105 protein-coding genes, 1 other RNA gene and 1 other annotated feature (2 of these 107 running past the window's edge) are annotated in these 115343 nt (G+C 54.5%); of the genes, 53 read left to right on the forward strand and 53 right to left on the reverse strand.

The window, feature by feature from the left end:
- Positions 1 to 735, forward strand: partial view of a thiamine-phosphate kinase gene (gene thiL, locus B2Q93_RS10000; protein ID WP_286932775.1) — the 3' portion only. Its footprint begins 240 nt before the window's first position; only the last 735 of its 975 coding nucleotides appear in the window; its start codon lies beyond the left edge, outside the window; it ends in the stop codon at positions 733 to 735.
- Between the two features lie 41 nt (positions 736 to 776).
- Here the strand turns inward: thiL and B2Q93_RS10005 are convergent, their stop codons facing one another.
- The 4 genes from B2Q93_RS10005 to xseB all read right to left on the reverse strand — a co-directional run bounded on the left by B2Q93_RS10005 (position 777) and on the right by xseB (position 4848).
- Positions 777 to 1751: an aldo/keto reductase gene (locus tag B2Q93_RS10005; RefSeq protein ID WP_040076930.1), complete on the reverse strand. Its 975-nt coding sequence runs from the start codon at positions 1749 to 1751 to the stop codon at positions 777 to 779.
- 67 nt (positions 1752 to 1818) lie between these two features.
- On the reverse strand, positions 1819 to 3681 hold the full coding sequence (dxs, locus tag B2Q93_RS10010; RefSeq protein WP_286932777.1) for a 1-deoxy-D-xylulose-5-phosphate synthase: 1863 nt from the start codon (positions 3679 to 3681) through the stop codon (positions 1819 to 1821).
- A gap of 24 nt (positions 3682 to 3705) precedes the next feature.
- Positions 3706 to 4605 carry a (2E,6E)-farnesyl diphosphate synthase gene (gene ispA, locus B2Q93_RS10015; protein ID WP_046884465.1) on the reverse strand — a complete coding sequence of 300 codons (900 nt, stop codon included), beginning with the start codon at positions 4603 to 4605 and terminating at the stop codon, positions 3706 to 3708.
- Positions 4606 to 4848: an exodeoxyribonuclease VII small subunit gene (xseB, locus tag B2Q93_RS10020; protein WP_212477035.1), complete on the reverse strand. Its 243-nt coding sequence runs from the start codon at positions 4846 to 4848 to the stop codon at positions 4606 to 4608. It abuts the gene before it with no gap.
- A gap of 190 nt (positions 4849 to 5038) precedes the next feature.
- On the opposite strand from xseB, the gene thiI reads away from it, so the two are divergent.
- Positions 5039 to 6487 (forward strand): tRNA uracil 4-sulfurtransferase ThiI, encoded by a 1449-nt coding sequence (gene thiI, locus B2Q93_RS10025; RefSeq protein WP_040076926.1) that lies wholly within the window; start codon positions 5039 to 5041, stop codon positions 6485 to 6487.
- A gap of 33 nt (positions 6488 to 6520) precedes the next feature.
- Here the strand turns inward: thiI and yajL are convergent, their stop codons facing one another.
- Positions 6521 to 7111, reverse strand: coding sequence for a protein deglycase YajL (gene yajL / locus B2Q93_RS10030; RefSeq protein WP_286932781.1), 591 nt, complete (start codon positions 7109 to 7111; stop codon positions 6521 to 6523).
- A complete protein-coding gene (gene panE / locus B2Q93_RS10035) occupies positions 7074 to 7985 on the reverse strand; it encodes a 2-dehydropantoate 2-reductase (protein WP_212477033.1) in 912 nt (303 codons plus the stop codon). Before panE ends, yajL begins: the two co-directional genes overlap by 38 nt.
- A gap of 128 nt (positions 7986 to 8113) precedes the next feature.
- Here panE and B2Q93_RS10040 point away from each other — a divergent pair, with 128 nt between their 5' ends.
- Positions 8114 to 8605, forward strand: a complete 492-nt coding sequence (locus B2Q93_RS10040) for a YajQ family cyclic di-GMP-binding protein (protein WP_040076922.1) — start codon at positions 8114 to 8116, stop codon at positions 8603 to 8605.
- Positions 8606 to 8635: 30 nt separating this feature from the next.
- On the opposite strand, the gene B2Q93_RS10045 is transcribed toward B2Q93_RS10040, so the two are convergent.
- A complete protein-coding gene (locus tag B2Q93_RS10045) occupies positions 8636 to 9997 on the reverse strand; it encodes an MFS transporter (RefSeq protein ID WP_286932784.1) in 1362 nt (453 codons plus the stop codon).
- A gap of 1433 nt (positions 9998 to 11430) precedes the next feature.
- On the opposite strand from B2Q93_RS10045, the gene B2Q93_RS10050 reads away from it, so the two are divergent.
- On the forward strand, positions 11431 to 13851 hold the full coding sequence (locus tag B2Q93_RS10050) for a filamentous hemagglutinin N-terminal domain-containing protein (RefSeq protein WP_286932786.1): 2421 nt from the start codon (positions 11431 to 11433) through the stop codon (positions 13849 to 13851).
- Positions 13852 to 13907: 56 nt separating this feature from the next.
- Complete coding sequence (locus B2Q93_RS10055; protein WP_286932788.1) at positions 13908 to 15554, forward strand: ShlB/FhaC/HecB family hemolysin secretion/activation protein; 1647 nt, start codon at positions 13908 to 13910, stop codon at positions 15552 to 15554.
- A gap of 291 nt (positions 15555 to 15845) precedes the next feature.
- Here B2Q93_RS10055 and B2Q93_RS10060 read toward each other — a convergent pair whose 3' ends face one another.
- The 8 genes from B2Q93_RS10060 to B2Q93_RS10095 form a co-directional block, all read right to left on the reverse strand.
- Positions 15846 to 16178 (reverse strand): hypothetical protein, encoded by a 333-nt coding sequence (locus tag B2Q93_RS10060; RefSeq protein WP_046884459.1) that lies wholly within the window; start codon positions 16176 to 16178, stop codon positions 15846 to 15848.
- 232 nt (positions 16179 to 16410) lie between these two features.
- Complete coding sequence (gene cyoE / locus B2Q93_RS10065; protein WP_046884458.1) at positions 16411 to 17298, reverse strand: heme o synthase; 888 nt, start codon at positions 17296 to 17298, stop codon at positions 16411 to 16413.
- Positions 17299 to 17309: 11 nt separating this feature from the next.
- Entirely contained in the window at positions 17310 to 17636 is a 327-nt protein-coding gene (locus B2Q93_RS10070; protein ID WP_040076916.1) for a cytochrome o ubiquinol oxidase subunit IV, read from the reverse strand.
- Entirely contained in the window at positions 17636 to 18250 is a 615-nt protein-coding gene (locus B2Q93_RS10075; protein ID WP_040076915.1) for a cytochrome o ubiquinol oxidase subunit III, read from the reverse strand. The genes B2Q93_RS10070 and B2Q93_RS10075 overlap by 1 nt, the downstream gene beginning before the upstream one ends.
- The gene (gene cyoB, locus B2Q93_RS10080) at positions 18240 to 20231 is read right to left on the reverse strand and encodes a cytochrome o ubiquinol oxidase subunit I (RefSeq protein WP_046884457.1); all 1992 of its coding nucleotides are present in this window, start codon (positions 20229 to 20231) and stop codon (positions 18240 to 18242) included. Before cyoB ends, B2Q93_RS10075 begins: the two co-directional genes overlap by 11 nt.
- A 16-nt stretch (positions 20232 to 20247) precedes the next feature.
- A complete protein-coding gene (gene cyoA / locus B2Q93_RS10085) occupies positions 20248 to 21195 on the reverse strand; it encodes a cytochrome o ubiquinol oxidase subunit II (protein ID WP_040076912.1) in 948 nt (315 codons plus the stop codon).
- A gap of 476 nt (positions 21196 to 21671) precedes the next feature.
- Positions 21672 to 23147, reverse strand: a complete 1476-nt coding sequence (gene ampG / locus B2Q93_RS10090) for a muropeptide MFS transporter AmpG (protein ID WP_286932791.1) — start codon at positions 23145 to 23147, stop codon at positions 21672 to 21674.
- A 48-nt stretch (positions 23148 to 23195) separates the two neighbouring features.
- On the reverse strand, positions 23196 to 23774 hold the full coding sequence (locus tag B2Q93_RS10095) for a lipoprotein (protein WP_286932793.1): 579 nt from the start codon (positions 23772 to 23774) through the stop codon (positions 23196 to 23198).
- A gap of 305 nt (positions 23775 to 24079) precedes the next feature.
- On the opposite strand from B2Q93_RS10095, the gene bolA reads away from it, so the two are divergent.
- From bolA to B2Q93_RS10140, 9 genes are all read left to right on the forward strand, one after another.
- A complete protein-coding gene (gene bolA / locus B2Q93_RS10100; RefSeq protein WP_286932795.1) occupies positions 24080 to 24397 on the forward strand; it encodes a transcriptional regulator BolA in 318 nt (105 codons plus the stop codon).
- 329 nt (positions 24398 to 24726) lie between these two features.
- Entirely contained in the window at positions 24727 to 26025 is a 1299-nt protein-coding gene (tig, locus tag B2Q93_RS10105; protein ID WP_046884455.1) for a trigger factor, read from the forward strand.
- Positions 26026 to 26284: 259 nt separating this feature from the next.
- Positions 26285 to 26908, forward strand: coding sequence for an ATP-dependent Clp endopeptidase proteolytic subunit ClpP (clpP, locus tag B2Q93_RS10110; RefSeq protein WP_003021624.1), 624 nt, complete (start codon positions 26285 to 26287; stop codon positions 26906 to 26908).
- 128 nt (positions 26909 to 27036) lie between these two features.
- Positions 27037 to 28311 carry an ATP-dependent protease ATP-binding subunit ClpX gene (gene clpX, locus B2Q93_RS10115; protein WP_040076904.1) on the forward strand — a complete coding sequence of 425 codons (1275 nt, stop codon included), beginning with the start codon at positions 27037 to 27039 and terminating at the stop codon, positions 28309 to 28311.
- A 184-nt stretch (positions 28312 to 28495) separates the two neighbouring features.
- The gene (lon, locus tag B2Q93_RS10120; RefSeq protein ID WP_046884454.1) at positions 28496 to 30850 is read left to right on the forward strand and encodes an endopeptidase La; all 2355 of its coding nucleotides are present in this window, start codon (positions 28496 to 28498) and stop codon (positions 30848 to 30850) included.
- Positions 30851 to 31060: 210 nt separating this feature from the next.
- Positions 31061 to 31333, forward strand: coding sequence for a nucleoid-associated protein HU-beta (hupB, locus tag B2Q93_RS10125; protein WP_002444653.1), 273 nt, complete (start codon positions 31061 to 31063; stop codon positions 31331 to 31333).
- Positions 31334 to 31544: 211 nt separating this feature from the next.
- Positions 31545 to 33419 (forward strand): peptidylprolyl isomerase, encoded by a 1875-nt coding sequence (gene ppiD / locus B2Q93_RS10130; protein WP_286932802.1) that lies wholly within the window; start codon positions 31545 to 31547, stop codon positions 33417 to 33419.
- Positions 33420 to 33566: 147 nt separating this feature from the next.
- Entirely contained in the window at positions 33567 to 33911 is a 345-nt protein-coding gene (locus B2Q93_RS10135; RefSeq protein ID WP_286932804.1) for a helix-hairpin-helix domain-containing protein, read from the forward strand.
- Positions 33912 to 34008: 97 nt separating this feature from the next.
- Positions 34009 to 34407, forward strand: a complete 399-nt coding sequence (locus tag B2Q93_RS10140) for a YbgC/FadM family acyl-CoA thioesterase (protein ID WP_040076900.1) — start codon at positions 34009 to 34011, stop codon at positions 34405 to 34407.
- A 46-nt stretch (positions 34408 to 34453) separates the two neighbouring features.
- Here the strand turns inward: B2Q93_RS10140 and queC are convergent, their stop codons facing one another.
- Entirely contained in the window at positions 34454 to 35149 is a 696-nt protein-coding gene (gene queC, locus B2Q93_RS10145; protein ID WP_046884451.1) for a 7-cyano-7-deazaguanine synthase QueC, read from the reverse strand.
- 67 nt (positions 35150 to 35216) lie between these two features.
- Entirely contained in the window at positions 35217 to 36917 is a 1701-nt protein-coding gene (locus B2Q93_RS10150; protein WP_212477017.1) for an SgrR family transcriptional regulator, read from the reverse strand.
- A 102-nt stretch (positions 36918 to 37019) separates the two neighbouring features.
- Here B2Q93_RS10150 and cof point away from each other — a divergent pair, with 102 nt between their 5' ends.
- On the forward strand, positions 37020 to 37838 hold the full coding sequence (gene cof, locus B2Q93_RS10155) for an HMP-PP phosphatase (RefSeq protein ID WP_263616385.1): 819 nt from the start codon (positions 37020 to 37022) through the stop codon (positions 37836 to 37838).
- Between the two features lie 40 nt (positions 37839 to 37878).
- On the opposite strand, the gene B2Q93_RS10160 is transcribed toward cof, so the two are convergent.
- The gene (locus B2Q93_RS10160) at positions 37879 to 38925 is read right to left on the reverse strand and encodes a PLP-dependent cysteine synthase family protein (RefSeq protein ID WP_040076895.1); all 1047 of its coding nucleotides are present in this window, start codon (positions 38923 to 38925) and stop codon (positions 37879 to 37881) included.
- A 115-nt stretch (positions 38926 to 39040) separates the two neighbouring features.
- Here B2Q93_RS10160 and B2Q93_RS10165 point away from each other — a divergent pair, with 115 nt between their 5' ends.
- From B2Q93_RS10165 to amtB, 5 genes are all read left to right on the forward strand, one after another.
- A complete protein-coding gene (locus B2Q93_RS10165) occupies positions 39041 to 39499 on the forward strand; it encodes an Lrp/AsnC family transcriptional regulator (protein ID WP_040076894.1) in 459 nt (152 codons plus the stop codon).
- 42 nt (positions 39500 to 39541) lie between these two features.
- Positions 39542 to 41314: a SmdA family multidrug ABC transporter permease/ATP-binding protein gene (locus tag B2Q93_RS10170; protein ID WP_286932808.1), complete on the forward strand. Its 1773-nt coding sequence runs from the start codon at positions 39542 to 39544 to the stop codon at positions 41312 to 41314.
- Entirely contained in the window at positions 41307 to 43085 is a 1779-nt protein-coding gene (locus B2Q93_RS10175) for a SmdB family multidrug efflux ABC transporter permease/ATP-binding protein (protein WP_207293112.1), read from the forward strand. Before B2Q93_RS10170 ends, B2Q93_RS10175 begins: the two co-directional genes overlap by 8 nt.
- Positions 43086 to 43340: 255 nt before the next feature.
- Positions 43341 to 43679: a P-II family nitrogen regulator gene (glnK, locus tag B2Q93_RS10180; protein ID WP_040076890.1), complete on the forward strand. Its 339-nt coding sequence runs from the start codon at positions 43341 to 43343 to the stop codon at positions 43677 to 43679.
- 33 nt (positions 43680 to 43712) lie between these two features.
- Positions 43713 to 44999 (forward strand): ammonium transporter AmtB, encoded by a 1287-nt coding sequence (amtB, locus tag B2Q93_RS10185; RefSeq protein ID WP_207293113.1) that lies wholly within the window; start codon positions 43713 to 43715, stop codon positions 44997 to 44999.
- A 62-nt stretch (positions 45000 to 45061) separates the two neighbouring features.
- On the opposite strand, the gene tesB is transcribed toward amtB, so the two are convergent.
- Entirely contained in the window at positions 45062 to 45922 is an 861-nt protein-coding gene (gene tesB, locus B2Q93_RS10190) for an acyl-CoA thioesterase II (protein ID WP_286932809.1), read from the reverse strand.
- Between the two features lie 207 nt (positions 45923 to 46129).
- On the opposite strand from tesB, the gene B2Q93_RS10195 reads away from it, so the two are divergent.
- Positions 46130 to 46699 carry a YbaY family lipoprotein gene (locus tag B2Q93_RS10195; RefSeq protein WP_046884444.1) on the forward strand — a complete coding sequence of 190 codons (570 nt, stop codon included), beginning with the start codon at positions 46130 to 46132 and terminating at the stop codon, positions 46697 to 46699.
- 30 nt (positions 46700 to 46729) lie between these two features.
- On the opposite strand, the gene B2Q93_RS10200 is transcribed toward B2Q93_RS10195, so the two are convergent.
- Positions 46730 to 47041: an MGMT family protein gene (locus B2Q93_RS10200; protein ID WP_212477014.1), complete on the reverse strand. Its 312-nt coding sequence runs from the start codon at positions 47039 to 47041 to the stop codon at positions 46730 to 46732.
- Positions 47042 to 47202: 161 nt separating this feature from the next.
- Here B2Q93_RS10200 and ffs point away from each other — a divergent pair.
- Both ffs and yhdJ read left to right on the forward strand, forming a co-directional pair.
- An RNA gene (gene ffs, locus B2Q93_RS10205) (signal recognition particle sRNA small type) lies at positions 47203 to 47299 on the forward strand.
- A 131-nt stretch (positions 47300 to 47430) separates the two neighbouring features.
- Positions 47431 to 48336, forward strand: a complete 906-nt coding sequence (gene yhdJ, locus B2Q93_RS10210; RefSeq protein ID WP_286932810.1) for an adenine-specific DNA-methyltransferase — start codon at positions 47431 to 47433, stop codon at positions 48334 to 48336.
- On the opposite strand, the gene B2Q93_RS10215 is transcribed toward yhdJ, so the two are convergent.
- Positions 48308 to 49330 carry a type II restriction endonuclease gene (locus B2Q93_RS10215; RefSeq protein ID WP_286932811.1) on the reverse strand — a complete coding sequence of 341 codons (1023 nt, stop codon included), beginning with the start codon at positions 49328 to 49330 and terminating at the stop codon, positions 48308 to 48310. The two genes, yhdJ and B2Q93_RS10215, sit on opposite strands and share 29 nt — an antisense overlap.
- A gap of 317 nt (positions 49331 to 49647) precedes the next feature.
- On the opposite strand from B2Q93_RS10215, the gene B2Q93_RS10220 reads away from it, so the two are divergent.
- Positions 49648 to 49899, forward strand: coding sequence for a hypothetical protein (locus B2Q93_RS10220; protein ID WP_040076884.1), 252 nt, complete (start codon positions 49648 to 49650; stop codon positions 49897 to 49899).
- Positions 49896 to 50114, forward strand: coding sequence for a hypothetical protein (locus B2Q93_RS10225; RefSeq protein ID WP_040076883.1), 219 nt, complete (start codon positions 49896 to 49898; stop codon positions 50112 to 50114). The genes B2Q93_RS10220 and B2Q93_RS10225 overlap by 4 nt, the downstream gene beginning before the upstream one ends.
- Positions 50115 to 50257: 143 nt before the next feature.
- Here B2Q93_RS10225 and B2Q93_RS10230 read toward each other — a convergent pair whose 3' ends face one another.
- The gene (locus B2Q93_RS10230; protein ID WP_286932812.1) at positions 50258 to 51679 is read right to left on the reverse strand and encodes a PLP-dependent aminotransferase family protein; all 1422 of its coding nucleotides are present in this window, start codon (positions 51677 to 51679) and stop codon (positions 50258 to 50260) included.
- Positions 51680 to 51763: 84 nt separating this feature from the next.
- Here B2Q93_RS10230 and B2Q93_RS10235 point away from each other — a divergent pair, with 84 nt between their 5' ends.
- From B2Q93_RS10235 to B2Q93_RS10250, 4 genes are all read left to right on the forward strand, one after another.
- Positions 51764 to 52375 (forward strand): YczE/YyaS/YitT family protein, encoded by a 612-nt coding sequence (locus B2Q93_RS10235; RefSeq protein ID WP_286932813.1) that lies wholly within the window; start codon positions 51764 to 51766, stop codon positions 52373 to 52375.
- A gap of 76 nt (positions 52376 to 52451) precedes the next feature.
- Positions 52452 to 53522: a LacI family DNA-binding transcriptional regulator gene (locus tag B2Q93_RS10240; protein ID WP_286932814.1), complete on the forward strand. Its 1071-nt coding sequence runs from the start codon at positions 52452 to 52454 to the stop codon at positions 53520 to 53522.
- A gap of 103 nt (positions 53523 to 53625) precedes the next feature.
- On the forward strand, positions 53626 to 56712 hold the full coding sequence (locus tag B2Q93_RS10245; protein WP_286932816.1) for a beta-galactosidase: 3087 nt from the start codon (positions 53626 to 53628) through the stop codon (positions 56710 to 56712).
- A gap of 59 nt (positions 56713 to 56771) precedes the next feature.
- Positions 56772 to 57125 carry a DUF1428 domain-containing protein gene (locus B2Q93_RS10250; protein WP_286932818.1) on the forward strand — a complete coding sequence of 118 codons (354 nt, stop codon included), beginning with the start codon at positions 56772 to 56774 and terminating at the stop codon, positions 57123 to 57125.
- Between the two features lie 42 nt (positions 57126 to 57167).
- On the opposite strand, the gene B2Q93_RS10255 is transcribed toward B2Q93_RS10250, so the two are convergent.
- Positions 57168 to 58727 (reverse strand): EAL domain-containing protein, encoded by a 1560-nt coding sequence (locus B2Q93_RS10255; protein WP_263616391.1) that lies wholly within the window; start codon positions 58725 to 58727, stop codon positions 57168 to 57170.
- A gap of 218 nt (positions 58728 to 58945) precedes the next feature.
- Here B2Q93_RS10255 and B2Q93_RS10260 point away from each other — a divergent pair, with 218 nt between their 5' ends.
- Both B2Q93_RS10260 and ykgO read left to right on the forward strand, forming a co-directional pair.
- Positions 58946 to 59206 carry a type B 50S ribosomal protein L31 gene (locus tag B2Q93_RS10260; RefSeq protein WP_286932820.1) on the forward strand — a complete coding sequence of 87 codons (261 nt, stop codon included), beginning with the start codon at positions 58946 to 58948 and terminating at the stop codon, positions 59204 to 59206.
- A 2-nt stretch (positions 59207 to 59208) separates the two neighbouring features.
- A complete protein-coding gene (ykgO, locus tag B2Q93_RS10265; protein WP_003859006.1) occupies positions 59209 to 59349 on the forward strand; it encodes a type B 50S ribosomal protein L36 in 141 nt (46 codons plus the stop codon).
- Between the two features lie 71 nt (positions 59350 to 59420).
- On the opposite strand, the gene B2Q93_RS10270 is transcribed toward ykgO, so the two are convergent.
- The 5 genes from B2Q93_RS10270 to acrA all read right to left on the reverse strand — a co-directional run bounded on the left by B2Q93_RS10270 (position 59421) and on the right by acrA (position 65625).
- A complete protein-coding gene (locus B2Q93_RS10270) occupies positions 59421 to 59885 on the reverse strand; it encodes a YlaC family protein (RefSeq protein WP_040076876.1) in 465 nt (154 codons plus the stop codon).
- Between the two features lie 275 nt (positions 59886 to 60160).
- Complete coding sequence (locus B2Q93_RS10275; RefSeq protein WP_040076875.1) at positions 60161 to 60379, reverse strand: HHA domain-containing protein; 219 nt, start codon at positions 60377 to 60379, stop codon at positions 60161 to 60163.
- A gap of 8 nt (positions 60380 to 60387) precedes the next feature.
- Positions 60388 to 60780 carry an Hha toxicity modulator TomB gene (gene tomB, locus B2Q93_RS10280; protein ID WP_046884434.1) on the reverse strand — a complete coding sequence of 131 codons (393 nt, stop codon included), beginning with the start codon at positions 60778 to 60780 and terminating at the stop codon, positions 60388 to 60390.
- A 491-nt stretch (positions 60781 to 61271) separates the two neighbouring features.
- The gene (acrB, locus tag B2Q93_RS10285; protein ID WP_040076873.1) at positions 61272 to 64409 is read right to left on the reverse strand and encodes a multidrug efflux RND transporter permease subunit AcrB; all 3138 of its coding nucleotides are present in this window, start codon (positions 64407 to 64409) and stop codon (positions 61272 to 61274) included.
- Positions 64410 to 64431: 22 nt separating this feature from the next.
- The gene (acrA, locus tag B2Q93_RS10290) at positions 64432 to 65625 is read right to left on the reverse strand and encodes a multidrug efflux RND transporter periplasmic adaptor subunit AcrA (protein WP_046884433.1); all 1194 of its coding nucleotides are present in this window, start codon (positions 65623 to 65625) and stop codon (positions 64432 to 64434) included.
- Positions 65626 to 65767: 142 nt separating this feature from the next.
- Here acrA and acrR point away from each other — a divergent pair, with 142 nt between their 5' ends.
- The gene (gene acrR / locus B2Q93_RS10295) at positions 65768 to 66421 is read left to right on the forward strand and encodes a multidrug efflux transporter transcriptional repressor AcrR (protein ID WP_046884432.1); all 654 of its coding nucleotides are present in this window, start codon (positions 65768 to 65770) and stop codon (positions 66419 to 66421) included.
- Positions 66422 to 66533: 112 nt separating this feature from the next.
- Positions 66534 to 69887, forward strand: a complete 3354-nt coding sequence (mscK, locus tag B2Q93_RS10300) for a mechanosensitive channel MscK (protein ID WP_286932825.1) — start codon at positions 66534 to 66536, stop codon at positions 69885 to 69887.
- A gap of 3 nt (positions 69888 to 69890) precedes the next feature.
- Here the strand turns inward: mscK and rsmS are convergent, their stop codons facing one another.
- Together rsmS and priC are read right to left on the reverse strand one after the other, a co-directional pair.
- Positions 69891 to 70052: a pleiotropic regulatory protein RsmS gene (gene rsmS, locus B2Q93_RS10305; protein WP_046884430.1), complete on the reverse strand. Its 162-nt coding sequence runs from the start codon at positions 70050 to 70052 to the stop codon at positions 69891 to 69893.
- A gap of 12 nt (positions 70053 to 70064) precedes the next feature.
- Positions 70065 to 70592: a primosomal replication protein N'' gene (gene priC / locus B2Q93_RS10310; protein WP_212477005.1), complete on the reverse strand. Its 528-nt coding sequence runs from the start codon at positions 70590 to 70592 to the stop codon at positions 70065 to 70067.
- A gap of 50 nt (positions 70593 to 70642) precedes the next feature.
- Here priC and B2Q93_RS10315 point away from each other — a divergent pair, with 50 nt between their 5' ends.
- From B2Q93_RS10315 to B2Q93_RS10355, 9 genes are all read left to right on the forward strand, one after another.
- Positions 70643 to 71020 (forward strand): DUF454 family protein, encoded by a 378-nt coding sequence (locus B2Q93_RS10315; protein ID WP_286932827.1) that lies wholly within the window; start codon positions 70643 to 70645, stop codon positions 71018 to 71020.
- A 152-nt stretch (positions 71021 to 71172) separates the two neighbouring features.
- Complete coding sequence (apt, locus tag B2Q93_RS10320) at positions 71173 to 71724, forward strand: adenine phosphoribosyltransferase (RefSeq protein WP_040076867.1); 552 nt, start codon at positions 71173 to 71175, stop codon at positions 71722 to 71724.
- An 88-nt stretch (positions 71725 to 71812) separates the two neighbouring features.
- Positions 71813 to 73747, forward strand: a complete 1935-nt coding sequence (gene dnaX / locus B2Q93_RS10325) for a DNA polymerase III subunit gamma/tau (RefSeq protein WP_040076865.1) — start codon at positions 71813 to 71815, stop codon at positions 73745 to 73747.
- Positions 73077 to 73141 (forward strand) — a sequence feature (DnaX frameshifting element). Its footprint overlaps the gene before it by 65 nt.
- Positions 73748 to 73800: 53 nt before the next feature.
- A complete protein-coding gene (locus B2Q93_RS10330; RefSeq protein WP_032616874.1) occupies positions 73801 to 74133 on the forward strand; it encodes a YbaB/EbfC family nucleoid-associated protein in 333 nt (110 codons plus the stop codon).
- A complete protein-coding gene (gene recR, locus B2Q93_RS10335; RefSeq protein WP_040076863.1) occupies positions 74133 to 74738 on the forward strand; it encodes a recombination mediator RecR in 606 nt (201 codons plus the stop codon). The genes B2Q93_RS10330 and recR overlap by 1 nt, the downstream gene beginning before the upstream one ends.
- A gap of 111 nt (positions 74739 to 74849) precedes the next feature.
- Complete coding sequence (htpG, locus tag B2Q93_RS10340; RefSeq protein WP_286932830.1) at positions 74850 to 76724, forward strand: molecular chaperone HtpG; 1875 nt, start codon at positions 74850 to 74852, stop codon at positions 76722 to 76724.
- A 227-nt stretch (positions 76725 to 76951) separates the two neighbouring features.
- A complete protein-coding gene (gene adk, locus B2Q93_RS10345; RefSeq protein ID WP_040076861.1) occupies positions 76952 to 77596 on the forward strand; it encodes an adenylate kinase in 645 nt (214 codons plus the stop codon).
- 124 nt (positions 77597 to 77720) lie between these two features.
- On the forward strand, positions 77721 to 78683 hold the full coding sequence (gene hemH / locus B2Q93_RS10350) for a ferrochelatase (protein ID WP_207293128.1): 963 nt from the start codon (positions 77721 to 77723) through the stop codon (positions 78681 to 78683).
- Positions 78684 to 78745: 62 nt separating this feature from the next.
- Entirely contained in the window at positions 78746 to 80050 is a 1305-nt protein-coding gene (locus B2Q93_RS10355) for an inosine/guanosine kinase (protein ID WP_040076859.1), read from the forward strand.
- 75 nt (positions 80051 to 80125) lie between these two features.
- Here the strand turns inward: B2Q93_RS10355 and ybaL are convergent, their stop codons facing one another.
- Both ybaL and B2Q93_RS10365 read right to left on the reverse strand, forming a co-directional pair.
- A complete protein-coding gene (gene ybaL, locus B2Q93_RS10360) occupies positions 80126 to 81805 on the reverse strand; it encodes a YbaL family putative K(+) efflux transporter (RefSeq protein WP_046884425.1) in 1680 nt (559 codons plus the stop codon).
- Between the two features lie 232 nt (positions 81806 to 82037).
- On the reverse strand, positions 82038 to 83258 hold the full coding sequence (locus B2Q93_RS10365; RefSeq protein WP_286932834.1) for an MFS transporter: 1221 nt from the start codon (positions 83256 to 83258) through the stop codon (positions 82038 to 82040).
- 163 nt (positions 83259 to 83421) lie between these two features.
- On the opposite strand from B2Q93_RS10365, the gene ushA reads away from it, so the two are divergent.
- A complete protein-coding gene (gene ushA / locus B2Q93_RS10370) occupies positions 83422 to 85074 on the forward strand; it encodes a bifunctional UDP-sugar hydrolase/5'-nucleotidase UshA (protein WP_286932835.1) in 1653 nt (550 codons plus the stop codon).
- A 40-nt stretch (positions 85075 to 85114) separates the two neighbouring features.
- Here ushA and ybaK read toward each other — a convergent pair whose 3' ends face one another.
- The 3 genes from ybaK to copA all read right to left on the reverse strand — a co-directional run bounded on the left by ybaK (position 85115) and on the right by copA (position 89179).
- Positions 85115 to 85594: a Cys-tRNA(Pro)/Cys-tRNA(Cys) deacylase YbaK gene (gene ybaK, locus B2Q93_RS10375; protein WP_040076855.1), complete on the reverse strand. Its 480-nt coding sequence runs from the start codon at positions 85592 to 85594 to the stop codon at positions 85115 to 85117.
- Between the two features lie 199 nt (positions 85595 to 85793).
- Positions 85794 to 86588 (reverse strand): TraB/GumN family protein, encoded by a 795-nt coding sequence (locus B2Q93_RS10380; RefSeq protein ID WP_286932836.1) that lies wholly within the window; start codon positions 86586 to 86588, stop codon positions 85794 to 85796.
- Positions 86589 to 86680: 92 nt separating this feature from the next.
- Entirely contained in the window at positions 86681 to 89179 is a 2499-nt protein-coding gene (gene copA, locus B2Q93_RS10385) for a copper-exporting P-type ATPase CopA (RefSeq protein ID WP_286932837.1), read from the reverse strand.
- A 107-nt stretch (positions 89180 to 89286) separates the two neighbouring features.
- Here copA and cueR point away from each other — a divergent pair, with 107 nt between their 5' ends.
- Complete coding sequence (gene cueR, locus B2Q93_RS10390) at positions 89287 to 89697, forward strand: Cu(I)-responsive transcriptional regulator (RefSeq protein WP_207293133.1); 411 nt, start codon at positions 89287 to 89289, stop codon at positions 89695 to 89697.
- On the opposite strand, the gene B2Q93_RS10395 is transcribed toward cueR, so the two are convergent.
- From B2Q93_RS10395 to tesA, 5 genes are all read right to left on the reverse strand, one after another.
- Positions 89694 to 90146 carry an NfeD family protein gene (locus B2Q93_RS10395; protein ID WP_286932838.1) on the reverse strand — a complete coding sequence of 151 codons (453 nt, stop codon included), beginning with the start codon at positions 90144 to 90146 and terminating at the stop codon, positions 89694 to 89696. The two genes, cueR and B2Q93_RS10395, sit on opposite strands and share 4 nt — an antisense overlap.
- The gene (locus tag B2Q93_RS10400) at positions 90143 to 91057 is read right to left on the reverse strand and encodes an SPFH domain-containing protein (protein ID WP_040076850.1); all 915 of its coding nucleotides are present in this window, start codon (positions 91055 to 91057) and stop codon (positions 90143 to 90145) included. Before B2Q93_RS10400 ends, B2Q93_RS10395 begins: the two co-directional genes overlap by 4 nt.
- Before the next feature lie 168 nt (positions 91058 to 91225).
- Positions 91226 to 92080 carry a co-chaperone YbbN gene (locus tag B2Q93_RS10405; RefSeq protein WP_286932840.1) on the reverse strand — a complete coding sequence of 285 codons (855 nt, stop codon included), beginning with the start codon at positions 92078 to 92080 and terminating at the stop codon, positions 91226 to 91228.
- 57 nt (positions 92081 to 92137) lie between these two features.
- Positions 92138 to 92947 carry an SDR family oxidoreductase gene (locus B2Q93_RS10410; RefSeq protein WP_154298746.1) on the reverse strand — a complete coding sequence of 270 codons (810 nt, stop codon included), beginning with the start codon at positions 92945 to 92947 and terminating at the stop codon, positions 92138 to 92140.
- A complete protein-coding gene (gene tesA / locus B2Q93_RS10415; protein WP_040078576.1) occupies positions 92937 to 93560 on the reverse strand; it encodes a multifunctional acyl-CoA thioesterase I/protease I/lysophospholipase L1 in 624 nt (207 codons plus the stop codon). The genes B2Q93_RS10410 and tesA overlap by 11 nt, the downstream gene beginning before the upstream one ends.
- On the opposite strand from tesA, the gene ybbA reads away from it, so the two are divergent.
- The 3 genes from ybbA (at position 93531) to B2Q93_RS10430 (ending at position 97956) form a co-directional block, all read left to right on the forward strand.
- A complete protein-coding gene (gene ybbA / locus B2Q93_RS10420; RefSeq protein WP_046884516.1) occupies positions 93531 to 94217 on the forward strand; it encodes a putative ABC transporter ATP-binding protein YbbA in 687 nt (228 codons plus the stop codon). The two genes, tesA and ybbA, sit on opposite strands and share 30 nt — an antisense overlap.
- Positions 94214 to 96628, forward strand: a complete 2415-nt coding sequence (gene ybbP, locus B2Q93_RS10425) for a putative ABC transporter permease subunit YbbP (RefSeq protein WP_286932841.1) — start codon at positions 94214 to 94216, stop codon at positions 96626 to 96628. Before ybbA ends, ybbP begins: the two co-directional genes overlap by 4 nt.
- A gap of 182 nt (positions 96629 to 96810) precedes the next feature.
- Positions 96811 to 97956, forward strand: a complete 1146-nt coding sequence (locus tag B2Q93_RS10430; protein WP_286809777.1) for a porin — start codon at positions 96811 to 96813, stop codon at positions 97954 to 97956.
- Between the two features lie 119 nt (positions 97957 to 98075).
- Here B2Q93_RS10430 and mnmH read toward each other — a convergent pair whose 3' ends face one another.
- The 7 genes from mnmH to ppiB all read right to left on the reverse strand — a co-directional run bounded on the left by mnmH (position 98076) and on the right by ppiB (position 102805).
- The gene (mnmH, locus tag B2Q93_RS10435) at positions 98076 to 99146 is read right to left on the reverse strand and encodes a tRNA 2-selenouridine(34) synthase MnmH (protein WP_286932843.1); all 1071 of its coding nucleotides are present in this window, start codon (positions 99144 to 99146) and stop codon (positions 98076 to 98078) included.
- A gap of 79 nt (positions 99147 to 99225) precedes the next feature.
- Positions 99226 to 100293: a 5-(carboxyamino)imidazole ribonucleotide synthase gene (gene purK / locus B2Q93_RS10440; protein ID WP_212476997.1), complete on the reverse strand. Its 1068-nt coding sequence runs from the start codon at positions 100291 to 100293 to the stop codon at positions 99226 to 99228.
- Positions 100290 to 100799, reverse strand: a complete 510-nt coding sequence (purE, locus tag B2Q93_RS10445; protein ID WP_046884412.1) for a 5-(carboxyamino)imidazole ribonucleotide mutase — start codon at positions 100797 to 100799, stop codon at positions 100290 to 100292. The genes purK and purE overlap by 4 nt, the downstream gene beginning before the upstream one ends.
- A 173-nt stretch (positions 100800 to 100972) precedes the next feature.
- Positions 100973 to 101161 (reverse strand): hypothetical protein, encoded by a 189-nt coding sequence (locus tag B2Q93_RS10450; protein WP_286932844.1) that lies wholly within the window; start codon positions 101159 to 101161, stop codon positions 100973 to 100975.
- A 70-nt stretch (positions 101162 to 101231) separates the two neighbouring features.
- On the reverse strand, positions 101232 to 101441 hold the full coding sequence (locus B2Q93_RS10455) for a YdgH/BhsA/McbA-like domain containing protein (RefSeq protein ID WP_046884410.1): 210 nt from the start codon (positions 101439 to 101441) through the stop codon (positions 101232 to 101234).
- A gap of 143 nt (positions 101442 to 101584) precedes the next feature.
- Positions 101585 to 102307 (reverse strand): UDP-2,3-diacylglucosamine diphosphatase, encoded by a 723-nt coding sequence (gene lpxH, locus B2Q93_RS10460; protein ID WP_286932845.1) that lies wholly within the window; start codon positions 102305 to 102307, stop codon positions 101585 to 101587.
- Positions 102308 to 102310: 3 nt separating this feature from the next.
- Entirely contained in the window at positions 102311 to 102805 is a 495-nt protein-coding gene (gene ppiB, locus B2Q93_RS10465; protein ID WP_040076834.1) for a peptidylprolyl isomerase B, read from the reverse strand.
- Between the two features lie 174 nt (positions 102806 to 102979).
- On the opposite strand from ppiB, the gene cysS reads away from it, so the two are divergent.
- On the forward strand, positions 102980 to 104365 hold the full coding sequence (gene cysS / locus B2Q93_RS10470) for a cysteine--tRNA ligase (protein WP_040076833.1): 1386 nt from the start codon (positions 102980 to 102982) through the stop codon (positions 104363 to 104365).
- A gap of 128 nt (positions 104366 to 104493) precedes the next feature.
- Here cysS and B2Q93_RS10475 read toward each other — a convergent pair whose 3' ends face one another.
- The 5 genes from B2Q93_RS10475 to folD form a co-directional block, all read right to left on the reverse strand.
- Complete coding sequence (locus B2Q93_RS10475; protein WP_286809774.1) at positions 104494 to 105018, reverse strand: metal-dependent hydrolase; 525 nt, start codon at positions 105016 to 105018, stop codon at positions 104494 to 104496.
- A gap of 71 nt (positions 105019 to 105089) precedes the next feature.
- A complete protein-coding gene (gene malI, locus B2Q93_RS10480) occupies positions 105090 to 106106 on the reverse strand; it encodes a Mal regulon transcriptional regulator MalI (RefSeq protein WP_046884407.1) in 1017 nt (338 codons plus the stop codon).
- 84 nt (positions 106107 to 106190) lie between these two features.
- Complete coding sequence (locus B2Q93_RS10485) at positions 106191 to 107690, reverse strand: PTS transporter subunit EIIC (RefSeq protein ID WP_046884406.1); 1500 nt, start codon at positions 107688 to 107690, stop codon at positions 106191 to 106193.
- Positions 107691 to 108134: 444 nt separating this feature from the next.
- Positions 108135 to 108347 (reverse strand): ribosome-associated protein YbcJ, encoded by a 213-nt coding sequence (gene ybcJ / locus B2Q93_RS10490; RefSeq protein WP_212476984.1) that lies wholly within the window; start codon positions 108345 to 108347, stop codon positions 108135 to 108137.
- 1 nt (position 108348) lies between these two features.
- Positions 108349 to 109215, reverse strand: coding sequence for a bifunctional methylenetetrahydrofolate dehydrogenase/methenyltetrahydrofolate cyclohydrolase FolD (folD, locus tag B2Q93_RS10495; protein WP_040076827.1), 867 nt, complete (start codon positions 109213 to 109215; stop codon positions 108349 to 108351).
- Positions 109216 to 109536: 321 nt separating this feature from the next.
- Here folD and fimA point away from each other — a divergent pair, with 321 nt between their 5' ends.
- The 5 genes from fimA to sfmF all read left to right on the forward strand — a co-directional run bounded on the left by fimA (position 109537) and on the right by sfmF (position 115102).
- Positions 109537 to 110100 (forward strand): type 1 fimbrial major subunit FimA, encoded by a 564-nt coding sequence (fimA, locus tag B2Q93_RS10500; protein ID WP_040076826.1) that lies wholly within the window; start codon positions 109537 to 109539, stop codon positions 110098 to 110100.
- A 225-nt stretch (positions 110101 to 110325) separates the two neighbouring features.
- On the forward strand, positions 110326 to 110991 hold the full coding sequence (fimC, locus tag B2Q93_RS10505) for a type 1 fimbria chaperone FimC (protein WP_286933412.1): 666 nt from the start codon (positions 110326 to 110328) through the stop codon (positions 110989 to 110991).
- A 14-nt stretch (positions 110992 to 111005) separates the two neighbouring features.
- Positions 111006 to 113570, forward strand: a complete 2565-nt coding sequence (locus tag B2Q93_RS10510; RefSeq protein ID WP_286932846.1) for a fimbrial biogenesis usher protein — start codon at positions 111006 to 111008, stop codon at positions 113568 to 113570.
- Between the two features lie 19 nt (positions 113571 to 113589).
- Positions 113590 to 114588, forward strand: coding sequence for a type 1 fimbria D-mannose specific adhesin FimH (gene fimH / locus B2Q93_RS10515; protein ID WP_233801427.1), 999 nt, complete (start codon positions 113590 to 113592; stop codon positions 114586 to 114588).
- Entirely contained in the window at positions 114581 to 115102 is a 522-nt protein-coding gene (sfmF, locus tag B2Q93_RS10520; protein WP_286809772.1) for a fimbria assembly protein, read from the forward strand. Before fimH ends, sfmF begins: the two co-directional genes overlap by 8 nt.
- Before the next feature lie 48 nt (positions 115103 to 115150).
- On the opposite strand, the gene fimZ is transcribed toward sfmF, so the two are convergent.
- Positions 115151 to 115343, reverse strand: partial view of a fimbria biosynthesis transcriptional regulator FimZ gene (fimZ, locus tag B2Q93_RS10525; protein WP_040076822.1) — the end only. It continues 440 nt past the right edge of the window; 193 of the gene's 633 nt are visible here — the last part of the coding sequence; its start codon lies beyond the right edge, outside the window; it ends in the stop codon at positions 115151 to 115153.

Below are 115343 nucleotides of genomic sequence, written 5' to 3' on the forward strand. Positions count from 1 at the left end.
GCCGACCCGGCGTGGTTAACGCTGGCGCTCACCCTGCCGAAGGTAGATGAAGCGTGGCTGGAAACGTTCAGCGATGCCCTTTTCGAGCAGCTTAACTACTACGATATGCAGCTGATTGGCGGCGATACTACAGCGGGCCCGCTGTCGATGACGCTGGCGATACACGGCTATGTCCCGGCTGGACGGGCTCTGAAGCGCTCAGGCGCGAAGCCGGGAGACTGGATCTATGTGACCGGAACCCCTGGCGACAGCGCGGCCGGGCTGGCGATTTTACAAGACCGTCTGGTGGTCGAAGAGGCTGCTGATGCCGACTACCTGATAAAGCGTCATCTGCGTCCGACGCCACGTATTCTTCATGGGCAGGCGCTACGGGATCGTGCCAGCGCGGCAATCGATCTCTCTGATGGCTTGATTTCCGATCTTGGCCACATACTTAAGGCCAGCGGCGTAGGAGCGCGTGTCGATCTCGATACCTTCCCGCTTTCGGCGCCGCTGCGCCGCCATGCTGAGCCTGAACAGGCTCTACGCTGGGCGCTCTCGGGTGGTGAAGACTACGAGCTGTGCTTCACCGTGCCTGAACTGAATCGCGGTACGCTGGACGTGGCGCTTGGCCATCTGGGCGTTCCCTTTACCTGTATCGGCCAGATCCTGCCGGAAAGCGAAGGGATGCAGTTTTTGCGTGACGGAGAACCTGTCACGCTGGACTGGAAAGGCTACGATCACTTCACGCAGTGAATAGTGTGTCCCCTCTCCTTGCGGGAGAGGGGATTCCGGGGTTATTTAAACCCCACGACCGGATGCTGCTGATAGGGCGTCTCGAGTTCGGCGATCTGCTCCGGCGTAAGTGTTAGCTCAACCGCACGCAGCAACTCATCCAGCTGATCCTCGCGTGAAGCACCAATAATCGGTGCCGCTACCCCACGTTTACTCAGCAACCATGCCAGCGCCACCTGCGCGCGAGTTGCATGGGTCTCTTCTGCAATGGCGGCCAGACGTTCGGCGATCTGCGCATCGTTGGCGTCACTTTCTGAATAGAGGGTTTTGCCAAACTCGTCCGAAACCGAGCGGGCCGTCGTCTCGCCCCAGGGACGGGTTAACCTGCCGCGCGCCAGCGGGCTCCAGGGGATCACCGCAACGCCTTCCTGATAGCAGAGCGGCAGCATCTCGCGCTCCTCTTCCCGATAGATGAGGTTATAGTGATTCTGCATTGTCACGAAGCGCGCCCAGCCATGTTGTGCCTGTAAATCCAGCGCCTGGGCAAACTGCGAAGCGTGCATGGAGGATGCGCCGATAAAACGTGCTTTCCCGGCTTTAACCACGTCGTTCAGCGCTTCGAGCGTCTCTTCGATAGGGGTGTTGTAATCCCAGCGATGGATTTGCAGCAGATCCACATAATCCATATTCAGCCGACGCAGGCTGTCGTCAATCGATCGCAGAATCTGTGCGCGGGAGAGCCCTTCCGGCAGGTCGCCTACCTGATGGTAAACCTTAGTGGCGACAACCACCTCGTCCCGACGTGCAAAGTCGCGCAGGGCGCGACCGACAATCTCTTCGCTGCTGCCGTCGGAATAGCTGTTTGCGGTATCAAAAAAGGTAATGCCGCCATCAAGGGCGTGCTTGATGAGCAGGCGACTGCTCTCTTCCGGCAGCGTCCAGGCGTGTTTACCCCGATCCGGCTCGCCAAATGTCATACAGCCCAGACAAAGACGGGAAACCTTAAGGTCTGTTTTTCCTAATGTTGTATATTGCATGGTTCCACTCCTGCTGTTTTAAACATGAGGTTTAAGCATAGCAGGAGCGGAAAGGGGGGAGGTGGGGTCAGGCCAGCCAGCTGCGAATTCTGGCTTCGATACCGGCGGCATCAAGTCCAATTTCTGCGCGGGCTTCTTCCTGGGTGCCCTGGGCAATGAAGTGATCCGGCAGACCAAGGTTCAACACCGGTACTGGCTTGCGGTTCGCCATCAGCACTTCGTTCACGCCGCTGCCCGCGCCGCCCATAATCGCGTTCTCTTCCAGCGTGACCAGCATCTCGTGACTGGCGGCCATTTCAAGGATAAGCGCCTCGTCGAGTGGCTTCACAAAGCGCATATCAACCAGGGTGGCGTTCAGCGCGTCGGCGGCCTGAGCGGCTTCCGGCATCAGCGTGCCGAAGTTCAGGATCGCGACCTTTTCACCGCGACGCTTGATGACGCCTTTGCCAATCGCCATTTTTTGCAGAGGTTCAAGCTCAACGCCCAGCGCGTTACCGCGCGGGTAGCGAACCGCACTTGGACCGTCCTGATAGTGATACCCGGTAAACAGCATCTGACGACATTCGTTTTCATCAGACGGGGTCATGATCACCATGTCAGGAATACAGCGCAGGAACGACAGATCGAATGCGCCCTGATGGGTCTGGCCGTCGGCACCGACAATGCCTGCGCGGTCGATAGCAAACAGCACCGGCAGCTTCTGGATAGCCACGTCGTGGATCACCTGATCGTAGGCGCGCTGAAGGAAGGTGGAGTAGATCGCCACGATCGGCTTATAGCCGCCAATCGCCAGACCAGCCGCGAAGGTCACCGCGTGTTGCTCGGCGATCGCCACGTCAAAATATTGATCCGGATATTTTTTAGAGAACTCAACCATGCCGGAGCCTTCGCGCATGGCGGGCGTAACGGCCATCAGCTTGTTATCTTTCGCTGCGGTTTCACACAGCCAGTCACCAAAGATTTTGGAGTAGCTCGGCATGCCGCCGCTGCTTTTCGGCAGACAGCCGCTAGTCGGGTCAAACTTCGGTACCGCGTGGAAAGTGATCGGATCTTTTTCCGCCGGTTCGTATCCGCGACCTTTTTTGGTCATGATATGCAGGAACTGCGGGCCTTTGAGGTCTCGCATGTTCTTGAGCGTAGTGACCAGTCCCAGCACATCGTGGCCATCGACCGGACCGATATAGTTAAAGCCCAGCTCTTCAAACAGCGTGCCTGGCACGACCATGCCTTTGATATGTTCTTCCGTACGCTTGAGCAGCTCTTTGATCGGCGGTACACCGGAGAAGACTTTTTTACCGCCTTCACGCAGGGTGGAATAGAGCTTACCGGAGAGCAGTTGCGCCAGATGGTTATTGAGCGCGCCGACATTCTCGGAGATCGACATTTCGTTGTCGTTCAGTACCACCAGCATATCCGGTTTGATATCGCCCGCATGGTTCATTGCCTCGAAGGCCATACCCGCGGTGATCGCCCCATCACCAATTACGCAGACGGTACGGCGCTGCTTGTTCTCTTTCTCTGCCGCGACGGCAATGCCGATACCGGCGGAAATTGAGGTGGAGGAGTGACCGACGCTTAAGACGTCGTATTCGCTCTCACCGCGCCAGGGGAACGGATGCAGCCCCCCTTTCTGGCGAATGGTGCCAATTTTATCGCGACGGCCAGTAAGAATTTTATGCGGATAAGCCTGATGGCCAACATCCCAAATCAGCTGATCGAAGGGGGTATTGTAGACGTAGTGCAGCGCTACGGTGAGCTCCACCGTGCCAAGCCCGGAGGCGAAGTGGCCGCTGGAACGACTTACGCTGTCGAGCAGATAGCGACGTAACTCATCGCACAGCTTCGGCAGGCTCTCTTTCGGCAACAGACGCAACTCCTGGGTGGAGTCAACCAACGCCAGTGTCGGGTATTTGGCAATATCAAAACTCATCAAAGGCTCATCGAGATATATAGTTTATTTATCACGCTGGATTATGTAGTCCGCTAGCGCTTCCAGTGCCGAGGTGTCCAGTGACTGCGCGGCCAGTTCATTTAGCGACTGGCGGGCATCATCAATCAGATCCCGGGCTTTACGTTGGGCTTGCTCAAGACCCAACAGGGCGGGGTAGGTACTTTTGCCAAGCTGCTGATCGGCACCCTGACGTTTACCCAATATTGCAGTATCGCCCACGACATCCAGAATGTCATCCTGAACCTGGAAAGCCAGACCGATACTTTCTGCGTAGCGATCCAGGATCGGCAGGGCGTTACGCCCTTGTTCGCCCGCGCTCAATGCGCCCAGACGAACGGCGGCGCGAATCAGTGCCCCGGTCTTGTGGCGATGAATGCGCTCCAGCTGTTCCAGCGTCACCTGGCGCCCTTCGGCTTCCAGATCCAGTGCCTGACCGCCGCACATACCCGCCACGCCGCTGGCCTGCGCCAGTTCGGAGATCATGGCCAGGCGGTCACGATCGGCCACCTCTGCCATCGGCGCATCACTCAGGATAGCAAACGCCAGGGTTTGTAGCGCATCGCCCGCCAGAATGGCATTCGCTTCGCCAAACTTAATGTGGCAGGTTGGCTGACCGCGGCGCAGATCGTCATCATCCATCGCCGGTAAATCGTCGTGCATTAATGAGTAAGCATGAATACACTCAACGGCGGCCGCGGGGGCGTCCAGCGTTCCGGTGCTGATACCAAACATGTTGCCGGTGGCATAGACCAGGAACGGGCGCAGACGTTTGCCGCCCAACAGTGCGCCATAGTGCATGGCGCCGACCAGCGGAGTGTTCTGAAAAGGCTGTGGCTCAATGAAACGGCGAAGCGCGTCGTTAGCACGCTCGACGCACGTCTGAAGCTGATTCGCAAAATCCATTTACTCAGCGTCCGGTGTAAAAGGGGTGGGGGCAGCATCTTCGCTATTAGTAAGCAGGATCTGCACGCGCTGTTCAGCTTGCTGCAGCTTAACTTGACCCTGACGCGCCAGCTGCACGCCGCGCTCGAACTCATTCAGCGCCTCTTCCAGCGGCAGATCGCCACTTTCCAGACGGGTAACGATTTGCTCTAGTTCACCCAGCGCAGTTTCGAAACTGGCGGGTGCGTCATTTTTCTTTGGCATAGTGAATTGACTCTACTGTTTTTGCCTGTTCATGGTAACGGACTCAGGCTGATAAGCAAATAACGCGCAATATGCACAGGAGCCGCGCGATGGTGGTATACTTGCGCGCCTGGATGCAGTCTTCGGTATAGGGGCTGCTGTACTTTTCCATCACAAGCCTCTCAGGGCTTGCCAAAGAACCATTGCCGCCATGAAGTTTATCATTAAATTGTTCCCTGAAATCACCATCAAAAGCCAATCTGTGCGTTTGCGCTTTATTAAAATTCTGACCGGGAACATTCGTAACGTATTAAAGCACTATGACGAAACCCTCGCTGTGGTTCGCCACTGGGACCACGTTGAAGTGCGCGCCAAAGATGAAAATAAGCGTATTGATATTCGCGATGCGCTCACCCGTATTCCGGGCATCCACCATATTCTGGAAGTCGAGGACGTGCCGTTCACGTCTCTGCATGACATCTTCGAGAAGGCGCTGGCGCAGTACCGCGACCAGATCGAAGGCAAAACCTTCTGCGTTCGCGTAAAGCGCCGCGGTAAACATGAATTTAGCTCAATTGAAGCTGAACGCTATGTGGGCGGCGGGCTGAATCAGCACGTTGAATCGGCGCGCGTGAAGCTGACCGACCCGGATGTGACCGTTCACCTTGAGATCGAAAACGATCGCCTGTTACTGGTGAAAGGGCGCTACGAAGGGATTGGCGGTTTCCCCATCGGTACCCAGGAAGATGTGCTGTCGCTTATCTCCGGTGGGTTCGACTCCGGCGTATCCAGCTATATGCTTATGCGTCGCGGCTGTCGTGTGCACTACTGTTTCTTTAATCTGGGTGGCGCCGCGCATGAAATCGGCGTTCGTCAGGTTGCGCACTATCTGTGGAACCGCTTTGGTAGCTCCCACCGCGTGCGTTTTGTGGCGATAAACTTCGAACCCGTGGTCGGCGAGATCCTCGAGAAAGTGGAAGATGGCCAGATGGGGGTGATACTGAAGCGCATGATGGTGCGTGCGGCCTCCCAGGTTGCTGAGCGCTACGGCGTGCAGGCGCTGGTCACCGGCGAAGCGCTGGGACAGGTTTCCAGCCAGACGCTGACCAACCTGCGCCTGATCGACAACGTTTCTGATACTCTGATTCTCCGCCCGCTGATCTCTCACGATAAAGAGCATATCATCGACCTGGCGCGTGAAATCGGTACCGCTGACTTCGCCCGCACCATGCCGGAATATTGTGGCGTGATTTCAAAAAGCCCAACGGTGAAAGCGGTGAAGGGAAAAATCGAAGCGGAAGAAGAAAACTTCGACTTCAGTATCCTGGATAAAGTGGTCGCCGAAGCGTCCAATATCGATATTCGCGAAATTGCTCAGCAGACCGAGCAGGACGTTGTGGAAGTGGAAACCGTGAAAGGTTTCAGCGCTAACGATGCGATTCTGGATATCCGCTCTATTGATGAACAGGATGACAAACCACTGCAGGTTGAGGGTGTGGAGGTAGTTTCACTGCCATTCTACAAACTGAGCACGAAGTTTGGTGACCTCGACCAGAACAAAACGTATTTGCTGTGGTGTGAGCGTGGGGTGATGAGCCGCCTGCAGGCGCTCTATCTCCGCGAGCAGGGCTTTGCCAACGTGAAGGTGTATCGCCCGTAATACGATAACGGCAACCCCAGGGTTGCCGTTTTTTTATTCGTAGTAATTATAAATGCCCGCCGCCATAACCAGTTGAGATGCCACTTCATGGGCTTTCTCGCGTCCAGCCAGTAGCTGAATAATCTTCAGCGCAAAATCAGTCGATGTACCCGGCCCCTGGCTGGTTAACAGATTGACGCGCGGATCCCAGACCACGCGTTTATCCACCCATTGCTCTTCGGGGATACGATCTTTAAGCGTCGGGAAACCCGTCATGTTGCCGACAGGAAACAGGTTATGAGGCACAAGCACCGTGCCCGCTGCGGCGCAAATGGCCGCGACGATACGCCCGGAAAGATGGAACTGACGCACGGTCTCTACCAGCAGGGGGCTGTCCCGAAAACACTCTGCCCCCTTCAGGCCACCCGGTAACACGATGATGTCGTAATCACCATCCGCCACCTCTACCAGCGGGGCATCGGCCAGGAGCTTCACGCCGCGTGAACAGACAATTGCCAGGTTACCATCGCTGGCTACGCTGGCGGTGGTAACGTTAATGCCGCCGCGCACCAGTAAATCAATGGTCGTGACTGCTTCGGTCTCTTCGCTACCAGGGGCGAGGCATACCAGTGCCGACGCGCTCATACTCACTCTCCTTACGTTTAACCATGTCATACAGACGGGCGTTTTCCGGCACGCTAATGCCGTGGGCTCGCGCCCGTTTAAGTAAATACCCGGTAATATAATCGATCTCAGTGTGACGCTGGGCACGCACGTCCTGCAGCATTGAAGAGATATTTTCTGCTGTACTTTCAATAACCTGATCGACGTAATAACGGAGATCGTCAGCGGAGGTGTGTAATCCTTCCCGCTCCACCACCGACGCGACCTCCGCGCAGAGCGTGGCCACCAGTTGCTGATGATTTTTTAATTCGCCGTTTGGACAATTCCAGAGCGCCGTCAGGGGATTGATCACGCAGTTTACCGCCAGCTTACGCCAGAGCTGAGGACGAATATGATTATGCCAGGCCACATCGGGTAAAACGTCCTGCAGCGTATCGGCCAGGTAGCTGTAATCCCCATCCTGCGCCCGGGCCGGGCCAATATGGGTGACGCCGCCAGCGACGTGAACAATGATATTGCCATCGCGCCGCGCCGCGTGCGTGGTGGTGGCCATCAAAAGCGGCTGGTGGATACTTTTTAGCTCATCAATGGTGCCCATACCGTTATGCAGCAACAACACAGGGGATGAGGCGGGTAGCGTGGCGGCCAGCGCTTTAACGGCATCGGAAACTTGCCAGGCCTTCAGGGTCACCAGCAGCATATCGCTCTGGGCGAGAAAATCGGGATCGTTGGCGGTAAGCGATTCATTAAAAATCGTCCCGTCCTCTTCAATCAGGTTCACACTGCAATAGGGTTGGGGCACACGCAACCAACCCTGAACATCGTGACCATGCTTACGCAGCGCAGTAAGCCAAAGCTGGCCCAGGGCTCCGCATCCAAGCACAGTAATTTTCATTGTTCCTCCTCACCTGCAACTGCGCCAGGTGTTACGGCCTAAGTATAGCGCCGTCAGCTAAGCTTCTGTTGAGTTATGCCTCGTAGCGGGTATTATGCAACGCAACAAATATGAAGGGAGAAGAAAAGATGCCATCTTTCGATATTGTTTCTGAAGTGGACATTCAGGAAGTGCGTAACGGCGTGGATAACGCTAGCCGTGAAGTCGAGTCACGTTTCGATTTTCGGGGCGTTGAGGCCACTTTCGAGCTGAATGACGCAAATAAGACCATTAAGGTGCTCAGCGAGTCCGATTTCCAGGTAAACCAGTTGCTGGATATTTTGCGTGCCAAGCTGCTGAAACGCGGCATTGAAGGTACCTCACTGGATGTTCCGGAAGAGTTCGTCCACAGTGGTAAAACCTGGTTTGTTGAAGCCAAACTGAAGCAGGGCATTGAGAGCGCGGTGCAGAAGAAAATCGTTAAGCTCATCAAAGACAGCAAGCTGAAAGTGCAGGCGCAAATCCAGGGTGAAGAGATTCGCGTAACCGGTAAATCCCGTGACGATTTGCAGTCCGTGATGGCGCTGGTGCGAGGCGGCGATCTGGGGCAGCCGTTCCAGTTTAAAAACTTCCGTGATTAATAAAAAAGCCCGGTCAGACCGGGCTTTTTTTTAGGCTTTCACTGCCTGCTCCACTTCGAAACGGTTAGTCACCTTGCTGTCAATTTTGACGTAGGCACTGCGCTCTTCCGCGGCAATAAGAACTTCACTTACGCCTTCAGTGGATTCAAGACGCTGTTTCAGCGCTTCACTTATCTCAACGCCATCAGGAATTTCGATCCGCAGGCTGCTTACGTAACGGGGCTCTTTCATGGTGGTGGCAACAAACAGCCAGACCATGGCCAGCAGTGCGCCCGCGAGGAAGACCGTTTGTGAGTCAAACAGACCATCTACCCAGCCCCCAAGCGAGCCGCCAATGGCCACACCAAGAAACTGGCTGGTGGAATAAATGCCCATCGCCGTACCTTTATAACCTGCCGGAGACTCTTTGCTGATCAGCGACGGCAGCAGCGCTTCCATCAGGTTAAAAGCGAGGAAGAAGAGTTGTACGCCAGCTACCAGCTCCCAAAAGTGCGGGCCGGAGCCCCAAAGCACGATCTCGGCAATGAGCAATATCGCCACGCAACTGATAAAGACGCGCTTCATCTTACGCTTCACTTCGGCATAGATAATAAATGGTACCACCGAGACGAACGAAATCAGCATCGTCACGAGGTAAATCTTCCAGTGCTCTGCCGCCGGAAAACCTGCCGCTGCAAGCTGTCCTGGCAGGGCGACAAAGGTCGACATCAGCAGAATATGCAGGCACATAATGCCGAAGTTAAGCTTGAGCAGGCGCGGCTCCACGAGCACTTTGCTGAAGCAGCCTTTCACCATCCCCGACTCACGGTTAAGGACGTGATTTTTACTGTCCGGCACTACCCACAGCGTTAAGGCAATACCGATAGTCGCCAGTATGGCAATCATCCAGAACAGGGCATGCAGACCCAGCTTGTGCGTAATAACCGGGCCGAGCACCATCGCTATGGCAAAGGTCACCCCGAAACTCACGCCAATAAAGGCCATTGCTTTGGTGCGGTTTTGTTCGCGCGTTAAGTCTGACAACAGCGCCATCACGGCGGCGGCTATCGCCCCGGAACCTTGCAGCGCGCGGCCAAGAATAATACCCCAGATAGAGTGGGAGAGGGCGGCGATAATGCTACCCAGCACGAAGACCAGCAATCCGCCCACAATTAACGGCTTGCGACCTACGCGGTCAGAGAGCAGACCGAAGGGGATCTGGAAGATGGCCTGGGCCAGGCCATAGATGCCAATCGCCAGACCAATCAATGCTTCGCTGGCACCCTGCAGCGCCATACCATACGTAGTCAGAACGGGCAGGACCATAAACATGCCGAGCATACGCAGTGAGAAAACAGTCCCTAAACCCCAGGTGGCGCGCAACTCGCCCGGCGTCATTTTATAATCGTTCATTACCACCTCAACCTAAAAGCAGGCCATAGTTTAGGTGGGGTGATAAGTGCGGTAAATAGATGTTTGTTAAAATATATTAAGTAAACGTTAATGTTAGCGTTTTTCAGCCAGATAAATGTGGGCATTGAGGCACGAAATGCAAAATTGTAACGTTAGCAGAGTCAAGAAAGGCTTCCGTCATGTTAACCTTTATCTCTCTTGATGTGTTTGAATCAAATCTCTTCCAACCGAATGCGGTTTTGTTCAGGCATTATCTTGTTCGCCCAAAAGTTCATAACAATAATAAGTTTGGCTACCTGCGTCGTAGATGAAGGGGTTTAATGATTTCTTTACCCGTTATAAGTTATTTAAAAGTTTATGGCGGCTATCTGCTACCAACGCAAAGTCATGAGCATAGTGATGCTGTCATGCAGGTGATCGCACTGACAATCCGCATTGACTGGAATGCAATATATTTATCCAATTTATAAGTCTGATGCTATCATTTTTATTCCGAATGTATTCTTTTGGCCTGCTTTTATAGAGTGGGTTTAATATAAACAGGATATTTAAACTACAAAACTATTAAAAGTATTTAATGGTATCTTGCATTGTATTTATCGGTAACTGTTAAAAGGATATTCATTTTGGGTTTGCAAGAGTGGGGCGCCGAAACAGTTTGACGCTAAAGCAACGATTTTAATGAGTAACGTTTTAAAATAACAAAATGTATTGTAGGTTCGTAAAGTAGACCAATCGAATATAAACATAATATGAACCATGGTGTTTTTGTCTCTTCAATATGTGAAATAGGTATGAATATACGGCGATGAAAGTTTTAGATAAAACATGATTTACTTCATTAATGGTTCATTGCGGTTGTATATTACTGAAAAACATAGATTTATTTTGCATTTACCCATTACTAAAAAGTTGCGAATAAATTCACTCTCATTTTTTTATATAATTCATTAAGAAAAGTGTTGATTCACGTTTTTGTCACAGAATTCAGGGCTTATTCACTATTGTATTAAGCTCGATACGATTAAAATTCTGCTGTCAAAGAGGTTGGGTGACTTTATTTAGATGTTCGATTTGAACATCTAATAAAGAAGATCTGCAACGAAATTTTGCTCAGTAACTATACGTATCCTGAACAGGGAGGCGTGAGTTCTCAGGCATATTTACTTTGTGGTGAAGTTATTGGGTGGTGTTAATTGTTGCGCCATGAAATTAGTTTCATTAAAGGCGGATTTAAATTCATTATTTTGCCTGATCTTTTTGAGTTAATGAGGTCGGCATGGCATGACCTTGTAGCATAGTTTATTAACACATAATTGAATGTACCTGCGGCATGAAATGGCCTAAAGGGAGACGCTTTTGAATTAAAGTTCAGTGTTCGGGTTTCCTTTGGTCTGGGTATTAACAACATAATCTTTACTTGATAGGTTTATATGAAAAATAGCGAAAACAAATGTAAGGCAATCAGATTAAATCCTATTGCTGCTTCATTGTTAATGCTGATGCCAGTAATGGCGCAGGCGGCCGATATTACAATGGTTGATGGCAATGTAACCAGAGCAGCTAACGGTACAACTATTGTCAATATCAAAGCGCCAAACAGCAAAGGCATTTCTCATAACATTTATCAGACTCTGAATGTCAATAAAGAGGGGCTGATCTTAAATAACGCCGGTAACACCACAACGTCGCAACCCTCTCCGGGCTCAATATCTATCTTTGAAAAGTTGGGCCTTTCTCCGGCGACCAGTAATCCTGGAACGACGGTAGCGGGAAAAGTCACGACGACTTTGGGTGGCCAGATCGACAGCAACCCGAACATGGCGGGAGGAAGTACAGCACGCGTGATTCTGAACGAAGTGACCTCACGTAAACCGAGTGCGCTGAATGGCATGATAGAGGTCGCAGGCGATGCTGCTCATGTAATTATCGCTAACCCTAACGGTATTACGACCAAGGATAGCGGTTTCATCAACGCCTCAAAAGCAACCCTAACCACCGGGACGCCAGAGATTAAAGATGGCGAGCTGAAAGGCTACATCGTGAGTGACGGTCTTATCACGGTTGGAGGTTTGCAGAGCACATCTCCAACGGAGATCCTGGCGCGTCACGCTAAAATAACAGGGACTATCCAGACGGGTGAACTGACGGTTATTGCAGGCACCAACAAAATTAACACGCAAGGTGTCGTGACGGCGACGTCAGTGCCGCTCACAAAAATATCGGGCTTTAGTGTGGATGTTTCCCGTTTAGGGGGCATGTATGCAAACAAAATCAGCCTGATAAGCACAGAAAAGGGTACCGGTGTGCGTAACGAAGGCACCATTGGCGGCGGCGCGGGTGGCGTCAAGATTACAAATACTGGCAAGCTGGTTAATAGCCGCGGAACACTTACGTCGAACGGAAATATCGAAATAGCGAATAACGGTAAAATTGATAACACCGCTGGCAGCATCCTGGGTGACAGAATGATTTCGATCGACTCCTATGGACAAGCCTTCACGAACATTCGCGGTGGACGCGTTTATGGTGTCTCAAATGTCAATATCAGCAGTGGAGCACTCGATAATACCAACGGTAAGTTAGCTTCGGGCGCGACCTTAGCTGTCAATACCAATGATAAGAACCTGACTAACACCGGCAAAGGCCCTACTGCAGGTATTGAGGGTGCAGTTGTTGCGCTTGAGACAGGCTACATGAGCAATATCAATGGTCAAATTAGCGGCGGCACGGTGAGGGCAAAAAACTCCTCCGTTAACAACTATACAGGGACGATATCGTCAACTAATGATATTACGCTGGAAAGCAAAAATGTTCTTGATAACCAGCGTGGTATGATTCGTTCCACCGCAGGCAATGTGGTTATGAAAGCAACCAACATGAACAGCGTAGGGTCATACATCGCGGGTAAAAATGTCACCATTGAGTCCGCTGTAGACATAAGCGGTAAGTATTCTCTGATCGCGGCTACCGAAAGGCTGAATCTGAAAGCGGGTGGAACTATCGATTCAAGTTCTGCAGACAAATTTAATGATAATGCTGGAAAGCAATTTAACCTCGAAAAACAAAAAGGCGGTTTAGTAGGCGGCCAGGGCGTCACAATCACTTCTCGTAAATTGAATGTTGATGACAGCCGTATCCTTGCCCAGAGAGGGAATGTAAATATTACGACCAGCAATGCGCTGCTGGGCAGTCGCGCACAGATTGCCGCAAATGCTGGCAGCATGCTGATTAATTCTGAACGTGTATATGCCGATTATTCAACGCTCTATAGCTCAGGCGACTTACGCATCAATACGACGGGCCTGTCTTTGAATGGGGCTGGTAGCGTTGAGAGTAACAATAGAACAGGCGTGATAAATTCTGATCGCAATGTTTTATTGAGCGTTAATGGTAATTTCAGTAATTCCGGATGGATAAGCGGTAAAGAGGGCGTTACTTTAACAAGTACAGGTTATATGACCAACCATGGCACTATTAACTCCGAAAAGGATATTGCTATTACGGCTAAGTCATTAACAAATAACAAAGATATTACGGCGGGAAGAACGCTTAATATCAATACTACTTATGATGTGACGAACAGTGCCGATAGTAGAATTTCGGGTTTGACCACACGGGTTAACGCTGAAAATGTTTCTAATCGGGGTAAGTTAGAAGCGGGTTCACGCCTGAATGTTACAGCTAATAAAAATGTGTATAACTACGACAGTATGTTTACTGCAGGGAATGCGGTTATTCATGCTCAATCTATCTTTAACTCTGGTTCATCGGCTGTCATGGGGGGGACCCGTGGTCTGGACGTTACCCCTGCCACAATCGGTGGCGAAGGCGGTAGGGTAGTTGGTCTGTAGTTAATTAATAGATGGAAGCAGAGTTCTTTTCTGCTTCCATCCTCTTAAGGATGAGAATGGATACTCGCTCGTTTATTGGTCTTGCCGTAGTTTTTTTTCTGGTTAGTGTTGAATCCGTAGCTGAAGTGCAGTTGGGGCGGCTTGTCAAAGAACAGCAAAGTCAGGATAACGCGGTTCAACAAGAAAATAAGGTTGAAAAGAAAGACGTCTTTGCCAAAGCGCCACAACAATCTTTCGAAGTGAATGATTTTCCGTATGAAGCTCAATGTTTTCAGATTGATGAGCTGATACTGGAAAATGATTTTCTTAAGAAGCGTGGTTTAAACCAAATTAAAGAAAAAATAGCAGGGAAATGCTTAGGTATAAAAGGTATCGAGAAAGCGGCTATCCTTGTTCAAGATTATTATATCAATGCAGGTTTTGTTACAACGCGCGTTGAGACACCTTCACAAGATCTTGCCACTAAAAAACTTATTTTAAAAATTATTCCTGGCTTGATTGAAGAGGTCATTGTTATCAATGATGATGTCATTAAGTCACTTCTTCCTTTCGGTAAAGGCGACGTGCTCAATCTACGCGATATTGAGCAAGGTTTAGAGAATATACAACGCACACCTGGCGTCGATGTTAAAATACAAATTCTGCCAGGTGACCAAAATGGGATGAGCAAAGTTCTTATCGATCCCCAGCGGAGTTCACGCTGGAATATTCGAACGTCTTATAGCAATTTTGGCGATGAAAGCACAGGTCGACAGCTTCTGGGGATGACGGGCTATTTGTATAATATAGCCAGAATAAGTGATCTCTTTTATTTGGCTGGGACAAGTAGCCAGACTGGGGGATATAAAAACCTCAGCACTTACTATAGCTTCCCTGTGGGTTACACCGAGCTTAGTGCCTATTATAGTACCAGTAAATCTCGTCAAGGCATTGGTTTGGCAGGCTACGTTTTCGACTATATAGGCAAGACTGAATATCTCAACCTTAAAGGGTATCGGATGTTACGTCGTGATGCAGATTCTAAACTGGCTGCAACGGCTGAAATCATACGGCGTAAATACAACTATACGCTGGCAGATACGGAGCTTGAGCTGCAAAAGCGCAACATGACGAACTTGCGTTTAGGGGTGAACTATAAGCAAAACTTCACCGGTGCAACCCTGGATACCACATTAACATGGCAGCGATTCGTCCCCTGGTTGGGAGGAGATAAAACCCCCGATATGCGCTATGGTGACGTCAGTTCCCGTAGTCAGATGGTGAATTTCAACGCCAGCTACGTTAAATCAATGACTTTCTTACCTGTGGCCGCGTATTACGAGCTCAATGTGGGTGGACAGTACTCACCTGATAACCTGACCTTGCAGGATAGACTTACTATCGGCGATCGCTGGAGCGTACGCGGTTTTGAGAACAGTGGCGGAATTGATGGTAACAGAGGCTTCTGGTTACAGAACACGCTGAATATGTTTACGGGCTTTAAAGATAGCGTTGCGTATATAGGCACGGATTATGGACAGATCGTCAGTAGCGACTCAACGCAGGACGCTGGAGGTAAAAAAATGATGGGGGGCGTTGTCGGTATCAAGGGGGATATCAAATCTCTTCAATATGATTTCTCAATGACCAGCCCATTCCTTTATCCTAAGAACCTGGATGTGGATAAATATACCGTTAATATGAATTTAAGTTACCAGCTATAGCCCCGGAACTTGATTATCAACGTGTTAGTATTGCATGGCCGCTCTTATTCACGGCGGTCATGTAGTGATATAAAACGCTGCTTAGATAACAGGTGAGAGGGCAGTATGCTACATTCCCCGGCGTCTCGTAGGTGCAGGTTATGATGCCGGGCTTGCCAGCAACGCCAGAGTAGTCTGGCTAAGATAACATCTTAGGTTTCACTTATGATGCGTCAGTTCAGAGCGTAGAGTGAATAAAACCGCTAGTTTTTTCTGGCAGGCAATTTTACCTGCCAGAAATCTCACTCTGCGTCAGGCAGAGGCGGCATCGATAAATTTATTCCAGTCATTTCCGGCATTGCTGACGAAGTTAGACCAACTGTCTCCAGCGGTACTGGTAAAGTTATTCCAGTTACTCGAGCCAGTCGAAACGACAGATGTCCAGCTGGACTGGCCAATCACATACTTACCGAACTCCAGTGCGCTATCGGCGACAAAATGCGTAAATGCAGTACCAGACGTCCAGACAAACGAGGCAAAACCGATGCCTGAATTAAAGACAAAGCTGGAAAACCCGGTGACGGCGCCAAAGAGGTCGAAGCCCCCTGAGACATATTCCATTTCAATTATAGATAATTCTTTCATGTTTATTCCCTTAATAAATAATCCTGAATACATCAGTTATGTATCCATTTCGGGAGGCTAACACTGTCGATAGCGTTAAGCTATAGCGTCTTCAAAACTAAGAATTAGTAAATATACAGGGGTCACCTTGCATACTCTTAGCCTGGCATATGACCGTGACATCCTTCTCAGAACCTTACGCAAAAAAAAGCCCCGGGCGCAGGCCCGAGGCTTTTTTAACAGCATCCTGAACTTACCAGACGTAAGTGAGCAGGCTGTGTGAATCCGGTACCATAAAATCGACGGACATCATCACGCTCAATGCGGTAATAGCAATGATAGAGAAGCCGAACAGCTTACGCGCCCAGACCTTATCATCTTCCACTTTATAACCGCGCAGTGCCATGCCCAGCCACCAAACGCTCACGGCGGCAGCGACAACCAGGTATTTATATCCAGCGTAACCGCCCAAAGAGAGCATCAGCGTCGCGATAGCGAAGGCAATGATATAAAGCGTGATGTGGTTCTTGGCGACCGAAATGCCTTTCACGACCGGCAGAACCGGGATGTTCGCAGCCTGATAATCCTTAAAGCGGAAAATCGCAATGGCATAGGAGTGCGGCATCTGCCACAGGCTAAAGATAGCCAGCAGGATGAGCGCACCGCTGTCGAACTCGTTAGTGACCGCGCAGTAGCCAATCACCGGCGGCGCAGCGCCGGAGAGTGAACCAATCAGCGTACCGTAAACGGAGTGACGTTTCATATACAGGCTGTAGATGCCTACATAAACCACGAAACCCATCACCCCCAGCCAGCAGGCCAGAGGATTAGCACCGAACCACAGCAGCATAAAGCCAGCAATACCCAGCAAGGTGGCGTACACCAGCGAGACGGAAGGGGACATCAGGCCTTTTACCAGCACCCGGTTCTTAGTCCTTTCCATCTTCCTGTCGATATCCATGTCGATGTAGTTATTAAATACACAACCGGACGCAACCACCAGCGACACCCCAACCAGCGTATTGATAAAGAGGGTGTAATCAATGCTGCCCTTAGAGGCCAGCAGGAACCCTCCGATCACGGAGATCAGGTTGCCAAAGATGATGCCTGGTTTCGTAACTTGCAGGTATTGCTTAAACATACTCGCCGCTCTTAGTGAACCATCATGTTGTAGTTGAGGTTCCACATGATCCAGATGGAGCCGACTACCAGGATTGCGATGATAATCACAGTAAAGACGAAGGCCGTCATGTTCCAGCCTTCATCAGACTTGGTGTTCATGTGCAGGAAGCAAACCAGATGCACCAGAATCTGAATCACCGCGGTCACCAGGATTGCGCCCAGAATAACCGGCTTAGAAGCAGAACCGCTCATCACCATCCAGAAGGGGATAACCGTCAGGATGATCGACAGGATGAAACCTGTCATATAGGTTTTTACGCTGCCATGGGAAGCGCCATGATCGTTAGAATGACTCATTACATCGCCCCCATCAGATACACAACAGAGAACACACAGATCCAAACCACATCCAGGAAGTGCCAGAACAGGCTCAGGCACATAATACGGGTGCGGTTGGTGCTCGTCAGGCCACGACGGGATACCTGGAACATCAGTACCGCCATCCAGATCAGGCCTGAGGTTACGTGCAGACCGTGGGTACCCACCAGCGCGAAGAACGCGGACAGGAAGCCACTACGATCCGGGCCGAAACCTTCAGCAATCAGGTGATGGAATTCATAGATTTCCATCCCGATGAAGCCCGCACCAAACAACCAGGTCAACGCCAGCCAGGAGACAACCTGGCTCTTGTTGTTTTTATACATGGCAATAGCGGCCATGCCGTAGGTGATGGAGCTGAACAGCAGCAGTGCGGTTTCAACCAGAACGAACGGCAGTTCAAAGATGTCCTTACCGGTCGGGCCGCCCGCTGTGCCGTTCACCAGAACGGCATAGGTTGCGAACAGACAGCAGAACAGAATGCAGTCGCTCATCAGGTAGATCCAGAAACCGAAAACTTTCATCGGTCCTGTATCGTGGTGCGCGTGTTCATGCGCATGGGCAGTTGAGTGCGCCAGAGTATCAGTTGCCATTTTTCAGCCCCGCTTTAGCAATCTCGTCGAAATGCTGGTTTTCCAGTTTTTCAACTTCACGGACTGGTACGTAGTAGTCCACGTCCTCGTCAAAGCTCTTCACAATCCAGCTAATTACGATGCCAGCAAAGCCAACAATCGCCAGCCACCAGATGTGCCAGATCATTGCGAAACCAAATACCGTAGCGAAGGCGGCAATCACAATGCCCGCACCGCTGTTTTTCGGCATGTGGATCTCTTCGTAATGTGCTGGTTGCTTGTACGCTTCACCTTTTTCTTTCATTTCCCAGAATGCGTCGCGCTCATGAATCTGCGGCACAATGGCGAAGTTATAGAACGGAGGTGGAGAAGAGGTTGCCCACTCCAGCGTACGGCCACCCCATGGGTCACCGGTCAGGTCACGGTTCTGGTCGCGGTCGCGAATAGAGACGTAGAACTGAATCAGCTGAGAAGCAATACCACAGGCAATCAGTACCGCACCGCCTGCTGCAATCATCAGCATTGGGTGGAACTGTGGATCAATCTGCTGGCTAAGACGACGGGTCATACCCATGAAGCCCAGCACGTACAGCGGCATAAATGCAACGAAGAAGCCGATGATCCAGAACCAGAAGGCGCGTTTACCCCATTTTTCGTTCAGGGTGAAACCGAACGCTTTTGGCCACCAGTAAGTCACACCTGCGAAGCAACCGAAGACCACACCGCCGATGATAACGTTATGGAAGTGGGCAATCAGGAACAGACTGTTGTGCAGTACGAAGTCTGCACCCGGTACCGCCAGCAGTACGCCGGTCATCCCACCAACGGAGAAGGTCACGATGAAGCCGATAGTCCACAGCATCGCTGAGTGGAACTGGATACGGCCCTGGTACATGGTGAACAGCCAGTTGAAGATCTTCACCCCGGTCGGGATGGCGATAATCATTGTGGTAATACCGAAGAAGGCGTTTACGTTCGCGCCCGCACCCATGGTGAAGAAGTGGTGCAGCCAAACGATGAACGACAGAACGGTAATACACACGGTTGCCCACACCAGCGAGGTGTAACCAAACAGGCGTTTACGCGAGAAGGTTGCTGCGATTTCGGAGAAGACACCGAACACTGGCAGAACCAGGATGTACACTTCCGGGTGACCCCAGGCCCAAATCAGGTTGATGTACATCATCATGTTGCCACCCATATCGTTCGTGAAGAAATGGGTGCCCAGATAACGATCCAGGGTCAGCAGCGCGACGGTGACAGTCAGAATTGGGAAGGAGGCAATAATCAGGATGTTGGCGCACAGAGATGCCCAGGTAAATACCGGCATCTTGAACATGGTCATGCCAGGGGCACGCATCTTGATAATCGTCACAAAGAAGTTAATACCGGTCAGGGTCGTACCGACACCGGAGAGCTGAAGCGCCCAAATCCAGTAATCAACACCGACACCAGGACTGTACTCAATTCCCGAAAGCGGCGGGTAGGCCAGCCAGCCGGTCTGCGCGAATTCGCCCACACCCAGTGACAGGTTTACCAGGATTACGCCAACAACGGTGAACCAGAAGCTCAGGTTGTTCAGGAACGGGTAAGCAACGTCGCGCGCACCGATTTGCAGCGGTACTACAACGTTCATCAGACCGATTACCAGCGGCATCGCCACGAAGAAGATCATGATAACGCCGTGAGCGGTAAAGATCTGATCGTAGTGGTGCGGTGGCAGGAAGCCAGCTTCACCGGCCGAGGCAAGCGCCTGCTGGCTACGCATCATGATCGCATCCGCAAAGCCACGAATTAACATGACGATACCGACGATGCAGTACATGATACCGAGTTTTTTGTGGTCAACCGAAGTCAGCCACTCATTCCACAGGTAGCTCCACTTACCGAAGTAAGTGATCAGGCCAACTAAAGCCGCACCACCAATGATAATTGCAGCAATCGTAACCATGATAATGGGTTCATGGTACGGCACTGCATCCAGTGTCAATTTTCCGAACATTTTCTTCCTCGGCCCCTTAGTGAGCGGTTTCCGCGTGGCTCATGTCCATGCCTTCCATCCCTTCGTGCGAGCTATGCTCACCTTCAGGCTGGGTCACGTCCATGCTCTTGCCATGATCCATAAATTTGCCAATCACATCTTTGAACAAATTCGGTTTCACGTCAGAGAAGTACTCCACCTTGTTATATTCGCTAGGTGTTGCCACTTTTTCGAATGCCGCCATGTCAGACATGGTGTTCGTAGACTGCTTCGCTTTTTCAACCCACTGGTCGAAGGCGGCGCGGTCAGGAGTGGCAATGGCTTTGAACTTCATACCAGAGAAGCCTGGGCCACTGTAGCTGGCGGAGATACCATCGTAGGTGCCTGCTTCATTCGCGATCAGATGCAGGTTAGTCTGCATACCGGCCATCGCGTAAATCTGGCTACCCAGACGCGGAATAAAGAAGGAGTTCATCACGGAGTTCGAGGTCACTTTGAATTCCACCGGAGTGTTCGCCGGGAAGGCGATTTCATTCACGGTAGCAATGCCCTGTTCCGGGTAGATGAAGAACCATTTCCAGTCCATGGAGACCACTTCAATGGTAATAGGTTTCTCATCGTGAACCAGCGGTTTGCTTGGCTCGAGTGCGTGAGTGGTTTTCCATGTCAGCACAGCGAGGAACAGGATGATCAGGATAGGAACCGTCCAGACCACAGCTTCAACTTTGTTGGAGTGTGACCAGTTAGGGCTATACTTCGCATCTTTATTGCTCGCACGGTACTTCCAGGCGAAACCAACTGCCATCAAAATGGCAGGAATAACGACGATCATCATCAGGCCGAAAGCCGTCAGAATCAGGGAACGTTGTTCCAGTCCAATCTGTCCTTTGGGGTCTAGAAGTGCAGAATCACAGCCACTGAGTAAAACAGTGCCTGCAATTAACGACAACCATCCCAAACCTTTATTGTATTTCCTAAGTGTCATTTAACGACCTCAATTCCACGGGGACCTGGTGGCGTTTAAAGTGTGGGGGCATTTTACGGGAAGGTTACATTACTGTAAACATCATTAGCCCTGTGTCAGGAAGGTGTTACCGGGTTCTGCCGCACATGTCACATGTGTTGCAAAACGTGTCTAATTTTAAGACAAAAGTCGCGTGTTATGGGCGTTATAACGAAACAGTTTCTGAAACCGGTGTCAGGCGGGGAATTGGTATAACCATTGCAAAAAATACACAAATAATTAACAAATAATTATCAATAAAAGGACATTTAAAAAACGATAAATTAAACTTTCATCAGCTGAATCGTTTAATGGGAAATAGAGTTTATTATCGCTTCCAGTAATTTCCAAATTTCTATTGCGCACGAAACAACAAATATATTTTTTCATTCACCAGGGTTATTTGCCGTTATAATTTCACACTGTTATTACAACGGCAAATAACCTTTTCTTCTGGATTAGGCCATCTGATGTCTGCGCAGCGCCAGGTAATCCAGCACCGCACCGATAAGGATACCCGTCACCGCCAGTAGGGCACCTACGTCGAGCAGAAGATCGGCCATCGGCAAGGCGAGCGCGGTGAGTGCATTGACGATCAACACCAGCAGCCAGACGCCGAGTAACGCACAGCCGGCCATCAGCATGCGCAGAGCAAAACGGTACGCGGAAGGGAAGTCACTTCTCGGCATGAATTGCTCCGTTTGCTGGGTATATTCCAGTGAGCGGCGGCAAATTAGTAAAAGGATCAACCCGGGAACGGCGGCGATAACCGAGAACAGATAGAACTGAGGCCAGCCGTGCGCTTCAACGAACCAGCCTGCCAGCGGGCCGACGTACACCCGGCCAACCGCCGAAAGGGCAGAGAGCAGCGCAAACTGGGTGGCTGAAAAGGATTTGTTGCACAGCGTCATCAGCAGGGCCACAAAGGCAGCTGTGCCCATACCCCCGCACAGATTTTCAAAGAAGACCGCGGCTGCCATGCTCATCATCTGCTTATCGGTCACTGACAGTAACCAGTAACCCGCGTTGGAGATGCCCTGCAGAATGCCAAAGATCAGCAGTGCACGGAATAGCGTTAAACGCTGCATCAAAACTCCGCCGTACAGCGCACCCACAATCGTGGCGATCAGCCCCAGGGTTTTATTCACCACGCCCACTTCGCCGGCATCAAATCCGACGCCACGAATAAGAAAGGTGGTGGTGAGGCTCATGGCAAACGCATCGCCCAGTTTGTAGAGCACAATCAACAGCAGGATCAGCCAGGCGTTATTACGGGCAAAGAAGTCACGTAGCGGCTCGGCCACGGCCTGCTCGAGCGTGCGCGGCACCGGAATAATATCGTCTGGTTCGGGCGCGAGTAGGGTGGCGATCATGCAAGGGATGATTAACGCGGCCATAAGCCAATACATACCGTGCCAGCCGAGATAACGGTCAGCCAGCCAGAGCGCCAGTCCGCCAGATACCAACATTCCCAGCCGATAGCCCAGAACGCTGATCGCCGCGCCTGCCCCGCGCTCTTCTGCAGGCAGCACGTCGGTTTTCCAGGCATCAAAGACAATATCTTGCGACGCCGAGCAGAAGGCGATGACCACCGCCAGCGCCGCCATCCAGCGTAGCTGTGAAGAGGGTTCAAGGAAACCCATCCCGGCGATGGCCAGTAAGAGCAGCGCCTGCGTTATCAACAGCCAGCCCCGGCGACGGCCGAGCAACGGCGGCGTGTAGCGGTCCATCACCGGCGACCAGAGGAATTTAAAGACGTAAGCCTGGCCGACCAGAGAGAAGAAGCCGATGGTCTTAAGATCGATGTTCTCAACCGTCATCCAGGCTTGCAGGGTGCCGGAGGTCAAAGCGAGGGGCAAACCGGAGGCGAAGCCGAGGATCAGCAAAATCGCTGATTTAGGTTGCTGGAAAATGCGTAAGTATTGGCTGGACATGTATGCAATGAGAACTGACCCGGCGAAGTGCCGGGTCAGTGAACAGAATTAACGCGCGTTCTGTTTGATGAATTCATGAATGCTGGTGTCCTGCGCCATATCGGCGATGGTATCAGTCAGCACGCTGTTAACCGCATTGGCAATATTCTTGTTGGTGGCCTGGAAGGCGCCTTCAACGGAATAGCTTGCACGGTAGTTTTTGTTCATCTTATTGCCGTTCTTCGCGGTTGCGATGATGGCGATATCTGCTTTGGTGGAGATGTTGTAGCGTACGTTGCCCTGAGAGACATCGGCATACAGATTGTTGACGATAATCTGCAGATCAACCGCACCGCTTGGGCCAATCATGTAGCCGCGGGAGGTCATTTGCTTCTCAAGCACTTCCTGCAGCAAGAAGCGCAGGTCGCGGGATGCGGTCAGGGTAATCAGCTGGTTATCGCGGGTCACTTTCGCCAGAGCCTGGTCGCGGCGCTGGTCAGCACCATTGATGCTTACGGTCACGCCCATCAGGCTTGGATCCTGCTGCGGCAGGGAAATTTTTGGCGAAACGTCAATGGTGGTTGGCGGTGTGGCGCAGCCAGCCAGCATGAAAAGTGCAACAAGCGGGAAAAGGAGTTTTTTTAACATGTTCGGGGTCTCTACGGATCGTAAGCATAAATAGACAAAAATTGCCGCCATCATAACATCGCCAACGGCGAGGGGAAGTGGTCAACGCATGTAAATTCATCGTCTTGACTGAAATCTGACCACCTGAACACAATTCCTTATGCCCCTGGGGCAAAACGCATGAGTCTCTTATAGGACTTCATCCCTTTGAATGAGAAAATCAGACGAAAGCTAAATTTTTGTTGTCTTCTTGTTATGCAAGCGGTAAAAGCGGCTAACATTTAAAGGGATGGGTGACATCTCAGCGTTGTCGGAGGAGTAATTTCATGATGATACGTGAACAGATCGAAGATAAATTAAGGGCAGCGTTCGAACCCGTGTTCCTCGAAGTCGTCGACGAGAGCTATCGTCATAACGTACCGGCAGGCTCCGAAAGCCATTTCAAAGTGGTGCTGGTGAGCGATCGTTTTGCCGGTGAGCGGTTCCTTAATCGCCATCGTATGATCTACGGCACGTTGGCGGAGGAGCTTTCATCTACCGTACATGCGCTGGCGCTGCACACTTACACTATTAAGGAGTGGAAGGGCTTGCAGGATACCATCTTCGCGTCGCCACCGTGCCGTGGAGCCGGGACTATCGCGTAGTAAATCCCGTTTGCAACAGCGGGAGCTTTTCCAGTATGTTGCATAAAGATTACGTCAAAACGGCCTGCGGGCCGTTTTGTTTTGTCCGGGTTTTGAACCGGTGACGCGATTTTTAGGCGAAAAATAGCCAGAAATTGTGAAAAAAGCCGCAGCAACATGCGGCAACCGTTCTCGACTCACCTAAGTGATGCCGCTATAATGCCGCGTCTTAATGTATGTCTTCGGGATGATTCTGGCGACAGGGAATGTGAATCTGCACTAAGAGAGCATCCCGGCAAACTGACAGATTCAGAGTTGACCGAGCACTGTGATTTTTTTGAGGTAACAAGATGCAAGTTTCAGTTGAAACCACTCAAGGCCTTGGCCGCCGTGTAACGATTACTATCGCTGCTGACAGCATCGAAAACGCTGTTAAGAGCGAGCTGGTCAACGTCGCGAAAAAAGTCCGTATTGACGGCTTCCGTAAGGGCAAAGTCCCAATGAATGTTGTTGCTCAGCGTTATGGCGCTTCTGTACGTCAGGACGTGCTGGGCGAGCTGATGAGCCGTAACTTTATCGACGCCATCATCAAAGAAAAAATCAATCCAGCTGGCGCACCGAACTATGTTCCGGGCGAATACAAACTGGGCGAAGACTTCACCTACTCTGTAGAGTTCGAAGTTTACCCGGAAGTTGAGCTGAAAGGTCTGGAATCCATCGAAGTTGAAAAACCGGTTGTTGAAGTGACCGATACCGACGTTGACGGCATGCTGGACACCCTGCGTAAGCAGCAGGCAACCTGGAAAGACAAAGACGGCGCTGCTGATGCAGAAGACCGCGTCACCGTAGACTTCAGCGGTTCTGTCGACGGCGAAGAGTTCGAAGGCGGTAAAGCGTCTGACTTCGTACTGGCTATGGGCCAGGGTCGTATGATCCCAGGCTTTGAAGACGGTATCAAAGGCCACAAAGCTGGTGAAGAGTTCACCATCGACGTGACCTTCCCGGAAGAGTACCACGCTGAAAACCTGAAAGGTAAAGCAGCGAAATTCGCGATCAACCTGAAGAAAGTGGAAGAGCGTGAACTGCCAGAGCTGACTGAAGAGTTCATCAAACGTTTCGGCGTTGAAGATGGTTCCGTAGCGGGTCTGCGTGCTGAAGTGCGTAAAAACATGGAGCGCGAGCTGAAAGGCGCCGTGCGTAACCGCGTTAAGTCTCAGGCAATCGACGGTCTGGTTAAAGCGAACGAAATCGACATCCCTGCAGCCCTGATCGACAGCGAAATCGACGTTCTGCGTCGCCAGGCTGCTCAGCGTTTCGGTGGTAACGAGAAACAAGCGCTGGAACTGCCACGTGAACTGTTCGAAGAGCAAGCGAAACGTCGCGTTGTTGTTGGCCTGCTGCTGGGCGAAGTGATTCGTACCCACGAACTGAAAGCTGACGAAGAGCGCGTAAAAGGCCTGATCGAAGAGATGGCTTCCGCTTACGAAGATCCAGCTGAAGTGGTTGAGTTCTACGGCAAGAACAAAGAGCTGATGGACAACATGCGCAATGTTGCTCTGGAAGAGCAGGCTGTAGAAGCCGTTCTGGCAAAAGCTAAAGTGACTGAAAAAGCCACTTCTTTCAACGAACTGATGAACCAGCAGGCGTAATTCCGCCGCGTTTGTTTAAAGTTTGTACAAAAACCCGTTGCCTTCCGGCGGCGGGTTTTTTTTATCACACTAATAGCCCAGGAAGAGTGCTAAAACGCCCTTTCAGTGTTAGCGTAACAGCAAAAGATTGTTATGCTTGAAATAGGGCGATGCCACCCCCATTTGTGGGAAAGTAGTATTAAAGAGACTGGCTGATAATCCGTCCACAAGGTTACAATCAGTACAGCAGGTATTTTCATTTTTTATCCAGGAGACGGACATGTCATACAGTGGCGAACGAGATAACTTTGCACCCCACATGGCGTTGGTGCCAATGGTTATTGAACAGACATCGCGCGGTGAACGTTCATTTGATATCTATTCCCGTCTGCTGAAAGAACGCGTTATCTTCTTGACCGGCCAGGTGGAAGACCATATGGCTAACCTGATCGTAGCGCAGATGCTGTTTCTGGAAGCGGAAAACCCGGAAAAAGACATTTACCTGTATATTAATTCTCCAGGCGGTGTCATTACTGCTGGCATGTCCATCTATGACACCATGCAGTTCATCAAACCGGACGTTAGCACCATCTGTATGGGCCAGGCGGCATCAATGGGTGCTTTCCTGCTGACGGCTGGCGCTAAAGGCAAGCGCTTCTGCCTGCCGAACTCCCGCGTGATGATTCATCAGCCGCTGGGCGGCTACCAGGGTCAGGCGACGGATATTGAAATCCACGCCCGTGAAATCCTGAAAGTAAAAGGGCGCATGAATGAACTTATGGCGCACCACACGGGTCAATCTTTAGAGCAGATCGAGCGTGACACCGAGCGCGATCGCTTCCTCTCCGCATCAGAGGCAGTTGAGTACGGCTTAGTCGACTCCATTTTGACCCATCGTAATTGATGCCCACGGCGCGCGTGTGCCGCTATACTAAGGTAGGGCGGCATTTTGCTTCATTAGAAGCATGCGTCTCAGAATGGCATTTGCGTCGTCATGTGCGGCACAAAGAACTTAAAAAGAGGTTTTGACTCATGACAGATAAACGCAAAGATGGTTCGGGCAAACTGCTGTACTGCTCTTTTTGCGGCAAAAGCCAGCATGAAGTGCGCAAACTGATTGCCGGGCCGTCCGTGTATATCTGCGATGAATGTGTCGATTTATGTAACGACATCATTCGCGAAGAGATTAAAGAAGTTGCTCCGCATCGTGAACGCAGCGCGTTGCCGACACCGCATGAGATCCGTCATCACCTTGATGACTATGTCATCGGTCAGGAACAGGCCAAGAAAGTCCTGGCTGTGGCGGTGTATAACCACTACAAACGTCTCCGTAATGGCGACACCAGCAATGGTGTTGAGCTTGGTAAAAGTAACATTCTGCTGATTGGACCAACGGGTTCCGGTAAAACGTTGCTGGCAGAGACGCTGGCGCGCCTGCTGGATGTTCCGTTCACCATGGCGGACGCCACCACGCTGACCGAAGCCGGTTACGTGGGTGAAGACGTTGAAAATATCATTCAGAAACTGCTGCAGAAGTGCGATTACGACGTGCAGAAAGCCCAGCGCGGTATCGTTTATATCGATGAGATCGACAAAATCTCGCGTAAATCCGATAACCCGTCCATCACCCGCGATGTGTCCGGTGAAGGGGTTCAGCAGGCTCTGTTGAAACTGATTGAAGGTACCGTGGCTGCGGTTCCGCCGCAGGGTGGCCGTAAACATCCGCAGCAGGAGTTCCTGCAGGTTGATACCTCCAAGATCCTGTTCATCTGTGGTGGTGCGTTTGCCGGTCTGGACAAAGTGATCTCCCACCGTGTAGAAACTGGCTCGGGTATTGGTTTTGGCGCCACGGTGAAAGGAAAATCTGAAAAAGCGAACGAAGGTGAGCTGTTAGCGCAGGTTGAGCCAGAAGATCTGATCAAATTTGGTCTGATCCCTGAGTTCATTGGTCGTCTGCCGGTTGTGGCGACACTGAGCGAGCTGAGCGAAGACGCTCTGATTCAGATCCTGAAAGAGCCGAAAAACGCCCTGACGAAACAGTATCAGGCGTTGTTCAACCTTGAAGGTGTTGACCTGGAGTTCCGTGACGAAGCGCTGGATGCGATTGCCAAGAAAGCCATGGCCCGTAAAACCGGTGCCCGTGGTCTGCGTTCAATCGTTGAAGCCGCGCTGCTCGATACCATGTACGACCTTCCTTCTATGGAAGAGGTCGAGAAAGTGGTTATCGATGAGTCCGTGATTGCAGGCCAAACTAAGCCGCTGCTGATTTATGGCAAACCAGAAGCGCAGCAGGCTTCTGGCGAATAATTCACCAACTCATACAATCAGTTAATCAAAAAGGGGGGATTTTATCCCCCCTTTTATTTTTCCGTATTCATGACGTTGAATGTGTGGGAAACATCCCCATATACTGGTTTACATGTTAATGGTTGGGTGAAGCACAGTCACGCAGCCTGATTACCTGGCGGACACTAAACTAAGAGAGAGCTCTATGAATCCTGAGCGTTCTGAACGCATTGAAATCCCCGTATTGCCGCTGCGCGATGTGGTGGTTTATCCGCACATGGTCATACCCTTATTTGTAGGGCGGGAAAAATCTATCCGTTGCCTTGAAGCCGCCATGGATCATGATAAAAAAATCATGCTGGTTGCGCAGAAAGAAGCATCAACGGATGAGCCGGGTGTAAATGATCTTTTCACCGTCGGGACCGTGGCCTCTATTTTGCAGATGCTGAAGCTGCCTGACGGCACCGTCAAGGTGCTGGTCGAAGGCCTGCAGCGTGCGCGTATTACCACTTTGTCTGATGATGGCGAACACTTCTCTGCTAAGGCAGAGTATCTTGACTCACCGCAGCTTGACGAGCGTGAGCAGGAGGTGCTGGTACGCACCGCCATTAGCCAGTTCGAAGGCTATATCAAGCTGAACAAAAAAATCCCACCAGAAGTGCTGACGTCGCTGAACAGCATCGACGATCCTGCGCGTCTGGCGGATACCATCGCTGCGCACATGCCGCTGAAGCTGGCTGACAAACAGTCCGTGCTGGAGATGTCCGACGTTAATGAACGTCTGGAATATCTGATGGCGATGATGGAGTCCGAGATCGATCTGCTGCAGGTGGAAAAGCGTATTCGCAACCGCGTGAAAAAGCAGATGGAGAAATCTCAGCGTGAGTACTACCTGAATGAGCAGATGAAGGCTATTCAGAAAGAGCTTGGCGAGATGGACGACGCGCCGGACGAAAACGAAGCCCTGAAGCGTAAAATCGACGCCGCGAAAATGCCGAAAGAGGCAAAAGAGAAAGCGGAAGCCGAGCTGCAGAAGCTGAAAATGATGTCTCCAATGTCCGCCGAGGCCACTGTGGTGCGCGGCTACATTGAGTGGATGGTTCAGGTGCCATGGAATACCCGTAGCAAGGTCAAGAAAGATCTGCGCCAGGCGCAAGAAATCCTTGATACCGACCACTATGGCCTCGAACGTGTCAAAGATCGCATCCTTGAATATCTCGCGGTCCAGAGCCGTGTGAATAAAATCAAAGGGCCAATTCTCTGTCTGGTAGGGCCGCCGGGGGTGGGTAAAACCTCTCTGGGCCAGTCCATCGCCCAGGCAACCGGGCGCAAGTATGTGCGAATGGCGCTGGGTGGGGTACGTGATGAAGCGGAAATCCGCGGTCACCGTCGTACCTATATCGGCTCCATGCCAGGCAAACTGATTCAGAAGATGGCAAAAGTGGGGGTGAAAAACCCACTGTTCCTGCTTGATGAGATCGACAAAATGTCTTCGGACATGCGTGGCGATCCGGCGTCTGCTCTGCTGGAAGTGCTTGATCCAGAACAGAACGTGGCCTTCAGCGATCACTACCTGGAAGTGGACTACGACCTGAGCGATGTGATGTTCGTGGCGACCTCCAACTCCATGAACATCCCGGCACCGCTGCTGGATCGTATGGAAGTGATCCGTCTCTCTGGTTATACCGAAGATGAGAAGCTGAACATTGCCAAACGCCACCTGCTGCCGAAGCAGATTGAGCGCAACGCCCTGAAAAAAGGCGAACTGACGGTCGACGATAGCGCCATTATTGGCATCATTCGTTACTATACCCGTGAAGCGGGTGTCCGTAGCCTGGAGCGTGAAATCTCAAAACTGTGCCGTAAAGCGGTTAAACAACTGCTGCTGGATAAAACCGCGAAGCAGATTGAGATTAACGGTGAAAACCTGCATGAGTTTCTCGGCGTTCAGCGCTACGACTACGGTCGCGCGGATAGCGAAAACCGCGTGGGCCAGGTCACCGGTCTGGCGTGGACGGAAGTGGGCGGCGATCTGCTGACCATCGAAACCGCCTGCGTGCCTGGCAAAGGTAAGCTCACTTATACCGGTTCTCTGGGTGAAGTGATGCAGGAATCCATCCAGGCTGCGCTGACCGTGGTGCGCGCGCGCGCGGAAAAACTGGGTATTAATCCGGACTTCTACGAAAAACGCGATATCCACGTTCACGTACCGGAAGGGGCAACGCCGAAAGACGGTCCAAGCGCCGGTATCGCGATGTGTACCGCTCTGGTCTCCTGCCTGACCGGTAACCCGGTACGTGCTGATGTGGCCATGACCGGTGAGATCACTTTGCGTGGCCAGGTTCTGCCGATTGGTGGTTTGAAAGAAAAACTGCTGGCAGCCCACCGCGGTGGTATTAAAACTGTGCTTATTCCTTACGAGAACAAGCGCGATCTGGAAGAAATTCCAGATAACGTTATTGCCGATCTGGATATCCATCCGGTGAAACGCATTGAAGAGGTTCTGACATTAGCACTGCAGAATGAGCCCTCCGGAATGCAGGTTGTAACGGCAAAATAGTGACCTCGCGCAAAGAGCGTCAATAAAAACAAGGCTGGTGAGCCATTTCGGGCTTGCCAGCCTTTTTTTGTATAGCTAATTTAGATTGCTGATTAGGTCAGCCATCAACAACGGGTGTTGTAAGGTTATGGCAGGCCTGATATAACTGCTGCGCGGTCGCGTTGTGAAGGATTCAGGCGCGATATAAATTATAAAGAGAGGAAGAGAAGAGTGAATAAATCTCAACTGATTGACAAAATTGCTGCGGGTGCCGATATCTCTAAAGCTGCGGCTGGACGTGCGTTAGATGCTCTGATTGCTTCTGTTACCGAATCTCTGCAGGCCGGAGACGACGTAGCGCTGGTAGGCTTTGGTACTTTTGCTGTTAAAGAGCGTGCTGCCCGTACTGGCCGCAACCCTCAGACCGGCAAAGAAATCACCATCGCTGCCGCTAAAGTTCCAGGTTTCCGTGCAGGTAAAGCGCTGAAAGACGCAGTAAACTGATTGCTTTTTTGCTTCAGGGAAGTCGACATCTCCAAGGGCGCATCATTTGATGTGCCTTTTTTGTTTGTCCAGGACTGTTTTCTGCGAGTTTCTGCGAGTTGTGGGCTGACAATCGCCCTGTTTTCTTGTCACAATACATTTTTACGCGCTGCGGTCAGGATTTCCGCCAGCGTCAGGTCACCAGTCACCTACAGCGGAGTGTGGTCACACCATGATGGACAACTTACGCACGGCTGCTAACAGTCTCGTGCTCAAGATTATTTTCGGTATCATTATTTTGTCGTTCATTTTGACCGGCGTAAGCGGATATCTGATTGGCGGTAGCGCAAACTATGCCGCAAAAGTGAATGACCAGGAAATTAGCCGTGGGCAGTTTGAGAACGCTTTTGCCAATGAACGTAACCGTATGCAGCAGCAACTGGGCGATCAGTTCTCTGAACTGGCAGCAAACGAAGGTTATATGAAAACGCTGCGTGAGCAGACGCTGAACCGTCTTATCGACGAAGCGTTGCTTGACCAGTACGCCCACAATCTCGGCCTGGGTATCAGCGATGATCAAGTGAAAAAAGTCATTTTCACAACCCCTGCTTTCCAGACCGACGGCAAATTTGATAACACCCGCTACAACGCCATTATTGGCCAGATGGGCATGTCAGCCGACCAATACGCACAAGCGCTGCGCAATCAGCTGACGACGCAGCAGCTGATCAACGCCATCGTGGGTAGCGATTTCATGCTGAAGGGCGAAACCGACGAGCTGGCGGCACTTGTTGCACAACAGCGAATTGTTCGCGAAGCCACTTTCGACGTTAACGCTCTGGCCGCGAAGCAAAAGGTGAGCGAGCAGGAAGTTAACGCTTACTACGAGCAGAACAAAAATAACTTCACCGCACCTGAGCAGTTCCGCATCAGCTACATTAAGCTGGACGCCGCGGCGATGCAGGAAAATGCGTCGGATGCCGATATTCAGTCTTACTACGATCAGCATCAGGATCAGTTCACTCAGCCTCAGCGTAACCGTTACAGCGTAATCCAGACTAAAACGGAAGCAGATGCGAAAGCCGTGCTGGACGAACTGAACAAAGGCGCAAACTTTGCCACCATTGCCAAAGAAAAATCTACCGATATCATCTCTGCGAAAAACGGCGGCGATATGGGCTGGCTGGAAGAGGCTACCACCCCAGAAGAGCTGAAAAACGCCGGTCTGAAAGAGAAAGGCCAACTTTCAGGGGTGATCAAATCTTCTGTAGGCTTTCTGGTTGCCCGCCTGGACGACGTTGAGCCTGCTAAAACGAAACCGCTGACCGAAGTGCGTGATGATATCGCCGCCAAAGTGAAGCAAGAAAAAGCGCTGGATGCCTTCTACGCGCTGCAGCAGAAAGTGAGCGATGCCGCAAGCAACGATAACGAGTCGCTGGCGGGCGCGGAGCAGGCTGCCGGTGCCAAAGCGGTGACCACGGGCTGGTTTGGTCGTAACAATCTGCCAGAAGAGCTGAACTTCAAACCTGTATCAGACGCTATCTTCAACGGTGGCCTGGTGGGTGAGAACGGCACGCCGGGCAGCAACTCCGACATCATCACCGTTGACGGCGATCGTGCCTTCGTTTTACGCGTGGCTGAGCATAAACCAGAGGCGATTAAACCGCTGGCGGAAGTGAAAGATCAGATCACGGCAATAGTTCAGCACAACAAAGCAGAGCAGCAGGCCAAACTGGATGCTGAGAAACTGCTGGTTGAGCTGAAAGCAGGGAAAGGCGACGAGGCGCTGAAGGCGGCTGGTCTGAGCTTCGGTGAAGCCAAAACCCTGAGCCGTACCGGTCAGGATCCTGTTAGCCAGGCAGCCTTTGCGCTGAGCCAGCCGGCGAAAGATAAACCGAGCTTTGGTATTGCAAGCGATATGCAGGGCAACGTGGTTATTCTGGCTCTGGATGAAGTGAAGTCTGGCACCCTGCCGGAAGCGCAGAAAAAGGCGATGGTTCAGGGGATCACCCAGAACAATGCCCAGATCACTTTCGAAGCGCTGATGAGCAATCTGCGCAAAGAAGCCAAAATTAAGCTGGGCGATGTCATAACTCAGCAGCAATAATTTCAGCGTTGTTCGCAAATTTACGCAACGCATTGCAACTCTCAAAGGCCGCTTTCGCGGCCTTTTCCATTTCTGCCATCTGCTGTTTGTTCGTTTGTTAGCGTCCGGCTATCGTGGCCTGGCTGTTAACAAACAAGGAGAAACAGTATGAAACGTGGAATCAAAGCTCTCTGTATTGCCCTGGCTTTCGCCGGTCTATCCACTAGCGTCTCTCTGCAGGCGGCCCCCGTCGCCTCACCGCAGAGTAAGACTGCACCAGCCGCAGCGGCCCCGGCAAAAGCGACGGAGAGTGCAGATGGACAAGTCAGTATCAATAGCGCCCCGGCTGAAGAGCTGGCCCGGATTCTCAATGGCGTTGGTCTGAAGAAGGCGCAGGCGATTGTAAGCTACCGGGAAGAGTACGGCCCCTTCAAAACCGTCGATGACCTGAAGCAGGTACCCGGCATGGGAAGCGCGCTGGTTGAGCGTAATATGGCGAACCTAAAACTCTGAGTTTTTTCTTGCACGGTGGCAAAAGTTTGCCAGGATAAAGAGGTCATACCAGTTATGACCTCTGATCCTATAAATAGACAATAAAGGCTATTGCGCTATGCAGACTCAAATCAAAGTACGTGGTTTTCATCTGGACGTTTATCAGCACGTTAATAACGCCCGCTATCTCGAATTTCTGGAAGAGGCGCGGTGGGATGGGCTGGAAAACAGCGAAAGCTTTCAGTGGCTAACGGCGCACAACATCGCCTTTGTGGTGGTGAATATTAACATCAATTATCGCCGCCCGGCCGTACTGGGCGATCTACTTACCGTAACCAGTCAGGTGCAGCAACTCAACGGCAAAAGCGGAGTCCTGAGCCAGGTCGTGACGCTGGAGCCCGAAGGGCAAAACGTAGCGGATGCGCTGATCACTTTCGTCTGTATCGATTTGAAGACACAAAAAGCGCTGCCGCTGGAAGGGGAGTTGCGGGAAAAACTGGAAAAGCTGATCAAATAAAGTGGAAACCTGCCGGGTGAAGGATTTTCACCCGGCGAGTCCGGAACTACTGCAGCCCGGTTTTCGCTTTCAGCGAAGCCATCACGCCGGCTTTGTTCGCCAGGTACTGATTCAGGCCGTTTGCCCGGAGGTTACAGGCCGCACACTGGCCACAGCCATCTCCCTTAATGCCGTTATAGCAGGTGAGGGTTTCATTGCGCACCATCTCCAGCTTGCCCCAGTGGTCTGCCAGCGCCCAGGTTTCGGCTTTGTCGAGCCACATAAGCGGCGTTTCAAAGCGGATCTCTTTCGCCATGCCCAGGCTCACCGCATGGTTGAGGGCCTTAACAAATTCATCGCGGCAGTCGGGGTAGCCAGAAAAATCGGTTTCACACACGCCGGTAATCACCGCTTCGGCCTGAACCTGATAAGCATAAATCGCGGTCAGGGTCAGAAAGAGAATATTACGCCCCGGGACGAAGGTATTGGGAATGCCACTGGCATCGGGTTCATAGTCTGGCACCGGGATGCTATCGCGCGTGAGGCTACTGACCGCCAGTTCGTTCAGCAAAGTGACGTCCAGCACCTTGTGCGCACGTGCGCCAAGCTTGATGGCCAGTTCACGGGCGACATCGATTTCAGCGCGGTGGCGTTGACCATAATCGAAGGTGACGCAGTGAACTTCATCATATTGCTGTAGCGCCTGAACCAGGCAGGTAGTGGAATCTTGTCCTCCGCTAAAGACGACGACGGCACGTTTCATATCTCTTCCCAACGTTAACGGTGTAAAACGCAATGGTAACGCGGGCAGGCAGCGGCGACCAGCTTCTTCACGTTCCCGGTGCCGGCAGCCAGGCTTCGGTAAATTCAAACCAGCCGCGCGGGTTGAGTCGAATACCGTTTACGCCCGGCGGCGCGCTTACCTGATAGTGATAATTGAAGAGAGGCGTCAGCACGGCGCTCTCCATCAGACCCGCGAAAACCGCTTTTAGCGCTGAGTCGCGAGCGCTGGCGGCGGGCTGCGCCTGTACTGCATCCAGCGTAGCCAGAAGATGGGAATATTGGGCCGGACTCAGTAATTGTGGCCACAGCACATCGCAGCGTAGCCACTGCTCAAGCGTGTACTCTGGTGCCTCGCCAATAAGCCTGTCGCCCATCATGATGTCGGCCTGGGGCAGTACGCCGCAGCCATCCCAGGTTTTGGCATCGTGAAAGATAATGTGCAACTGACAACCCTGCTGTGCCAGATAGAGCCTGAGCTGCTCTGCCATAGTGTGTAACTCCACGGGCAGATGGTAGGCGAGGGTCAGCGTTTCTGGTAATGCCGTTTGTTGCGCGTCGGGCCACTCGGGAATGGCCCAGCCCGGCAAGAGCTCGTTTGCCGGTGTAATCAAATTTTCTTCCAGCGGTAACGTATGCAAAAGCGCGGTGTGATGAATGATTTGAATAAGACGACGGGCCTGCAGTTCGCTCAGCCGCGAACTCTGGCGCAGGGTCAGATAACAAAATCCCAGGCTAATGCTGTTGCTCACCAGCCGCAGGCTGGCAAGTTCATCGGGTTCGCCAATCGCGATCTGTACGGGGTGGCGACAGCTGGTGCCCAGATCCTGCTCAAAGAGTTGCGGGGTAATCCAGTACTCGATCGCTTTCAGCAGAGGGTGGCTAAGATGGTACTGCTCATGGCTTTCGATTCGCACCAGCTCAGGCCCGAAGATCGCCAGTCGAAACGGACCGCAGCCGATGAGCGGCATGCTGGGGTGGGCCAGCCGACTGCAGTAGCTCGCCAGCCGATGCGCCAGCCAGTAATCGGGTTGATGCAGAATAAAAGTCAGGCATTGAGGATGGGTGACCTCAATGCGCGATACGCTGTTAAACAGCTTACGTAGCGCGGGCAGGGCAAGCAGCAGCGCCAGGCGGTTTTGCAGTTGCGCGGTCTCGACCTTATCGCCGTTATGCCAGTGCAGGGTTGAGCGGATGTAAAAATGCCAGCGCAGGCCATCCGGGGCGATCTCCCAGTGGTGTGCCAGATCGCCAACCGGCTCGCTGCTCGTGTCGTCAAACCGGGTGATACCGGAAAAGATCTGTCCCACCAGGTGCTGCTCTGCACGCCCCGGTAAAAAGCCGGGCTGCAGCGGCTCCAGTGGGCGGTAGTAAGGGATACGCAGCGTTGGGGTATCGTTCTGCCACTGACCGCCCATAAAGGGCTGCAGCAGTGTGTGTAGATCCTGCGGCGCCAGCTGCGCCAATTCCAGAGCCGTCTGTTGATGACCACGTTGAAGCGCCTCTTCCATCATCGCGTTGCGTAACGCGTCGGGGGTAACATGGAAGAGCAGATCGCCGCGTTTACCGCGCCCTGGCCGTGCCGTCCAGCTCAACCAGCCCGCCTCCTGCGCCTGTCGCAATAGCGTACGCACATGCCGTTCACTGCAAAAACAGCGGCCGGCCAGCTCAGCCACGCTCACTTGCTGCGGCGCCCCGGCTGAAGGCTGCCAGAGCCGTTGATACTGATTAAGACGGTTAAGAAGGCGCATAGAAAACCCGGAACAATATTATTTAACTATTCAGTATTACTTCCGTATATCTCAGGTGATACTGATCCACAAGTTAAACGCATCACACTTTCGGGAGTACGCATGGCTCGCCTGGCTGCATTCGATATGGACGGTACGCTATTAATGCCGGATCACCGTTTAGGTGAAAAAACCCTGAGCGCACTTAAGCGCCTGCGTGAGCGTGATATTACTCTTACGTTTGCCACAGGCCGCCACGCGCTGGAGATGCGCCATCTGATGGGTAAACTTTCGCTGGATGCGTTTCTGATCACCGGCAACGGGACGCGTATTCACTCGCTGGAAGGGGAGGAACTCCACCGTCAGGATCTTGATCCGCAGGTGGCGGATATCGTTCTGCATAGCACCTGGGATACCCAGGCCAGTATTCACGTCTTTAATGATGATGGCTGGTTTACCAACAGGGAAATCCCCGAACTGCTGCACGCTCATGCTTACAGCGGTTTTCATTATCAGCTAACTGACCTGCGTCGTCTTCCCGCCTATGCCGTGACAAAGATCTGTTTCTGTGGCGATCATGAGGATCTGTGTCGGTTGCGCATTCAGTTAAACGAGGCGTTGGGCGAGAGGGCGCATCTCACCTTCTCGGCAGAATATTGTCTCGAGGTGCTGCCGGTGGGATGTAATAAAGGCTCTGCCCTGGCGGTGCTGAGCGATCACCTGGGCCTTACCCTGCAGGAGTGTATGGCGTTTGGCGATGCCATGAATGACCGCGAGATGCTGGGCAGCGTTGGTCGCGGATTGATTATGGGCAATGCGATGCCGCAGCTGATTGCTGAGCTTTCGCACCTCCCGATTATTGGACACTGCCGCAACGAAGCCGTGTCCCACTATTTAACCCATTGGCTGGACACACCAAATCTTCCTTATTCCCCCGAATAGTGAGACCCTCCCAGCAAGCCAGACGTCCGTCTGGCTTTTTTTATTTCACGAGCCGGGCTATCTCTTGCTGCCAGGCTGAAATATCGCCAATGTTCGCGGCAACCCACTCCGCATTATAATAGGTGTCGAGATAGCGCTCGCCGCTGTCACACAGCAGAGTCACTATGGAACCGGTCTGGCCCGCGTCGCGCATCCGGGCTGCCAGCTGTAACGCGCCCCACATGTTGGTGCCGGTTGAGGCACCGACCTTACGCCCCAGCTGAGATTCCAGCCAATGGGCAGTGGCTACGCTGGCGGCGTCCGGCACGCGCAGCATCTCGTCTACCACATCGGGAATAAAGGAAGGCTCGACGCGCGGGCGGCCAATCCCTTCGATTTTACTGCCCACCGGGCTGCGCAGGCTGCTATCCCGGCTCTGCCAGTAATCAAGGAACACGGAGTTTTGCGGGTCCACCACCATCAGGCGGGTGTCGTAGCCCTGGCAGCGAATATAGCGACCAATCGTTGCCGAGGTACCGCCGGTACCGGCGCTCATCACGATGTGGGTCGGCACCGGGTTCGGCTCGCACTGCATCTGGCGGAATATACTGTCGGCAATGTTGTTATTACCGCGCCAGTCGGTGGCACGTTCAGCATAAGTGAACTGATCCATATAATGGCCGTGCAGCTCGTGGGCCAGCATCTCTGAGGCCGCATAGATTTCACAGGCGCTCTCAACAAAGTGGCAGCGGCCGCCATAAAATTCGATCTGTTCAATTTTACGCTTTGCGGTACAGGCGGGCATCACGGCGATAAACGGCAGGCCCAGCAGGCGGGCAAAATACGCCTCTGACACGGCGGTAGATCCCGACGAGGACTCAATAATGGGAGTCCCCTCTTTTATCCAGCCGTTACACAAGCCATATAAAAACAGCGAGCGGGCGAGGCGATGCTTCAGGCTGCCGGTCGGATGAGTGCTTTCATCTTTCAGGTAGAGCTGAATTCCGGCAAACCCCGGCAGCGGAAGGCGAATGAGATGGGTATCTGCCGAGCGCTGATAGTCGGCGTTGATTTCGCTGATGGCATGTTTAACCCAGGTGCTATTCATCGTAATTATCCGTTTGTCATTTTGTGCCCAGCATAGCGAAAAGCACAGAAAAAATTGTTGCTATCAGGCCTTTAAAATAGAATGTAAGGAGAAAAATTTTCTCTATGGGGGCGCTATGCTAGATAAAATTGACCGTAAGCTACTCTCATTACTGCAAAGTGACTGCACCCTCTCTTTGCAGGCGCTGGCGGATGCCGTTAATCTGACCACCACGCCCTGCTGGAAGCGCCTTAAACGCCTGGAAGATGAGGGCATTTTGCTGGGCCGCGTAGCGCTGCTTGATCCCGAAAAACTGGGGCTTGGTTTAACCGCCTTTGTGCTGATAAAAACGCAGCACCACAGTAGCGACTGGTATTGCCGGTTCGTGAGCGAGGTGACCGGCATGCCGGAAGTGCTCGGTTTCTGGCGCATGGCGGGGGAGTACGACTACCTGATGCGCGTTCAGGTGGCGGACATGAAACGGTATGATGACTTTTACAAACGGCTGGTCAACAGCGTGCCTGGCCTGTCGGATGTCACCTCCAGCTTCGCCATGGAACAGATTAAATACACCACAGCGTTACCCATTGAATAACCTCCCGGCCTGGCCGGAACAAGACCTTCAGGAAAAGACCGCGTGCGATTATTTGCTCAGTTAAGCTGGTATTTTCGTCGGGAGTGGCAACGCTACCTCGGCGCAGTTGCCCTGCTTATTATCATTGCCATTCTGCAACTTATTCCGCCTAAGGTGGTGGGGTACGTGGTGGATGGCGTTACGGAACAGCATTACACCACCGCACGGGTGTTGATGTGGATCGGCACGCTGGTGCTGACGGCGGTGGTGGTCTATCTGCTGCGCTATGTCTGGCGTGTCCTGTTATTCGGCGCGTCCTACCAATTAGCAGTGGAACTGCGTGAAGATTTTTATCGTCAGCTTAGCCGTCAGCATCCGGAATTCTATCTGCGTCACCGCACCGGGGATCTGATTGCCCGGGCCACTAACGATGTAGACCGCGTGGTATTTGCCGCCGGAGAAGGGGTCTTAACCCTGGTTGACTCGCTGGTGATGGGATGCGCGGTGTTGATAGTGATGTCGACCCAGATCAGCTGGCAGTTAACGCTGCTGGCCCTGTTGCCGATGCCCGTCATGGCGCTGGCGATCAAACGTTATGGCGATCAACTACATGAGCGCTTTAAGCTGGCGCAGGCAGCCTTCTCCTCGCTGAACGATCGCACCCAGGAGAGCCTGACCAGTATTCGAATGATTAAAGCCTTTGGCCTGGAAGACCGGCAATCGTCGCTCTTCGCTGCCGATGCTGCCGATACGGGCGCAAAAAATATGCGGGTAGCCCGCATCGATGCCCGGTTTGATCCCACTATCTATATCGCTATCGGCATGGCGAACATGCTGGCGATTGGTGGCGGAAGCTGGATGGTGGTTCAGGGCTCGTTAACGCTCGGTCAGCTCACCAGCTTTGCCATGTATCTTGGCCTGATGATCTGGCCGATGCTGGCGCTGGCATGGATGTTCAACATTGTTGAGCGCGGTAGCGCGGCCTATAGCCGTATTCGCGACATGCTCGCCGAGGCCCCGGTGGTAAATGACGGGAGCGAGCCGGTGCCGGAAGGGCGTGGCGAGCTGAAGGTCGCCATCCGTTCGTTCAGCTATCCGCACGCCGAACGGGTCTCCCTTGAGAATGTTCATTTCGCCCTGCGTCCTGGACAGATGCTGGGGATTTGCGGCCCGACCGGCGCAGGCAAGAGTACCCTGCTATCGTTGATTCAGCGCCATTTTGATATCGACCAGGGGGATATTCGTTTTCACGACATTCCCCTGACCCGCCTGCAGCTGGATAGCTGGCGCAGCCGGCTGGCCGTGGTGAGCCAGACGCCGTTCCTCTTCTCCGATACGGTTGCCAGCAATATCGCGCTTGGCTGCCCTGAGGCCACCCAGCAGGAGATTGAACATGTCGCCCGTCTGGCGAGCGTGCATGAGGATATTTTACGTCTGCCGCAGGGCTATGAAACCGAGGTGGGCGAGCGGGGCGTGATGCTCTCTGGCGGCCAAAAACAGCGCATTTCGATTGCCCGTGCCCTGTTGTTAAATGTTGAAATCCTGATTCTGGATGATGCGCTATCGGCCGTAGATGGGCGTACCGAGCATCAGATCCTGCATAACCTGCGTCAGTGGGGCGAAGGCCGCACGGTGATCATCAGCGCCCATCGCCTGTCAGCCCTGACAGAAGCGAGTGAGATCCTGGTGATGCAGCATGGGCATATTGCCCAGCGCGGGCAGCACGAGCTGTTGTCAGAACAACCTGGATGGTATCGCGATATGTATCGCTATCAACAGCTAGAAGCCGCGCTGGATGATGCGCCGGAAGTGAATGAGGAGGCCAGCGATGCGTAGTTTTGGACAGTTGTGGCCTATCCTGAAGCGGCTGCTGGCCTACGGCTCGCCGTGGCGAAAACCGCTGTCGCTGGCGGTGGTGATGCTGTGGATCGCCGCGATCGCTGAAGTGAGCGGGCCACTGCTTATCAGCTATTTTATCGACAACATGGTGGCCAAAAGTTACCTGCCGCTGGGCCTGGTGGCCGGGCTGGGGGTGGCTTACGTCGGCCTGCAGTTGTTGGCTGCCGGTTTGCACTATGCCCAGTCGCTGCTCTTTAACCAGGCCGCTGTGGGCGTGGTCCAGCAACTGCGTACCGACGTCATGGATGCTGCGCTGCGCCAGCCGTTGAGCGAGTTTGATACCCAGCCGGTGGGGCAGATTATCTCTCGCGTAACCAATGATACGGAAGTGATCCGCGATCTCTACGTCACCGTGGTCTCCACGGTGCTGCGCAGCGCGGCGCTGATTGGGGCAATGCTGGTGGCGATGTTCAGCCTTGAATGGCGCATGGCGCTGGTGGCGATCGCGATCTTCCCTGCCGTCTTTATTGTCATGATGATCTACCAGCGTTACAGCACGCCTATCGTCCGTCGTGTGCGTGCCTACCTGGCAGACATTAACGACGGCTTTAACGAAGTCATTAATGGTATGAGTGTGATCCAGCAGTTCCGCCAGCAGGCGCGCTTTGGTGAGCGGATGGGGGAAGCGAGCCGTTCACATTATATGGCGCGCATGCAGACCCTGCGGCTGGATGGCTTCCTGCTGCGCCCGTTGCTAAGCCTCTTTTCGGCCCTGATCCTCTGTGGCTTGCTCCTGCAATTTGGTCTGGGGGCCAACGGCACTATTCAGGTGGGGGTTCTCTACGCCTTCATTAGCTATCTTGGGCGTTTAAACGAACCGCTAATCGAACTCACCACGCAGCAATCAATGCTGCAACAGGCGGTTGTCGCGGGCGAGCGGGTCTTTGAACTGATGGACAGGCCGCGTCAGATGTACGGCCAGGACACCCGGGAGCTGCAAAGCGGCGATATCGCCATTGATAATCTCTCTTTTGCGTATCGCGACGATCGTCTGGTATTGCAGGACATCACTCTTCACGTTCCGTCCCGCAGCTTTGTGGCGCTGGTGGGCCATACCGGGAGCGGTAAAAGTACCTTAGCCAGCCTGCTGATGGGCTACTATCCGCTGACGCAGGGGGAGATCCGTCTTGATGGTCGTCCGCTGGCGACTCTGAGCCACAGCACGCTGCGCAAAGGGGTGGCGATGGTGCAACAAGATCCGGTGGTGCTGGCAGATACCTTCTTCGCCAACGTTACGCTGGGGCGTGATTACAGCGAAGAGCAGGTGTGGGCCGTGCTGGAGCAGGTGCAACTGGCTGAACTGGCGCGGGGCTTACATGACGGCATCCATACGCGGCTGGGAGAGCAGGGCAATAATTTGTCGGTGGGCCAAAAACAGCTGTTGGCGCTGGCGCGGGTGTTGATTGAGACGCCGCAGGTGCTGATCCTTGATGAAGCCACCGCAAGTATCGACTCCGGCACCGAGCAGGCCATCCAGCAGGCCCTGGCGGCGGTTCGTGAACAGACCACGCTGGTGGTGATCGCTCACCGACTCTCCACCATCGTTGAAGCCGATACCATTCTGGTGCTGCACCGCGGACAGGCCGTAGAGCGGGGTACGCACCGGCAACTGCTTGAGGCGAAAGGCCGTTACTGGCAGATGTATCAGCTGCAGCTGGCGGGCGAGGAGCTGGAGGCCAGCACTCGCGAGGAGTCGCTCAGCGCCTGATGCACCAAAAACAGGCAATGCACTAACAGGTAAAACTGCTGGTGCAAAAATGAAACGCACCCTGCACTGTCATGGTGCGTTTTTTTTCGCGCCACTCACTCTCCCGCCTCGTTACGCCTTACCCTTAGCCAATCTCTCCTGATTACGCGGCGTCGGACAGCAAATTTTCCTCTTTTAAGAATTCTGGCACAGCGCTTGCAATATCTCTTACGTGTTAGCTGAAGCCACTACCGAATTCTGACTGGAGGGGGATTTATGAAGCTGGTTACCGTGGTAATCAAACCGTTCAAACTCGAAGACGTTCGCGAAGCGCTGTCTTCCATTGGTATTCAGGGGCTGACTGTCACCGAAGTGAAAGGCTTTGGTCGTCAGAAAGGCCATGCAGAGCTCTACCGCGGGGCGGAATACAGCGTCAACTTCCTGCCAAAGGTAAAAATTGATGTGGCGATTGCCGACGATCAGCTGGAAGAGGTGATAGATATCATCAGCAAAGCGGCCTACACCGGCAAAATTGGCGACGGCAAAATTTTCGTTGCCGAACTGCAACGCGTCATTCGTATTCGTACGGGCGAAGCCGACGAAGCAGCGCTGTAAAACACCGGGCACACAGTGATAGGGATCAAGATAATGAAGAAAACAACTCTTAACGCGGCTCTGGGATCGTTGGCGTTGTTGCCGGGCCTGGCAATGGCTGCGCCGGCGGTCGCCGACAAAGCGGATAACGCTTTTATGATGATTTGCACCGCACTGGTGCTGTTCATGACTATTCCCGGGATTGCGCTGTTCTACGGCGGCCTGATTCGCGGTAAAAACGTCCTCTCTATGCTCACTCAGGTTGCGGTAACTTTTGCGCTGGTCTGCGTGTTATGGGTGGTATACGGCTACTCGCTGGCGTTTGGCGAGGGTAACGCCTTCTTTGGCAGCTTCAACTGGGCGATGCTGAAAAATATCGAACTGACCGCGGTAATGGGCAGCTTCTATCAGTATATCCACGTAGCATTCCAGGGCTCTTTCGCCTGCATCACCGTCGGGTTGATTGTGGGGGCGCTGGCGGAACGTATTCGTTTCTCTGCGGTGCTCATTTTTGTGGTGGTCTGGCTGACGCTCTCTTATGTGCCCGTGGCGCATATGGTTTGGGGTGGTGGTCTGCTGGCTTCTCACGGCGCGCTGGACTTTGCCGGCGGGACTGTGGTGCACATCAATGCCGCCGTTGCGGGTCTGGTTGGGGCGTACCTGATTGGCAAACGCGTTGGTTTTGGCAAAGAAGCCTTTAAACCGCACAACCTGCCGATGGTCTTCACCGGCACCGCAATCCTCTATTTCGGCTGGTTTGGCTTTAACGCCGGTTCAGCAAGCTCAGCAAACGAAATCGCGGCGCTGGCTTTCGTCAACACCGTGGTCGCGACCGCGGGTGCGATTCTCTCCTGGGTATTTGGTGAGTGGGCCGTACGAGGCAAACCCTCTCTGCTGGGCGCCTGTTCCGGTGCCATTGCGGGTCTGGTCGGTATCACCCCCGCCTGTGGTTTCGTTGGCGTCGGCGGCGCGCTGATCATTGGTATCGTCGCGGGTCTGGCGGGTCTGTGGGGCGTAACGGCACTGAAACGTATTCTGCGTGTGGATGACCCTTGCGATGTGTTCGGCGTGCACGGCGTTTGCGGTATCGTCGGCTGCATCATGACCGGTATCTTCGCAGCCACCTCGCTCGGCGGCGTCGGTTACGCAGAAGGTGTGACCATGACTCACCAGGTGCTGGTGCAGCTCGAGAGCATCGCGATTACGGTAGTGTGGTCTGGCGTGGTGGCCTTTATCGGTTACAAGCTGGCTGACATGACCGTGGGTCTGCGCGTACCGGAAGAGCAGGAGCGCGAAGGGCTGGACGTCAACAGCCACGGCGAGAATGCTTACAACGCATAGTCAATAACGAAACGGCAACCCTGGGTTGCCGTTTTGCTTTTATGAGCATCCCCCTGTCTGGGTTAGCCGCGGTTGCGTATGACCCCTTCCTGTACCGTCGATGCCACCAGCACGCCATCCTGCGTATAAAACTCACCCCGCACAAACCCACGCGCGCTGGATGCCGAGGTGCTCTCCACGTTATACAGCAGCCACTCGTTCATATTAAACGGACGGTGGAACCACATAGAGTGATCGATAGTGGCTACCTGCATTCCTTTTTCCAGGAAGCCTACTCCGTGCGGTTGCAGCGCAACAGGCAGGAAGTTGAAATCAGAGGCGTAACCCAGCAGGTATTGATGCACGCGAAAATCTTCCGGCACTGTACCGTTGGCACGGATCCACACCTGGCGCGCAGGCTCTGCGGTGTGACCTTTCATCGGGTTATGAAATTCCACCGGGCGGATCTCCAGCGGCTTATCGCAAAGAAACTTCTCTTTGACCTGCGGTGGCAACAGATGTGAAAGGTCGCGGGCGATTTCGGTTTCAGAACGGAGATCATCCGGTGCCGGGGCAGGGGGCATGGTTTTCTGATGCTCGTAGCCCGGCTCTGGTGCCTGGAAAGAGGCGGTCATATAAAAGATGGGTTTACCATTTTGCACCGCGGCAACGCGACGGGCACTAAAGCTGTTGCCGTCGCGCAGCACCTCGACGTCATAAACGATAGGTTTTTGACTGTCGCCCGGGCGTAAAAAGTAGCTGTGGAAGGAGTGGACCAGGCGTTCTGCGGGTACGGTCTCTTTAGCCGCATAGAGAGCCTGCCCCACAACCTGACCGCCAAAGACCTGGCGTAAACCCAGATCTTCGCTTTGCCCCCGAAAGAGTCCTTCCTCTATTTTTTCCAGGTTAAGTAATGTCAGCAGATTGTTTAGTGCCTGACTCATAATCGTCCTCAATAAATACGCCGTGGCGAAAGATAGCCAGAGTATAACGCAGAAATACAAGTGGTCCGATGGGTGCAATAGTCTGAATAACGAGGCGAATCCAGGCATAAATAAGTGATGTGTGCCACACTTACTCACGTTAACTTTGTTTAACCACTCTTCTGGCGGTATCGATCCCGCTGGTGCATTGAAGATAAGGAGAACTCAATGAAACTCGTGCACGCGTTAAGTGGTTTAGCGGTAGCGGTTGCTCTGACCGCCTGTGCAGACAAAAGTGCAGACATTCAGACGCCAGCGCCTAATCCAAATACCTCCGGCGTAGCGACACAGCCAACCATTCAGCAGCCATCAGTAACCGGTTCAGTCTGGATCCGTCAGAAAGTGGCGTTACCGCCTGACGCGGTATTGACCGTCACCCTGTCTGATGCCTCGCTGGCCGACTCCCCGTCAAAAGTTTTGGCACAGAAAGCAGTGCGTACCGAGGGCAAACAGGCGCCATTTAGCTTCGTTCTGCCTTTCAATCCGTCTGATGTGCAGCCCAACGCCCGGATTCTGTTAAGTGCAGCAATCACGGTCGACGATAAGCTGGTGTTTGTCACCGATACGGTGAAACCAGTAATCAACCAGGGCGGTACCAAAGCCGATCTGGTGCTGGTGCCTGTACAGCAAATGGCAGTACCGCTCCAGCAGAGCGGTGGCGCGACGACGACGGTGCCATCAACCTCGCCGACGCAGGTTACGCCATCTTCCGCAGTGCCTGCACCAACGCAGTACTAAGACCCTATCCCCTCCCGCCCGGGAGGGGATTTAGTAAATCCACCGGTAGTGCTGCAAATCAATTTCACCCTTTCCCGACACCTGTATCCCTTCTGCCAGCAGTGCCTGACGCTGGCGTTGTAAATCCGGGCCTGTGAGGGAAATTTGCCCGTGGCGGTTGACCACCCGATGCCAGGGCAGAGTGCTGCCTTCCGGGAGCCGTTTAAGCACGCCGCCGACCTGTCGTGCGGCACGTGGCGAACCCGCCAGACGTGCTACATCGCCATAGGTGGTAACCGTTCCCTCGGGGATGGAGGCGACAATTTGCCATACCCGCTGCGGGAATCCGTCGTGCTGTTCCATGAATACTCCTGCTGACTGAGCGAAATAACGGAGAATAATAGCGCAATCACGGGCCATGCTGCGCAATAAACCATCATCCGGTCGCGGTTAACTTGCAATTGCGATCCTGTGCAGGGATAATGCGCCAGCGCGTTGGTTATCAACGCTCTCAATGGGGGCTCTGTTGGTTCTCCCGCAACGCTACTCTGTTCACCAGGTCAGGTCCGGAAGGAAGCAGCCAGGGCAGACGACGTGTGTGCCGGGATGTAGCTGGCAGGGCCCCCACCCAATTCCCCCGCTGTAAATTCTTATTTTCCCCATTCAGGCTACAATAACCCTCTGGCAGATAGCTTGAGTATGGTTATTTATACAGTTAATATTGACGATAAACGTTCCTGGTGAGATGGCGCATGAAAATTGACATCAACGCAAAATATTACGGAGATAACAGCACTAAAATCGTCCATGGCGATGCGCTGACAGAGCTTAAAAAGCTGCCAGATGCCAGTGTCGATCTGGTTTTTGCCGATCCTCCCTACAATATTGGCAAGGATTTCGATGGCCTGCGTGAACTGTGGGACGAAAAGGAATTTCACGCCTGGCTGTTTGAGTGCATTGATGAGTGCCACCGCGTCCTGAAAGAGACGGGCACCATGTACATCATGAACAGCACTGAGAACATGCCCTATATCGACATCAAATGTCGCGAGCTGTTTGAGATTAAAAGCCGCATCGTCTGGGCTTACGACAGCTCTGGCGTGCAGGCAAAGCGTTTCTTCGGCTCAATGTATGAACCGATCCTGATGATGGTTAAAAACGCGAAGAAGTACACCTTTAATAGCGATGCTATCCTGGTCGAAGCGCCTACCGGTGCGAAACGCGCCCTCATCGATTACCGAAAAAATCCGCCGCAGCCCTATAACACCCAGAAAGTTCCGGGTAACGTCTGGGAGTTTCCGCGCGTGCGTTTTTTGATGGATGAATATGAAAACCATCCGACGCAAAAGCCGACGGCGCTGCTGAAAAGAATTATTCTGGCGTCCTCTAATCCGGGCGATGTGGTGCTCGATCCCTTTGCGGGCAGCTTTACCACTGGTGCGGTCGCCATTGAGTGTGGGCGTCAGTTTGTGGGAATTGAGATCAACGAAGAGTATGTGAAGATGGGCATCCGTCGCCTGGCGGTGGCCTCGCACTTCACAGAGCAAGAGCTCGAAAAAGTGAAAAAGCGCAAAACCAAAAACCTCTCTAAAAACGTAAGGGGCACCAATACCCCTCACGACGGGCCAACTAATCCAGAAGACCATATTCCAGCTTGAAGTTTTCGCAGATCACCGCTTTTAGCTGCTGGATCTGCGCCTCCGACTTCGCCACCGTGCCGAAGATAGCTTGCAGCGTCGGCACGGTGATAATCTCTTCAAACAGCGACATATAACCGTCTGCCACCGCCTGTTCCATCGATTTTAGCGCCTTGTTGCGAATGGCGTTAAAGGCCTCGTCGGGCGTCTTCAGCGTCTTGATAACAAAGCTGATCGGGAATTTGTTGGTCTTATCAAAGTCGAGAAAGTACTTCTTAAAATCCAGCACCTCAGTGACCTGGAAGAAGCGGCCTTCAGGACGTAACACGAAATCAATTCCGCCATCGTTGGCGTTGGTGCGCCCGGTCTTGAAAAGCTCGTAGGGCTTAACCACGTCATTAATTTTGACCGTCATCCTGGCGTAGTGCAGCTTAAGCACTGAATAGGAAACCACTTCAAACAGTCGGGCATCGGCTTTCGGGTGCCATGATTTTTCAACAAAGCTCAGTATCTCCTGTGCGCTGGTGGCGCCTTCGATCTCTTTGAGAAAGGCGTTCTGATTTTCCGTAATTTCGGCGACATAGAGATCGATAGCACGGGTGATAAACAGCGCCGCCGAGTCGGCGTTCATACCATGCTGGGTCAGAAATTCTGCGGAGATTTTGCGCTTCTTTTCTGGCACGGCGCTAACCGGAAGTAACGCATCACTGGCGCCAAAACCGCGGCGAATTTTATCGTTCAGGCGGTTGTCCAGCGCATGGTTTTGTAATTTGGAGCCAAACGGCAGGCGACGCATCTCCTCCATTAGCGCGGTGAAGGTGGTGCCTTCACGCTGATTGTTATTCCAGGCATTACAGAGCACGTAAAGCGCATAAAGCGTGCCGAGTGAGCGTCGGGCTTTACTACCGCGATCGGACGCCAGGGTATTATTGATGATGAACTGATACGCAATGGTGTGGCGGGGGATGTTAAGTTCGTCTGCCAGCTGATCAATCTTGTCGCTAAAGGTGCTCATGCACCACTCCTTGTGGCCTTCCCGGATGGAAACTGATTATCTTATTGATGAACATGATTTTTTAGCTGATGTGACCCCCGTCAGGCAAATTTTTTTACCATAGCGCGAAGGCTTAATTAATTTATGGGTAATAAAAGTTTCACCTGACTATACTTAAGCTGTCATTCAACTGAAATGTAATTGTCATTATTTTGTCATAAAGGACAGGCAGGTTAATTATGATTTATCAGTAGGTATATAAGCTATGAATATATATCTGGATAATAATGATAACTTCGTGTATTAAATTAAGAAATTATGACAAAGGACGCCGCACCATGACAACAGCTGTACTGAATGTGAAAATTGACGGAACCTTAAAAGAGAGACTCCGTGAGTATGCAGAAGCTAATAACGAGAATCTCAGTGTTACGACAGAAAAACTGCTGCTGCTGGCGTTCGAAGCAGTAGAAGAGGCGGGAGTAACGGAAGAGGATATCGACAATCAGCATACGGAAGAAGAGAACGTTACGCCATTTACTCCTAAAGAAATCAAGGCATTGCGTAAAATTCTGAAGAAGAAAAAATGAAACATTCACAACAATCTACTGCCAGTGACTATCAGGAAGCCTGTTCACTCCTGCGATCTGGCTATGTCAAACATGTCCGCCTGGGCTGGAATGTAGGTAGTGATGAATTCTTTCGAATTGCGTCAGACTGGTGCGATACCGGCGCAAAAATAAAGAAAGAGGGCGATGATTTTGTTATTTCGCTAAAAGGTTTCCCCATTCCTCCGCAGCACTGAACAGGCGTCGCCAGAAAGCGTCTGACTGTATCAGTTACAGTCAGACGCTTTTTACTTTGAACCTGAAAATCATAATTGTGCACGGCATCACTTTTCTGCCGAATAAAGCAAGCGCGTGCCGTTTGCTTTTTTTTATATTCAGGCTACACAATATTTCGTTTTATTGCCGACCCACCATTATTAAGGGGCTGCCACAGCGGTTTTATTCGTAAAAGAGCGCTCTCCAGCTCGGCCGGTTCCAGCGAAAAAGGCATACGCAGATAACGATCGAAGGCACCCGACAGGCCGAACCTTGTGCCGGTGCCCAGATGAATACCGACCGTTTCGGCGCGCGCGGCCAGTTGCGTTGCCAGCAGATCTGGCAGCTCCACCCAGAACGATAAGCCTCCCTGCGGCTGCTGGAAACGCCAGTCGGGGAAGTGCGCCTGCATCAGCTCGCTACAGCGTCGCCGCCGTGCGTTAAGCATCTCTCGCCGGGCAGGCAGAAATTCGTTGCTCCGTTCAATCAGCCATAGCGTCGCCAGTTGCTCCAGCAGCGGCGAACCCAGGTCAAGCGTATCTCGCGTTTGAGTCAGGGAGGCGATGGTACGGGAAGAGGCGCGGATCCACCCTAGCCGCAGGCCGCCCCAGAAACTTTTTCCTGCGGACCCAAGCGTAATGACGTTGGCCTGCTTATCGAACGCGGCGAGGGGCGGCGGGGGCGGGGCGTCGTACCAGAGGTCAACCATGGTCTCATCCACCACCAGCGTCGTGCGGGTGCGGGCGGCGATGGCGGCGATGGCTTCTCGCGTATTGCTGTCCATGCAGCGTCCGGTCGGGTTATGAAAATCTGGCATCAGGTACGCAAGCCGCGGCGCGGTCTGGGCCAGCGTGGCGGCAAAACCGTCGATGTCCCAGCCTGTCTGGGGAAGCGAAACCCCGACCGGGCGACAAGCCGCTCCCTGAATGGCCGCAATGGCTAACGGGTAGGCAGGGTGATCCACCACCACCCGATCGCCCGGGCCAGTTAGCATCCGCAATACCAGGGCCAGGCCGCTGACGGCACCGTTCACCACCATGATCTCTTCTGGCCGGGTCGGTAACCCCCGGGCGGTGTAACGTGAGGCGATGGCTGCCCGCAGCGGCTGGAGGCCAGCCTGGTCATAACCGGTATGGGTCAGATGCTGGCTAAGCGCCGTAAGCGCATGCGTGTAGGCCTGAAAGATCTCCGGCCCGGCGCCGAGGGCGGCGGTGGAGAGATCCAGCGCTTCGCTGGCAACTGCGCGGGTGGGAATGGCGCGGCTATCGGGAAGGATTATGCGGGAACCGCTACCGAGTCGGCTTTCAAGATAACCCGCGTCGCGCAGATGGGCGAGGGCACTGCTGATCGTGGTGCGACTCACCCCCAGCGAGGTCGCCAGTTCACGCTCCCCCGGCAGGCGCGTATCGAGCGCCAGCCGTCCATCCAGGATCAGCAGACGCAGCGCGTCGGCTAGCTGACGCCAGATCGGGGTGCGTGAGCACTCTTGCTGCCATTGCCCCAGTAGCCGCATTAATGACTGAGTTCCAAAGCGACGAGATGACATATGCAGTCCACTTTTTTAAAACTGGATATTAATCATAATGCCATTTCAGGTAATGATGAAAGCCGGGATATTCGGAGAGAAATCATGTTACGTCGTTTACTTCAGCTGTATGTGGGATTGAGTTTATACGGACTCTCTACCGCTATGTTTGTGCGCGCCAGTCTCGGCGCAGATCCCTGGAACGTCTTTCACCTGGGGGTGACAAAATTACTGGCGATGGACATTGGCACCGTCATAATCCTGACCGGTGCGGCCGTGCTGCTGTTCTGGATCCCGCTGCGCCAGCGCCCTGGGTTAGGGACTATCAGTAACGTGATTGTGATTGGCCTTGCAGCGGATGCGTCTCTGGCACTGATCCCCCCTATCGACTCGCTGGTAGTCCGCAGTGCCTTACTGGCGAGTGCGGTGATCGTCAATGCGCTGGCAACGGGTATGTATATTGGCGCGGGCTTCGGCGCCGGACCGCGCGATGGGCTGATGACCGGCATCCATGCCCGCACCGGCTGGTCGGTGCGCAGCGTGCGTACGGCGATTGAAGTCTCCGTTCTGCTTATCGGCTGGGCGCTGGGGGGCAACCTTGGCGTAGGAACCGTACTTTACGCACTCTGCATCGGCCCGCTGATTCAGCTCTGTCTGCCCTGGTTTCGTCATACGCCGGCGCGTATTGTTACCGGGCAGGCTGAGCGCTCTGTCTAATTTTGCGAAGCGCTCACAAGCTTTGTCTGGTGCATTGTGACAGAATGGACGCCTCTCACCTCACCACGCAATGCGCATGAAATCGATCACGTTATATGACGTCGCTCGCCTCGCGGGCGTCTCTTATCAAACCGTCTCCCGCGTCATTAACGACGCGGAACACGTTTCCACCCGTACGCGGGAAAAGGTGCAGCAGGCGATGGCCGAACTGCACTATGTCCCGAACCGTGGCGCACAGCAGCTGGCGGGAAAACGCACCCATACGCTCGGGCTGATTACTACCGATCTGGCGCTACATGCCCCTTCCCAGATCGCCTCGGCGGTGAAATCCCGCGCCGGGGAACGAGGCGCCAGTGTCTTGATTTCGATGGTGGAGCAACCGCAGCAGTGTCTGGCCGCGCTTCAGGATCTTCTTGCCCAGCGGGTTGAAGGGCTGCTGGTTAACGTTCCGCTGGAAAACGCGCAGGCGGAGCAGTTGCAGGCCCAGGCCGCGCCGGTCCCGGTGCTTTTCCTGGATGTTTTGCCCGATGCGCCAGTGCAGAGTCTGGTCTTCGATGCGGAACAAGGGGCACGACTGGGCGTCGAACATCTTCTCGCGCTGGGACACCGGCAGATCGCTCTGCTGAGCGGGCCGGATAGTTCGGTCTCCTCCCGCGCAAGACTGAGCGGCTGGCGAGAAGCGCTGGCGCAGGCTGGAATCGAATCCTGTGCGGTGGCCTGGGGAGACTGGAGCGCCGCATCGGGCTATGAAAAGGCGCATCAATTGTTGGCTGGACCCGCCCTGCCGCAGGCGATTCTGGTCGCCAACGATCAGATGGCGCTGGGGGTGCTGCGTGCCTGCGCTGAAAAAGGCGTGGCGGTGCCCGGACAGATCTCGGTGGTGGGCTTTGACGATACTGCAGACAGCGCCTGGTTTACCCCGCCACTGACCACGATACGTCAGGCCTTCCGCGAGGCCGGGCAGCGTAGCGTCGAGTGGCTCCTGTCGCCACCAACAGAAAAAGAGGCCGGGCAAACGCAATTGCCCGTAAGCTTGGTCGAGCGCCATTCAACGGCGCGGCAGGGCGCGCAACAGCAAGGTAACGAGGAACTTGCTCAACAGTTGAAATCGCTGGCGATCCTGGCTGGCCAACTGGCACGTCGATAAGACTTTTGTGATCTGCCTCGCTTCACGAGGCGATCCTGCTTTACCCCATCCTTTCGCCAGGGCATGTTAGCTAAAATTGTGAGCGCTTCGCAAAGAGGTAATTATGTCATGTCCTGCTCCGCTGACTCTCAGCGCTATCCTTGCCCGCCGTGACTGGGAAAATCCCGGCGTCACTCAATGGAATCGACTTCCTGCCCATGCCCCCCTCAGCGGCTGGCCAGAGGAGAACAGCGCGCGTGACGAGCAGCCCTCGTCGGCATTGCGCTCTTTGAACGGTGAGTGGCAATTCAGCTTTTTCAGTGCACCAGAACAGGTTCCGGAGAGCTGGATACACAGTGATTGCCCGAATGCTGCCGTTATGCCGGTGCCTTCAAACTGGCAAATGCAGGGTTTCGATACCCCCATCTATACTAATGTTACCTATCCCATTGCGGTTAATCCCCCTTTCGTACCTGCAGAAAATCCTACCGGCTGTTACTCGCTCACATTTGAGATGGATAGCGAGTCTCTGCAAAGCGGTCAGACGCGCATCGTCTTTGATGGAGTGAACTCGGCCTTTTACCTCTGGTGTAATGGTGAGTGGGTGGGGTATTCCCAGGATAGCCGTCTACCCGCTGAGTTTGATCTGACGAATGTACTGCGCGTGGGGAGTAATCGCCTGGCGGTGATGGTGCTGCGCTGGTGTGACGGAAGCTATCTGGAAGATCAGGACATGTGGCGCATGAGTGGCATCTTCCGTGATGTCACGCTGCTGCATAAACCAGACACACGCATTGCTGACTACCAGGTGGTCACCGCCCTGAACGCGGAATTTGACCGGGCGACGTTACAGCTGGAGGTGAAGCTGGAAGGGCCAGATTATGCGGATTGCGAAGTGCTGTTCACGCTTTGGCGTGATGATGCGCGGGTGGGCAACGTCAGCGGCAGAGCGGGTACCCCGGTCGTAGATGAGCGGGGTAACTGGCAAGAGCGAGTGGTGGCGACCCTGCCCGTGGCGGAACCGGCCCTCTGGAGTGCGGAGTCACCCGAGCTTTACCGTCTGACCATTGCGCTCCACGATGCGCAAGGCAAGGTTCTGGAGACGGAAGCCTGTGACGTTGGCTTCCGCCACGTGGAAATCAGCAACGGATTGTTGAAAGTCAACGGCAAACCGCTGCTGATTCGCGGGGTGAACCGTCATGAGCATCACCCTGAGCGCGGCCAGGTTATGGATGAAGCGACCATGCGTCGCGACATTGAGCTGATGAAACAGCACAACTTTAACGCTGTACGCTGCTCACACTACCCTAATCATCCTCTCTGGTACCGTCTGTGCGATCGCTACGGGCTGTACGTGGTCGATGAGGCCAATATCGAAACCCATGGCATGGTGCCGATGAGCCGACTGGCCGACGATCCACGCTGGCTGCCTGCGATGAGCGAACGTGTCACCCGGATGGTGCAGCGCGATCGTAACCATCCGTCGATTATTGTCTGGTCCCTGGGCAATGAGTCCGGACATGGCGCTAATCACGACGCCCTCTACCGCTGGATAAAAACCACCGATCCCACCCGTCCGGTACAGTATGAGGGCGGTGGAGCAAACACGGCAGCAACCGATATTGTCTGCCCTATGTACGCCCGTGTCGATCAGGACCAGCCTTTCCCGGCCGTGCCAAAATGGTCAATCAAAAAGTGGATAGGGATGCCGGATGAAACGCGTCCGCTCATCCTCTGTGAATATGCCCATGCGATGGGCAACAGCTTCGGCGGGTTCGCCAAATACTGGGAGGCGTTTCGCAGCTATCCACGCCTGCAGGGGGGATTCGTCTGGGACTGGGTTGACCAGGCGCTAACCCGGCATGACGATGAGGGCAGGGCTTACTGGGCGTATGGCGGCGATTTTGGCGATAAGCCTAACGACCGTCAGTTCTGCCTGAATGGGCTGGTATTCCCGGACCGCACGCCGCATCCCGCGCTTTACGAAGCCCAGCGCGCGCAGCAGTTCTTCACCTTTACCCGCATCAGTTGCTCCCCGCTGGAGATTGAGGTGCAGAGCGATTATCTGTTCCGCACGACAGATAACGAGCTGCTGCGCTGGTCAGTGGCGCGCGACGGTGAAGTGCTGGCCTCTGGCGAGGTGACGTTGAATATTGCTCCGCAAGGAACGCAGCGCGTCGTGCTGGAACTGCCAGAGCTGAAGGCAGCGCCGGGTGAGGTCTGGTTGAACGTGGAGGTTATTCAGCCTGTGGCGACCGCCTGGTCGTCAGAAAATCACCTTTGCGCCTGGGATCAGTGGCAGCTTCCTGCTCCGCTGTTTATCGCCCCGGACGTGGCGGCAGGGGAAAAACCCTGCTTAACCGTTGAAGATGATGCGCTGGTGGTCACCCACGGCGAGCAGCGCTGGCAATTCAGTCGGCAGAGTGGGGATCTGACCCAGTGGTGGAAGGCGGGTGACGCCACGCTGCTGGCTCCCCTTTGCGATAGCTTTACCCGTGCGCCGCTCGATAATGATATCGGCGTCAGCGAAGTGACCCGCATCGATCCCAACGCCTGGGTTGAGCGCTGGAAAGCGGCAGGTATGTATAATCTGACCCCGCGCCTGCTGGAGTGCGAAGGTGAACAGCATACCCGTGACGTGACGATCACCACGGTGCACGCCTGGGAGAGTGAAAGCAAACTGCTGTTTATCAGCCGCAAGAACTGGCGTATCACCGATCAGGGCGTGCTGATGGGGGATGTCGAGGTGCAGGTGGCGAATGATATTCCTGAGCCGGCACGTATCGGGCTGAGCTGCCAACTGGCCTCTGTACCGCATACCGTGAGCTGGAGTGGGCTTGGGCCATATGAAAACTATCCGGACCGCAAACTGGCCGCGCGCCAGGGCCGCTGGACCTTGCCGCTGGCAGAAATGCATACGCCCTATATTTTCCCTACGGATAACGGCCTGCGCTGTGATACCCGCGAACTCCTGTTAGGCGCTCATCACCTACGTGGGGCCTTCCATTTTGCCGTGAGCCGCTACAGCCAGGCGCAGCTGCGCGAAACGTCGCATCATCATCTCCTGAAGGAAGAGGCGGGCTGCTGGCTGCATCTTGATGGATTCCATATGGGCGTCGGCGGTGATGACTCCTGGAGTCCGAGCGTATCCCCGGAGTTTATCCTGCAACAGAAACGGGTGCGCTACGCGTTTAGCTGGCAGCAGAACTAAACTTGATCGCAGATACGGCTACACCACGTAGCCGTACAGTCACTTCGGAGGTTTTACTGATGAAGTATGTCGATGGTTTTGTCCTCGCCGTTCCTGCAGGCAGTAAAGAGGCGTATCGCGAGCTGGCGGCGAAGGCTGCACCACTCTTTAAAGAATTTGGCGCGCTTCGCATTGTCGAGTGTTGGGCTGACGACGTGCCGGATGGCAAACTGACCGATTTTCGCATGGCGGTGAAAGCGGAAGAGGGTGAAGAGGTTGTCTTTAGCTGGATTGAGTATCCCTCGAAGGAGGTGCGTGATGCGGCGAACCAGAAGATGATGAGCGATCCCCGCATGAAAGAGATGGGGGATTCTATGCCCTTTGATGGCAAGAGAATGATCTACGGAGGTTTTTCTCCCCTGCTTGACAAGTAATCCTGTCGCCCGGCACCCGCCGGGCTTTCTGTCAGGTTCGAATTACTCGGGATCCAGGTTGTGCTCGGCCCAGGTGATAAAGGCCTCCTTCGGTAGAGCCTTGCTGTACAGCCAACCCTGGCCATATTGCACACCGTGGCGACGCAACCACTCCAGTTGGCCTTCGGTTTCTACCCCTTCTGCCACCATGGCCAGTTTCAATGACTTCGCCATTTCGATGATATGGGGCGTCACGTTTTTATACTCCAGCGCATCAACGAAAGATTTATCGATCTTGAGCGTGTCTACGTCCAGATCCTGCAAATAGCTGAGGCTGGAGTAACCTGTTCCGAAATCATCAATATAGATCGCGTGGCCGGCACGCCGAAAACCCGCAATGGCGGGGGCGCTGACGGCAGGGTCGGCAAATCCCCGCTCGGTGAGCTCCAGCGCTATTTGCGCAGGCGGGATCTGCCACTGGTTCAGTAAGCGGCTTAATAGTGCAGGCAGCGATCGGCAAAGCAGATCGGCGGGAGCCAGATTGATAGAGACATGCAGGTGCGGATGCTGGTGTAGCCACTCACCCAGATCCTCAAAGACCTGCTCAATGATCAACGCCGTCAGATTTGTGATAAGACCGGTCTGTTCCGCCAGCGGGACAAAAATGTCCGGCGAAAGATAGCTTTTATCTTGCTGCGGCCAGCGGGCAAGTGCTTCTGCACCGATGATGCGACCGCTACTGAGTTCAACGATGGGCTGATAGTGCACAACGATCTCGCGGGCGTTAATGGCATCCAGCAGGCGATGCCGGGGAGATTGTAGACGTTTTAAAATTCTCAACACGAACCCGGTCGTTAACACGCTAAGCAAGATACCAAAAGGGAGCCAAAAATAGAGCTGATTGAGCCAGTTTTCTTGTAACGGGCGCAGGGAGGACCATGTCACGATTGCGATACCGAGGTCGGGTACGTTGTGAATGTTATAGAGGGTACCGTCGTACTGCAGATGATTATCTTCGGCTTGCTGAAGCCGATTCAGAAGAGGTATCTCGAGATGGCTACTGCTCGCGAAGACGATATTGCGGCGTAATCCAACCAGCGCAACCTCAATGGGCCAGGAGCCGAAGGGGAGAACATCGATGAGCGATGCCGGATCCATCATCACGATATAATTGTGCGTGCCAAGCGCCGCCATATAACGGTCAACGCCGATATCGTTTTGTGCGGTAAGCCAGGCGCGATAGCCGTCCGGGGTTATCCGCATTGCCCGGGGAAAAGGCTGCCCGTGGCTGGTACGTTCCAGCGATGAGCAGAGCGGTTTCAGGTTATCGACGTAAATCACTTCCTGCAGATAGCGATGAGAGAAAGAGACCCGACGCATTTCCAGCGCATGCTCTGGGCCACAGATCGGTCCCTTAAACTGCTGCATGTGCATCAGAGCGGATTTTCCCTGTGCCAGTACCCGATTCGTACGAAGCAGTATGCGGGACGCGTAATTATCCAGGTCTGTATAAAACTTCTCTTCGGCATGGCGGTGAGCGAGCCATACGCTCAGGCCCAGCGGTGCAAGCACGGCAAGAATCAGTACGCAGGTCACCAGCTTGACCAGGTGTCGGGTTGTCATGCTCCAGTTTCCTTTTTGCCACGCCAGTACCTGTGGCGCGCAAGCGAATGACGGAATAGAGAGAGTGGCTTAATAATAGTGTTATAGCACGCGGCTGACGTTGATTTCATTCAACTCAATCACGCTGCGAAAAGAGCGCGAGGGTTAAGGCGGTTGTTTTTATCATCAGCCTCAGATAAGCTAATTGTTATGTTATAACAAAGCATGAAGAGATGAAGATGAAACAGAATATTCACCCCCACTACCGTACTGTCGTGTTTCACGACACCAGCGCCAATGCGTTCTTCAAAGTCGGCTCAACCATCAAAACCGATCGTGAAATCGAGCTCGACGGGCAGACATGGCCCTATGTGACCATCGACGTGTCGTCGCAATCACATCCATTTTATACCGGCAAACAGAAATCGTTCTCCAGCGAGGGCAGCACAGCGCGTTTCCGTCAGCGCTTTGGCCGTTTTATCGATGTTAAAAGAGGTTAAACATGCAGGTTCTGAACTCATTACGCAGTGCAAAACAGCGCCACCCTGATTGTCAGATCGTAAAGCGTAAAGGGCGACTTTATGTTATCTGCAAATCAAACCCGCGCTTTAAGGCGGTGCAGGGGCGTAAAAAGAGACGTTAAGCGTAGCGTCTGTTTATCGGATAAGGGCTGCTTGCTGCCGACGGGATGTCGGCGGCAAGTCAGGCGCAACATCAGGCAGGCGTGCGGGAGAGGGTAAACACGTCGTAGAAAGAGAGCTCGCCTTTGGTGGCGATCATTTTTTGCAGCTTAGCTTTTTGTTCCTCTTCGACCTGCGGTGAGTGCAGGATATCGTCGATCAGCTGGCCCGGCACATAGCGGGTGTTGTACCACTCCCCGTTGTAGCACACGCGGAAATCAAGCACATCGATATCTTCATAGCGGTAGCGGGGATTCACATCGAAGAAAAAGAATGCGTTAAAGACGATAAACAGAATCACCAACAACCACACGGATCCCACCAGGGTCTCCGACTGTAACATCACCACCAGTGTCGCCAGCCAGGCGGCGTACATGGCAACGAATAACCCAGGGTGTTTACGAATAAAGCTGATGCTAAAACGCGGCTTGTTGTCGCGCTTTTCACGCGCGTTGAGATCGTCGATGGTTTCGGTGAGCAGGCGCTGTATTTCGGTCATCTTCTGCCTTTAAAAGTCGGTACACACAGGGGAACCTATACATTTTAAGTGACCCTATTGTTCGAAAAAAGTAACAGTTTCACCGCGAAAAAACATAACAGTTGCAGTGGCGTGGACGGTGGTCAACATTAAAGGGCGGCTTAAGGCGAAGCAGGGTATCCCGGGGCGATGAGTTTCGCCCGCACGTGCCGGAAGCGGCGAACCGCCATAGTGACATAAAATCGAGAAGTTAACGACAAACGGGGTTTCGCTGTCTCATTAAATCAGGCAAATGATTAACGTACAAATTTCCACACAGATGTAGGGATTTTATCGTACAGCTTATTCATCGTCAGTTCTGCAAGGCGATGATCGGCTGCTGAATAAAATACCGCCAGCTCATTATCCGAAAGCTCATATTTATTTTTTTCAATAACGCGCTCCAGCGTATCAATTGACTGACAACGTCGCAGACGCATCAAATAATCTGTTTTAGTTAATGGTTTTTCAGACATAAATCCACCTAATTGTTTGTAATAGTTTTAACATACGAGCCTAAAGGATTTGCTCTGCTTGCATTCACAAAACAGCGAAAGAGGCGATTGCCAGATTTACGCCATTTCTGCAAATCTTGTGAGTTAATGCCATAGCTACTGAACAGCATAAATGTATCGTCCAGGTACTCGTCAATTTGCTCGATCAACTTATTATCTTCGTTGTACTTAATTTTATAATTAAGAGCGAAGGTCGCTATATGTTCAATGAGCTCGTTTAACTGCAAATTGATGGCAGAGGTTGGGTCATTAACCCAGCCATGGTTGCTGTCATCAAGGTTGGCGAGGCAATCATGGTACAAGGATTCACAGAGAAATTTCAACTGCGCAATATCATGCCTTTTTGGAGAGTATTCGTCCATAGCGCATCCCCTTCTGAGTGATTTTTTACTCACCGAACATCGATTTCGGGATGGATACAACTTACTAAAAACCTTTCAAACGGCGCTTTTTCCTCTTCTCTTTAACTATAAGACACTCTGATTCGGATTTCACCGCGCTATTACGAAAAATTACAATTACGCAGCGCGAACGCAGGATGTAGCCATCTAATCGGATGAGTTAAAGGGAAAATTATCTTACATCTATAGCAATCATGATGTTAGTGGCGAACCCAGTATGGAAACAGACATAACTTAAGAACATTAAGGGCAGTCGCCAGGAATAATCTTATTATAGTGGGGCCTTTCCATAAATTTGAGAATTTATGTAAAAGATTTCGTTTAAATATGATATGCCCTCAGAGAATGGCATTAAATAAATAATTCGCAATAAGCGTATTTTATGATTTTCATTAGAGATAAAAAAGGCCGCAAATGCGGCCTTTTTATCGAGTGAAACCGGTATCGGTCACTTAAACCGGGTGGTTATGCTCAATATCGTCGTTCTTACGGCTGAAGCGGCGACGTACCACCACGAAGAACACCGGAACGAAGAAGATAGCCAGAATGGTTGCAGTAACCATCCCACCCATTACGCCCGTCCCTACGGCGTTCTGCGCACCGGAGCCTGCGCCAGAGCTGATAACCAGCGGCATAACCCCGAGGATAAATGCCAGGGAGGTCATCAGGATTGGACGCAGACGCATACGTACCGCTTCCAGAGTCGCTTCAATCAGCCCTTTGCCCTCTTTATCCATCAGATCTTTGGCGAATTCGACGATAAGTATCGCGTTCTTCGCCGACAAGCCAATGGTTGTCAGCAGGCCCACCTGGAAGTATACGTCGTTGTTCAAACTGCGGAAGGTTGCGGCAAGTAGCGCACCGATAACCCCCAGTGGGACAACGAGCATGACCGAGAACGGAATGGACCAGCTCTCGTACAGTGCAGCCAGACAGAGGAAGACCACAATCAGCGAGATGGCATACAGGGCAGGGGCCTGGTTACCGGAGAGGCGTTCCTGATAGGACATCCCCGTCCAGTCGTAACCGATACCCGCAGGCAGTTTACTTGCCAGCTCTTCCATCATGTCCATGGCTTCACCGGTACTTCTGCCTGGCGCTGCCTGACCGAGGATTTCCATCGACGGCAGACCGTTATAACGCTCCAGACGTGGCGAACCATATTCCCAGTGGGAAGTGGAGAAGGCAGAGAACGGTACCATCTGGCCATTGCTACCACGCACGTACCAGTTGTTGATGTCGTTCGGCAACATACGGTATTCCGCTTCGGACATCACGTACACTTTCTTCACACGACCACGGTCGATGAAGTCGTTAACGTAGCTACCGCCCCAGGCTGCGCCCAGAGTTGTATTGATGTCGCTGATAGACACGCCCAGGGCTTGTGCTTTTTCCTGGTCAATATCGATCTTGTACTGCGGAGTATCTTCCAGGCCGTTAGGACGCACGCCTACCAGAAGGTCAGGGTGTTTCGCGACTTCGCCAAATAGCTGGTTACGCGCCTGAGTCAGTTTGTCATGGCCCAGGTTACCCTGGTCAATCAGCTGGAAGTCGAAGCCGGTTGCCGTACCCAGATCCACAATCGCTGGCAGGTTGAAGGCGAAGACCATCGCATCTTTAATCTGCGAGAAGGTGCCCATCGCACGGCCAGTAATGGCTTCGACTTTGTTCTCATCGCCCGGACGGTCAGCCCAGTCTTTCAGAGAGACGAAGGCGATACCGGTGTTCTGACCACGACCCGCAAAGCCGAAGCCGTTTACCGCAAACACGGATTCAACGTTGGCTTTCTCTTTGGTGAGGTAGTAATCCGTAACTTCATCCAGCACTTTCTGGGTACGTTCTTGCGTAGCACCCGCAGGCAACTGCGCCATGGTCAGGAACACGCCCTGGTCTTCTTCTGGCAGGAACGAACTTGGCAGACGAACGAACAGGTAGGCCATACCGACCACAATAATGATATAGAGCAGCAGATAACGACCGGTGCTGCGCAGAATGTTACCTACGCTATCGGTGTAGTGGTGCGTGCTCTTATCGAACATGCGGTTAAACCAACCGAAGAAGCCTTTATGCTCGCCGTGTCCACCTTTCTGAATCGGTTTCAGCATGGTGGCACAAAGCGCTGGCGTCAGGATTAATGCCACCAGCACCGACAGCGCCATCGCTGACACGATAGTGATAGAGAACTGACGGTAAATGGCACCGGTCGAACCGCCAAAGAAGGCCATCGGGATAAATACAGCGGACAGTACCATCGCGATACCGACCAGTGCGCCCTGGATCTGGCCCATTGATTTACGCGTGGCTTCTTTCGGCGGAAGGCCCTCTTCGGACATAACGCGCTCAACGTTCTCAACCACCACGATGGCGTCATCCACCAACAGGCCGATGGCAAGTACCATCCCGAACATCGTTAACGTGTTTATCGAGAAGCCGAAGGCTGACAGTATCGCAAAGGTACCCAGCAGTACGACCGGAACGGCGATGGTTGGAATCAGCGTCGCACGGAAGTTCTGCAGGAACAGATACATCACCAGGAACACCAGGATGATCGCCTCGACCAGGGTTTTCACAACTTCGTGAATCGAGATCTTAACGAACGGGGTGGTGTCGTATGGATAAACAATTTTCAGGCCAGACGGGAAGAACGGTTCCATTTTCTTCAGTTCTTCACGGATGGCAGTCGCAGTATCAAGGGCGTTCGCACCGGTCGCCAGTTTAATACCCAGACCGGAAGCCGGCTGGCCGTTAAACTTAGCAATGACGTCGTAGTTCTCGCCGCCCAGCTCAACCTTCGCCACATCGCGCAGGCGAACCTGAGAACCATCCTGGTTCACTTTCAGCAGAATTTTGCTGAACTCATCGGCAGAGGTCAGACGGGTTTGCGCGATGATCGAGGCGTTCAGTTGCTGGCCTTTCACCGGCGGTGTACCGCCTAACTGACCGGCTGCAACCTGGGCGTTCTGCGCTTTAATCGCGTTGATCACGTCAACCGGCGTCAACTGGAAGTTGTTCAGTTTATTCGGATCCATCCAGATGCGCATCGCGTACTGGGAACCGAACAGCTGTACGTCACCCACACCCGAAGTACGGCTGATGGCGTCCTTCATGTTGGCGCCCACGTAGTCGGAGATATCCTCCTGGGTCATGGTGCCGTTGGTGTTGATTACGCCGACAACCATCAGGAAGCTACTGGACGATTTCTCGACGCTCACGCCCTGCTGTTGTACTTCCTGCGGCAGCAGTGGCATCGCCAGCTGCAGTTTGTTCTGCACCTGTACCTGCGCGATATCCGCATCGGTACCGGATTCGAAGGTCAGGGTGATCTGAACCGTACCGGTGGAGTCAGAGTTGGAGGACATGTACATCAGGTTATCGATACCGTTCATGTTCTGTTCGATAACCTGCGTTACGGTGTCCTGCACCGTTTTCGCATCAGCCCCTGGGTAGGTTGCGGAGACCGTCACCGCCGGCGGCGCAATCGTTGGATATTGCGCGACAGGCAGCTTCAGGATCGCAAGTCCCCCAGCTAGCATGATAATTATGGCGATCACCCATGCGAATATGGGGCGATCGATAAAGAAATTAGGCATGTCTTAACGGCTCCTGTTTAAGTTAAGACTTGGACTGATCTGACTGGCCAGCGGCCGAAGCTTGTTGTTTATCGTCAGAGGCAACTTCCTGCGCTTTAACTTGTGCGCCTGGACGTACTTTCTGCAAGCCGGTCACAATGACGCGATCGCCATCTTTCAGACCTTTCGTTACCAGCCATTTATCACCAATTGCCTGAGTGGCAGTGATGTTGCGGGTTTCGACTTTATCTTCTGCGCCAACAACCAGTACGCTCGCATCACCGCGCGGTGTACGAGTGACACCCTGCTGAGGTACCAGCAGCGCTGTTGGGTTTGTCCCTTCTTCCAGGTTCGCACGCACGAACATACCTGGCAGCAGCGTATGGTTCGGATTCGGGAAGATGGCACGCAGGGTAATAGAGCCAGTGGTCTGGTCAACGGTGACGTCCGAGAATTCCAGCGTTCCCGCTTCAGGGAATTTAATGCCATCGCTGGTCACCAGTTCCACTTTCGCTTTGCCGTTCTCTTGTTTCAGCGTGCCGTTTTCCAGCTCTTGCTTCAGGCGCAGGAAATCGTTGCTGGATTGGGTGACGTCCACATAAATCGGGTCGAGCTGTTGCACGGTGGCCAGCGCGGTGGTTTGACCGTTCTGCACCAACGCCCCTTCGGTGACGGACGATTTACCGATACGGCCGCTGATAGGTGAGGTGACCTTAGTATAGGCCAGGTTAATACGTGCAGTCTCAACGGCGGCTTTTGCCGCGACAACCGCCGCACTCGCCTGCTGGGCATCTGCCAGAGCGCTATCATATTCTTGTTGGCTAATGTACTGGGTACCCAACAGTTTCTGATAACGGTTAACCGTCAGCTGTGCGATCTTCGCCGCGGCCTGTGCTTTGGCCAGATCGCCTTTCGCGCTTTCGTAAGAGGCCTGATAGGTTGCTGGATCAATCTGATACAGAGAGTCACCCGCTTTAACATCGCCACCTTCGGTGAAATTACGTTTCAGGATAATGCCATTCACCTGAGGACGAACTTCCGCAATACGGTAAGCGCTGGTACGACCGGGCAATTCAGTGGTTATCTGAAGAGGTTCAGTTTTGAGCGTCACAACGCCAACTTCTGGCATCTGTTGCGCTCCTTGTTGAGCCTGTTTGTCGTCACATCCTGTAAGCGCTAAGCTGCCTGAAAGCATCAGAACGACCGCCAGAGGCGTTAACCCTCTGTTTTTGTTCATATGTAAACCTCGAGTGTCCGATTTCAAATTGATCAATGGATCAAACGTCCACAAACCCATTGCTGCGTTTATATTATCGTCGTGCTATGGTACATACATTCATAAATGTATGTAAATCTGACTCCTGTTAATTCACCAAGGTATGGCACGAAAAACCAAACAACAAGCACTTGAGACGCGACAACACATTCTTGATGTTGCTATGCGCTTGTTCTCGCAACAGGGTGTCTCTTCCACCTCGCTGGCGCAGATTGCGCAAGCGGCGGGCGTGACACGGGGCGCGATTTACTGGCATTTCAAAAATAAGTCAGATTTATTCGGTGAAATTTGGGAGCTTTCAGAATCCAGTATTGGCGATCTAGAGACTGAGTATCGGGCAAAATTCCCTGACGATCCACTGTCCGTTCTCAGAGAAATTCTGGTCTATGTTCTTGAGGCGACAGTTAATGAAGAGCGTCGCCGATTAATGATGGAAATTATCTTTCATAAATGTGAATTTGTCGGCGAAATGGCCGTTGTACAACAAGCGCAGCGACGCCTTTGCCTTGAGAGCTACGATCGTATAGAACAGTCACTTGTGCACTGTATTAATGCGAAAATGCTCCCCGCCAATTTACTTACCCGCCGTGCCGCAATTCTGATGCGCAGTTATATCTCCGGCATAATGGAGAACTGGCTCTTTGCTCCCCAGTCGTTCGATTTAAAACGCGAAGCGAGGGACTATGTAGAGATTCTGCTGGAGATGTACCAGCTCTGCCCCACGCTGCGATCCAGCCCCGACATCTTATCCGCCTGAGTAGCCAGGAATTTTCCTGGTCGAAAGCGTTGGCGCTATTCCGCTTCCGGTTGCCGTGATATTCTTCACGCCTAACCAATTTGGCCATCCATTGCACAGCATACCAACCACTATGTCGCACTTCACTCGCAGGCAAAATCCGTTTTTTGCTTTGGTTTTGTTCATACTGTTCTTCTTTATAACTTCACACACGGCGTTTGCCCGAGCCGCTAATGGCACCGACACGCCAACCCGGGCAGATCTGCAAAGCCAACTGGATGCGTTAAGTAAGCAGAAAGACCTATCGCCGCAAGATAAACTTGTTCAGCAAGACCTGACCGAGACGCTGGAAACGCTCGATAAAATCGAGCGTATTAAAGCCGAAACCACCCAGTTGCGTCAGAAAGTGCTTCAGGCACCTGAAAACATGCGTAAGGCGACCGAAGGGTTAAACGCCCTGAGTGATGTAGATAACGACGCTGAAACACGCAAAACTCTGGCGACGCTCTCTCTGCGCCAGCTTGAATCACGCGTGGCCCAACTGCTGGATGATCTGCAAACCGCCCAGAGCGATCTCTCGACGTACAATAGCCAACTGGTTTCACTGCAGACACAGCCAGAGCGCGTGCAAAACGCCATGTATACCGCCTCCCAACAGCTGCAGGAGATCCGCAATCGTCTGAACGGCACGGCGGTGGGAGAAACCGCGTTACGACCGACCCAGCAGACTTTGCTGCTGGCACAGCAAACGCTATTGAACGCGCAAATCGACCAGCAACGTAAGAGCCTGGAAGGGAATACCATCCTGCAGGATACGTTGCAAAAACAACGTGATTACGTCAATGCCAACATCAACCGTCTGGAACACCAACTGCAACTGCTGCAGGAGGCGGTTAACAGTAAACGCCTGACGCTGACCGAGAAGACAGCACAAGAAGCCGTCACGCCGGACGAGACCGCCCGTATACAGGAAAACCCGTTGGTCAAGCAGGAGCTGGAGGTGAACCACCAGCTCAGCCAGCGTTTGATCAACGCTACCGAAAACGGCAACGCCCTGGTTCAGCAGAACATCAAAGTTAAAAACTGGCTGGATCGCGCCCTGCAGTCGGAACGCAATATTAAAGAGCAGATTGCGGTTCTGAAGGGCAGTCTGCTGCTCTCCCGTATTCTCTACCAGCAACAGCAAACATTGCCTTCAGCCGATGAACTGGAGGATATGACCAACCGCATCGCCGACCTGCGTCTTGAACAGTTTGAGGTGAATCAGCAGCGCGATGCGCTCTTCCAGAGCGACAGTTTTGTCGCCAAAGTGGAAGAGGGGCATACCAGCGAAGTGAACGATGAAGTGCACGATGCGCTGCTGCAGGTGGTGGATATGCGCCGCGAGTTGCTTGACCAGCTGAACAAACAGCTGGGGAATCAACTGATGATGGCGATCAACCTGCAGATCAATCAGCAACAGCTGGTGAGCGTATCGAAGAGCCTACAGGAGATCCTGACCCAGCAAATCTTCTGGGTGAATAGCAATAAACCCATGGACTGGGAGTGGATCAAATCCTTCCCCGCCACCCTGAAAGACCAGATCAAGGCGATGAAAATCACCGTGAACTGGGAAAAAGCATGGCCTGCCGCCGCGATTGCTTTTCTGGCCGGACTGCCGCTGTTGCTGATTGCGGGCCTGATTCGCTGGCGTCTGAACTGGCTGAAAAATTACCAGTCGAAGCTGGCGCATGAAGTCGGGCAGTTGCGTAACGATAGCCAGATGCACACGCCGAAAGCGATTCTGATTGATTTGCTACGTGCCTTGCCCATCTGCCTGGTGATTCTGGCGGTAGGGCTGATTCTGCTCACTATGCAGTTGAATATTAGCGATCTGCTGTGGGCCTTTAGCAAGAAACTGGCGCTGTTCTGGCTGGTCTTTGGCCTGTGCTGGAAGGTACTGGAAAAAGACGGCGTGGCGGTGTGCCACTTCAATATGCCGGAGAAACTGACCAGCCACTGGCGTCGTCAGATTGTTCGCATCAGCCTGGCGCTGCTGCCGCTGCACTTCTGGTCAGTAGTGGCGGAGCTTTCGCCATTACACCTGATGGATGATGTCTTAGGCCAGTTTGTGATTCTGTTCAACCTGCTGTTGATCGCCGTACTCATGTGGCCGATGTGCCGCGACAGTTGGCGCGATAAAGAGTCGCACACGATTCGCCTGGTCACGGTGACCATACTGTCGATCATCCCGCTGGCGTTAATGGTGCTGACCGCGACGGGCTATTTCTATACCACGCTGCGCCTCTCCGGGCGCTGGATTGAAACCGTCTATCTGGTCATCCTCTGGAATCTGCTCTACCAGACCGTGCTCCGCGGCCTGAGCGTTGCTGCGCGTCGTATTGCGTATCGCCGCGCACTGGCGCGCCGCCAGAACATGGTGAAAGAGGGGGCGGAAGGGGCCGAGCCGCAGGAAGAGCCGACCATCGCGCTGGAGCAGGTTAACCAGCAGACATTGCGTATTACTATGCTGGTGATGATCGCCCTGTTTGCCGTCCTGTTCTGGGCAATCTGGTCTGACTTAATCACCGTATTTGCTTACCTCGATAGCATAACCCTGTGGCACTACAACGGTACCGAAGCGGGCGCGGCGGTGGTGAAAAATGTCACCCTGGGTAGCCTGCTCTTTGCGCTGGTCTCGTCGATGGTGGCCTGGGCGCTAATTCGCAACCTTCCGGGCCTGCTCGAGGTGCTGGTGCTCTCGCGCCTGAATATGCGCCAGGGGGCGTCGTACGCTATCACCACCATTCTCAATTATGTGATTCTGGTGGCGGGGGCGATGACCGTCTTCGGCTCGCTTGGGGTCTCCTGGGATAAACTCCAGTGGCTGGCAGCGGCCTTGTCGGTAGGCCTGGGTTTTGGTCTGCAGGAGATCTTCGGTAACTTCGTCTCCGGCCTGATTATTCTGTTCGAACGCCCGGTGCGCATTGGCGATACCGTGACCATCGGCACCTTCTCAGGCACCGTCAGTAAGATCCGTATTCGTGCAACAACCATTACCGATTTCGATCGCAAAGAGGTGATCATCCCGAACAAGGCCTTCGTGACGGAGCGTCTGATCAACTGGTCGCTCTCTGACACTATTACGCGCGTTGTGATTCGCCTCGGTGTCGCTTATGGTTCGGATCTCGATAAGGTGAAAAAAGTGCTGCTGAAAGCGGCGATGGATCATCCGAAAGTGATGCACGATCCCGAACCGTCGGTCTTCTTCACCACCTTCGGGCCAAGTACGCTCGATCATGAGCTGCGTTTATATGTCCGTGAGCTGCGTGACCGAAGCTACACCGTGGATGAGCTGAACCGCACGATCGATCGTCTGTGCCGTGAAAACGACATCAATATCGCCTTTAACCAGCTTGAAGTTCACCTGCGAAATGAGAAGGGTGAGGAGCATACGGAAGTTAAGCGCGACGTTAAGGGAGATGATCCTACCCCCGCGCAAGCATAAAACTTAACCCTCTCCCGCTCCGGGGGAGGGTAATTTCCCCTCAAAATCCCGTCTGACAATATCCAGCGCTTTCAATACTGTCTCGGCCGGGATGGCGTGGTTTTCCAGCAGCATAATTAAATCCACAGCCAGTTTGACTTCATCCGGTGCACTGTCGAGCGACATAGATCTCTCCTGTTATCGGGTTAATTGCGCGATGACGCGCTCAATTTCATCCAGCGCCTGGCGACAGCGCAGCAGGCGTCCATCCAGTGCGGTGATTTCGCGCAGCAAACGCTGCTGCTCTTCCAGAGTTTGCGCCGCGTTCAGGCGCGCTTCGCGATCGCGTTTCATGTCATGCAGTCGGCGTTCAAACTCCTGATGTTCCAGCCGCTTACGCTGCCATTTCTCACGACCGTGGCCGGGGCTATCCCATGCCCTTAGCGGCCAGGCGGCAATTTCCCGGTGCAGGGCGGCTATCTGTTCTGCCAGGTGTTCAGCCAGCCAGGCCACCTGGGCGGTCTGCTCTTTTTCTACCGCATGACGGAGTTCATCCAGATTGTGCTGCGCCTCGGCCAGATAATCCTTCATCACTGTGCTGCGGCTACGAAACAGTTGCCTGTCAAAACGCGGCTTGAGTGTGGCGTGCTGCATCAGCGGCCTGGCCTGCTCGTGCAGGGCCGTCAGCTGCTTTTGCAGCGTCTGTAAAAGCAAGGCTGTTTTCAATCCGCTCTCCAGTGGTACAGTAGCCATTCAGTTTGATAACGATTCGCATTATGCAGCGTACTATTCTAATCATCATTGGCTGGCTTGCGGTAGTGCTCGGCACCCTGGGTGTCGTATTACCTTTATTGCCGACGACCCCCTTTATCCTGCTGGCGGCCTGGTGTTTCGCCCGCTCGTCGCCGCGTTTTCACCACTGGCTGCTCTGGCGCTCGTGGTTTGGTAGCTATCTGCGCCACTGGCAGCAATACCATGCTATGCCCCCGGGCGCCAAACCCCGGGCCATCGCCGTGATACTTATTACGTTCGCCATTTCATTGTGGTTGGTGAAAATGATGTGGGTGCGGATCCTGTTGCTGGTGATATTGAGCTGCCTGCTAATATTTATGTGGCGGATCCCGGTGATTGACGAAAAGCAACAAAAGCAATAATGGTCTGCGATGGCAGTTGCAATTCTCGCGCGCAGCCAGTAAATTCGACCGTTTTCGAGCACAGGCACGCCTGGTTAAAGGATAAACAAACTCTCCTTTAGCCGTTTCGACGCGCGCCGTGAGTAACACCGTTTTTTATCAGGCATAAACTTATGACCGCAACTGCGCAGCAGCTTGAATTTCTCAAAAACAGTATCAAAAGTATCCAGGACTATCCAAAGCCTGGCATTCTTTTCCGCGACGTCACCAGCATGCTGGAAGACCCGAAAGCGTACGCCCTCAGCATTGAACTGCTGGTAGAGCGTTTTAAAGACGCCGGGATCACGAAAGTGGTTGGCACCGAAGCACGCGGTTTCCTGTTTGGCGCTCCGGTTGCGCTGGCGCTGGGCGTCGGTTTTGTGCCGGTACGTAAACCGCGCAAACTGCCGCGCGAAACCATTGCCGAAAGCTACGAGCTGGAATATGGCACCGATCAGCTGGAAATCCACGTGGATGCCATTAAACCGGGTGACAAAGTCCTGGTTGTGGACGATCTGCTGGCAACCGGCGGTACCATTGAAGCGACCGTGAAGCTGATCCGTCGCCTGGGTGGCGAAGTGACCGATGCTGCGTTCATCATCAACCTGTTCGATTTGGGTGGTGAGCAGCGCCTCGAAAAACAGGGCATCACCAGCTACAGCCTGGTGCCATTCCCGGGTCACTAATCCCTCTCCCACAACCTCGCCCATTGGGTGAGGTTGTGTTAGCATTACCTCCCTGTTTATCCACCTTCCAGCGTTGCAGAGCCTGCCCATGAGTTATCAGGTGTTAGCCCGAAAATGGCGACCCCAAACCTTTGCTGACGTTGTCGGCCAGGAACATGTGCTCACCGCCCTTGCGAATGGTTTATCGCTAGGACGCATTCATCACGCCTGGCTCTTCTCCGGCACGCGCGGCGTGGGGAAAACGTCCATCGCCCGCTTGCTGGCGAAAGGTCTCAACTGCGAAACCGGCATCACCGCCACGCCGTGCGGTGTATGTGACAACTGTCGCGAGATCGAGCAGGGGCGGTTTGTCGATCTGATTGAGATCGATGCCGCTTCGCGCACCAAAGTCGAAGATACCCGCGATCTGCTGGATAACGTTCAGTACGCCCCGGCCCGTGGTCGCTTCAAGGTCTATCTGATCGATGAAGTGCACATGCTTTCGCGCCACAGCTTCAATGCGCTGTTAAAGACGCTGGAAGAGCCGCCTGCGCACGTGAAATTCCTGCTGGCGACTACCGATCCGCAAAAGCTGCCGGTAACGATCCTTTCCCGCTGCCTGCAGTTCCACCTGAAGGCGCTGGATGTTACGCAAATCCGCGATCAGCTGGAGCGCATTCTTACTGCCGAACAGGTTGAACATGAGCCACGTGCCCTGCAACTGCTGGCTCGCGCCGCCGACGGTAGCCTTCGCGATGCGCTGAGCCTGACCGATCAGGCCATTGCCAGCGGTGATGGCAAACTCTCCACCGAGGCGGTCACCTCCATGCTGGGCGCTCTCGACGACGATCAAGCGCTGTCGCTGATCGAAGCCGTGGTTGCGGCGGATGGCGAACGCGTGATGTCGCTGGTGAATGCCTCTGCGGCCCGCGGCGTCGAATGGGAAGCCTTGTTGGTTGAGATGCTGGCGCTGCTGCACCGTATTGCGATGGTTCAGCTTTCACCCGCCGCGCTCGGCAGCGATATGGCTGCTATTGAGCAGCGCATGCGCGAACTGGCCCGTACCGTCCCGCCAGCGGATGTGCAGCTCTACTATCAGACGCTGCTGATTGGCCGCAAAGAGTTGCCGTTCGCGCCGGATCGTCGGATGGGCATTGAAATGACGTTACTGCGTGCGCTGGCATTCCACCCGCGCATGCCGCTGCCTGAACCCGAAGTGCCCCAGCAGTCGTTCGCCCCGGTCGCGCCCACGGCGGTACTAACGCCGACGCAGACCGCACCGCAACCCTCGGCTCCGCCTGCGCCACGCCAGGAGGTGCCGCTGTCGGATGCCACCAGTTCGGTGCTGGCTGCCCGTAGCCAGTTGCAACGTGCTCAGGGAGCATCTAAACCAAAAAAGAGTGAACCGGCAGCGCCAGGCAGAGCGCGGCCGGTGAATAACGCCACGCTGGAACGCCTGGCATCGGTTACCGAGCGCGTGCAAAAGCAGCCATCTGCGGCCAATGCTGAGCAAAAAGCGCCGGCGAAGCCAGAGGCTTACCGCTGGAAAGCGACGACCATAACCGAAGAGGTGAAGGTTCAGGTCGCGACCCCGAAGGCGCTGAAAAAAGCGCTGGAGCATGAAAAGACACCGGAGCTTTCGGCGAAGCTGGCCGAGGAGTCGCTGGCACGCGATGAATGGGCCGCAGAGGTCAACAAACTGAAGCTGCCCAAGCTGGTGGAGCAGGTGGCCCTCAACGCCTGGCGTGAACAGGAAGAGAATCGCATCTGTCTGCATCTGCGCCCGGGTCAGCGACACCTCAATTCTGCCAGCGCGCAGCAGGTATTGACTGAGGCGCTCAGCACATTACGGGGTGCGCCGGTTGAATTGACCATCGTTGAAGATGATAATCCGGCGGTGCGCACGCCGCTGGAGTGGCGTCAGGCGATTTATGAAGAGAAGCTCGCGCAGGCGCGTGAGTCAATTATCGCGGATAATAACATTCAGACTCTGCAGCGCTTCTTTGATGCTGAGCTGGATGAAGAGAGTATTCGCCCCATTTGATCGTGAGTTTGGCTTACGGTTGTCCTGTTTAACGTGAAAGAAGAGAGAAGCCTATGTTTGGTGGTAAAGGCGGTCTGGGTGGTCTGATGAAGCAAGCCCAGCAGATGCAGGAAAAAATGCAGAAGATGCAGGAAGAGATCGCGCAGATGGAAGTCACGGGCGAATCGGGTGCCGGTCTGGTGAAAGTGACCATCAACGGTGCGCATAACTGCCGTCGCGTTGAAATCGACCCAAGCCTGCTCGAAGATGACAAAGATATGCTGGAAGATCTGGTTGCGGCAGCTTTCAACGATGCCGCTCGTCGTATCGACGAAACCCAGAAAGAGAAAATGGCCTCTGTCTCCTCCGGAATGCAGTTGCCGCCAGGCTTTAAGATGCCGTTCTGATGCAAACCAGTCCGCTGCTCACGCAGTTAATGGAAGCCTTGCGCTGCCTGCCGGGTGTAGGCCCGAAGTCAGCGCAGCGCATGGCGTTTACGCTCTTGCAGCGCGATCGTAGCGGCGGGATGCGTCTGGCGCAGGCACTGACCCGCGCCATGTCAGAAATTGGTCACTGTGCAGACTGCCGTACCTTTACCGAGCAGGAGGTGTGCAATATCTGTACGAACCCGCGTCGCCAGGAAAACGGCCAGATTTGCGTGGTGGAGAGTCCTGCGGACATCTACGCCATTGAGCAAACCGGGCAGTTCTCTGGTCGCTATTTCGTGCTGATGGGGCATCTGTCGCCGCTTGACGGTATTGGTCCGGGCGATATTGGCCTTGATCGGCTTGAGCAGCGACTTGAGTCCGAGACCATTAAAGAGGTGATCCTCGCCACCAACCCAACGGTGGAGGGGGAAGCCACCGCCAACTATATTGCCGAGCTGTGTGGGCAATATGGCGTTGACGCCAGCCGCATCGCCCACGGCGTGCCGGTGGGCGGCGAGCTGGAAATGGTGGACGGCACCACGCTGTCACACTCCCTGGCCGGACGACACAAGATTATTTTCTGACCAAACGGAGGCGGCGTTCACCGCCTCCGCTTGAAAACTCCCCCCCTTATCCCCATCTCTCACTCAACGTTTTTACCACCCCATTAAATGGCATTGTTGAGGTCGACTTAGATGAAAGGACAAGAAACCCGCGGTTTCCAGTCAGAAGTAAAACAGCTTCTGCACCTGATGATCCATTCCCTGTATTCCAATAAAGAGATCTTCCTGCGCGAGCTGATTTCCAACGCCTCGGATGCGGCGGACAAGCTGCGTTTCCGTGCGCTCTCAAGCCCGGATCTGTATGAAGGTGACGGCGATCTGCGCGTACGCGTCTCGTTTAATAAAGAAAACCGCACCCTGACCATCGCCGATAACGGCATCGGTATGACTCGCGATGAAGTGATCGACCATCTCGGTACCATCGCCAAATCCGGTACCAAAGCGTTCCTCGAGTCCATGGGCTCCGATCAGGCGAAAGACAGCCAGTTGATCGGCCAGTTCGGCGTGGGCTTCTACTCGGCGTTCATCGTGGCGGACAAAGTCACCGTGCGTACCCGTGCGGCAGGCGAAAGCGCTGAAAATGGCGTGTTCTGGGAATCTCAAGGCGAAGGCGAATACACCGTTGCCGATATCACCAAAGCGGATCGCGGGACCGAAATCACCCTGCACCTGCGTGAAGGCGAAGATGACTTCCTGAACGACTGGCGCGTGCGCTCAATCATCGGTAAATATTCCGACCACATCGCGCTGCCGGTTGAGATCGAAAAACAGGAAGAGCAAGACGGTGAAACCGTCGTCTCCTGGGAAAAAATCAACAAGGCGCAGGCGCTGTGGACGCGTAATAAGTCTGAGATCAAAGACGACGAGTACAACGAGTTTTACAAGCACATCGCCCACGACTTTACCGATCCGCTGACCTGGAGCCACAACCGCGTGGAAGGGAAGCAGGAGTACACCAGCCTGCTGTACATCCCGGCGCAGGCACCGTGGGATATGTGGAACCGCGATCACAAGCACGGCCTGAAGCTATACGTGCAGCGCGTGTTCATTATGGACGACGCCGAGCAGTTCATGCCGAACTACCTGCGCTTCACCCGTGGTCTGATTGACTCCAACGACCTGCCGCTGAACGTCTCCCGTGAGATCCTGCAGGACAGCACCGTGACCCGCAACCTGCGTAACGCGCTGACCAAACGTACGCTGCAGATGCTGGAAAAACTGGCGAAAGACGACGCAGAAAAATACCAGACCTTCTGGAAACAGTTCGGCCTGGTGCTGAAAGAAGGCCCGGCGGAAGATACCGCTAACGTTGAAGCGATCGCTAAACTGCTGCGCTTTGCCTCCACGCATAACGACTCCTCCGCGCAGACCGTGTCGCTGGAAGAGTACGTCTCCCGCATGAAGGAAGGGCAGGAGAAGATCTACTACATCACCGCCGACAGCTACGCCGCGGCGAAGAGCAGCCCACACCTGGAATTGCTGCGTAAGAAAGGCATCGAAGTGCTGCTGCTGTCTGACCGCATCGACGAATGGATGATGAACTACCTGACCGAGTTCGACGGTAAATCCTTCCAGTCCGTTGCAAAAGCTGACGAGTCTATCGATAAGCTGGCAGACGAAGTGGATGAAAGCGCGAAAGAAGCCGAGAAAGCGCTGGAGCCGTTCGTTGAGCGTGTGAAAACCTTCCTGGGCGATCGCGTGAAAGAGGTGCGCTTCACCCACCGTCTGACCGATACCCCGGCGATTGTGACCACCGATGCCGATGAAATGGGTACTCAGATGGCGAAACTGTTCGCGGCGGCAGGCCAGGCGATGCCGGAAGTGAAATATATCTTCGAGCTGAACCCGGATCACACGCTGGTGAAACGCGCAGCGGATACCCAGGACGAAGCACGCTTCGCCGAGTGGGTTGAACTGCTGCTGGATCAGTCCCTGCTGGCCGAACGCGGCACGCTGGAAGATCCTAACCTGTTCATTAAACGTGTGAATGCGCTTCTGCTGGCGTAATTAACCCTTACCCCTTACCCAGCCCTCTCCCCAAAGGGGAGAGGGTGTTCAATTTCCCTCTCCCCTTTGGGGAGAGGGTTAGGGTGAGGGGAAACCTCCTGCACTCCGCCAAATAATCTCCCCCGTTAACCGTTTCAGCCGTCCCGCCTTCCTTGAGCCACATCCGTTCTGATGGTATTGTTTAGCGCTTTTGAAAAATTGAACCAACTTTTGAGGGGATTTTCGCAATGCGTATTATTCTGCTTGGCGCTCCGGGCGCGGGTAAAGGAACTCAGGCTCAGTTCATCATGGAGAAATACGGTATTCCGCAAATCTCTACTGGTGACATGCTGCGTGCCGCTGTTAAATCTGGCTCCGAGCTGGGCAAACAGGCGAAAGACATCATGGACGCAGGCAAGCTGGTCACCGACGAGCTGGTTATCGCCCTGGTGAAAGAGCGCATTGCGCAGGAAGACTGCCGTAACGGTTTCCTGCTGGACGGCTTCCCACGCACCATTCCGCAGGCTGATGCCATGAAAGAAGCGGGCATCAACGTGGACTACGTTCTGGAGTTCGACGTTCCAGACGAGCTGATCGTTGACCGTATCGTTGGTCGTCGCGTGCACGCTGCCTCTGGTCGCGTTTACCACATCAAATTCAACCCGCCGAAGGTTGAAGGTAAAGACGATGTGACCGGCGAAGAGCTGACCACCCGTAAAGACGATCAGGAAGAGACCGTGCGTAAACGCCTGGTGGAATATCATCAGATGACCGCGCCGCTGATCGGCTACTACTCTAAAGAAGCGGAAGCGGGTAACACCAAATACGCGAAAGTTGACGGCACCCAGGCCGTTGCTGATGTCCGTGCAGAGCTGGAAAAGATCCTCGGCTAAGTGCACGTTTCTCACCCGGATCTCCGGGTGAGAAAAATTCTCATCCCACCTATTACAGCAATGGGTTTCGTTTACCCACATTTCCGCTACAATTGACCCCTATTCAAATGGTTAAGAGGCGTGAATGAGTCAGGCGAAAACAGGCATCCTGCTTGCCAATCTGGGTACCCCAGAAGCCCCCACCCCTGCGGCGGTAAAACGCTACCTGCGTCAGTTTTTAAGCGATACGCGCGTCGTGGATACCCCGAGATTACTCTGGTGGCCGCTGCTGCGCGGTGTCATTCTGCCGATTCGTTCCCCGCGCGTCGCAAAGCTCTATCAATCCGTCTGGATGGAAGAGGGCTCGCCGCTGATGGTCTATAGCCGTCGTCAGGAGAAGGCCCTGGCCGCCCGGTTACCGGATATGCCCGTTGAGCTGGGGATGAGCTACGGCAAACCCTCCCTTAAAAGCGCCGTCGAAGCGCTGCTGGCACAGGGGGTTGAGCACATTGTGGTACTGGCACTCTATCCGCAATACTCCTGTTCTACGGTGGCCGCCGTCTGGGATGAGCTGGCGCGCATTCTGGCGACCCGCCGCCGCATTCCGGCCGTGACCTTTATTCGCGACTACGCCGATAATGAACTTTACATCCAGGCGCTCGCCAGCAGCGCGCGCGCGTCGTTTGAAAAGCATGGCGAGCCGGACCTGCTGCTGCTCTCCTACCACGGGATTCCCCAGCGTTTTGCCAACGAAGGGGACGACTACCCGCAGCGTTGCCGCGATACCACGCGCGAGCTGGTCTCTGCGCTTGGTCTGCCGCCCGAGAAGGTGATGATGACCTTCCAGTCGCGCTTTGGCCGCGAGCCGTGGCTGACACCGTACACTGACGAAACCCTCAAAATGCTCGGTGAGAAAGGCGTGAAGCATATTCAGGTGATGTCGCCGGGCTTTGCGGCGGACTGTCTGGAAACGCTTGAGGAAATTGCGGTACAAAACCGCGAATTCTTCCTTGAAGCCGGGGGCACAAAGTACGAGTACATTCCGGCACTTAACGACTCGCCGGAGCACATTGAGATGATGGCCTCGCTGGTGACGAACAGCCGCTGATCGCGCTGAAGGCCGGGTTTGTGCTACCATTCCCGGCCCATAATCCTTGCACAGTTCAGACCATGAAATTTCCCGGTAAACGTAAATCCAAACACTACTTTCCCGTCAACGCCCGCGATCCGCTTTTGCAGCAAATTCAGCCAGAAACCGAGACCAGCGCAGCCTGGGTGGTCGGTATCGATCAGACGCTGGTGGATATCGAAGCCAAAGTGGATGATGCGTTTGTCGCGCGTTACGGTCTGAGCGCCGGCCACTCGCTGGTCATTGAAGATGATGTTGCCGAAGCGCTGTACCAGGAGCTGGTGCGCGAAAACTTAATCACCCACCAGTTTGCCGGGGGCACCATCGGCAACACCATGCACAACTACTCCGTGCTGGCCGACGACCGCTCGGTGCTGTTGGGCGTGATGTGCAGCAACATCGAAATCGGTGGCTACGCCTACCGCTACCTGTGCAACACCTCCAGCCGTACCGACCTGAACTATCTGCAGGGTGTAGATGGGCCGATTGGCCGCTGCTTCACGCTGATTAGCGACTCCGGCGAGCGTACATTCGCCATCAGCCCGGGGCACATGAACAAACTGCGCGCGGAGAGCATCCCGGAGGCGGTGATTGCGGGCGCGTCCGCGCTGGTGCTTACCTCCTATCTTGTGCGCTGCAAGCCCGGCGAACCGATGCCGGAAGCGACCATGAAGGCGATCGAGTACGCCAAAAAATACAACGTGCCGGTCGTCCTGACACTGGGCACCAAATTTGTTATCGCCGATAACCCAGAGTGGTGGCAGGCGTTTCTGAAAGAGCACGTCTCGATTCTGGCGATGAACGAAGAAGAGGCCGAAGCGCTGACCGGCGAAAGCGATCCGCTGCTGGCATCTGATAAGGCGCTGGACTGGGTGGATCTGGTGCTCTGTACCGCCGGGCCGGTTGGGCTGTATATGGCGGGCTTCACGGAAGAAGAGAGCAAGCGTAAAACCCAGCATCCGCTGCTGCCGGGGGCGATTGCTGAGTTTAACCAGTACGAATTCAGCCGCGCGATGCGCCACAAAGACTGCGTTAATCCACTGCGTATTTTCTCCCACATCGCGCCGTATATGGGCGGACCGGAGAAAATCATGAACACCAACGGCGCGGGCGACGGTGCGCTGGCGGCGCTGCTCCACGACATTACCGCCAATGCCTACCATAAAACCAACGTGCCGAACTCCAGCAAGCACAAGTTCAGCTGGCTGACCTATTCGTCGCTGGCGCAGGTGTGTAAGTACGCGAACCGCGTAAGTTATCAGGTGCTCAACCAGCACTCCCCGCGCTTAACGCGTGGCCTGCCGGAGCGGGAAGATAGCCTCGAAGAGGCGTACTGGGATCGCTAAAAGCAAAAAGGCAACGTCAGTTGCCTTTTTATATTGGCTCCCTCTCCCTGAGGGAGAGGGCCGGGGGTGAGGGCATCAGCCCGCCGTTACCGTCTCATTTGCTGGCGGTTTCGTCAGCAGCGTCAGCATCGTATTGGCAATCTCGCGTTCGCCCATCACCACCTGATTGGCACCACGTTCAGTAATGTAATCCACCTCATCGTCATAATGGGCGCGGGCGATAATCTCGATATTCGGGCACTTTTCGCGGGCGGTCGCCACAATTTCTCCCGCTTCATAGCCATTCGGAATAGTCAGCAACAGCCAGCGGGCGCAATCCAGATGGGCCAGATTCATGATCTCTTCGTTGGCCGCATTGCCCAGCACGGCACGTATTCCGCGCTCTCGCAGCTCATCCACGCGGGTGCGTGAGGTCTCAATTACCACCAGCGGTACGCCCTGTGCCATTAATTTCTCACCCAGCAGGCTGCCGACGCGGCCGAAGCCCACCAGCAGCGCGTGATTGCAGATATCGACCGGGATCTGTTTCTCATCTTCAATGGCCTCTTCCAGCGTCTGCTCATCCAGGGTCTCGGTCTTGTCGAGATACTTCTCCAGCAGGGCAAACAGCACCGGATTCAGCATAATGGAGAGGATCGCCCCCGCCAGCACCAGGTTCTGTCCGGCCTGCGGCAGCAGATTCAGCGCCATCCCCAGACCCGCAAGAATGAAGGCAAACTCACCAATCTGCGCCAGACTGGCGGCGATGGTCAGGGCGGTGCGCGGCGAGTGGCCGAACATACGCACCAGGAAGAAGGCGATAAGCGACTTGCCGAAGATAATGATGGCCAGCGTACCCAGCACTGCCAGCGGCTGATCGATCAGAATGAGCGGATCGAACAACATCCCCACCGAGACAAAGAACAGCACCGCAAAGGCGTCACGCAGCGGCAGCGTGTCGTGGGCGGCACGATGGCTCAGCTCGGATTCATTCAGCACCATACCGGCGAAGAACGCTCCCAGCGCGAAGGAGACGTCGAAGAGTTCAACGGCACCGAAGGCAATGCCCAGCGCCAGGGCCAGTACGGAGAGGGTAAACAGTTCGCGTGAACCGGTAGCAGCGCTGCGGGCCATAATCCAGGGGACCAGACGGCGGCCCACCAGCATCATGATAGCGATGAAGGCCACTACCTTACCGATGGTGATACTCATATCCAGCGCCAGCGTGGCCAGGCCGACGTTATCTTTCTCGATCATCCCTGCGACGGCTGGCAACAAGACCAGCGTCAACACCATTACTAAGTCTTCCACAATGAGCCAGCCGATAGCGATCTGCCCGCGCTGGCTGTCTATTAACTGTCTCTCTTCAAGCGCACGCAGCAGCACTACGGTACTGGCGGTAGAGAGGCAGAGCCCAAAGACGATACCGGTCATCAGCGACCAGCCCAGCAGTGCTGAAAGCGCCATTCCCAAAAGCGTCGCCACCCCTATCTGGGCGATTGCGCCGGGTATGGCGATCGACTTTACCGCCATTAAGTCCTTCAGAGAAAAATGAAGACCCACACCAAACATCAGCAGGATCACGCCCAGTTCTGCCAGTTCAGGCGCAAGTTTAGTATCAGCAACGAAACCCGGAGTAAATGGCCCTGCCAGCACACCCGCTAATAAATAACCGACCAGAGGAGATATACGAAGTTTGTTGGCAATCATGCCAAGAATAAAAGCGAGCACAAGACCACCAACAATGGTGGTGATAAGCGGTGTGGCGTGGTGCATTCCGTCTCCTTTCGTAGCTGTGTTGATCCATTTTTGGTGGTTAACCAAAAAACCTGGTAATAGTTTATGACAAAATTAATGATTATGTTTATGAATAATTGTTGAAATTTGAATAAAAGAGCAATAAGCGTGAAAAAAAGCAGATTCGGACAAATTAACCCGAGGAGAGAGAGGAGAGGCTTGTGCCATAAGGGGAGGAGGCGGCCAAAGTTTGAGTTTGGCCGCGGGTAAATCAGTCTTTTTGCCGGTTATCAGGCAGGAATATGGTCAACATCCCCAGAAGAGGCAGGAAAGCGCATATTTTGTAGACCAAAAAGATAGTGGTATGGTCGGCGATCAGCCCCAGAACCGCTGCCCCAAGGCCTCCCATCCCGAAGGCAAAGCCGAAAAAGAGCCCTGAAACCATACCGATACGGCCCGGAAGCAGCTCCTGAGCGTACACAAGAATGGCGGAAAATGCCGAAGCGAGGATAAACCCAATTATCACCGTTAAAACGCCCGTCCACCAGAGGCTGGCATAGGGTAAAACAAGGGTGAAAGGGGCAACGCCAAGGATAGAGCCCCAAATCACATATTTACGCCCAATCTTGTCGCCCAGTGGCCCGCCAATAAAGGTCCCGGCAGCAACCGCAAACAAGAATGCAAACAGGTGGAACTGGGCGTTCTGCACCGATAAGCCGAATTTTTCCATCAAATAAAAGGTGTAATAGCTGCTAATGCTGGCCATATAGAAGTATTTCGAGAAAATCAGCATTAACAGAATGCTGATGGCCAGGATCACCTTATCCCGGGGCAGCGGATTAACTACAGGTGCCTTAGGTTTGCCCTTGTTGACACGATGTTGAGCAGCATACCAGCGGCTGATTTGCGCCAGGACCACGATGGCCAGAAGCGCTGCCAACACAAACCACGCGACATTCCCTTTACCGTAAGGGGCGATAATTACTGCTGCCAGCAGTGGCCCCAGTGAGCTCCCAAAGTTACCGCCCACCTGGAACAAGGATTGCGCCAGACCGTGACGGCCACCGGAGGCCATCCGCGCCACGCGCGATGACTCAGGATGAAATACGGAAGAGCCCGTACCCACTAGCGCCGCCGCGACCAGCACGGCTTCAAAGCTGCCCGCCATCGCCAGCAGAACCAGCCCGCTCAGGGTAAAGCACATGCCAATCGGTAGCGACCAGGGCATCGGATACTTATCTGTCCAGTAACCCACCACCGGCTGCAACAGCGATGAGGCCAGCTGGAAGGTGAGGGTAATCATGCCTATCTGCACGAAAGTGAGTGAGAATTCGCTCTGCAGCAGCGGATAGATCGCCAGAATCAGCGACTGAATCATATCGTTAAGCAGATGCGAGAGGCTGATGGCACCGAGAATGCCAAAAGAAGTGCGCGCCTTCGATGACGATGGCGGAGCGCCGGAGGCCGGCTGGGTTGTTTCACTGATTGCCATAAATACCACGTCGGATGTTATTAGAAATGCAGGGTGTAATTATTATTCAACTAACATACCTTTCAGCGACATTTGAAGGAAGTCGCAATTCTGAAAACTTATTTGTCTATTCTGATTACTCATTGTAATTTTTGCGTTTGTCTAAAGGTCAGGGAGAGAGAATATGAAGTTTGTGAAGCGAGGCGTCGCGTTGGCGTTGCTGGTGGCCGGGAGCGTGGCAAGCCTGCCTGCCCAGGCATATGAAAAAGATAAAACTTACAAAATCACCATCCTGCACACCAACGATCACCACGGTCACTTCTGGCGCAGCGAATACGGCGAATACGGTCTGTCCGCGCAAAAAACGCTGGTCGACGGCATTCGTAAAGAGGTGGCAGCCGAGGGTGGCAGCGTATTACTGCTTTCCGGCGGCGATATCAATACCGGGGTACCGGAGTCAGATTTGCAGGATGCGGAGCCTGATTTCCGTGGCATGAATTTAATCGGCTATGACGCGATGGCCGTCGGTAATCATGAATTCGATAATCCGCTTACGGTATTACGTCAGCAGGAAAAATGGGCCAAATTCCCGTTCCTCTCTGCCAATATTTATCAGAAAAGCACCGGCGAACGTTTATTTAAGCCGTGGGCCATCTTTAAACGTCAGGATATTAAAATCGCGGTGATTGGTCTGACGACAGACGATACGGCGAAAATCGGAAATCCGGAATTTTTTACCGACATCGAATTTCGCAAACCCGCTGAAGAGGCGAAACTGGTCATCCAGGAGTTACAACAGAACGAAAAACCGGATGTCCTGATCGCTACCACCCATATGGGCCATTACGATAATGGTGAACACGGTTCTAATGCGCCGGGCGATGTGGAGATGGCGCGCAGCCTGCCTGCCGGCTCGCTGGCAATGATTGTGGGTGGTCACTCACAAGATCCGGTGTGCATGGCCTCTGAAAACAAAAAACAGGTTGATTACGTGCCAGGGACGCCGTGCGCCCCCGATCAGCAGAACGGGATCTGGATTGTACAGGCGCATGAGTGGGGCAAATATGTCGGTCGCGCCGATTTTGAGTTCCGCAATGGCGAAATGAAGATGGTCCGTTATCAACTGATTCCGGTCAATCTGAAGAAGAAAGTGACCTATGACAACGGTGAGAGTGAGCGTGTGCTCTTCACCCCCGAAATTGCCGAAAACCAGCAGATGCTCTCCATGCTCACCCCTTTCCAGAATAAAGGCAAAGCGCAGCTGGAGGTAAAAATTGGTACGCTCAATGGCCGTCTTGAGGGCGATCGCAGCAAGGTACGCTTTGTGCAGACCAATATGGGGCATCTGATCCTGGCGGCGCAGATGGCGCGCACCAATGCCGATTTTGCGGTGATGAGCGGTGGTGGGATACGTGACTCTATCGAAGGGGGCGACATCACCTACAAAGATGTGCTGAAGGTACAGCCGTTTGGCAACCTGGTGGTCTATGCCGACATGACCGGTAAAGAGGTGACCGAATATCTTACCGCCGTAGCGAAGATGAAACCCGATTCCGGTGCCTATCCTCAATTTGCCAATGTCAGCTTTGTGGCAAAAGAGGGTGTGCTCAACGATCTGAAGATCAAAGGCGAGCCCGTCGATCCGGCAAAAACCTATCGCATGGCAACCCTGAGTTTTAACGCCACCGGCGGCGATGGTTATCCGCGTCTGGATGAGAAACCGGGGTATGTGAATACTGGCTTTATTGATGCTGAAGTGCTGAAGCAATATATCCAGCAGAATTCACCCCTGGATGTGAATAGCTATGAACCGAAAGGTGAAGTGAACTGGCAGTAACGATTCACAGTACCGGCCTGGCAGCAGGCCGGTACGGCGTTTAATCCCGGCGAGCGATATCCGCAAACTGCGCATCCAGCATTTTCGCCAGATCCGCCGCGGCCAGCTCAATATCCAGGCCGCGTTTGCCACCAGAAATATAGATAGTGTCAAACGTCTGTGCCGGGGCATCAATGACCGTTGGCAGGCGTTTTTTCTGCCCCAGCGGGCTTATCCCCCCCACCAGGTAACCCGTGATACGTTGCGCAACCATCGGGTCAGCCATATCCACTTTCTTCGCCCCCAGCGCCTTTGCCACCTTTTTTAAATCTAACTGCCCGGCCACCGGGGTAACCGCCACCGCCAGGTGCTTCATATCGCCATTAATCGCCACTAATAGCGTCTTATAAACCTGATCGGCATTGAGCCCAAGTTTTTGCACGACTTCATCGCCGAAGTTCGTTTCGTTAGGGTCATGATCGTAGGCGTGGATGCGGAAAGAAACCTTGTTTTTTTCGAGTAATTTAACGGCGGGTGTCATAACAATCCTTCTTACCAAAGACAGTGTATGTGCTCAGCATACGTCCGGATGTTGCTTAAAAAATAGCACCATCTTGCGCAATAGTGTTGGCAGTGATGGGCACTTTGAGCGACAATCGAGAGATCCGGAGGCTTCCTCCGGCATAACTAAAATAATGAAATTCCTCTTTGACGGGCCAATAGCGATATTGGCCATTTTTTTAACGCAGCAATGCGGGCAAATTTCCCTCGCCATACAAATGCAGCGCCCCCACGGCCACGACATAACGTCCCGGCGGTAGGGCGTGGAGCTTCTCACACCAGGCCTGGTTTCGGGCGTGCATTAATACGTCGTAGAGCGATTCACTAAAGGTGGCTGGCAGCGCCTGCGGGCTGGCGGCGGGCGGCGCATCCAGCCACCAGCTAATCATCGTCTGTAGCAGCCGGGCGTTGGTGTGCCAGTGGGTCAGCGTATCTTCCAGCAACAGTATTCCGTCATTTGGCAACTGACGCAGCAACGCTATCTGGCTGTCAGCCCCTTCCAGCTCTATCACCGGCATGGCGCGTTCACGCGCCAGATGCAGCAACTGATAATCAATGCCGTAATCGCCCCGGAGCCCCAGACGCTGCGCCTGTGTGGCCTGCAACACCATGGCAATTTGCCACAACGGCTGAGTTTCGAGCATCGACAGCGGTATGCTCAGCTCGCCGGCCAGCCGTTCCAGCTCGGTGAGCTGTTCAGGGCTGAGGCGTTCCGCCAGAGGAGGGGGGATCGCCAGATCGGCGAAGGGTGAGTCGTTGCCCGAAATATCGGCTTCAACGATTAACGCATCGGCTTTTTGCACCAGGCGGATCAGTCCGGAAGGTAGCGGCGACATATCTTGCGTGCCCATATGAATACTGCCTACCAGGTGCAGATGTTGCCCGCCGGGCAGTACGATATCCAGCCCCGGCCAGGGATAACGGCGTGGAAAGTGCGCGCTCAATGCAGATTTTATACGGCTAAACAGACTCATACGCGCTCCCTGTAGCGAAAGGTTCATGCTAGCGCGCAGCAGGGAAAGGTGCAAACTTTAGCCCCTCCCGGCAGGCGGGAAGGGCTGTTACGTCAGGCTTTAGGTTTGAAGCGCAGCAAACGGTTCGCGTTACTCACCACGGTAATGGAAGAGAGCGCCATTGCCGCTCCGGCCACGACCGGATTAAGCAGAGTCCCGGTTAGCGGCCATAAAATCCCCGCTGCAACTGGAATGCCCAGCGCGTTATAGACGAAGGCCCCCATCAGGTTTTGCTTCATGTTGCGCAACGTCGCCTTTGCAATGGCCAGCGCGTCCGCTACGCCCGTCAGGCTATGACGCATCAGGGTGATAGCGGCGGTTTCAATTGCTACATCGCTACCGCTGCCCATGGCAATCCCCACCTCTGCCTGGGCCAGCGCCGGGGCATCGTTAATGCCATCGCCCACCATGGCCACCTGGCGCCCCTGGCGCTGCAGATTTTTAATGGCGTCGGCTTTGCCATCCGGCAGCACCCCGGCAATAACTTCATCAATACCCGCCTCTTTTGCAATGGCTGCCGCGGTGGTGGGATTGTCACCGGTCAGCATCACCAGCCGATACCCGGCGCGGTGCAGTCTTTGCAGTGCCTCGACGCTATCCTGGCGCAGCGGATCGCGAATGGCGAACAGCGCGGCCACTTTACCCTCCACGGCCAGCAGCACCGGCGTAGCCCCTTGTGATGCCTGCGCGTTCAGCTCATCGGCCATCGCGGCGGTATCAATGCCGTTCTCATTCAACAGCGCTTCGTTCCCCAGCAGCAGGGGACGCTGGTCTGCTTCGCCGCTAACGCCCAGGCCGCGCAGGGTGCGGAAATTGACCACCTGCGGCAAGTTCGCCTCTCCGGCTTTTTCGATGATGGCGCGGGCCAGCGGATGGCTTGAGCCCTGCTCCAGCGCGGCGGCGAGGCGCAGCGCATCATCGGCCTCAATGCCTATCGTCTTGACGGCAACCACCTGCGGTTTGCCTTCTGTCAGGGTGCCGGTTTTATCAAAGACCAGCGTATCCAAAGTACTGGCGCGTTGCAGAGCATCGGCATCGCGCACCAGCACACCAAATTCCGCGGCACGGCCTACGCCTGAGATAATCGACATGGGCGTTGCCAGCCCCAGGGCGCACGGACAGGCGATAATCAGCACCGTGGTGGCGATCACCAGGGTGTAAACAATCTGCGGTGCCGGGCCAAAGAGATACCAGATCCCAGCGCTGAACAGCGCAATCAGGACGACCACGGGGACAAAAATGGCGGAGATGCGATCGGCCAGCTGACCGATTTCAGGCTTGCTGCTTTGTGCCTGGCGCACCATACGGATAATCCGCGACAGTGTGGTATGGCTTCCCACCGCGCTGGCACGGAATAGCACGCTGCCGTCCTGCACCAGGGTGCCGGCGTGCACGTTTTCACCGCTGCTCTTTTGCTGCGGGACAGGCTCACCGGTCAGCATCGCTTCATCGAACCAGGCTTCACCTTCGGTGATCTCCCCATCGACCGGAACGCGGTCGCCGGTGGTCAGACGCAGAATCATGCCAGGCTGGACATCCGCCAGTGAGAGGCTCTTTTCACCCTCTTCCGTGATGACACGCGCGGTAGGCGGCGTCAGATCCAGTAACCGCTCCAGCGCTTTCGAGGAGCGCTGACGCGCGCGCGCCTCCAGCATATGGCCAAGATTGATCAAACCAATGATCATCGCGCTGGCTTCATAATAAAGATGGCGGGCTTCCATCGGGAACCACTGAGGCCAGAGGTTGACGCTCATGGAGTAGAGCCATGCCGCGCCCGTACCCAGCGCCACCAGCGTATCCATGGTAGCGGTGCGGTTCTTCAGGCTCTTCCAGGCGCTGGTATAGAAGTGGCCCCCGGCAAAGACCATCACCCCCAGGGTAAGCAGGCCAATGGCCAGCCACAGGCTGCGGTTTTCGGCGGTGACCATCATGTTATCGCCGAGCATCCCCCAGCCCATGACCGGGATCCCCACCAGCAGCGCGACTATCGCCTGCCAGCGGAAGCGTTTCATGGTGGCAACGGCGGTCTCTTGCTGGCGGGCGCGGCGTTCAGCATCGTCTTCAATCGCCTCCGCGCCGTAGCCTGCTTTTTCGACAGCCTGCACTAAATCAGCGGCGGAGGCGTTGCCCATCACAAGGGCAGTGCGCTCCGCCAGGTTGACCCGTGCCTGTACTACCCCCGGCACCGTTTGCAGTGCACTCTGTACCCGGGATACGCAGCTGGCGCAGCTCATGCCGTTGATCAACAGCTGCTGGCTGTCGTCAATGTCATCGGCTGCCGGAAGCTCAGAAGGGGCCGCTGTCAGTGCTTCCGACGGGATTGATGACGCTGTCAGCGGATCAGCCTTTGGGTGGCTTAACTCCGCCCCGTAGCCGGCTTGTTTGATGGTGTCGATCAGGGCTTCCGCGCTGGCGCTGCCGGTGACGGCGGCGTGATCGATAGTGACGTCCGCCGTTTCCACGTCGGCGCGTTGCTCCAGACTCTCTTTAACGCGTTTGACACAGTGGCCGCAGGAGAGGCCGTCCAGTGTCAGGTCGATGGTGTGAGACATAGTAAACTCCTTTATAATGACCCGGTCAGATAATAATCGTCATACTGTTCTCTGCTAACTATTATGAAGGTTAAACCTTCCATCAAGGGGAAGGTCAAGGGGGAAAGGTGAATATCAGTGATGTGGCAAAAAAAACCGGTTTAACCAGCAAAGCGATTCGCTTTTATGAAGAGAAGGGGCTGGTGACGCCGCCGCTGCGCAGTGAAAATGGTTACCGCAGTTATACGCAAAAACATCTCGATGAGCTTACGCTGCTGCGCCAGGCCCGGCAGGTGGGATTTAACCTGGAGGAGTGCGGCAATCTGGTGATGCTGTTTAACGATCCCGAGCGACACAGCGCGGATGTGAAACGCAGAACCCTGGAGAAGGTGGCGGAAATAGAACGCCATATTGTTGAACTGCAGGCGATGCGGACGCAGCTGCTGGCGCTGGCCGAAGCCTGCCCGGGCGATGACAGCGCCGATTGCCCAATCATCGACAATCTTTCCGGCTGCTGCCATCGTAAGTCGGGTGCTTAACAGGATCTCACACGCAGGGTGATCCCTTCGACCGCCACCACCTCAACCCGGATTCCTGCCTGGAGGTCCTCGTCGGCCAGCACTGGCCAGGAGCTGTCGCCAACCCGCATATGGCCGCGCCCGTTTACCAGGGCGGTCTCGAGGGTGAAGCGTTTACCCACCAGCTGTTGACCACGCTGATTGAGCGCCGCATCGGCCGGTTTTTGTTCCCGCACCTGACGCGACAGCCAGCGCCACCACAGCCAGGCAGCCAGCAGGGTCAGCGCCGCGAACAGGATGCCCTGCCACTCCCAGCCGAACGGCATAAGCCACACCGCCAGTCCGGTGACCACTGCCGCTACGCCGCTCCAGAGTAAATACCCGTTGCCGCCAAGCATTTCGGCCGCCAGAAGCAGGCCGCCGAGGCTGAGCCAAAAAACATGTGGATGGGCGAGGATCAGCGCGATCATGATTTGCGCTCGTTACCGCTCTCTTTAATGAGCTCGGCAATACCGCCAATCGAGCCCATCAGGCTGCTGGCATCCAGAGGCATCATCACCACTTTGCTGTTGTTCGCGGCACCGATGTTCTGCAGCGCCTCAGTGTATTTTTGCGCTACAAAGTAGTTAATCGCCTGAATATCCCCGGCGGCAATCGCCTCAGAGACCATCTGCGTTGCCCGGGCTTCTGCTTCTGCGGAACGTTCGCGCGCTTCAGCCTGTAAGAAGGCAGACTGACGTTCCCCCTCGGCTTTCAGGATTTGCGACTGCTTCTCCCCCTCGGCCTTAAGGATTTCAGCCTGACGCACCCCTTCGGCCTCAAGAATATAGGCGCGCTTGGTTCGCTCGGCTTTCATCTGCGCGTTCATGGAGGAGATCAGTTCTGCCGGCGGGCGTACGTCGCGAATTTCGATACGCGTAACCTTAATGCCCCAGGGGTTCGTGGCTTCATCCACAATATGCAGCAGGCGAGTATTGATGCTGTCGCGCTGGGAGAGCATCTCATCCAGCTCCATCGACCCCAGCACGGTACGAATATTGGTCATGGTTAAATTGATGATCGCCAGCTCAAGGTTGCTGACCTCATAGGCCGCCTTCGGCGCGTCAATCACCTGAATAAAGCAGACGGCGTCAATGGTGACGTTGGCGTTATCCCGGGAGATGACCTCCTGAGAGGGGATATCAAGAACCTGTTCCATCATGTTGATCTTGCGACCAATTCTGTCCATAAACGGAACGATAAGACTCAGGCCGGGCTGCAACGTCGTGGTATAACGCCCAAAACGCTCAACGGTCCACTGATAGCCCTGAGGGACGATTTTGACCCCGGCGCCGACAACGACCAGCACCACAAAGATCAAGACGGGTATAACGATAAGCATGAAGAAACCTCCTGTTTTGCCTTCCATGTTTCGAGAACAACTGTTCGTTTGTTGCTCATGAGTATATCGGCTATCACAGGAGAATTCGCCCTGAAAGCGAGGGCAACGCAAGATTCAGATATAAAAAAGCCCCGCTAACGGCGCGGGGCGACAGGAAGGAGATGCGGATCAGTACAGCAGCGCATACAACTGACGACGATATTTCGACGCCAGCGCATCACCGGTACCCAGCGCAGCCAGGATCTCCTGGAACATCTTGCGCGCCTGGCCGTCAGCGGCAGCCAGATCCGTTTTCAGGTGACCAAACAGCAGCTCCAGCGCCTCTTCATTGCGGCCAACCTGATGCAGTTGCAGCGCCAGCTGGCTGGCCAGTGCGGCATCGTTAGGGTTATCGGCGACTTGCTGTTGCAGCTGCTGAATTTCTGGGGTGTCTGCCGCCTGCTTCAGCAGGTCAATCTGGGCGACCAGCCCCTGATAGCGGGTATCTTGATCCTGCATCGGCACGGTTTTCAGCACCGCTTCGGCATCGTCCGGGCGGTTCAGCACCAGCTGGGTTTCAGCCAGCAGCAGGCCAATCTGGCTATCCTGGTTCGACAACTGCCACGCCTCTTTTAGCAGCGGCAGCGCCTCGTCGTGCTTCCCTTCCTGAATCAGCGCCAGCGCCTCTTGCGCCTTTAACTCATCTTCGCGAGGCAGTACTTTTTCCAGCAGGGCGCGGATGGCCTCTTCCGGCTGTGGGCCCTGGAAACCATCGACGGGCTGGCCATTCTGGAACAGGTACACCGTAGGAATGGCGCGCAGGCCAAACTGGGAGGCGACCATCTGTTCGGCGTCGCAATCCACCTTCGCCAGAACAAACTGGCCGTTATACTGGGCGGCCAGTTTTTCGAGCACCGGGGTGAGTTCCAGGCAGTGCTGGCTACGCTCAGACCAGAAGTAGAACAGCACGGGCTTCGCCATCGACTGTTCAAGGGTCTGATGCAGGTTCGCTTCGGTAATGTTAACGATATTCTGAACTGACATGCGGCCTTCTCTTTTATGCGTTTTTATTTACATGGGGGCGGGGCGGTTAGCTTCAACTCAGCCCTGTAAAAATTTGTCCATTATCCGGCCAGGCAACAGCCGTTTCAGCAGGATAACGGCATGGGTCACCAGCGTGACCGGATAGCGCATCTTTGGACGATTGCTCTCAAAAGCATGGCGCACTTTGGCGACAACCGCCTCCGGACCGAGGGTAAAACGTGCGGCGATGCCGGGATTTTCCACCGGATTATCCGACTGGGTCTGATTCACATTTTCGGTAAAGCGGGTGCGGATTGGGCCTGGCTCAATCAGGCTCACTTTGATACCGCTGTGACGCAGTTCCATGCGCAGCGCATCAGACCAGGCTTCAAGGGCGTATTTACTGGCGGCATAGGCGCCACGGCCCGGCGTTGAAATAAGTCCCATGACCGACGAGGTCATCACAATGCGTCCCTCTCCGTGAGGGAGCATGGCGGGCAGCAATTTCATGGTTAACTGATGCGCGCCGAAAAAGTTGGCAGAAAACTGCTGCTCGAGTTGCTCGCGAGAGATGGTCTGCAGCGCGCCATAGAGGCCAAATCCGGCATTATTGAACAAGCCGTATAGCTTGCCGTTGGTCAGGGCAATCACCTCTTCGGCCGCGTGGTCGATACTTTCCGGGCTGTCCAGATCCAGCAGCACGCCGGTAAGCCCTTTGCCGTTCATCCGTTCGACATCTTCCGGTTTTCGACAGGCGGCTAACACCCAAAACCCCTGGCGCTTCAACTCAAGGGCGCTCTCAAGACCAATTCCGCTGGAACATCCTGTAATTAAGACCGATTTTTGCATAACTTTACCTGTCAGGATCTCCGCTGAATTACGAGTCATGTTTAACTAAAGGAGCCAGCCGTGTTGCCATCCAGTCGGCAATAAACGGCTGAGCATCGCGATTAGGATGGATACCATCGTCCTGCATCCATTGTGGTTTCAGATAAACCTCTTCCATGAAAAAGGGCAGGAGAGGAATATCAAACTCTTTGGCAAGACGAGGATAGATCGCGCTGAAGGACTCATTATAGCGACGTCCATAGTTTGCGGGCAGGCGAATTTGCATTAACAGCGGCTGCGCGTTGGCGGCGCGGATATCCTGCAAAATTTTACGCAGCGTCTGCTCGGTTTGCTGCGGCTGAAAACCGCGCAGGCCGTCGTTGCCGCCCAGTTCCACCAGTACCCAGCGCGGCTGATGTTGTTTCAGCAGAGCGGGCAGTCGGGCAAGCCCCTGCTGCGAGGTATCGCCGCTGATACTGCCGTTGATCACCGAAGTTTGCGTCTGCCATTTATCATTAAGGAGCGCGGGCCAGGCGGCATTCGCCGCCATCCGGTAGCCCGCGCTCAGGCTGTCACCCAAAATTAATAACGTGTCCGCCGCCGCGGCGCGGAATGTCATCAGAATCAGAAACAGGAAGGGCAAATGCCAGCGGAAAACATTGTTGAAGTTCATCATCTTAAGAAGTCCGTGGGTCAGGGTGAGCACGAGCTTTCCATCCTTACCGGAGTTGAACTCATTGTCAAACGCGCGCAGAGCATCGCGCTGATTGGCGAATCCGGTTCCGGTAAATCCACGCTGCTGGCGATCCTCGCCGGGCTGGATGATGGCAGCAGCGGTGAGGTGAAGCTGGTGGGCCAGCCGCTGCACAGCATGGATGAAGAGGCGCGTGCAGCGCTGCGGGCAAAACATATTGGCTTTGTCTTTCAGTCATTTATGTTGATCCCGACGCTTAATGCACTGGAAAACGTCGAACTGCCAGGGTTGCTGCGCGGCGAGAACAGCAGCCAGAGCCGGCGTAGCGCCAAAGCCTTACTGGAACAGCTGGGCTTGGGCAAGCGCCTTGATCACCTCCCGGCGCAGCTCTCCGGCGGCGAGCAGCAGCGCGTGGCGCTGGCCCGCGCCTTTAACGGTCGCCCGGAGGTGCTCTTTGCCGATGAACCCACCGGCAACCTCGATCGCCAGACCGGTGATAAAATTGCCGATCTGCTCTTCTCCCTGAACCGTGAACACGGTACCACGCTGATTCTGGTGACCCATGATCCTCAACTGGCGGCCCGCTGCGATCGCCGTCTGCGTCTGGTGAATGGCGTACTGCAGGAGGAAGCATGATTGCCCGCTGGTTCTGGCGCGAATGGCGCTCCCCCTCGCTGCTGATAGTCTGGATGGCGCTAAGCTTAGCGGTGGCCTGCGTACTGGCGCTGGGGAGCGTCAGCGATCGCATGGAGAAAGGCCTGAGCCAGCAAAGCCGCGAATTTATGGCGGGGGATCGGGCGTTGCGCAGCTCGCGCGAGGTACCGCAGGCCTGGCTTGATGAAGCCCGCCGGCAGGGGTTGAAAGTGAGCGAACAGCTCAGCTTCCAGACCATGACCTTTGCCGCCGATACCCCGCAGCTTGCCAGCGTCAAAGCCGTTGACGATCGCTACCCGATGTACGGTGAGCTACAGACGCAGCCACCGGGGATGAAGCCTGCCGCCGGGACGGTGCTGCTGGCACCGCGTTTGATGGCGCTGCTAAACCTGAAAGCGGGCGATAGCATCGATGTGGGTGATGCTACTCTCCGGATTGCAGGTGAAGTGGTGCAGGAGCCCGACTCCGGGTTTAACCCCTTTCAGATGGCTCCACGCCTGTTGATGAACACGGCCGACGTGGAAAAAACCGGCGCCGTGCAGCCCGGCAGCCGCGTCACCTGGCGCTATAAATTTGCCGGTACCCCGGCTCAACTCGAGTCCTATGAGAAATGGCTCCTGCCACAGCTCAAGCCCGAACATCGCTGGTATGGGCTAGAGCAGGATGAGGGGGCGCTGGGCAAATCGCTGGAGCGCTCTCAACAATTCCTGCTGCTCTCGGCGCTGTTAACCCTGCTGCTGGCGGTGGCGGCGGTGGCGGTAGCGATGAGCCACTACTGCCGCAGCCGCTACGATCTGGTGGCAATCCTCAAAACCCTCGGCGCGGGTCGGGCGCAACTGCGTAAACTGATTGTCGGTCAGTGGCTGATGGTATTGGCTTTGTCAGCCCTCACCGGCGGTGTAATGGGGCTGCTGTTCGAAAAAGTGCTGATGGTGCTGCTCAAACCGGTGCTACCTGCAGCGCTGCCGCCAGCCAGCCTCTGGCCATGGCTTTGGGCGATGGGAGCGATGGGGGTGATCTCGCTGCTGGTGGGGCTGCGTCCTTACCGGCTGTTGTTGGCCACCCAGCCACTGCGGGTACTGCGCCGTGATGCGGTGGCGCGCGTCTGGCCGTTGAAAATCTATCTGCCAGTGATGACGGCAGTGGTCGTGGCGCTGCTCGCCTGGCTGATGGGCGGCAGTATGCTGCTTTGGGCGGTACTGGCGGGGGCAGTTGTGCTGGCCTTGCTCTGTGGCCTGCTGGGCTGGATGCTGCTGAGCGTGCTGAAAGGGTTAACCGTTAAATCTCTGCCGGTGCGTCTGGCCATCAATCGCCTGCTGCGTCAGCCCTGGTCAACGCTCAGCCAGCTTTCTGCGTTTTCGCTCTCGTTTATGCTGCTGGCGCTGCTGTTGGTGCTGCGCGGCGATCTGCTGGATCGCTGGCAACAGCAACTTCCACCTGAGAGTCCGAACTACTTCCTGATCAACATTGCGCCGGAACAGATCACGCCCCTGAAGGCGTTTCTCTCAGAGCACCAGATTGTCCCGGACTCCTTCTACCCCATTGTGCGGGCGCGTCTGACGCAAATTGACGGCAAGGCGACCGAAGGTAATCAGGACGAAGCGCTCAACCGCGAACTGAACCTTACCTGGCAGGAGAAACGTCCGGATCACAACCCGATCACGGCGGGAAGCTGGCCGCCTGGGGCCGGTGAAGTGTCGATGGAAGAGGGGCTGGCGAAACGTCTGAACGTCAAGCTCGGGGATACGGTGACCTTTACCGGCGATACGCAGGACTTCAGTGCGAAAGTAACCAGCCTGCGTAAAGTGGACTGGGAGAGCCTGCGGCCTAACTTCTTCTTTATCTTCCCGCCCGGAGCGCTGGACGGACAGCCGCAAAGCTGGCTGACCAGCTTCCGCTGGGAAAACGGCAATGGCATGCTCACGCAGCTCAACCGGGAATTCCCCACTATCAGTCTGCTGGATATCGGCGCGATCCTGAAACAGGTCGGGCAGGTGCTGGAGCAGGTAAGCCGCGCGCTGGAAGTGATGGTGGTGCTGGTCACTATCTGCGGGCTGTTGCTGCTGCTGGCTCAGGTGCAGGTGGGCATGCGCCAGCGTCATCAGGAACTGGTGGTCTACCGCACTTTGGGTGCCGGCAAATCACTGCTGCGCACCACGCTGTGGTGTGAGTTTGCGCTGTTGGGGATGGTCTCCGGGCTGGTGGCCGCTATTGGTGCCGAAACGGCGCTGGCACTGTTGCAGACCCGGGTCTTTGACTTCCCGTGGGAGCCGGACTGGCGCCTGTGGATCACGCTGCCTATCTGCGGTGCGGTTCTCCTCTCGCTTTGCGGCGGCTTGCTGGGAGCGCGCTTGCTGAAAGGTAAAGCGTTATTCCGTCAGTTTGTCGGTTAATTCCCCTTCGTGAACATCACGTGCCGGTTGATATGCCGGTACGTGCCTCTTTAGTAGCACACAAAGATAACTCCTTGATAGTTAGCAGCACAAAACATTAAAAACCGGACAACACGGCGCGATAAATCCCGGTTAATATTCGCCTGCTAAATAAATAGCAGAGTGTCTATCAAGGAATAATAATGTCTAAAAATAAAACAGCGCTGGCAGTGGCCATCGGCGCGGCAGTGGCATTGACGTCTTTCGCATCCCAGGCAGAGATTACCGTTCTGAAGCAAGATCCGCAGGCGGGTAATCCGCTGAGCCGTTTAAACTTCACCGTAGGCGGCAGTATCCGTCCGCAATTCCAGAACATGACCGGCGATGACGGTAAAAACGGCTACAAGCGTAACGGCTTTGATGGCGGTACCCGTTTCCGTTTCGCGGCAGATTACTACCTGTTTGATGACATCAGTTGGGTGAGCTACTACGAGCTGGGCGTGAATATTCCGGCTCAGTTTAACTGGGATAACCACTATGCTGACGGCGCGCACGATACTTCGCGTCGTATGCTCTATACCGGTCTGAAGAGCGACACCTGGGGTACCCTGACCTTCGGTCAGCAGAACAGTGTTTATTACGATGTGGTGGGTGCGAAAACCGATATCTGGGATTACGACATGATCGGCCAGGCATCGGGCAACGGTATTAACGGTGATTACGATGGCTCTTACCGTTCACGCAAAATGCTGAAATATAAGAAAACCATCGGCGATGCCAATATTTATGCCTCTTACCTGTTTGCGGATAGCACCTATCTGGCGAACGACGGCATGCGTTATAAGCGTAAAGGCGGCGGCTCGCTGGGCGTGGATTACAACCTGACCACCGACCTCACCTGGGGTGCGGCATGGAACTACACCCGCGCAGAAATGCGTAACCCGGGCAACGGCGACAGCAAAGCCTACGATCAGAACATCCTGGGTACGGCGCTGAGCTGGACGCCAGATCAGTGGACCTTCTCCCTGGGCGGCGGCTGGTATCAAAACTTCATGACCACCAAGAAAACCGACGTGAACCACTACTTCGCGGGTGATGCCTGGGGTATTGAGTACTTTGCCGGTTATAAATTCCCGATCGGTCAGTATGCGGTGAAATCCATCCAGCCTTACTTCATGGGCGATCGTATCGAGTACATGAATGGTCGCAACTACCAGCGCATCGACAACGGCGTGGGGATTAGCTTCCAGCTGGATTACGGTTTCCGTGTGGATTACGAGCACGTGTTCACCTCCAGCACCGACGACCTGGGCGACATGAACCTGGTACGTCTGCGTTACGACTTCTAAGTTGTGTGCCCCGGTGGCCTGGCCACCGGGGTAGCAGCGAGGCACTGTCGCCGCTGGGGGAGATTGTGTAAGTATTCGGTGCCTGGCAAAACGCGCCGACAACTACGATCGTCGCTAAATCAAGCCGCCAGCCAGGCGGCCACGTCGTGCCAGGTGCCCCGAAAGACCACGTTGTCAGCCTTCTTTTCAAGCTGATAGCGGTACATAGGGTCGTAATAGTCATTGAGCAGCGGCGCAAGCCAGGCGTCGTGGGCCTCCGTGCCGCCGGTGCGCTGCTGCGCAATGAGCGCGCTTTCCAGCAGGGCCGTGAGTTCAGCAAAGCGCTGTAAACCCAGGCGACGGCGGATAGCGTACAGACCCTGGTGCAGATAGTCACTGTACTCCTGCCAGCCGCGCACTTCCCCGTATGCGCCGAGAAATGCCTGCCACATCTGGACAAAATACTCCTCGCGCAGGCGATCCAGACGAACATCAAAGGGATCTTCTACGACTGCAATGGGAGCGTTAGTCATGCGCTCACGCAGGCTTTCAGGAAGATGATTCGAACCAATCATCCGCCCCTCATCCTCCAGCACCCAGCGCGGTGCGGCCTTTTGCAGTAACGCAACGGCAAGAGCGTTTTCAAAGCTCGCCTGTGAAAGCTGCGGCCTGAGCGTACGGCCAAAAGAGGAGCCGCGGTGGCGCGCCAGCCCTTCCAGGTCGATCCCGTCAGGATGCTGTTTCACCAGTAGCGTTTTGCCGCTGCCCGTACAGCCGCCCACCAGCACCAGCGGTTTTTTAACCTGCTCGTCGGTAGCCTGTATCGCGGCCTGACGCAGCGCTTTGTAGCCCCCGATAATCAGCGGATACTCCACGCCCTTCTCTTTTAGCCATGCCTGCGCAATGTGTGAACGCTGCCCACCACGAGCGCAGCAGAGGTAGCCCTCAGGATGGGCCAGACAGGCGTCGCGCCAGGCGTGAATACGCGCTTCACGGGTTACGCCGCTGACCAGCCGATGGCCCAGCGCCAGTGCGGCGTCGGCGCCCTGACGTTTATAGCAGGTGCCCACCGCGGCGCGCTCATCATCATTCATCAAGGGCAGATTCAGGGCAGTAGGCATACTGCCCTGGGCAAATTCGACAGGGGCGCGTACGTCAAGCAGGGGCGTTCCGGCAGCCAGAATGGCGCGGTAATCCGTTCCATTGTTCATGATCATTCCAGGAGAAGCGAAAGCAATGGGCGGGATTGTACGCCGGGGAGGGGGAAGGTCAACTCCCCGGCGGAAGGGATTACTGCAGCTTTGCCTGCGCCCAGGCGATACCGCTGGCGTACTCTGCCGGCAGCAGCGGAACCAGGGCTTCAAGCGTGGCGCTCAGGCGGCCCGTATCGGTATCGTTCAGGTTGAGGTGACCCACCTTACGACCCGGACGCACCTCTTTGTCGTACCAGTGCAGATGCACCAGCGGCAGTTTCAGCCAGTCATCGTTGAGATCGGTGCCGATCAGGTTGATCATCACCGACGGGCTATTGACCACCGGCTGCGGCAACGGCAGGCCGGTAATGGCGCGCAGGTGCAGCTCAAACTGGCTGATAGAGGCGCCGTTTTGCGTCCAGTGGCCGCTGTTGTGGACGCGGGGCGCCAGCTCGTTGATCAGCAGGCCGCCAGGGGTGACAAAACACTCCATCGCCATCACACCCACGTAGCCCAGCTCCTGCATAATGGCGCTGAGCATGCTCTCTGCCTGCGCTTGCTGTTCGGCATTGGCCAGCGGGAAAGCGACGCTGGTACGCAGGATGCCGTCCTGATGCAGGTTGTGAGTCAGCGGATAAAAGACGGTGCTGCCATCATGAGCCCGGGCGCCCACCAGCGAGACTTCGCCGCTGAAGTTGATACCCTGTTCAACGATGCACTCACCGTAGCAGTCGTCCGGAAGTTCGGCGGTTTCGTGTGCGCGTAAACGCCACTGGCCGCGTCCGTCGTAACCACCGACGCGGCGCTTAACAATCGCCAGTTCGCCAAGGGTCGCAAAGATGGCGGGCCATTCGCCTTTATCGGCCAGCAACTGCCACGGCGCGGTGGCGAGGTGCAGCTTGTCGAACAGCTGTTTCTGGGTAAAACGATCGGCAATGATGGGGAAGACATCACGGTTTACAAAGGCGTTATGGCGCGCCAGTTCGCGAGTCAACGCGGTCTCTGGCCAGCGTTCGATTTCGGCAGTAATTACGCTCTGCTGAAAGGGAACCGCTTCGGGTTCCGCATCCAGACCAACCGGCCAGACGGCAATCCCTAGCGGTTCACCGGCCTGGCGCAGCATGCGGCCTAGCTGACCGTTACCCAGGACGCAAACCTGCTTCATGCCGCACCCCGCGGATCCGGGTTTTCCAGCACCTCGTCTGTCTGGGCTTTACGCCAGGCATCCAGACGCTGGTGAAGGTCTTTATCATGGGTCGCCAGGATTTGCGCCGCCAGTAGCGCAGCGTTAGCCGCGCCAGCTTTACCAATCGCCAGGGTGCCGACCGGAATACCGCGTGGCATTTGCACGATAGAGTAGAGGCTATCGACGCCGCTCAGCGCCGCGCTCTGTACCGGTACGCCAAGTACCGGCACCAGCGTTTTGGCGGCAATCATACCCGGCAGGTGTGCTGCACCGCCCGCACCGGCAATAATCACCTGATAGCCGTTCTCTTCTGCACTTTCGGCGAAGCTAAACAGTTTATCGGGGGTGCGGTGTGCGGAGACCACTTCTACGTGGTGAGGAACATTCAGGATGTCAAAGATGTCGGCGGCGAACTGCATGGTAGCCCAGTCGCTTTTGGACCCCATCACGATGGCGACACGCGCCGGATTATTGCGGGAAGACATGCGTCTTAAAACTCCTGTGGTGCGGAACACTCTGCTTTCGAGGGCACAGAGAATAGCATGTAATACAGGCAAGGAAAACGGTTGCGCGGCTAAAACTTCCCCGTTTATTGCGGGGAAGCAGCAACAAAAAGACCGCCTTTTGGCGGTCTTTTTAGTGATAAATTCAGGCTCATTTACAGCAGAGTACCTGCGGTCAGGCTCTCTTCGTCGAAGGCGTGGCTGACATTGATATGATTCTCATGAATCACCGTGTCCATATTAGAACCCGCCTCCGGCATGGAGAAGCGGTTTTCTGCAGCCATAGCGCCAGACGTCAGTGAAGCGGCCAGCAGCAGGGCGCTGACGAGGGTCATTTTTTTCATGTTCTGTTCCTTGCTCATCATATTGTCGCTGTCGCTGGGCATCTCTCTGGCGGCACGGCAATCAGGTTAATTATTTGGTCAGTTCTGCGGTCATGTGCACGCGGTTGTCGAACTGAGCGCTGGTGATTTTATAAGAGGCACCTTCGCGGGCGGCCTGAGCGGCGATTTTGGCTTCTGCACGGTCAATCGTGGAGGCGGTAGTGCTCACGCTCTGCGCAAAAGAACCGAAAGAGATCAGTGAAAGAGCGGCAACTGCAACGAAAGTTTTGATGGATTTCATGGTCGTGATCCTTAAGCTGTTTTGTTTGGGGTAGGGCGTTGTTGCCCTGATGTGAAAAATGATAGGCCGACCAGAGTGTGATTAAAATCAAAACAATTTGCGCGTGCAATTCAAAATATTTGAATGATTTTTAGGCGGGGATTTTAGAACGGAAACGCGATGAGTTCGACGCCGTCCGGGGTCACTTTGACCATCGAGCCTTCCGTATGCCAGGCACCTAATACTACACGGTGGGCAGGCTCGCCGTGGACGATAAGGTTATGCACGTCAGGACGATGGGTATGGCCGTGAATCAGCCAGTGAACCTGGTGCTTTTCCATCACGCGGACAACCGCCTGGGGGTTCACATCCATGATGGTCATGGATTTGCTGCTGTTAGCGGCTTTACTGCCCGCACGCATTTTGGCGGCGATGCGATTGCGGATAAACAGCGGCAGGGCGAGGAAGAGGGTCTGGATCCAGGGGGTATGAACTTTAGCGCGAAACGCCAGGTACCCGGTATCGTCGGTGCACAGCGTATCACCGTGCATGATCAGCACCTTGCGGCCATAGAGGTCCAGCACTTGCTCTTCGGGCAGCAGGGTCATACCGCTTTCGCGGGCAAAGCGTTGACCAATCAGGAAATCACGATTGCCGTGAATAAAGAAGCAGGGCGTACCGGCATCGACCAGCGCTCTGATGGCGGCAGCGATTTCGCGGTGCAGCGGGTTAGGATCGTCGTCGCCAATCCAGGCTTCGAACAGGTCACCCAGAATATAAAGCGCATCGGCGCTTTTCGCTTCACCGCGTAAAAAACGCAGAAAACCGGCGGTGATCGCCGGTTCTTCTGTTTGCAGATGGAGATCTGCAATAAAGAGTGTCGCCACGAATTATTCGCTGACGGTCACGCTTGTAATCACAACGTCTTCTTTTGGAACGTCCTGATGCATACCGCTGCGGCCAGTAGAGACAGCTTTGATTTTATCAACCACGTCCATCCCTTCTACCACTTCAGCGAACACGCAGTAACCCCAACCTTGCAGGCTCTCACCGGAGAAGTTCAGGAAGTCATTGTCTGCTACGTTGATGAAGAACTGAGCAGTGGCAGAGTGAGGAGCCTGAGTACGCGCCATCGCCAGCGTACCACGGGTGTTTTTCAGACCGTTGTTCGCTTCGTTTTTGATCGCTTCTTTGGTCTCTTTCTGCTGCATGCCAGGTTCAAAACCGCCGCCCTGGATCATAAAGCCGTTGATCACACGGTGGAAAATGGTGTTGTTGTAGAAACCTTCGCGGCAGTAGTCCAGGAAGTTTTTAACTGTTTCAGGCGCTTTGTCATCAAAGGTTTTGATTACGATATCGCCATGATTAGTGTGGAAAGTAACCATTTTTGCATCCTGTTCTGTTATTGCAGTGCTTCGACCCCGGTTCGGGCCACATATAGGGGCTTGTTATAGCATAACCACTGGACGCGATCACCTTGCATTGTGTGCTGCTTCGATGATGAATAATAGGTATGATAAGAAAGTTTCTATCCACACACGTCTCATATGGAACCTTCGATGTTAAAAATTTTTAATACAATGACGCGCCAAAAAGAGGAATTTAAGCCTATCCATGCCGGGGAAGTCGGCATGTACGTGTGTGGTATTACGGTTTACGATCTCTGTCATATTGGCCATGGCCGTACCTTTGTTGCGTTTGACGTGGTTTCGCGTTACCTGCGTTTTTTGGGCTACAACCTGAAGTACGTGCGTAACATCACCGACATTGACGATAAAATCATTAAGCGTGCTAATGAAAACGGCGAGAACTTTGTCGCGCTGGTCGATCGGATGATCGCCGAAATGCACAAAGATTTTGATGCGCTGAATATCCTGCGCCCGGACAACGAGCCGCGCGCCACCCACCATATCCACGAGATCATCGAGATCACCGAGAAACTGATCGAGCGCGGTCATGCCTATGTGGCTGACAACGGCGACGTGATGTTCTCCGTACCGACTGACCCGGCATATGGCCAGCTCTCTCGCCAGGATCTGGAGCAACTGCAGGCCGGTGCGCGCGTAGACGTGGTGGATGTGAAGCGTAATCCGATGGACTTCGTCCTGTGGAAGATGTCCAAAGCGGGTGAACCAAGCTGGCCGTCGCCATGGGGCGAAGGCCGTCCGGGATGGCACATCGAGTGTTCCGCCATGAACTGCAAACAACTGGGTAACCATTTTGATATCCACGGCGGCGGATCGGATCTGATGTTCCCGCACCATGAGAACGAAATTGCCCAGTCCACCTGCGCCCACGGCGGCGAGTACGTCAACTACTGGATGCATTCCGGGATGGTGATGGTCGATCGTGAAAAGATGTCCAAATCACTGGGCAACTTCTTCACCGTGCGCGACGTACTGAAGTATTACGATGCGGAGACCGTGCGCTACTTCCTGATGTCTGGCCACTACCGCAGCCAGCTGAACTACAGCGAAGAGAACCTGAAGCAGGCTCGTTCGGCGCTGGAGCGTCTGTATACTGCGCTGCGCGGTACCGATAAATCTGTCGCACCGGCCGGCGGCGAGGCGTTTGAAGCCCGCTTTGTTGAGGTGATGAACGACGACTTCAACACCCCGGAAGCCTACTCCGTGCTGTTCGATATGGCGCGTGAAGTAAACCGCCTGAAAACGGAAGATGCCGCGGCCGCGAATGCGCTGGCTGCCCATCTGCGTAAGCTCTCCGCGGTGCTTGGCCTGCTGGAGCAAGAGCCGGAAACCTTCCTGCAGAGTAGCGCGCAGGCGGACGACGGCGAAGTGGCGGAGATCGAGGCGTTGATTACGGCTCGTCTGGAAGCGCGTCAGGCGAAAGACTGGGCGGCAGCAGATGCAGCGCGTAATCGTCTGACCGAGATGGGTATCATTCTGGAAGATGGTCCTCAGGGGACGACCTGGCGTCGTAAGTAAGTTCTCCCCCTCACCCTAACCCTCTCCCTCAGGGAGAGGGGATTGACCGGTTTTCTTCCTCACTTCGTGCCAGCGGGCATCGTCCGCTTTTCTCCCTCTCCCTGGGGGAGAGGGCCGGGGTGAGGGCCTCAGCGCGCACGCTTCCACCACAATACTCCCATTAACACCACCCCAGGCAGCCACACCCACAGCAGTTCCGAAATGATCACCTGATGCCCGTACGGGGTGGTATAGCGGGACAGCGCAAACGGCGCGACCTTAATCACCTGCCAGGGGGCGAAAAAGCGTTCATCCGACCAGGGCCACAGCCAGCCAACCCCTTTGCCTCCGGTCGTGATCGAATCCAGCAGACTGTGCGACAACAGCGATACGGTTAAAAACAGCCAGCAGCGAATCAGCCCGGCCCTGAACCATCGTCGACCCGCCCAGACGCAGAGTAGCGGAAGCACAAATGCAAACAGCAAGGAGTGCGTAAAGCCGCGATGACCAAAAATATTGCCGTAGGCCACGCCGAACTTAAAAGAGAGCACGTCGGCGTCTGGCAGCATGGCCAGCACCACACCGGCAAACAGGAGGCGAGGAGGTATAACGCGGGTGCCGAGCCCTAAGCCCAGGCAGAGAGGTACAGCAGCATGAGTGATAATCGTTGGCATGGTCATTTCCCACGGTAAATCATGGAAATATAGCAGGCTTTACCCGCCGCCAACCGAAACGAATTCTGAATTCAGGCCGATTCCCGGGCAATGAGCTGGCCTGAGAGTGTAATACGCTGAGTTTGCAGATCCGGCTCCTTCAGCTTGCGCATCATTAAGCCCGCGGCCTGACGTCCGGTCTCTTCACTGGCGGAGGAGACATAGGTAAACGACGGCGAGGTGAGATTAACGTGCAGCATATCTTCAAAGCCGACAAGGGCGACCTGCTGAGTCAGAAAGACATCTTTGCCCACCGTGCGCCCCACCTGATGAATGCCGGAGATCGAGCCAATCATCGCATCGGGCGAATGGCAGAGCAGGGCGGTGATGGTATTGTTTTTTTCCAGCAAATGGCGGGTGGCGAGCCCGGCGGCGCGGGTGTCGTCGCTACAGGCCGGGGCAAACTCGTCACGATTAATCAGCCCATACTGGCTCATGGCGCTGCGAAAACCGAGCAGGCGCTGCTCGCGAATCAGGCAGTTTTCCTGCCCGCCGATATAGGCAATATTACGGTGACCCCGCTCAATCAGGTAACGCGTTGCAAGATTCGCCGCCTGGCGATTATCCCGCAGCACCAGATTACAGGGTTCATCCAGAAAAGATTGCGAGACGGCGACCAGCGGAAGGGGGCATTGACGAATCTGTTCGGGTAAACGGGCATGCTGCGTATCGGAAGATAAATAGATCACCCCCGCCACGCCCTGCTGTTTAAATGAAAGCAGGCAGCGCTCAAGATGTTCGCCATCGTTTTGCGGCTGCCCAAGAAAGACCATATAGCCCTGTTTTTCCAGCTCTTGCACGACGCTTGCCATCACTTTGATAGAAAAGCTGTCGCTAAAATCACGCAGGATCAGGCCGATCAGGTTGGAGGTGTTGGCGCGAAGGTTAGCAGCGGCGACATTATGAACATAGCCGAGCGTATTGATGGCAGCATGGACTTTCTCAATCGTTGCCTCTGAGATTTTCCCTTTCTGGCGTAGCACCAGCGAGACGGTGGATACCGAAACGCCTGCCTCTCTGGCGACATCAATAATGCTGACTTTCTTCAAACTCGCTCCCTGAAATTTCCACATTATCAGCCTGTTCAGACAACGCCTCCCAGATTACAGGAGACGTGTCAGCCAGGCATCTTATTATTTTCCGATCAGCGTGCTCATAGTCTGGGCGATAAACTGTGCCCTGGCACCAAAGATCACTTGAATACCCTTATCGCCAACGAAGACCACACCGCGTGCCCCCAGGCCGTTAAGCCCGTCTTTATCTACCTCATCGCCTTTGGCCACTTCCAGACGCAGACGGGTGATACAGGAGCCGACGGAGTCAATGTTGTTCGCCCCGCCCAGCAGCGCAATGATTTCGGTGGCAAGCTCAGTATCGGTCTTGTCATCGGTTGTCGCGCTCACGTCAGTACGGCCCGGTGTTTTCACGTCAAAACGACGGATCACAAAGCGGAATGTGAAGTAGTAAATCAGCGCCATCGGAATACCGATAATCACCGCGTTCAGGAAGTTGGTCTGGTAGCCGTTAAACGACGGCAGGATCCCGAACGACAGATAATCGATAAAGCCCGCAGAGAACGACTTGGCGATATGTGCATGCATCAGGTACATGGTCATATAGGCCAGACCCGCCATGATGGCGTTGAAGACGTACAGAATCGGTGCCACGAAGATAAAGGTAAACTCAACCGGCTCCGTAATCCCCGTCAGGAAGCAGGTCAGTGCGGCAGAGAAGAGAATACCGGCCGCGATTTTCTTATTCTTGGTGTGCGCTTCGTGATACATCGCCAGACACGCCGCAGGCAGCGCGAACAGCATCAGCGGGAACTCGCCCTGCATGAACTTACCGGCATTCTGGTAAGTGTCGCTGCTGAAGGATTTAGTCCCTTCTTCCAGCATTTTGAACCAGATAGTCTGGTCGCCGTGGATCACCTGGCCCGCCTGGGTGGTGTAATCACCGAAGGAGTACCAGAAAGAGGGGTACCAGATATGGTGCAGACCCAGCGGGATCAGCGCGCGCTCCACCAGACCGAAGATAAAGGTCGAGGCCGCCTGATTATCGCCGTTTACCACCACCGAAAGCGCGTCGATGCCGGACTGGATATGCTGCCAGATGTACGGCAGCAGCAGGCCGAGCAGGAACGACAGAAATGCTGTCGCAATCGCTACAAAACGCTTACCGGAGAAGAAGCCGAGGAACTCCGGCAACTGCATGGTATGGAAGCGGTTATAGCACCAGGCGGCGAGAATACCGCAGATCAGGCCGCCAAAGACGCCCATCTGCAGAGTAGGAATGCCGACCACCATGGCGTATTTACCGCCCTGAGAGGCCATCTCCGGCGTGATGCTCAGTAGCGTGCCGATGGTAATGTTAGTAACAAATACCGACACTGCCGCAGAGAGCGCAGCGATGCCCGATTCTGACGCCAGACCCACCGCGGAACCGATAGCGAAGAGCATTGGCAGGTTATCGAAAATAACCCCGCCCGCATTCATCATCAGCGGCAGATGGAATTTATCCCCGAACGCCAGCAGCAGGCCGGCAGCGGGAAGCAGTGAAATTGGCAGCATTAAGGCGCGGCCAATCATCGATAACTTAGACAACGATTTAACAAACCCTGATATCAGACTCATGCTGAAATCTCCCCCGAGAAGCGCTTTTTTCGCGCTGTTATAGTAAGTATAACGTTTTAGTAGAACGTTCTACTTATCGTGAGGAAAGGTGGAATTACGCGCAACTAAATTTTCACATTTCAACAAACGAAATAGTGATTCTTTGAAGTCGATCGATAATTAACCGTGATGGGGATGGGGGATAAAGTGAGATGAGAGCGGTTTGTTCCCCTCACCCTAACCCTCTCCCCATAGGGGAGAGGGGACTGCCCGGNNGGTCTTCTCCCTCGCCCCTGTGGGAAGAGGGGACGGCCAGGTGCGGTTTTCTCCCACGCCCCTGATGGGAGAGGGGGCTGCCCGGTGCGGTTTTCTCCCTCGCCCCTTTGGGGAGAGGGCCGGGGTGAGGGGAAATATACACTCAGTATTTAGGCTCGGTAAGCGTCGCGCCACCGGGCATCACACGCCTCAGGCGGTAACAGTCACGCTATGGCCTGCAAAACTCACGGTCTGTCCCGCAACAATCTTGCAGCGTTTGCGGGTTTCCACCGCACCATCTACCGTAACCAGACCTTCAGCAATGACGATCTTGGCCTGCGCGCCGCTCTCGCTCCAGCCCTCCAGCTTCAGGAGATCGCACAGCTCTACGTGTGGGTGTTTACCTAATGAAAAAGTGGCCATCTTACGCTTCCTCTACGTCGTGATACTCTTCGCATGCTTGCAAAGTATTTTGAATCAGTGTTGCTACCGTCATCGGGCCTACGCCGCCCGGCACCGGGGTGATGTAAGAGGCGCGCGCGGCAGCATCCTCATAAACCACATCGCCCACGACTTTGCCGCTCTCGAGACGGTTAATGCCTACGTCCACCACAATCGCACCTTCTTTAATCCACTCACCGGGAATGAAGCCAGGCTTGCCGACGGCGACGATCAGCAGATCCGCGTTTTCAACGTGTTGACGCAGATTTTTGGTAAAGCGGTGGGTAACGGTCGTGGTACAGCCAGCCAGCAGCAGCTCCATGCTCATCGGGCGGCCAACGATATTCGAGGCGCCAATCACCACGGCGTTCAGACCGTAGGTATCAATGTTATAGCGCTCAAGCAGGGTAACGATACCGCGTGGCGTGCAAGGACGCAGACGCGGCGCGCGCTGGCACAGGCGACCAACGTTATACGGATGGAAACCGTCCACGTCTTTATCGGGTGCGATACGCTCCAGAACCTTCACGTTGTCGATGCCTGCAGGCAGCGGCAGCTGAACCAGAATGCCGTCGATCTCTTTATCAGCGTTCAGGGTGTCGATCAGCTCCAGCAGCTCTGCTTCGCTGGTGGTTTCCGGCAGATCATAAGAGCGGGAGACAAAGCCCACCTCTTCGCACGCCTTGCGTTTGCTGCCGACATAAATCTGGGATGCCGGGTTACTGCCGACCAGCACAACAGCCAGTCCGGGGGCGCGTTTTCCGGCCGCTGTACGCGCCTTCACTTTTTCCGCGACCTCAGAGCGCACCTGCTGCGCAATCGTTTTACCGTCAATAATCTGTGCTGCCATCAGAGAGAGGATTCCATCTGTAAGGTTTAAAGGGGGGATTGCCTATATTTTGTCAGAAGCGAGCGCTGCTGTCAGTCACCCATTGCGAGATTTCCTGATCACCTCCCGGCTGAGCCATTCAGTCCCTGCGTTTTGTACGGTTTTTTTCTTAGGGATGATTAAGACCAGACCTGGGCCAATTACAGCGTTTGGGCATATTTAAATATGCCTCAAAAGGCTACTTTAGCGTTGCCAAAAATAAGCGTTCAATCCTCATATTGAATGCCTAATTTATTCCCGCTATCTGTTGGGAAGGGTATTTTATATTTTAAAGGAATAGACATGAAAATAACCTATGCTGCATCTGTTGTAATTGCTTCGCTGACCTTTTTTGCTGGAACTGTTCAGGCAGAAGAGACGAAAACACCAGTATCTGTAAATGGTGGCACAGTTCATTTTACGGGTGAATTAGTGAATGCCGCCTGTGCAGTGAATACCGAATCGTCAAACCAGACGGTCAACCTGGGCCAGTATCGTACGGCGAAGTTCACCAAAGTCGGTGATACCACCAGCAATGTTCCCTTCACTATTGAGCTGAATGATTGCGATCCGACCGTAGCGACGACGGCCGCCGTGGCCTTTACCGGCCAGGTTGATGCCACCGATAAAACCCTGCTGGCCGTCTCCTCCGGCAGTAATGACACCGCTGCAAAAGGGGTTGGGATTGAAATTCTCGACAGTCAATCCACCACGCTGACACCGGATGGCGCCAGCTTCTCGGCAACCCAGGCACTGATCAAAGGGACCAATACCCTGAACTTTGCCGCGCGCTATAAAGCCACGGCGGCAACTACCGAGCCGGGTCAGGCCAACGCTGACGCGACCTTCGTCGTTAAATACGAATAAGCCTGACAGCAGGGAGGATGAAGGTCTCAGGGAGGAGGCCCGACTGTCTGGATTGAGTATCAGAATGAACGCTAAGGAGCATGATTTGGGTTGCTCCTTACTATTGAGTGCAGTGGCGTGGGCTGGCTATTTTTAGCTCCGACTGCAGCCACTCGTGCCTGACATACCTGCGAATAAATAATTATAGGCTCCGCTGTGAAATATGTATTTTTTAAACCAGGGTTCATCGTATTTTTATTCTGTCTACTGGTATCGCTGCCGACATACGCTGCAGGTGGAATTGCACTGGGTGCGACTCGGGTTATTTATCCTGCCGAAGCGAAACAGACTTCACTGGCTATTACCAACAGCCACAAACAGGAACGTTATTTAATTAATGCCTGGATTGAAAATGAGCAGGGAACAAAAGAAAAATCGTTTGCCGTCACGCCTCCGCTGTTCGTCAGCGAGCCGGATAGCGAAAATACCTTGCGCATAATCTATGCGGGCCCTGCGCTTGCGAAGGATCGTGAGTCGCTGTTTTATCTGAACGTGAAGGCGATTCCGTCGGTTAATAAAGCCAGCATTGAGGGAAAAAACGTCCTGCAACTGGCGGTGCTGTCTCGCATCAAGGTCTTTGTCAGGCCGGGCAATCTCGCCATGCAGCCCGATGAGGCGCTGTCACATCTGCACTTTGAACGGGTGGGTAACCAACTCAAAGTCAGTAATGCCTCACCCTATTACATCACGCTGGTCAATCTACGCCTCGGCGAACAGAGAGTAGAGAATCTGATGATTGCGCCAGGGCAGTCGGCACAACAGTACCTTCCGTCCGGTGCCGGCAACATGCTGAGCTGGCAAAGCGTGAATGATTATGGCGCGATAACTCCCGCGCGTAGCGTCAATCTTTGAGCCTGGTTCGAATCATGCACACTCAGCGAGGGCTGCCTGGTCTCATCGCACTGGCCTTAATCGTCAACTGGCCGCAGACGGGGCGGGGCGAAAGCTACTTTAACCCGGCATTTTTATCCGATAGCGCGGCAGACGTCGCCGATTTATCGCGCTTTGAGCAAGGTTATCAGCAGGCTCCGGGCCTCTATCGGGTCGATATTTGGCTCAATGAGGCCTTTATTGGGACGCAGGATATCCGCTTTGAGAGCGCGTCTGAACCGGTTCCCACCGTGGCGGGAGGGCTGGCGCCCTGTATCACGCGCGCGCTGCTGGAGCGGTTTGGTGTAAACCTTGCGGCATTTCCGACACTCGCCGGCGCGGAAGCAGAACACTGTGTTCCGCTGACCCAGGTGATTGCGGGAAGTCAGATCATCTTTAATTTCGCCGCGCAGCGGCTGGACGTAAGCCTGCCGCAGGTGGCAATGCAAAACAGCGCGCGGGGATACATCTCTCCTGAGCAGTGGGATAACGGTATTCCGGCGGCATTGTTGAATTACAGCTTCAGTGGCAATCGCGGTAGCGACGACGACAGCTATTACCTCAATCTACAAAGCGGGATGAACTATGGGGCCTGGCGATTACGTAATACCGGGGCGTGGCGCTATACCCGCAGCAACGGAACGCGGCACAGCGAATGGCAAAATATTGGAACCTGGGCGCAGCGTACGCTGGTGCCGCTAAAAAGCGAGCTGGTGCTGGGAGACAGCAATACGGGTAACGACGTCTTCGACAGTATCGGTTTTCGTGGGGGGCGACTTTACGCTGCAGACAGCATGTACCCGGACAGTATGCAGGGCTACGCCCCCACCGTGCGCGGTATCGCCAGGACCCCGGCCAAAGTTGTCATCCGTCAGAACGGATATGTCATTTATCAAAGTTACGTTCAGCCCGGCGCCTTTGCCATTACCGATCTCAATCCCACCTCATCGAGCGGCGATCTGGAGGTGACGGTGGAGGAAAAGGAGGGAAGCGTCCAACGCTATAGCGTGCCCTATTCCACGGTCCCTCTGTTGCAACGCGAAGGGAGACGAAAGTTTGACCTGGTCGCCGGCGCCTACCGCAGCGGTAATCAGGGGCAGGATAGGCCGGTATTTGCGCAGGGCACGCTGCTCGCAGGTCTGCGCGACGGTTATACCCTCTACGGTGGCGCGCAGGTTGCCGCACGTTATAGCGCTCTGGCGCTGGGGGCGGGCAAGAATCTGGGGGAGTGGGGAGCGGTCTCGATCGATGTTACGCATGCCCGTAGCCAGCTTGCCGACGAGAGTCATCATCAGGGCCAGTCCCTGCGCTTTCTCTATGCCAAATCATTGAACGGCTATGGCACAAATTTCCAGCTGCTGGGCTATCGCTACTCCACTAAAGGGTTTTACACCCTGGATGATACTGCCTGGAAATCGATGGAGGGTTACCAGTATGGCGAAAGCCTGACGAAGGACGGCGTGCCGGATGTGCAGAGCTATCACAACCTGGCGTGGAGCAAAAAGGGGCGTATCCAGCTCAATATCTCCCAGTCACTGGGGGAGTGGGGATCGGTCTATCTGTCCGGCAGCGAGCAAAGCTACTGGGACACCTCAGAAACTAACACCTGGTATCAACTCGGCTATGCGGGTGGGATGCAGGGGATCAGCTACGCCTTTACCTGGGCCTGGAGCCGGGCGGCGGGCATTGAAGGCACTGACAGGATTGCCTCTTTTAACGTCAGCGTGCCTTTCTCGATCTTTATGGGCAGAGGCTACCGTCGCGATAACGCCCTTGAACGCGCGTGGGCGACCGCCTCCGCCAGCCGCAACAGTGACGGGCAAAGCAGCTGGCAAACGGGCGTGAGCGGCACGTTGCTTAAGGATAAGAACCTGAATTACAGCGTGATTCAGGGGCACTCCAGCAGTGGAGGCGCAAGCGGCAGTGCCAGCGCGAACTGGCAGGCAGCCTGGGGGAACCTGGGCGCGGGGTATAACACCAACCGCGAAAAACGCGACTGGAACTGGCAGCTGGCGGGCGGCGTGGTGGGTCATGCCGACGGTATTACCCTGAGCCAGCCGCTGGGGGACACCAACGTTCTGATCAAAGCGCCGGGCGCATCGGGCGTCAGCATTGAAAACCAGACCGGGGTAAAAACCGACTGGCGTGGCTACGCCGTTATGCCTTACGCCACCGTGTATCGCTATAACCGCGTCGCGCTGGACACCAATTCTATGGGTAACAGTATCGATATTGAAAACAACGTAAGCAGCGTAGTGCCGACCCGGGGGGCACTGGTGCGGGCCAGCTTTGATACCCGCATTGGCGTGCGCGCGTTAATGACCGTAACGCGATCCGGCAAACCGGTGCCCTTCGGCGCGCTGGTGCGTGAGAACCAAAGCGGTATCACCAGCATGGTGGGTGATGATGGACAAATTTACCTTAGCGGATTGCCGCTGGTGGGAGAGTTAATGATTCAGTGGGGGCGCTATGCGCAGTCTCAGTGCCGGGCACAGTACCGGCTGCCTGACGATAGTCAGGAAAGGAATATCACTCTGGCGGAGGTGGAGTGTGAACCATAAAGGGCAATCTCGGCGCGCCATTGCCGGGGCGGTGTTAAGTGGCCTGCTGGCGCTGAGTGCCCTCCCGGCCAGGGCAACCGTGTGTCAAAACGTGGACGGCGGGGCGAAAGATATCTCGTATGACCTCTCGGATGTCTTTAACAGCGCCAATAACAAACCAGGCCAGATCATCACGCTTTCCCAAAAATCCGGGCTGGTGGGGGTGAATGCTATCTGCCCGAAGGGCACCACCGGTAAATCGACAATGCGAAGTTATGTGACCGATCTGCCTGTCACCAGCGTGGAGGATAATTACCAGTACGTAAAACTGAACGATTATCTGGAGGGGGCCATGCAGATACACGATGATTTTGCCGGCACTTTCTATCCGCCCGCTAATTTCATCCAGATGGGACAGCACCCCAACGTGCCAAAACAGAAAGCCTTCCCGGTGACGGACTCGAAGCTGATTTTTCGTCTGAAGGTGACCCGGCGGTTCATTAACCTGGTGGTCATCCCACGTCAGACCATGTTTCGGGTTTACGTCACCACCGCGAAGGGCGATCCCTTAACCACGCCGGTGTATACCATTAGCTACAGCGGAACCATACAAGTGCCGCAAAGCTGTATGTTGAACGCCGGCTCGATTGTGGAGTTTGATTTCAAAGAGATGGCGGCCTCCCTCTTTAGCGAGGCGGGGGCAGGAAATCGTCCGCAGAAAATTTCGCCCCAGAGTAAAACCATTGCCATCAAATGCACTAACGTCGAGGCGCAAGCCGCGCTGACCATGCGTATTGAAGCGGATAAGGTGGCGGGCAATGCGCTGGTCTCCGATAACCCGGATCTGGGTTTTGTCGTGGCGACGGAGGGCGGCACGCCGCTTACGCCAAATACGCTGGCAAGCAAGATCCCGTTCCGCCTGGATGATAACGCCGAGGCGTCAGTGGCTATTCGCGCCTGGCCGGTGAGCATTACCGGCATTAAACCGGCGGAAGGGAAATTTACCTCGTTGGGCTATCTACGCGTGGATTATGAATAAGATAAAACCTCTGATCGTCCTGGTCACATTATTAACGCAGGGTTTCGCCAGTGCCAGTAACTCCCTCGGTCAGGTGAATATCAAACTCTCTGGCACCATCGTGGATTTTACCTGCGTGGCAGAGGTGGGCGACAGCGTCAAATCCGTGCCGCTGGGGCGCTGGTCGACTAAACAGCTGAGTACGACGGGCAGCCGAACCCCGGCGGTACCCTTTAGTTTGAAACTGGAGGGCTGTCCGCCGGGCGCGGCATCGTTAACCTTCACCGGCAAAGCCAATGCACAAGATAGCGAACTGCTCGCACTCAATGAGGCTAGTCATGCCAGCAATGTTGCCATTGAGATCCGCAATCAGGATAAAACGCGTTTGCCATTGCAGCAGGCCAGCCATGAGGTGAAAGTGGATGCGCAGGGGCATGCCGTTTTGCAGTTTTATGCTAATTACATTGCCACGGCCAATGACCCGCAGCCGGGGCGTGCCGATGCCGATGCGACTTTTGTTATCAATTATTACTAATACCGTTGCCAGGCCCTGCCGTCTCTACGCGGCAGAGCGCAACAGTAATTACAGTAATTCGTGCATTTTTGCGTAATCAATTAATTCGACAATGCTCTGCACGCCGAGTTTAGCGTAAATATTCGATTTGTGGGCGCTGATGGTTTTGTTACTTAACATCATTTGCTCGGCAATTTCTTTATTAGTCATACCATTGGCAAGGTAGCGTAAAACGGTTACCTCGCGATTGGATAAAGGCATG

Origin of the sequence: Leclercia sp. UBA5958 (assembly GCF_002430365.1) — a bacterium.
In the GTDB taxonomy this organism is placed as follows: Bacteria; Pseudomonadota; Gammaproteobacteria; order Enterobacterales; family Enterobacteriaceae; genus Enterobacter; species Enterobacter pneumoniae.

Bases quoted from the DNA above. Each gene is read 5' to 3' on its own strand.
- B2Q93_RS10475 (WP_286809774.1), bottom strand. From the start codon at position 105,018: ATGCCAACGATTATCACTCATGCTGCTGTACCTCTCTGCCTGGGCTTA.
- tomB (WP_046884434.1), bottom strand. From the start codon at position 60,780: ATGGACGAATACTCTCCAAAAAGGCATGATATTGCGCAGTTGAAATTT.
- B2Q93_RS10235 (WP_286932813.1), top strand. From the start codon at position 51,764: ATGTTACGTCGTTTACTTCAGCTGTATGTGGGATTGAGTTTATACGGA.
- B2Q93_RS10315 (WP_286932827.1), top strand. From the start codon at position 70,643: ATGCAGCGTACTATTCTAATCATCATTGGCTGGCTTGCGGTAGTGCTC.
- B2Q93_RS10070 (WP_040076916.1), bottom strand. From the start codon at position 17,636: ATGAGTCATTCTAACGATCATGGCGCTTCCCATGGCAGCGTAAAAACC.
- apt (WP_040076867.1), top strand. From the start codon at position 71,173: ATGACCGCAACTGCGCAGCAGCTTGAATTTCTCAAAAACAGTATCAAA.
- mscK (WP_286932825.1), top strand. From the start codon at position 66,534: ATGTCGCACTTCACTCGCAGGCAAAATCCGTTTTTTGCTTTGGTTTTG.
- thiI (WP_040076926.1), top strand. From the start codon at position 5,039: ATGAAGTTTATCATTAAATTGTTCCCTGAAATCACCATCAAAAGCCAA.
- B2Q93_RS10005 (WP_040076930.1), bottom strand. From the start codon at position 1,751: ATGCAATATACAACATTAGGAAAAACAGACCTTAAGGTTTCCCGTCTT.
- ybaL (WP_046884425.1), bottom strand. From the start codon at position 81,805: ATGCACCACGCCACACCGCTTATCACCACCATTGTTGGTGGTCTTGTG.
- B2Q93_RS10240 (WP_286932814.1), top strand. From the start codon at position 52,452: ATGAAATCGATCACGTTATATGACGTCGCTCGCCTCGCGGGCGTCTCT.
- B2Q93_RS10050 (WP_286932786.1), top strand. From the start codon at position 11,431: ATGAAAAATAGCGAAAACAAATGTAAGGCAATCAGATTAAATCCTATT.
- B2Q93_RS10485 (WP_046884406.1), bottom strand. From the start codon at position 107,690: ATGAGTCTGATATCAGGGTTTGTTAAATCGTTGTCTAAGTTATCGATG.
- B2Q93_RS10260 (WP_286932820.1), top strand. From the start codon at position 58,946: ATGAAACAGAATATTCACCCCCACTACCGTACTGTCGTGTTTCACGAC.
- ampG (WP_286932791.1), bottom strand. From the start codon at position 23,147: ATGTCCAGCCAATACTTACGCATTTTCCAGCAACCTAAATCAGCGATT.
- B2Q93_RS10330 (WP_032616874.1), top strand. From the start codon at position 73,801: ATGTTTGGTGGTAAAGGCGGTCTGGGTGGTCTGATGAAGCAAGCCCAG.
- B2Q93_RS10255 (WP_263616391.1), bottom strand. From the start codon at position 58,727: ATGACAACCCGACACCTGGTCAAGCTGGTGACCTGCGTACTGATTCTT.
- B2Q93_RS10395 (WP_286932838.1), bottom strand. From the start codon at position 90,146: ATGATCGCGCTGATCCTCGCCCATCCACATGTTTTTTGGCTCAGCCTC.
- bolA (WP_286932795.1), top strand. From the start codon at position 24,080: ATGATGATACGTGAACAGATCGAAGATAAATTAAGGGCAGCGTTCGAA.
- yajL (WP_286932781.1), bottom strand. From the start codon at position 7,111: ATGAGCGCGTCGGCACTGGTATGCCTCGCCCCTGGTAGCGAAGAGACC.
- B2Q93_RS10250 (WP_286932818.1), top strand. From the start codon at position 56,772: ATGAAGTATGTCGATGGTTTTGTCCTCGCCGTTCCTGCAGGCAGTAAA.
- dnaX (WP_040076865.1), top strand. From the start codon at position 71,813: ATGAGTTATCAGGTGTTAGCCCGAAAATGGCGACCCCAAACCTTTGCT.
- yhdJ (WP_286932810.1), top strand. From the start codon at position 47,431: ATGAAAATTGACATCAACGCAAAATATTACGGAGATAACAGCACTAAA.
- B2Q93_RS10355 (WP_040076859.1), top strand. From the start codon at position 78,746: ATGAAATTTCCCGGTAAACGTAAATCCAAACACTACTTTCCCGTCAAC.
- queC (WP_046884451.1), bottom strand. From the start codon at position 35,149: ATGAAACGTGCCGTCGTCGTCTTTAGCGGAGGACAAGATTCCACTACC.
- B2Q93_RS10195 (WP_046884444.1), top strand. From the start codon at position 46,130: ATGAAACTCGTGCACGCGTTAAGTGGTTTAGCGGTAGCGGTTGCTCTG.
- tesA (WP_040078576.1), bottom strand. From the start codon at position 93,560: ATGAACTTCAACAATGTTTTCCGCTGGCATTTGCCCTTCCTGTTTCTG.
- B2Q93_RS10225 (WP_040076883.1), top strand. From the start codon at position 49,896: ATGAAACATTCACAACAATCTACTGCCAGTGACTATCAGGAAGCCTGT.
- B2Q93_RS10040 (WP_040076922.1), top strand. From the start codon at position 8,114: ATGCCATCTTTCGATATTGTTTCTGAAGTGGACATTCAGGAAGTGCGT.
- cysS (WP_040076833.1), top strand. From the start codon at position 102,980: ATGTTAAAAATTTTTAATACAATGACGCGCCAAAAAGAGGAATTTAAG.
- cyoB (WP_046884457.1), bottom strand. From the start codon at position 20,231: ATGTTCGGAAAATTGACACTGGATGCAGTGCCGTACCATGAACCCATT.
- B2Q93_RS10175 (WP_207293112.1), top strand. From the start codon at position 41,307: ATGCGTAGTTTTGGACAGTTGTGGCCTATCCTGAAGCGGCTGCTGGCC.
- B2Q93_RS10150 (WP_212477017.1), bottom strand. From the start codon at position 36,917: ATGCGCCTTCTTAACCGTCTTAATCAGTATCAACGGCTCTGGCAGCCT.
- ykgO (WP_003859006.1), top strand. From the start codon at position 59,209: ATGCAGGTTCTGAACTCATTACGCAGTGCAAAACAGCGCCACCCTGAT.
- B2Q93_RS10275 (WP_040076875.1), bottom strand. From the start codon at position 60,379: ATGTCTGAAAAACCATTAACTAAAACAGATTATTTGATGCGTCTGCGA.
- ppiB (WP_040076834.1), bottom strand. From the start codon at position 102,805: ATGGTTACTTTCCACACTAATCATGGCGATATCGTAATCAAAACCTTT.
- cof (WP_263616385.1), top strand. From the start codon at position 37,020: ATGGCTCGCCTGGCTGCATTCGATATGGACGGTACGCTATTAATGCCG.
- mnmH (WP_286932843.1), bottom strand. From the start codon at position 99,146: ATGAACAATGGAACGGATTACCGCGCCATTCTGGCTGCCGGAACGCCC.
- cyoE (WP_046884458.1), bottom strand. From the start codon at position 17,298: ATGTTTAAGCAATACCTGCAAGTTACGAAACCAGGCATCATCTTTGGC.
- clpX (WP_040076904.1), top strand. From the start codon at position 27,037: ATGACAGATAAACGCAAAGATGGTTCGGGCAAACTGCTGTACTGCTCT.
- B2Q93_RS10400 (WP_040076850.1), bottom strand. From the start codon at position 91,057: ATGCTTATCGTTATACCCGTCTTGATCTTTGTGGTGCTGGTCGTTGTC.
- B2Q93_RS10220 (WP_040076884.1), top strand. From the start codon at position 49,648: ATGACAACAGCTGTACTGAATGTGAAAATTGACGGAACCTTAAAAGAG.
- B2Q93_RS10245 (WP_286932816.1), top strand. From the start codon at position 53,626: ATGTCATGTCCTGCTCCGCTGACTCTCAGCGCTATCCTTGCCCGCCGT.
- ushA (WP_286932835.1), top strand. From the start codon at position 83,422: ATGAAGTTTGTGAAGCGAGGCGTCGCGTTGGCGTTGCTGGTGGCCGGG.
- glnK (WP_040076890.1), top strand. From the start codon at position 43,341: ATGAAGCTGGTTACCGTGGTAATCAAACCGTTCAAACTCGAAGACGTT.
- ispA (WP_046884465.1), bottom strand. From the start codon at position 4,605: ATGGATTTTGCGAATCAGCTTCAGACGTGCGTCGAGCGTGCTAACGAC.
- B2Q93_RS10200 (WP_212477014.1), bottom strand. From the start codon at position 47,041: ATGGAACAGCACGACGGATTCCCGCAGCGGGTATGGCAAATTGTCGCC.
- B2Q93_RS10230 (WP_286932812.1), bottom strand. From the start codon at position 51,679: ATGTCATCTCGTCGCTTTGGAACTCAGTCATTAATGCGGCTACTGGGG.
- lon (WP_046884454.1), top strand. From the start codon at position 28,496: ATGAATCCTGAGCGTTCTGAACGCATTGAAATCCCCGTATTGCCGCTG.
- recR (WP_040076863.1), top strand. From the start codon at position 74,133: ATGCAAACCAGTCCGCTGCTCACGCAGTTAATGGAAGCCTTGCGCTGC.
- panE (WP_212477033.1), bottom strand. From the start codon at position 7,985: ATGAAAATTACTGTGCTTGGATGCGGAGCCCTGGGCCAGCTTTGGCTT.
- ppiD (WP_286932802.1), top strand. From the start codon at position 31,545: ATGATGGACAACTTACGCACGGCTGCTAACAGTCTCGTGCTCAAGATT.
- B2Q93_RS10510 (WP_286932846.1), top strand. From the start codon at position 111,006: ATGCACACTCAGCGAGGGCTGCCTGGTCTCATCGCACTGGCCTTAATC.
- B2Q93_RS10430 (WP_286809777.1), top strand. From the start codon at position 96,811: ATGTCTAAAAATAAAACAGCGCTGGCAGTGGCCATCGGCGCGGCAGTG.
- B2Q93_RS10410 (WP_154298746.1), bottom strand. From the start codon at position 92,947: ATGACTCGTAATTCAGCGGAGATCCTGACAGGTAAAGTTATGCAAAAA.
- ybbA (WP_046884516.1), top strand. From the start codon at position 93,531: ATGCCAGCGGAAAACATTGTTGAAGTTCATCATCTTAAGAAGTCCGTG.
- B2Q93_RS10060 (WP_046884459.1), bottom strand. From the start codon at position 16,178: ATGAAAGAATTATCTATAATTGAAATGGAATATGTCTCAGGGGGCTTC.
- dxs (WP_286932777.1), bottom strand. From the start codon at position 3,681: ATGAGTTTTGATATTGCCAAATACCCGACACTGGCGTTGGTTGACTCC.
- tig (WP_046884455.1), top strand. From the start codon at position 24,727: ATGCAAGTTTCAGTTGAAACCACTCAAGGCCTTGGCCGCCGTGTAACG.
- B2Q93_RS10455 (WP_046884410.1), bottom strand. From the start codon at position 101,441: ATGAAATCCATCAAAACTTTCGTTGCAGTTGCCGCTCTTTCACTGATC.
- B2Q93_RS10135 (WP_286932804.1), top strand. From the start codon at position 33,567: ATGAAACGTGGAATCAAAGCTCTCTGTATTGCCCTGGCTTTCGCCGGT.
- B2Q93_RS10140 (WP_040076900.1), top strand. From the start codon at position 34,009: ATGCAGACTCAAATCAAAGTACGTGGTTTTCATCTGGACGTTTATCAG.
- B2Q93_RS10055 (WP_286932788.1), top strand. From the start codon at position 13,908: ATGGATACTCGCTCGTTTATTGGTCTTGCCGTAGTTTTTTTTCTGGTT.
- B2Q93_RS10450 (WP_286932844.1), bottom strand. From the start codon at position 101,161: ATGAAAAAAATGACCCTCGTCAGCGCCCTGCTGCTGGCCGCTTCACTG.
- B2Q93_RS10365 (WP_286932834.1), bottom strand. From the start codon at position 83,258: ATGGCAATCAGTGAAACAACCCAGCCGGCCTCCGGCGCTCCGCCATCG.
- acrB (WP_040076873.1), bottom strand. From the start codon at position 64,409: ATGCCTAATTTCTTTATCGATCGCCCCATATTCGCATGGGTGATCGCC.
- cyoA (WP_040076912.1), bottom strand. From the start codon at position 21,195: ATGACACTTAGGAAATACAATAAAGGTTTGGGATGGTTGTCGTTAATT.
- adk (WP_040076861.1), top strand. From the start codon at position 76,952: ATGCGTATTATTCTGCTTGGCGCTCCGGGCGCGGGTAAAGGAACTCAG.
- B2Q93_RS10380 (WP_286932836.1), bottom strand. From the start codon at position 86,588: ATGAGTCTGTTTAGCCGTATAAAATCTGCATTGAGCGCGCACTTTCCA.
- purK (WP_212476997.1), bottom strand. From the start codon at position 100,293: ATGAAGCAGGTTTGCGTCCTGGGTAACGGTCAGCTAGGCCGCATGCTG.
- clpP (WP_003021624.1), top strand. From the start codon at position 26,285: ATGTCATACAGTGGCGAACGAGATAACTTTGCACCCCACATGGCGTTG.
- htpG (WP_286932830.1), top strand. From the start codon at position 74,850: ATGAAAGGACAAGAAACCCGCGGTTTCCAGTCAGAAGTAAAACAGCTT.
- ybbP (WP_286932841.1), top strand. From the start codon at position 94,214: ATGATTGCCCGCTGGTTCTGGCGCGAATGGCGCTCCCCCTCGCTGCTG.
- ybcJ (WP_212476984.1), bottom strand. From the start codon at position 108,347: ATGGCCACTTTTTCATTAGGTAAACACCCACACGTAGAGCTGTGCGAT.
- copA (WP_286932837.1), bottom strand. From the start codon at position 89,179: ATGTCTCACACCATCGACCTGACACTGGACGGCCTCTCCTGCGGCCAC.
- B2Q93_RS10160 (WP_040076895.1), bottom strand. From the start codon at position 38,925: ATGAATAGCACCTGGGTTAAACATGCCATCAGCGAAATCAACGCCGAC.
- hemH (WP_207293128.1), top strand. From the start codon at position 77,721: ATGAGTCAGGCGAAAACAGGCATCCTGCTTGCCAATCTGGGTACCCCA.
- folD (WP_040076827.1), bottom strand. From the start codon at position 109,215: ATGGCAGCACAGATTATTGACGGTAAAACGATTGCGCAGCAGGTGCGC.
- B2Q93_RS10075 (WP_040076915.1), bottom strand. From the start codon at position 18,250: ATGGCAACTGATACTCTGGCGCACTCAACTGCCCATGCGCATGAACAC.
- B2Q93_RS10095 (WP_286932793.1), bottom strand. From the start codon at position 23,774: ATGTTAAAAAAACTCCTTTTCCCGCTTGTTGCACTTTTCATGCTGGCT.
- B2Q93_RS10165 (WP_040076894.1), top strand. From the start codon at position 39,041: ATGCTAGATAAAATTGACCGTAAGCTACTCTCATTACTGCAAAGTGAC.
- ybaK (WP_040076855.1), bottom strand. From the start codon at position 85,594: ATGACACCCGCCGTTAAATTACTCGAAAAAAACAAGGTTTCTTTCCGC.
- B2Q93_RS10270 (WP_040076876.1), bottom strand. From the start codon at position 59,885: ATGACCGAAATACAGCGCCTGCTCACCGAAACCATCGACGATCTCAAC.
- B2Q93_RS10045 (WP_286932784.1), bottom strand. From the start codon at position 9,997: ATGAACGATTATAAAATGACGCCGGGCGAGTTGCGCGCCACCTGGGGT.
- acrR (WP_046884432.1), top strand. From the start codon at position 65,768: ATGGCACGAAAAACCAAACAACAAGCACTTGAGACGCGACAACACATT.
- acrA (WP_046884433.1), bottom strand. From the start codon at position 65,625: ATGAACAAAAACAGAGGGTTAACGCCTCTGGCGGTCGTTCTGATGCTT.
- xseB (WP_212477035.1), bottom strand. From the start codon at position 4,848: ATGCCAAAGAAAAATGACGCACCCGCCAGTTTCGAAACTGCGCTGGGT.
- B2Q93_RS10405 (WP_286932840.1), bottom strand. From the start codon at position 92,080: ATGTCAGTTCAGAATATCGTTAACATTACCGAAGCGAACCTGCATCAG.
- purE (WP_046884412.1), bottom strand. From the start codon at position 100,799: ATGTCTTCCCGCAATAATCCGGCGCGTGTCGCCATCGTGATGGGGTCC.
- sfmF (WP_286809772.1), top strand. From the start codon at position 114,581: ATGAATAAGATAAAACCTCTGATCGTCCTGGTCACATTATTAACGCAG.
- B2Q93_RS10215 (WP_286932811.1), bottom strand. From the start codon at position 49,330: ATGAGCACCTTTAGCGACAAGATTGATCAGCTGGCAGACGAACTTAAC.
- rsmS (WP_046884430.1), bottom strand. From the start codon at position 70,052: ATGTCGCTCGACAGTGCACCGGATGAAGTCAAACTGGCTGTGGATTTA.
- tesB (WP_286932809.1), bottom strand. From the start codon at position 45,922: ATGAGTCAGGCACTAAACAATCTGCTGACATTACTTAACCTGGAAAAA.
- amtB (WP_207293113.1), top strand. From the start codon at position 43,713: ATGAAGAAAACAACTCTTAACGCGGCTCTGGGATCGTTGGCGTTGTTG.
- fimA (WP_040076826.1), top strand. From the start codon at position 109,537: ATGAAAATAACCTATGCTGCATCTGTTGTAATTGCTTCGCTGACCTTT.